This window comes from Ruegeria sp. I3 (genome assembly GCF_056532525.1).
The window spans coordinates 164,788-250,392 of record NZ_JBQFNI010000006.1; the positions used below are offsets into that span (position 1 = coordinate 164,788).

At 57.3% G+C, this 85,605-nt stretch carries 77 protein-coding genes (1 of these 77 only partly in view); 28 read left to right on the forward strand and 49 right to left on the reverse strand.

Annotated elements, in window-relative coordinates; translation table 11 throughout:
- The 6 genes from ACR0L9_RS16390 to ACR0L9_RS16415 form a co-directional block, all read left to right on the forward strand.
- Positions 1-630, forward strand: partial view of an ABC transporter permease gene (locus tag ACR0L9_RS16390; protein ID WP_170626033.1) — the 3' portion only. The gene continues 288 nt to the left of window position 1, outside the view; the window shows 630 of its 918 coding nt (coding positions 289-918); the start codon falls outside the window, past its left edge; the stop codon is at positions 628-630.
- Complete coding sequence (locus ACR0L9_RS16395; protein WP_170610228.1) at positions 627-1,472, forward strand: ABC transporter permease; 846 nt, start codon at positions 627-629, stop codon at positions 1,470-1,472. Before ACR0L9_RS16390 ends, ACR0L9_RS16395 begins: the two co-directional genes overlap by 4 nt.
- Positions 1,473-1,531: 59 nt before the next feature.
- Positions 1,532-2,521 carry an ABC transporter substrate-binding protein gene (locus tag ACR0L9_RS16400; protein ID WP_170393369.1) on the forward strand — a complete coding sequence of 330 codons (990 nt, stop codon included), beginning with the start codon at positions 1,532-1,534 and terminating at the stop codon, positions 2,519-2,521.
- Positions 2,522-2,682: 161 nt separating this feature from the next.
- The gene (locus tag ACR0L9_RS16405) at positions 2,683-3,396 is read left to right on the forward strand and encodes an ABC transporter permease (RefSeq protein WP_480896129.1); all 714 of its coding nucleotides are present in this window, start codon (positions 2,683-2,685) and stop codon (positions 3,394-3,396) included.
- Entirely contained in the window at positions 3,389-4,123 is a 735-nt protein-coding gene (locus tag ACR0L9_RS16410) for an ATP-binding cassette domain-containing protein (protein WP_480590700.1), read from the forward strand. Before ACR0L9_RS16405 ends, ACR0L9_RS16410 begins: the two co-directional genes overlap by 8 nt.
- A gap of 22 nt (positions 4,124-4,145) precedes the next feature.
- Positions 4,146-4,961, forward strand: a complete 816-nt coding sequence (locus tag ACR0L9_RS16415; RefSeq protein ID WP_480896131.1) for an ABC transporter substrate-binding protein — start codon at positions 4,146-4,148, stop codon at positions 4,959-4,961.
- A 39-nt stretch (positions 4,962-5,000) separates the two neighbouring features.
- Here ACR0L9_RS16415 and ACR0L9_RS16420 read toward each other — a convergent pair whose 3' ends face one another.
- From ACR0L9_RS16420 to ACR0L9_RS16465, 10 genes are all read right to left on the reverse strand, one after another.
- A complete protein-coding gene (locus ACR0L9_RS16420; RefSeq protein WP_480896133.1) occupies positions 5,001-5,873 on the reverse strand; it encodes a substrate-binding domain-containing protein in 873 nt (290 codons plus the stop codon).
- A complete protein-coding gene (locus tag ACR0L9_RS16425) occupies positions 5,874-5,999 on the reverse strand; it encodes a hypothetical protein (protein WP_255612119.1) in 126 nt (41 codons plus the stop codon).
- Positions 6,000-6,012: 13 nt separating this feature from the next.
- Positions 6,013-7,275, reverse strand: coding sequence for a c-type cytochrome (locus tag ACR0L9_RS16430; protein WP_480896135.1), 1,263 nt, complete (start codon positions 7,273-7,275; stop codon positions 6,013-6,015).
- The gene (locus ACR0L9_RS16435; RefSeq protein ID WP_480896136.1) at positions 7,276-8,484 is read right to left on the reverse strand and encodes a formate dehydrogenase subunit gamma; all 1,209 of its coding nucleotides are present in this window, start codon (positions 8,482-8,484) and stop codon (positions 7,276-7,278) included. It abuts the gene before it with no gap.
- 73 nt (positions 8,485-8,557) lie between these two features.
- Positions 8,558-9,151, reverse strand: coding sequence for a formate dehydrogenase FDH3 subunit beta (gene fdh3B / locus ACR0L9_RS16440; RefSeq protein ID WP_037307340.1), 594 nt, complete (start codon positions 9,149-9,151; stop codon positions 8,558-8,560).
- 11 nt (positions 9,152-9,162) lie between these two features.
- Positions 9,163-12,057: a formate dehydrogenase subunit alpha gene (locus ACR0L9_RS16445; protein WP_170393362.1), complete on the reverse strand. Its 2,895-nt coding sequence runs from the start codon at positions 12,055-12,057 to the stop codon at positions 9,163-9,165.
- Between the two features lie 106 nt (positions 12,058-12,163).
- Positions 12,164-12,352: a ubiquinol-cytochrome c reductase iron-sulfur subunit N-terminal domain-containing protein gene (locus ACR0L9_RS16450; protein ID WP_068334771.1), complete on the reverse strand. Its 189-nt coding sequence runs from the start codon at positions 12,350-12,352 to the stop codon at positions 12,164-12,166.
- A 61-nt stretch (positions 12,353-12,413) separates the two neighbouring features.
- Complete coding sequence (locus tag ACR0L9_RS16455) at positions 12,414-13,025, reverse strand: TorD/DmsD family molecular chaperone (RefSeq protein ID WP_480896137.1); 612 nt, start codon at positions 13,023-13,025, stop codon at positions 12,414-12,416.
- Between the two features lie 4 nt (positions 13,026-13,029).
- Complete coding sequence (locus ACR0L9_RS16460; protein ID WP_480896139.1) at positions 13,030-13,611, reverse strand: DUF3306 domain-containing protein; 582 nt, start codon at positions 13,609-13,611, stop codon at positions 13,030-13,032.
- Positions 13,608-14,162: a DUF3305 domain-containing protein gene (locus ACR0L9_RS16465; RefSeq protein ID WP_170510438.1), complete on the reverse strand. Its 555-nt coding sequence runs from the start codon at positions 14,160-14,162 to the stop codon at positions 13,608-13,610. Before ACR0L9_RS16465 ends, ACR0L9_RS16460 begins: the two co-directional genes overlap by 4 nt.
- Before the next feature lie 250 nt (positions 14,163-14,412).
- Between ACR0L9_RS16465 and ACR0L9_RS16470 the strand changes: the two genes are divergently transcribed.
- Positions 14,413-16,368 carry a 4Fe-4S binding protein gene (locus tag ACR0L9_RS16470; protein ID WP_480561851.1) on the forward strand — a complete coding sequence of 652 codons (1,956 nt, stop codon included), beginning with the start codon at positions 14,413-14,415 and terminating at the stop codon, positions 16,366-16,368.
- Here the strand turns inward: ACR0L9_RS16470 and ACR0L9_RS16475 are convergent.
- Entirely contained in the window at positions 16,362-17,090 is a 729-nt protein-coding gene (locus ACR0L9_RS16475; protein WP_480896140.1) for a hypothetical protein, read from the reverse strand. The genes ACR0L9_RS16470 and ACR0L9_RS16475 overlap by 7 nt on opposite strands.
- Positions 17,091-17,222: 132 nt before the next feature.
- Here ACR0L9_RS16475 and ACR0L9_RS16480 point away from each other — a divergent pair, with 132 nt between their 5' ends.
- From ACR0L9_RS16480 to ACR0L9_RS16490, 3 genes are read left to right on the forward strand one after another with little or no spacing between them, the layout of a single operon-like run.
- A complete protein-coding gene (locus ACR0L9_RS16480; RefSeq protein ID WP_170610245.1) occupies positions 17,223-18,284 on the forward strand; it encodes an Mrp/NBP35 family ATP-binding protein in 1,062 nt (353 codons plus the stop codon).
- Entirely contained in the window at positions 18,281-18,979 is a 699-nt protein-coding gene (locus ACR0L9_RS16485) for a biotin/lipoate--protein ligase family protein (RefSeq protein WP_170393355.1), read from the forward strand. The genes ACR0L9_RS16480 and ACR0L9_RS16485 overlap by 4 nt, the downstream gene beginning before the upstream one ends.
- Positions 18,976-19,455, forward strand: coding sequence for a DUF6505 family protein (locus tag ACR0L9_RS16490; RefSeq protein WP_480896142.1), 480 nt, complete (start codon positions 18,976-18,978; stop codon positions 19,453-19,455). The genes ACR0L9_RS16485 and ACR0L9_RS16490 overlap by 4 nt, the downstream gene beginning before the upstream one ends.
- On the opposite strand, the gene ACR0L9_RS16495 is transcribed toward ACR0L9_RS16490, so the two are convergent.
- The 8 genes from ACR0L9_RS16495 to acs all read right to left on the reverse strand — a co-directional run bounded on the left by ACR0L9_RS16495 (position 19,452) and on the right by acs (position 28,844).
- The gene (locus ACR0L9_RS16495; protein WP_170595890.1) at positions 19,452-19,952 is read right to left on the reverse strand and encodes a flavin reductase family protein; all 501 of its coding nucleotides are present in this window, start codon (positions 19,950-19,952) and stop codon (positions 19,452-19,454) included. The genes ACR0L9_RS16490 and ACR0L9_RS16495 overlap by 4 nt on opposite strands.
- An 86-nt stretch (positions 19,953-20,038) precedes the next feature.
- Positions 20,039-21,451: a 3'-5' exonuclease gene (locus ACR0L9_RS16500; protein ID WP_170421193.1), complete on the reverse strand. Its 1,413-nt coding sequence runs from the start codon at positions 21,449-21,451 to the stop codon at positions 20,039-20,041.
- Between the two features lie 2 nt (positions 21,452-21,453).
- The gene (locus tag ACR0L9_RS16505; protein ID WP_170393351.1) at positions 21,454-21,972 is read right to left on the reverse strand and encodes a hypothetical protein; all 519 of its coding nucleotides are present in this window, start codon (positions 21,970-21,972) and stop codon (positions 21,454-21,456) included.
- 27 nt (positions 21,973-21,999) lie between these two features.
- The gene (locus ACR0L9_RS16510; RefSeq protein ID WP_170405191.1) at positions 22,000-23,823 is read right to left on the reverse strand and encodes a DUF294 nucleotidyltransferase-like domain-containing protein; all 1,824 of its coding nucleotides are present in this window, start codon (positions 23,821-23,823) and stop codon (positions 22,000-22,002) included.
- A gap of 108 nt (positions 23,824-23,931) precedes the next feature.
- Entirely contained in the window at positions 23,932-25,716 is a 1,785-nt protein-coding gene (locus tag ACR0L9_RS16515) for a sodium:solute symporter family protein (protein ID WP_170393349.1), read from the reverse strand.
- A 5-nt stretch (positions 25,717-25,721) separates the two neighbouring features.
- Positions 25,722-26,006, reverse strand: coding sequence for a DUF4212 domain-containing protein (locus tag ACR0L9_RS16520; protein WP_010439512.1), 285 nt, complete (start codon positions 26,004-26,006; stop codon positions 25,722-25,724).
- A 182-nt stretch (positions 26,007-26,188) separates the two neighbouring features.
- A complete protein-coding gene (locus ACR0L9_RS16525; protein ID WP_170610249.1) occupies positions 26,189-26,872 on the reverse strand; it encodes an adenylate kinase in 684 nt (227 codons plus the stop codon).
- A gap of 7 nt (positions 26,873-26,879) precedes the next feature.
- On the reverse strand, positions 26,880-28,844 hold the full coding sequence (gene acs, locus ACR0L9_RS16530) for an acetate--CoA ligase (RefSeq protein ID WP_170405196.1): 1,965 nt from the start codon (positions 28,842-28,844) through the stop codon (positions 26,880-26,882).
- Between the two features lie 408 nt (positions 28,845-29,252).
- On the opposite strand from acs, the gene ACR0L9_RS16535 reads away from it, so the two are divergent.
- The 3 genes from ACR0L9_RS16535 to ACR0L9_RS16545 are packed head-to-tail and all read left to right on the forward strand — an operon-like array spanning position 29,253 to position 32,365.
- On the forward strand, positions 29,253-30,269 hold the full coding sequence (locus ACR0L9_RS16535; RefSeq protein WP_480896145.1) for a C4-dicarboxylate TRAP transporter substrate-binding protein: 1,017 nt from the start codon (positions 29,253-29,255) through the stop codon (positions 30,267-30,269).
- A gap of 59 nt (positions 30,270-30,328) precedes the next feature.
- On the forward strand, positions 30,329-30,958 hold the full coding sequence (locus ACR0L9_RS16540; protein WP_170595881.1) for a TRAP transporter small permease: 630 nt from the start codon (positions 30,329-30,331) through the stop codon (positions 30,956-30,958).
- A 3-nt stretch (positions 30,959-30,961) separates the two neighbouring features.
- Positions 30,962-32,365 carry a TRAP transporter large permease gene (locus tag ACR0L9_RS16545; RefSeq protein WP_480896146.1) on the forward strand — a complete coding sequence of 468 codons (1,404 nt, stop codon included), beginning with the start codon at positions 30,962-30,964 and terminating at the stop codon, positions 32,363-32,365.
- Between the two features lie 50 nt (positions 32,366-32,415).
- On the opposite strand, the gene ACR0L9_RS16550 is transcribed toward ACR0L9_RS16545, so the two are convergent.
- The 3 genes from ACR0L9_RS16550 to rocF are packed head-to-tail and all read right to left on the reverse strand — an operon-like array spanning position 32,416 to position 35,306.
- The gene (locus ACR0L9_RS16550) at positions 32,416-33,459 is read right to left on the reverse strand and encodes an ornithine cyclodeaminase (RefSeq protein ID WP_304621968.1); all 1,044 of its coding nucleotides are present in this window, start codon (positions 33,457-33,459) and stop codon (positions 32,416-32,418) included.
- A gap of 6 nt (positions 33,460-33,465) precedes the next feature.
- The gene (ctlX, locus tag ACR0L9_RS16555) at positions 33,466-34,386 is read right to left on the reverse strand and encodes a citrulline utilization hydrolase CtlX (protein ID WP_480896147.1); all 921 of its coding nucleotides are present in this window, start codon (positions 34,384-34,386) and stop codon (positions 33,466-33,468) included.
- A complete protein-coding gene (gene rocF / locus ACR0L9_RS16560; RefSeq protein WP_170510828.1) occupies positions 34,386-35,306 on the reverse strand; it encodes an arginase in 921 nt (306 codons plus the stop codon). Before rocF ends, ctlX begins: the two co-directional genes overlap by 1 nt.
- An 86-nt stretch (positions 35,307-35,392) precedes the next feature.
- Here rocF and ACR0L9_RS16565 point away from each other — a divergent pair, with 86 nt between their 5' ends.
- Together ACR0L9_RS16565 and mprF are read left to right on the forward strand one after the other, a co-directional pair.
- A complete protein-coding gene (locus ACR0L9_RS16565; protein ID WP_170393340.1) occupies positions 35,393-35,821 on the forward strand; it encodes an Lrp/AsnC family transcriptional regulator in 429 nt (142 codons plus the stop codon).
- Positions 35,822-35,912: 91 nt separating this feature from the next.
- A complete protein-coding gene (mprF, locus tag ACR0L9_RS16570; RefSeq protein ID WP_480896149.1) occupies positions 35,913-38,519 on the forward strand; it encodes a bifunctional lysylphosphatidylglycerol flippase/synthetase MprF in 2,607 nt (868 codons plus the stop codon).
- Between the two features lie 3 nt (positions 38,520-38,522).
- On the opposite strand, the gene ACR0L9_RS16575 is transcribed toward mprF, so the two are convergent.
- The 4 genes from ACR0L9_RS16575 to ACR0L9_RS16590 all read right to left on the reverse strand — a co-directional run bounded on the left by ACR0L9_RS16575 (position 38,523) and on the right by ACR0L9_RS16590 (position 42,462).
- Positions 38,523-40,073: an efflux transporter outer membrane subunit gene (locus ACR0L9_RS16575; protein WP_480459381.1), complete on the reverse strand. Its 1,551-nt coding sequence runs from the start codon at positions 40,071-40,073 to the stop codon at positions 38,523-38,525.
- 11 nt (positions 40,074-40,084) lie between these two features.
- Entirely contained in the window at positions 40,085-41,230 is a 1,146-nt protein-coding gene (locus ACR0L9_RS16580; RefSeq protein WP_170393337.1) for an HlyD family secretion protein, read from the reverse strand.
- 21 nt (positions 41,231-41,251) lie between these two features.
- Positions 41,252-41,614 (reverse strand): DUF3302 domain-containing protein, encoded by a 363-nt coding sequence (locus ACR0L9_RS16585; RefSeq protein WP_170393336.1) that lies wholly within the window; start codon positions 41,612-41,614, stop codon positions 41,252-41,254.
- Positions 41,615-41,703: 89 nt separating this feature from the next.
- The gene (locus ACR0L9_RS16590; RefSeq protein WP_480590676.1) at positions 41,704-42,462 is read right to left on the reverse strand and encodes a DeoR/GlpR family DNA-binding transcription regulator; all 759 of its coding nucleotides are present in this window, start codon (positions 42,460-42,462) and stop codon (positions 41,704-41,706) included.
- Positions 42,463-42,652: 190 nt separating this feature from the next.
- On the opposite strand from ACR0L9_RS16590, the gene glpD reads away from it, so the two are divergent.
- Positions 42,653-44,230, forward strand: a complete 1,578-nt coding sequence (gene glpD, locus ACR0L9_RS16595) for a glycerol-3-phosphate dehydrogenase (protein ID WP_480896151.1) — start codon at positions 42,653-42,655, stop codon at positions 44,228-44,230.
- Positions 44,231-44,309: 79 nt separating this feature from the next.
- Here glpD and ACR0L9_RS16600 read toward each other — a convergent pair whose 3' ends face one another.
- The 3 genes from ACR0L9_RS16600 to metG all read right to left on the reverse strand — a co-directional run bounded on the left by ACR0L9_RS16600 (position 44,310) and on the right by metG (position 50,638).
- The gene (locus tag ACR0L9_RS16600) at positions 44,310-47,447 is read right to left on the reverse strand and encodes an efflux RND transporter permease subunit (RefSeq protein ID WP_480896152.1); all 3,138 of its coding nucleotides are present in this window, start codon (positions 47,445-47,447) and stop codon (positions 44,310-44,312) included.
- The gene (locus tag ACR0L9_RS16605; RefSeq protein WP_480896154.1) at positions 47,447-48,628 is read right to left on the reverse strand and encodes an efflux RND transporter periplasmic adaptor subunit; all 1,182 of its coding nucleotides are present in this window, start codon (positions 48,626-48,628) and stop codon (positions 47,447-47,449) included. Before ACR0L9_RS16605 ends, ACR0L9_RS16600 begins: the two co-directional genes overlap by 1 nt.
- Positions 48,629-48,919: 291 nt before the next feature.
- Positions 48,920-50,638, reverse strand: coding sequence for a methionine--tRNA ligase (gene metG / locus ACR0L9_RS16610; protein WP_480896155.1), 1,719 nt, complete (start codon positions 50,636-50,638; stop codon positions 48,920-48,922).
- A gap of 210 nt (positions 50,639-50,848) precedes the next feature.
- Here metG and ACR0L9_RS16615 point away from each other — a divergent pair, with 210 nt between their 5' ends.
- The 3 genes from ACR0L9_RS16615 to ACR0L9_RS16625 all read left to right on the forward strand — a co-directional run bounded on the left by ACR0L9_RS16615 (position 50,849) and on the right by ACR0L9_RS16625 (position 54,407).
- Positions 50,849-51,775, forward strand: coding sequence for a hypothetical protein (locus tag ACR0L9_RS16615; protein ID WP_480896156.1), 927 nt, complete (start codon positions 50,849-50,851; stop codon positions 51,773-51,775).
- 167 nt (positions 51,776-51,942) lie between these two features.
- Complete coding sequence (locus tag ACR0L9_RS16620) at positions 51,943-52,698, forward strand: OB-fold-containig protein (protein ID WP_480896157.1); 756 nt, start codon at positions 51,943-51,945, stop codon at positions 52,696-52,698.
- Positions 52,699-52,733: 35 nt separating this feature from the next.
- A complete protein-coding gene (locus ACR0L9_RS16625) occupies positions 52,734-54,407 on the forward strand; it encodes a flotillin family protein (RefSeq protein WP_480896158.1) in 1,674 nt (557 codons plus the stop codon).
- 31 nt (positions 54,408-54,438) lie between these two features.
- Here the strand turns inward: ACR0L9_RS16625 and ACR0L9_RS16630 are convergent, their stop codons facing one another.
- The 7 genes from ACR0L9_RS16630 to ACR0L9_RS16660 all read right to left on the reverse strand — a co-directional run bounded on the left by ACR0L9_RS16630 (position 54,439) and on the right by ACR0L9_RS16660 (position 61,363).
- The gene (locus ACR0L9_RS16630) at positions 54,439-55,662 is read right to left on the reverse strand and encodes an MFS transporter (RefSeq protein WP_170421222.1); all 1,224 of its coding nucleotides are present in this window, start codon (positions 55,660-55,662) and stop codon (positions 54,439-54,441) included.
- Positions 55,663-55,742: 80 nt separating this feature from the next.
- Entirely contained in the window at positions 55,743-56,339 is a 597-nt protein-coding gene (locus ACR0L9_RS16635) for a YceI family protein (protein ID WP_170393327.1), read from the reverse strand.
- On the reverse strand, positions 56,336-57,550 hold the full coding sequence (locus ACR0L9_RS16640) for an MFS transporter (protein ID WP_170635609.1): 1,215 nt from the start codon (positions 57,548-57,550) through the stop codon (positions 56,336-56,338). The genes ACR0L9_RS16635 and ACR0L9_RS16640 overlap by 4 nt, the downstream gene beginning before the upstream one ends.
- 43 nt (positions 57,551-57,593) lie before the next feature.
- A complete protein-coding gene (locus tag ACR0L9_RS16645) occupies positions 57,594-58,220 on the reverse strand; it encodes an ImuA family protein (RefSeq protein WP_480896159.1) in 627 nt (208 codons plus the stop codon).
- A 49-nt stretch (positions 58,221-58,269) separates the two neighbouring features.
- On the reverse strand, positions 58,270-58,851 hold the full coding sequence (locus ACR0L9_RS16650; RefSeq protein WP_170405245.1) for a TIGR02281 family clan AA aspartic protease: 582 nt from the start codon (positions 58,849-58,851) through the stop codon (positions 58,270-58,272).
- A 41-nt stretch (positions 58,852-58,892) separates the two neighbouring features.
- Positions 58,893-59,513, reverse strand: coding sequence for a MarC family protein (locus ACR0L9_RS16655; protein ID WP_170393323.1), 621 nt, complete (start codon positions 59,511-59,513; stop codon positions 58,893-58,895).
- Positions 59,510-61,363: an ABC-F family ATP-binding cassette domain-containing protein gene (locus ACR0L9_RS16660; protein WP_480896161.1), complete on the reverse strand. Its 1,854-nt coding sequence runs from the start codon at positions 61,361-61,363 to the stop codon at positions 59,510-59,512. The genes ACR0L9_RS16655 and ACR0L9_RS16660 overlap by 4 nt, the downstream gene beginning before the upstream one ends.
- A 105-nt stretch (positions 61,364-61,468) precedes the next feature.
- Here ACR0L9_RS16660 and ACR0L9_RS16665 point away from each other — a divergent pair, with 105 nt between their 5' ends.
- The 3 genes from ACR0L9_RS16665 to rpiB all read left to right on the forward strand — a co-directional run bounded on the left by ACR0L9_RS16665 (position 61,469) and on the right by rpiB (position 63,766).
- A complete protein-coding gene (locus ACR0L9_RS16665) occupies positions 61,469-62,671 on the forward strand; it encodes a multidrug effflux MFS transporter (protein ID WP_480896163.1) in 1,203 nt (400 codons plus the stop codon).
- A 104-nt stretch (positions 62,672-62,775) separates the two neighbouring features.
- Complete coding sequence (ndk, locus tag ACR0L9_RS16670) at positions 62,776-63,198, forward strand: nucleoside-diphosphate kinase (protein WP_008757405.1); 423 nt, start codon at positions 62,776-62,778, stop codon at positions 63,196-63,198.
- A 118-nt stretch (positions 63,199-63,316) separates the two neighbouring features.
- Entirely contained in the window at positions 63,317-63,766 is a 450-nt protein-coding gene (rpiB, locus tag ACR0L9_RS16675) for a ribose 5-phosphate isomerase B (RefSeq protein WP_480896165.1), read from the forward strand.
- On the opposite strand, the gene ACR0L9_RS16680 is transcribed toward rpiB, so the two are convergent.
- The gene (locus tag ACR0L9_RS16680) at positions 63,763-64,110 is read right to left on the reverse strand and encodes a TfoX/Sxy family protein (protein WP_480896166.1); all 348 of its coding nucleotides are present in this window, start codon (positions 64,108-64,110) and stop codon (positions 63,763-63,765) included. The genes rpiB and ACR0L9_RS16680 overlap by 4 nt on opposite strands.
- Positions 64,111-64,202: 92 nt before the next feature.
- Between ACR0L9_RS16680 and ACR0L9_RS16685 the strand changes: the two genes are divergently transcribed.
- Complete coding sequence (locus ACR0L9_RS16685; protein WP_170817671.1) at positions 64,203-65,426, forward strand: cytochrome P450; 1,224 nt, start codon at positions 64,203-64,205, stop codon at positions 65,424-65,426.
- A gap of 35 nt (positions 65,427-65,461) precedes the next feature.
- On the opposite strand, the gene ACR0L9_RS16690 is transcribed toward ACR0L9_RS16685, so the two are convergent.
- The 9 genes from ACR0L9_RS16690 to ACR0L9_RS16730 form a co-directional block, all read right to left on the reverse strand.
- On the reverse strand, positions 65,462-66,832 hold the full coding sequence (locus ACR0L9_RS16690; RefSeq protein ID WP_480896168.1) for a sensor histidine kinase: 1,371 nt from the start codon (positions 66,830-66,832) through the stop codon (positions 65,462-65,464).
- On the reverse strand, positions 66,825-67,505 hold the full coding sequence (locus ACR0L9_RS16695; protein WP_170393316.1) for a response regulator transcription factor: 681 nt from the start codon (positions 67,503-67,505) through the stop codon (positions 66,825-66,827). The genes ACR0L9_RS16690 and ACR0L9_RS16695 overlap by 8 nt, the downstream gene beginning before the upstream one ends.
- A 163-nt stretch (positions 67,506-67,668) precedes the next feature.
- A complete protein-coding gene (locus tag ACR0L9_RS16700) occupies positions 67,669-69,105 on the reverse strand; it encodes a Do family serine endopeptidase (RefSeq protein WP_480896169.1) in 1,437 nt (478 codons plus the stop codon).
- Positions 69,106-69,851: 746 nt separating this feature from the next.
- Positions 69,852-70,466 (reverse strand): nucleotidyltransferase family protein, encoded by a 615-nt coding sequence (locus tag ACR0L9_RS16705; RefSeq protein WP_480896171.1) that lies wholly within the window; start codon positions 70,464-70,466, stop codon positions 69,852-69,854.
- Between the two features lie 31 nt (positions 70,467-70,497).
- Entirely contained in the window at positions 70,498-72,915 is a 2,418-nt protein-coding gene (locus tag ACR0L9_RS16710) for a GcvT family protein (protein WP_480896173.1), read from the reverse strand.
- Positions 72,916-73,020: 105 nt separating this feature from the next.
- Positions 73,021-74,328 carry an HlyC/CorC family transporter gene (locus tag ACR0L9_RS16715; RefSeq protein ID WP_170393312.1) on the reverse strand — a complete coding sequence of 436 codons (1,308 nt, stop codon included), beginning with the start codon at positions 74,326-74,328 and terminating at the stop codon, positions 73,021-73,023.
- A gap of 63 nt (positions 74,329-74,391) precedes the next feature.
- Complete coding sequence (locus ACR0L9_RS16720) at positions 74,392-75,348, reverse strand: site-specific tyrosine recombinase XerD (RefSeq protein WP_170393311.1); 957 nt, start codon at positions 75,346-75,348, stop codon at positions 74,392-74,394.
- Between the two features lie 2 nt (positions 75,349-75,350).
- Positions 75,351-76,877: a hypothetical protein gene (locus ACR0L9_RS16725; protein WP_480896174.1), complete on the reverse strand. Its 1,527-nt coding sequence runs from the start codon at positions 76,875-76,877 to the stop codon at positions 75,351-75,353.
- Positions 76,867-77,016: a hypothetical protein gene (locus ACR0L9_RS16730; RefSeq protein WP_170393309.1), complete on the reverse strand. Its 150-nt coding sequence runs from the start codon at positions 77,014-77,016 to the stop codon at positions 76,867-76,869. Before ACR0L9_RS16730 ends, ACR0L9_RS16725 begins: the two co-directional genes overlap by 11 nt.
- A gap of 79 nt (positions 77,017-77,095) precedes the next feature.
- On the opposite strand from ACR0L9_RS16730, the gene ACR0L9_RS16735 reads away from it, so the two are divergent.
- Both ACR0L9_RS16735 and aroB read left to right on the forward strand, forming a co-directional pair.
- Positions 77,096-77,683 (forward strand): shikimate kinase, encoded by a 588-nt coding sequence (locus ACR0L9_RS16735; RefSeq protein ID WP_170510337.1) that lies wholly within the window; start codon positions 77,096-77,098, stop codon positions 77,681-77,683.
- Positions 77,683-78,795, forward strand: a complete 1,113-nt coding sequence (gene aroB, locus ACR0L9_RS16740; RefSeq protein WP_480896176.1) for a 3-dehydroquinate synthase — start codon at positions 77,683-77,685, stop codon at positions 78,793-78,795. The genes ACR0L9_RS16735 and aroB overlap by 1 nt, the downstream gene beginning before the upstream one ends.
- Before the next feature lie 3 nt (positions 78,796-78,798).
- Here the strand turns inward: aroB and ACR0L9_RS16745 are convergent, their stop codons facing one another.
- Both ACR0L9_RS16745 and ssb read right to left on the reverse strand, forming a co-directional pair.
- Complete coding sequence (locus ACR0L9_RS16745; RefSeq protein ID WP_170393306.1) at positions 78,799-79,869, reverse strand: site-2 protease family protein; 1,071 nt, start codon at positions 79,867-79,869, stop codon at positions 78,799-78,801.
- A gap of 18 nt (positions 79,870-79,887) precedes the next feature.
- Entirely contained in the window at positions 79,888-80,373 is a 486-nt protein-coding gene (ssb, locus tag ACR0L9_RS16750; protein ID WP_170393305.1) for a single-stranded DNA-binding protein, read from the reverse strand.
- A gap of 207 nt (positions 80,374-80,580) precedes the next feature.
- On the opposite strand from ssb, the gene ACR0L9_RS16755 reads away from it, so the two are divergent.
- The 3 genes from ACR0L9_RS16755 (at position 80,581) to ACR0L9_RS16765 (ending at position 83,325) form a co-directional block, all read left to right on the forward strand.
- On the forward strand, positions 80,581-81,159 hold the full coding sequence (locus ACR0L9_RS16755; RefSeq protein ID WP_170405293.1) for a lytic transglycosylase domain-containing protein: 579 nt from the start codon (positions 80,581-80,583) through the stop codon (positions 81,157-81,159).
- 87 nt (positions 81,160-81,246) lie between these two features.
- Positions 81,247-82,209, forward strand: coding sequence for a LuxR C-terminal-related transcriptional regulator (locus ACR0L9_RS16760; RefSeq protein ID WP_170405297.1), 963 nt, complete (start codon positions 81,247-81,249; stop codon positions 82,207-82,209).
- Positions 82,210-82,338: 129 nt separating this feature from the next.
- Positions 82,339-83,325: an MBL fold metallo-hydrolase gene (locus ACR0L9_RS16765; protein WP_480896178.1), complete on the forward strand. Its 987-nt coding sequence runs from the start codon at positions 82,339-82,341 to the stop codon at positions 83,323-83,325.
- Positions 83,326-83,439: 114 nt separating this feature from the next.
- Here ACR0L9_RS16765 and ACR0L9_RS16770 read toward each other — a convergent pair whose 3' ends face one another.
- A complete protein-coding gene (locus ACR0L9_RS16770; protein ID WP_170393301.1) occupies positions 83,440-85,527 on the reverse strand; it encodes a dipeptide ABC transporter ATP-binding protein in 2,088 nt (695 codons plus the stop codon).
- Positions 85,528-85,605 lie beyond the last annotated feature (78 nt).

Sequence of the window (85,605 nt, forward strand, 5' to 3'; positions counted from 1 at the left end):
TCGAAACGCTCTCTGATTTATCATGGCTGGGTCACGCTGAGCGCCACGATGCTGGGTTTTGCTATCGGAACCGGGTTGGGCATCCTACTGGCGGTCGGGATCGTGCACAGTCGGGTGATGGATCTGTCGGTGATGCCCTGGGCGATCGTCAGCCAGACCATTCCTATCATTGCGTTGGCTCCGATGATCATTGTTGTTCTGTATTCTGTTGGGGTTCAAGGGATCATTCCGAAGGCGATCATTTCGGCGTATCTGAGTTTCTTCCCCGTCGTCGTAGGCATGGTAAAAGGGCTGCGCAGTCCGGATGCTATGCAGTTGGATTTGCTGCGAACCTACAATGCCAGCCGTTCGCAAGGGTTTTGGAAACTGCGGCTGCCGGCCTCGATGCCCTATCTGTTTACATCGCTGAAAATTGGCGTCGCTGCTTCGCTGGTCGGGGCCATTGTTGGAGAACTGCCGACCGGGGCTGTTGCCGGGTTGGGTGCACGGCTGTTGGCCGGTAGCTACTATGGCCAGACGGTACAGATCTGGTCGGCGCTGTTTGCTGCGGCCATTCTCGCCGCCTGTCTCGTCGGGTTGCTGGGGCTGATCGAGCGGACCGTCCTGAAACGAATGGGGATGGCACAATGATACCTATTCTTGGTGCAATCGCAGTCTGGTTATTGGGCTGGTGGTTGAACAGCCTTCTGGCCAGCGGACCCTATTCTGACACACGGATGGTGCGGTTTCTTGCGCCCCTGATCTTCGGTCTGACCGTGATTGGCATCTGGGAACTGGTGGTGCGTGGACTAGAAGTGCCCTTGGTCATCCTGCCCGCACCATCAGTCATCTGGGACCGTTTCTGGGACAGTTTGCCGACACTTTGGGCTGACTTTGTTCAAACGATCATCAAGGGAGCACTCAGCGGCTACATCATCGGCTGCGGTTCGGCCTTTCTCATGGCAATTGCCGTGGATAGATGGGATTTCCTGCGCCTCGGGCTTCTTCCCGTCGGCAACTTCGTTGCAGCGCTGCCGATCGTGGGCACCGCACCCATTCTAGTGATGTGGTTCGGGTTCGACTGGCATTCCAAGGCGGCGGTCGTCGTAGTGATGGTGTTCTTCCCGATGCTGGTGAACACGGTGGCAGGGCTGCGCGAAGCCACAACGATGCAGCGCGATCTGATGGAGACCTATGCCGCCACCTATTGGCAGAGCTTCCTGAAACTTCGCCTCCCCGCCGCGATGCCGTTTATTTTCAACGGGCTAAAGATTTCTACCACTCTGGCGCTGATCGGCGCTATCGTGGCTGAGTTCTTTGGCTCCCCCACATTGGGCATGGGCTTTCGGATATCGACCAGCGTCGGGCAATTGTCGCTGGACATGGTGTGGGCCGAGATTGTGGTGGCCGCGCTGGCGGGGACGGCCTTCTATGGCGTAGTGGCGATGATCGAAAAGGCGGTGACCTTCTGGCATCCGTCGCAGCGAGGATAAAGGAATAATTCAACAGACCCCATAAACGGGGCAAACATAAGCAACTAGGAGATATGAAGATGAAGAAGCTACTCAGTGGGGCGGTTGCGGCCTTTAGCCTGGCAGCCAGTGCGACACTTGCTGCGGATGAGGTGACACTGCAATTGAAGTGGGTCACGCAAGCGCAGTTTGCGGGCTATTATGTGGCAAAAGACAAAGGGTTCTACGAAGAAGAGGGGCTGGACGTCACCATTCTGCCCGGCGGTCCTGATATTGCGCCTACACAGGTGATCGCAGGTGGCGGAGCAGACGTTACGGTGGAATGGATGCCGGCTGCACTTGCTGCGCGCGAAAAGGGTCTGCCTCTGGTGAACATCGCGCAGCCTTTCAAGAGCTCGGGCATGATGCTGACCTGCTGGAAAGATGCGGGGATTGCCTCGCCCGAAGATCTCAAAAATCGCACGCTGGGAGTCTGGTTCTTCGGCAACGAATTCCCGTTCATGAGCTGGATGAGTCAGCTGGGAATCGGTACCGATGGCAAAAGCGACAGCGGTGTCGAAGTGCTGAAACAAGGCTTTAACGTCGACCCGCTGCTGCAGCGTCAGGCCGATTGCATCAGCACCATGACCTACAATGAGTATTGGCAGGTCATTGATGCCGGTGTCACGCCTGAAGAACTAGTAACCTTCAAATACGAAGATCAGGGCGTCGCCACGCTTGAGGATGGTCTATATGTGCTTGAAGAAAATTTGAGCGATGCGGCCTTCACCGACAAGATGGAACGGTTTGTCCGTGCCTCGATGAAGGGTTGGAAATACGCCGAAGAGAACCCGGATGAAGCCGCCGAGATCGTTCTCGAAAACGACGCGACCGGTGCCCAGACCGAGGAGCATCAAAAGCGCATGATGGGCGAGATTGCCAAGCTGACCGCAGGGTCGAACGGGGCGCTGGATCCAGCCGATTTCGATCGCACGGTTGATACCCTGCTGGCGGGCGGATCTGATCCGGTTATCACCAAAAAGCCTGAAGGGGCATGGACACATCAGATCACCGACGCTGCGCTGAACTGAACCAGCTACAGCAAAAGACGTGCCAATCAAACGCGGCCCCGTCAGGGCCGCGTTCTTAGTTTTGAATGTCGAATTTGTGCCTGTACTTGCTGGCCAGAACCTTTAGTATTTCCCTGTAATTCATAGCATTTTGTCACAGCATACGGCATGAATGGTAGAATATGCAGGGATTTGCATCAGAATTCACTCAGGCGCTCTCGCTGATCCTCGAAGGGGATGCAGAGCTGTGGGCAATTGTGTTGTTGTCGCTGCGTGTTTCGATCTTTGCTGTTCTGATTTCGGCGGTCATCGGGATGCCTATTGGGGCAGCTTTGGCCGTCGCGCGGTTTCCGGGACGGCGGGCGCTGATTATCCTTGTGAACGCTCTGATGGGGTTCCCACCAGTCGTCGTCGGTTTGCTGGTCTACCTGATGTTGTCCCGATCCGGTCCTCTGGGGGTGCTGGTACTTCTCTACACCCCCACCGCAATGATCATAGCGCAGGTGGTGCTGGTGACGCCGATCATGGCCGCACTTACCCGGCAGGTAGTCGAGATACTGGCCGAGGAGTATTCTGAGCAGCTCCGCTCGCTCGGCGTATCGCGGTTGGCTTCGATCCCGGTGCTGTTGTGGGACGCGCGTCTGGCACTGGTCACCGCATTACTGGCCGGGTTTGGCCGGGCAATCGCCGAGGTTGGGGCGGTGATCATCGTCGGCGGTAATATCAATCACGTGACGCGGGTGATGACGACCACGATTGCGCTTGAGACTTCGAAGGGGAACTTGGCGCTAGCGCTGGCCTTGGGTGTGATCCTGATCGGTTTGGCCGTGGCGGTAAACGCGATGGTCAGCGCGTTGACCCTGCGGGCCGAGCGGGAAGGGCTGCGCCATGCGTGATGTCGTGACCGAGGCGCCGGGTATGTTAGAGGTCCAAGGGTTGCACATTGCACGCGAAGGCAAGGTGCTGCTCGATGTCCCGCATTTGTGCCTGGATGGCCCGGGTCCGACCATGATCTTGGGTCCAAACGGCGCTGGCAAAAGTCTGTTGCTGCGTTGTCTGCATGGTCTGATTCAACCCGACAGCGGGCGTGTCTGTCAGGACGGTGTTGTGTTGAATGCAGCCCACAAAGCGCGGCAGGCGATGGTGTTTCAAAGCCCCGTGCTGCTGCGCCGCTCGGTCGCGGCCAATCTGGACTTTGTGCTAAAGCGGAAATCGATGCCCCGTGCCTTGCGCAGGCATCGTATCGAAGCTTTGCTGGCCGAAGGAGGACTGGATGGTAAAGCACGTCAATCCGCGCGTTCGCTGTCTGGTGGCGAGGCGCAAAGGTTGGCGATCCTGCGCGCGTTGGCCTTAGACCCCAAGACCTTGTTCCTGGACGAACCCACCAGCGCACTGGATCCAAGTGCTATGCAGATGATCGAACGGATGGTCTTGCGCGCCTCGGCCCGGGGTGTGCGCATCGTGATGGTGACGCATGACATCGGGCAGGCGCGGCGCCTGGCATCTGACATCGTGATGATGCAGGCAGGGCGTGTGGTGGAACACGGAAGGGCGCAGCAGGTTCTGGAAGCCCCCAAAAGCAACGAGTCGCGCCGGTATCTGGCTGGCGGTCTGGTAACCTGATGAACAGAGATGGAGACTTCGAATGATCCCTGATTTCGTTCGGGCATCAATTGTCGCGCTTGGGCTGACCGCAGGCGCAGGTTTGGCCGAAGAACCCTTTATCGTTGTGCAATCAACGACCTCGACGCAGAATTCGGGTCTGCTGGACTATATCCTGCCGGGGTTTGAGGCTGAAACAGGTATCGATGTACGGGTTGTGGCCGTCGGGACCGGTCAGGCGATCCGGAACGCAATCAACGGCGATGGCGATGTTCTTCTGGTTCACTCCAAGCCCGCTGAAGAGCAGTTTGTAGCGGACGGTTGGGGTGTCGAACGGTTCGATGTCATGTACAATGATTTTGTATTGGTTGGCCCAAAATCTGATCCGGCCGGAATTGCCGGGGGCAACGACATTGTAACCGCTTTGACCGCTTTGGCCGAAGCGAAACTGCCGTTTGCCTCGCGCGGTGATGATAGCGGCACTCACAAAGCCGAGATGCGCTATTGGGAGGCGACCGGCGTTGACCCGACGGAGGCCTCGGGGACTTGGTATCGCGAGACCGGATCGGGGATGGGGGCAACGCTGAACGTGGCCAGCGGCATGGACGCGTATGCTCTGACCGACCGGGCGACTTGGTTGTCTTTCGGAAACCGGGGCAATCTGGAGGTCTTGGTCGAGGGCGATCCGCGCCTGTTTAATCAATATGGTGTAATCCTTGTGAACCCTGAAAAGCACACAGGCGTCCGCGCCGCTGCCGGGCAGAGGTTCATCGACTGGCTGACCGGTCCTGATGGGCAGGCGGCGATTGCGTCTTACACGCTGGATGGTGAGCAGTTGTTTTTTCCAAACGCACAGTAAGTTCGCCTTGGGTTGGCGCAACAAGGGATGGACGACGGATCAGCCACTGGCGCCGTTGTGGTGGATCCGACCCAGATTTGCGAGATCATAGCCGCCTAGTTCATCAGCGCGTTCGATAAAACGCTCGGATTTCAAAAACTGGGTCAGCGTCTGCATGGGGACCTCGAAGAAGGCGCGGCGCCAGATTGCAAGGTCCAGACGCTCGGAATGGGTGGGCACGAAACTTAGCCCGTACGGGCGCGCCAGTGCACCGAGGCCAAAACCAACCTCTGCCTTGCCGTCACGCAGGGCGGTGGCCAGCTCTTCTTCGGTGCGGGCGCAAACAGGCAGGGTGTTCAGATCATCACGACCCAGACCGTGGGCGCCGAGCAGTGCATCGAACAGACGCTGGCTGGCGGCGCTGTCTTGCCGCAGAATGATCCGTATGCCTTTCAGATCCTGAAACCCCGAGATGTCCGAGGTGCCAGGTGCCAGCAACAGGCCGCGCTGCCGGTTGGCAATCTGGTAGAGGATCACAGGTGCTTCGCCCATCGTGTCGCGCAGGGTCTGAGTGTTGAAGCCTTCCGGTTCGTGGATATGCAAGGCCGCCGCCTGTGCGCTGCGCTCCGCGAGACGATTCAGCCCGTCGAAAGACCCATCATAGTAAGTCGCAAGCCCAGAGCCGCTTTCCCGCAAAGCCCAGTCCAGCAGGGGATCGTGGCTACCTGCCACGATCGGCGGCAGGGGTGGTTCGACGACATCGGGGCCAGAGCGTGAGGCGTTGAGCCACGCTATGATCTCGGCTTTTGGGAACAACAGCTTGCCCATGGCGCGTACACAGGGGATTTCGCCCGAGGATGCCAGATCATAGGCCTTCCGCTCACCAATGCGCAGCAGATCCGCCAATTCGCGGGTGGTCAGGTATTGCGGCATTCAGTCGAGGCGTACAGCCGAACCGGACGTCTTGTCGGCGGCGCTGAAACCGAATTGATCCAGCGTGTAAGGAGCGGCGACAGTGATCACGACCATCGCGGCGACGGCGGTCAGAAAGGCTTTCATGTTCTCCTCCGGCTCAATCCTGCGGTGCGGTGGCGCTGCGCAGGAACGCGACCAGATCTAACCGGTCCTGTGCTTGCGTGATCCGCTGCATTGGCATCTTTGACCCCGGAATGTAGTGGTCCGGGCCTTCGTCGAAAAGAGCATTTATTGTCTCTTCATTCCAAATAATATCAGAGTCTTGCAGCGTATCCGAGTACAAATAATCGGGCAATGTGCCCGCTTTCCGCCCAAAGATGTCGTGCAAGGTAGGACCCGCACGTCGACCCCCATCCGGCGTCAGGCTGTGACAGATCGAACATTTGCGCGCAAATTGCCGTTCTCCGTTGCCCATCTCGCTTGGGTCTTTCAGAAAGCTGGGTTCGGCAGCGGCCATCTGTTCGCGATCGCCCAGCGCTGAAACGGGCCAGCTGTACATTGCCTCATCAATGCCGCCTGCGTGAAGATTTTGACCATCGGCAGAAAAAGCGAGCGCCCAAACCGGACCGCGCAGGGTGGCACGGAAATCTTGTGCAATGCGCCATTCGAAAGTGTCGATGACCATTATAAAGCCCTCACCATCACCGACAGCCAACAGCTTGCGATCGGGGCTCAATGCCATGGCGAGGATCGGGCGCCGATCCAACGTAAAGTCATGTTCTTCTTCGGTGGTGAGGCTCAGGATGCGTGTCACTCCATCGACGGTACCGTAGCCGATCCAGTTGTCATGTGCGTTCAGGACCAATTCATTGATGCCAAAACCATGCTCAATCAGGCGATTTGTTTCCTGACCGCTGGCGACATCCCAGATACGCAACGCTCCGTCGACACCTGCCGAATAAAGCTGCTTTCCGTCCGGCGTAAAAACAACTGCATTCACCCCGCTGCCGATTGGCCCAAGCAGGGTCGGCTCGGACCCGTCCACCGGCCACAGGCCGATGGTGCCATCCCAGCTGGCCGTCGCGATATGAGTTTTCGACGCTGCAATGCCGATAATCTTGCCTTTGTGCTGCCCGACTACATCCCCGCCGGGCCAGCGGCGGAGGGTGAAGTCATCCCCGGCAGAATAGATTGCAGTGCCATTGAAAACGACCGAGTTCACTGCCGCTTCGTGCCCCTCCAGCCATTCCGGTGTCTGTCCGGTCCAGAGACCGACCGAATTGTCGAAACTGGCCGTTGCGATACGCCCATCCGGCGCCGAAGCGATCCCCATGATCGGCCCGCCATGGCCTTTGAGCGTGAAAAACTCGGACCAGGCGGGCAGGGGGGTCAAAACAAGCGCAAGAGCGAGCCAGCGCATCTATTCTGCAGGTGAGGCCGCTGCCTTGCCCGCCTCTTTTTCTTGCACCTCTTCCAGCCACAGCGAGTGGTGCTCGCGTGCCCATTGTTCTTCGACTTCACCGGTGCCCATGGCGTCAAACGCACCCTCCATGCCAACCGAGCCAAGGTAGATATGGGCGATGATGATGGCGATGAACACGTAGGCGACCATGACATGCCAGACTTGGGCATATTGCATCTCTTCCTGCGGTGACATCTGCACTGGCAGGTTCAGACCCAACGCCTGCGGAATACCTGTCGAGTTGGCGATTGAGAAGGTTTTGGCGAACATCGGCAGCTCGAACGGGAATAGCAGCGACAGGCCTGACAGGCTGATAGAGACACCCAGTAGAATGCAAGCCCAGAAGATTATCTTTTGACCCGCATTGAATTTCTTGGCTGGTGGATGGCTGTCTTTGGTGAACAAGCCCCCTCCGGCGGCCAACCATTTCAGGTCGGTCTTGTTGGGGATGTTATGGGCAATCCAGTTTATGGTGATGATTATCAGACCCAACATGAAGGCCCATGCGAGGTTGTTGTGAAGCCACTTGCACCCTTGCGCGATAGTGGCGAACCCTTCTTTGCCAAAGACCGGGATCAAGAAATCGCGGCCATAAAGGGTCAGCAGGCCTGTGATGCCGAGCACAAGGAACGACCCGGCAAAGAGCCAGTGACCGAAACGTTCGAAACTATTGAAACGAAGGACCGTGCGGCCGGTTTTTTCTCCGTCGATGCGGATTTTTCCTCGGATCAGAAAGAAAAGCACAATGATCGCAAGCATTCCGCCCAGAATGTAGGTTCCATATTCACGCAACGGGCCAGTTCGGAAGTTCAACCACCACATGCCGCCGTCTTGAATCAGCACGCTGTCCGCAGGTCCCTGAGATGAAACGGTGACGTCCGCAGATCCGTAACGCAGCGCGCGGTAGACGTCACTGTCAGAGGCAACACCGCGGGTGCCGAACTGTCCCAGCAGGCCTTCAACATTGCCCTGACCGGTGTTTTCAGACCTGTAGCTGTTGTCGACCTTCTCGCCACGCTGGCGGGCCAGAATGTCCTCAAGCGTGGTCGCGCCGCCGGTTGTAGACCGGTTGGTCGAATCCGCAGGGGCGGCCCCCTCACTGGTTTGAGCGCCCGCAACTTGGGTCAGCGTTAGCGAAAGCAGGAAAGCGATGAATAAGCGCAACATCGGAACCTCAATAAAAATCCAATGCAGGATGACCCACATCTGCGGGTCATCCGTTTTGCTTTGGTAGACGGGGTCAGCCGTCTTTCTGATCGTAGGCCGTGCCCCAACCCCAAGCGCCCGAACCAAATCCGCGCGCGACGACACGCTCACGGTAAATAGCCGAGACCACGTCGCCATCGCCGGCGAGCAGGGCCTTGGTAGAACACATCTCGGCGCAGATGGGCAATTTGCCCTCTGCGATCCGGTTGCGACCGTATTTGGCGAACTCTGCGGTCGAGTGCGTTTCCTCGGGGCCGCCAGCACAGAAGGTACATTTGTCCATCTTGCCTCGCGATCCGAAGTTGCCCGCCTGCGGGTATTGCGGTGCGCCAAACGGGCACGCATAGAAGCAATAGCCGCAGCCAATGCACAGGTCCTTGGAGTGCAGGACGACCCCTTCTTCGTTCTGATAGAAGCAGTCGACCGGGCACACCGCCATGCAGGGCGCATCCGAACAATGCATACAGGCCACCGAGATCGAGCGTTCACCCGGATTGCCGTCATTGATCGTCACCACCCTGCGGCGGTTGATGCCCCACGGCACCTCGTGCTCGTTCTTACACGCGGTTACGCAGGCATTACACTCGATGCAGCGTTCAGCGTCGCAGAGAAACTTTGCTCTAGCCATTATCGTCCTCCTTACGCTGACCAGATTTTGCAGAGAGTCGCTTTGGTCTCTTGCATCTGGGTCACTGAATCATAGCCATAGGTCTGGGCGGTGTTGGTACTTTCACCCAGCACATAGGGGTCTGCACCAGCAGGATACTTGTGCCGCTGGTCTTCGCCCTGGAAATGGCCGCCAAAGTGGAAGGGCATGAAGGCGACACCGGCGCCGACCCTGTTAGTCAGCATCGCCATCACCTTGACCTTGCCGCCCTCAGGACCTTCGACCCAGACCTGTGATCCGTCCCGAATACCAAGGTTGTTGGCATCGCGCGGATTGATCTCGACGAACATGTCCTGCTGGAGCTCAGCCAGCCACGGGTTCGACCGCGTCTCATCGCCGCCACCCTCATACTCGACCAGACGACCAGACGTGAGGATTATCGGGTAATCCTTTGAAAAGTCGTTCTTTTGGATCGACGCATAAAGGGTAGGTAGACGATAGGCCTGACGGTCATCGTAGGTTGGATAGTCCTCCACCAGATCGCGCCGGTTTGTATAGAGCGGCTCGCGGTGCAGTGGGATCGGATCCGGGAAGGTCCATACGACCGCGCGTGCCTTTGCGTTCCCGAAGGGCGCACAGCCATGGGCAATCGCGACCCGTTGGATACCGCCGCTAAGGTCGGTTTTCCAGTTGGTCTCTGGTCCCGCAACGGCGTCGATGGCCGCACGTTCCTCAGCCGTCAGGTCACCGTCCCAGCCAAGGTCCATCAGCATCTGCATCGTGAATTCCGGATAACCATCCTGGATTTCCGACCCAACGCTATAGACCCCTTCGGCCAGCAGGTTGTCACCATCCCGTTCCACGCCGAAACGGGCGCGGAAGGTCAGGCCACCTTCGGCCACCGGTTTGGACATATCATACAGGTTTGGTGTCCCCGTATGACCCATCTCAGCCGTTCCCCAGCAGGGCCAGGGCAGACCGTAATACTCGCCGTCGTTGGGGCCACCAATGGCTTGCAGCGTGGTTCTGTCGAACGTGTGCTGGTTGGCCATATGGCTTTTCAGACGTTCCGGCGACTGACCGGTATAGCCAATTGTCCAAAGGCCGCTGTTGAACTCACGCGTGATGCTTTCAACATTCGGGGTTTCGGGATCTTCCATCTCGATATTGCGGAAGAACCGATCCGCCCAGCCGAACTTGTTGGCGAACTTGGCCATGATGACCTCGTCCGGCAGGCTTTCGAACAGAGGTTCGACCACGCGGTCCCGCCACTGCAGCGATCGGTTCGAGGCCGTGACCGAGCCACGGGTTTCGAACTGCGTACAGGCGGGCAGCAGATAGACGCCATCGGTGCGGTCATGCAGCACGGCCGAGACGGTGGGATACGGGTCGATCACGACCAGCATGTCCAGCTTCTCCATCGCCGTCTTCATTTCCGTCATCCGGGTCTGCGAGTTGGGCGCGTGGCCCCACAGAACCATGGCGCGGACGTTGTTGTCCTGATCCATGTTAGCTGGGTCTTCGAGAACACCGTCGATCCAGCGGGAAACCGGGATGCCGCGCTCATTCTGCAGCGGTTTATCCTTGCCTTCCTTATCCTTGATCGTGGCGAACTGGCCTGCAAGCCACTCGGGCTCTTCACCCCAGACACGGGCCCAGTGACCCCATGCGCCTTTTGACAAGCCATAGTAGCCGGGCAGGGTATGGGACAGAACACCAAGGTCTGTCGCGCCTTGCACGTTGTCATGGCCGCGGAAGATGTTGGTGCCACCACCCGAGGTGCCCATGTTGCCAAGCGCAAGCTGAAGCACGCAGTAGGCGCGAGTGTTGTTGTTGCCGTTGGTGTGCTGCGTACCACCCATGCACCATACAACGGTACCGGGGCGGTTGTTCACCATGGTCCGTGCGACGCGGCGCAGCTGCGAGCCGGGCGTACCGGTGACGCGCTCAACCTCATCCGGGTTCCACTTGGCAACCTCTTCACGGATTTGGTCCATCCCCCAGACACGGGTGCGGATGAACTCTTTGTCCTCCCAGCCGTTGTCGAAGATGTGCCACAGGATACCCCAGATCAGCGCAACGTCTGTGCCGGGGCGGAAGCGGACATATTCATCCGCATGGGCCGCGGTGCGCGTAAAGCGCGGGTCGCAGACGATTAAAGGCGCATTGTTCTGCTCTTTCGCACGCAGAATATGCAGCAGCGAGACGGGGTGCGCCTCGGCCGGGTTACCACCGATGATGAAGATGGCCCGGCTGTTGTGCATGTCGTTATACGAATTGGTCATGGCGCCGTAGCCCCATGTATTCGCAACACCCGCAACAGTGGTCGAGTGGCAGATACGCGCCTGATGGTCCACGTTGTTCGTGCCCCAATAGGCGGCGAACTTGCGGAACAGATAGGCCTGTTCGTTATTGTGCTTCGCAGACCCCAGCCAGTACACGCTGTCCGGCCCGGATTCTTCGCGGATGCTCATCATGCCATCGCCGATCTCGTTGATCGCCTCTTCCCAGCTGATGCGCTTCCACTCGCCACCTTCCTTTTTCATCGGATATTTCAGGCGGCGCTCGCCATGGGCGTGCTCGCGGACCGAGGCCCCCTTGGCGCAGTGTGCACCCAGATTGAATGGGCTGTCCCAGCCGGGTTCTTGCCCGATCCAGACTCCGTTCTGTACCTCGGCAACGACCGTGCAGCCGACCGAGCAGTGAGTGCATACGGATTTGATATTCTCAACGGCGGTGTTTGCCGCTGTCTGGGCGCTGGCGGGCGTCACGGTTCCACCCGTGGCGCTGATCGCGGCAAGGCCGCCGATCGTCAGGCCCGAGCCACGCAGGAATGCGCGGCGATCGACGGTTTTCTCGCCGACCTGGGACAGGATACTTGTCCGCTGGGGGCGTCTCGCAACCCCGTTGGTCTTTTTCCTAAGCATTTCTTTCCTCCCTTGCGCGCCGTGTAAGCCACGGCTGGCTTGGTACTTCGCAAAACCGACGTCAGGGCCAATCGCAACCGTCTGTCGGGTGGTGACTTCGTCCGGGTTAGAACCGGGCGCTGTCGAGGTAAGCGCGCGTGTGCGCGGTGTCCTGCATCCGGGTCTCGTCCGTCGGCAACTCGGCTGCTTCAGCTTGTCCGGTCAGGCTGGCGGCGGCGACAGCAGCGGGTGCTGCGGTTCCGGCCAGTTTGAGGAAGTCGCGGCGGGTTGCGCCTTCTTCCTTGGTCTTGCTCATGGGCTTCTCCTTTCCCATTTGCAGTTTAGCGCCCCGAAGGGCGCTGGCGAATGACAGCGGTTCACGCTGCCGTCATTCGGAAGGCTTCACGCTCAATCTCCATGAACACCCGACCGGCCGTGCCGACCGAGGCATAGAGGACCGAGTTCTCGGCACCTTCCAAATCCGAATAGAAATGCGCGGCCCAGGGGCCGATATGTTTGTTCCAGAACGCCTTTTGATCGTCGAGCGAGGCAGGTGCGCCAAACCGACCGACGATCATGCCCGCCATCATCTCCATCAGCGAGGCGATGTTGTCTTCGGGTTCATAGACATTCTGCGCCCGCGTGATCCCACGCGCTGCCATGTCATTGCGCAGCTGGGCCAGCGGTTTTTCGTTCAGGAACCCGGTCAAATAGAAAGAGGCATAAGGCAACAGTTCGCCTCGGCCCAATCCGATGAACAGTGCGTTGAATTCGCGCTCTGCGGCGGCAGGCTTGGTCACCTTGGCCACCCGTGCCATTGCCTGAATGGCCTGACCTAGATCCGAGTCATCACCGCTTAGCCCGGCCATCTGATCCAAAAGCAACTGATCGGGTGGACCGGCCAATAGCAGGCCAAGAAAATTATAGAAATCCGCACGCAGACGATCCTCAGCCGAGATATCCAATGTTTGCGCGTTGTCTGCGGTCATAGAGTTATCCTTCGAATTCGAATTTCATACGGCGTGGAGCAGGGGGGAGTTCGATTTCCTCTGGCTCTTCCATTTCAGCCATCTGTGGGGCTTCCGGTTCAGGTTCGACGGCGTTGATCGGTTCTTCACCTGACTCGATCGCCTCGGGCATGTCAGCTTCTGTTTCTGCTTCGGACACTTCTGCCTCGGCAGCGAGCGCTTCGACATGCGCCAACATACCCTTGCCAACCTGATACGCGGTCTGGATGTTCTCAATCACGCAGGCCGCATCGGTATAATCCTCGCCGTAATCGACCAGCCCGTCGACATTGGCCAGAACAGGATTCAACCGCCATAGGCGCCGCAAGGCGCGGCGGCGCAAACGGTTAGGTACAGCTTTGGCCATGAAGCCCGAGACATCATCGCCGGCTTCCAGCGTGTCGGGATCGGGCAGATCAAACTCGGCAAGAATTTCGGCGTCGCTTTTTTCCTCCAACTCAGCTTGCCGCGTTGTGATAATCTGTTCCTCTGCGGCCAAAGCTTCTGCTTCGGTCTCGGCCTGAACGGCGGCCTTGCGGCGGGACCAGAAATCGCGGGCCTGGGTCATTGCAGCACCCGACGCGGAGCCCGGTAGACATCTGAATCCTGCCGGATTCGTGCATCGCCCTTGCCGTCTTCCACCAGATCGGTGCGTTTCTTATCCCGTTTACGTTTTATGAACACCTCGTCCTGATGATGCTGCAAGGTGAAATCGCGGAGCCATGCAATCAACCCTTCGGTCATCGGAATCTTCTCAACGATCTCTTCGCCGGTATCCGCATAATCCTGCCCCTCGAACGGTGAGGCGGTGATCAATACGGCATTCAGGGGTGTTTCGCCTTTCAGCTCATCCCGCAAAACCAGGTACAGCGAAGGTTGACCGTCCGACAGGTTGACCATGTAGGCTTCGGTTTCATCGGCCCAGAGGGTGAGGGGCAGGGTGGCTGCATGGTATTCGATGGCCTCACCTTCACGTCGCAACTCTTGCCAGTCGGCAGGCCCTGCACCTGGCAAAACAGCGACCGCGCGCCAGTTCCAACGCGCCCAGCGTGTCACCCCGGGTGTTCTGCGCACGACGACGCCAATTGTCATTTCAGTCCGGCTTGCGGCCTTGGCCACTGGCTCCTCCCCGGAAGGCTCTCCCCTGCCTTCCATTGATGTACTATGTTACATAAATTGGCGACCTGCCAAGTCTAGTTTCGCCTAATATGAGACATTCAGTTAGAGTTTATTTCCAACTTCAGGTTTTGATGGCGATTTGTGATGAAAAATAATGCACATATCGGGATTTTCTCTGATGCTTCGCATTGCCTCGGCGCGGATTGGGTCTAAGCTGCTGATGGGGCAGAACGCAGCGTCGGGAGGGGAAATGGCCAGCAAGCTCATATTGTGTGATTGCGAGGGGACGCAGTCCCTGAACGCAGATGGTATTTCTGCAGCCTGCGATACGGAGTGCTCGAAGGTGCATACCGCCCTTTGTACGCGCCAGATTCAAACTGCCGCCGAGTTGATGACGGGCGATGAGCAGGTGGTGTTTGCCTGCGCTCAGGAAAGTGCAGTTTTTAGCGAGCTTGCCGAGGAACTGGGTGTTGAAGCGCCCGGATTTGTCGATCTGCGCGACCGAGCTGGCTGGTCCGAACAGGGGACCGATGCAACCCCCAAAATGGCTGCGCTCGCGGCTGAGGCATTACTGCCGCAGCCAGTGACCCCAAGTTTCGATGTCATCAGTGAAGGAACCTGCTGTATTGTGGGGCCCGGAGAGGTTGTCTTTCCGTTGGCCGAACAGCTGTCCGCTGTGTTGGCCGTGACTGTGCTTTTGGTTGACGATGCAGAACCGCTAAGCCGCAACTATGACGTTGCGCGCGCACGGATACGCAGACTGACCGGCGCGCTGGGCGGATTTGTTTGGCATCTGGATCAGGTGCAGCAACTAGATCCCGGCGGACGCGGAGAATTTGGTTGGAGCGCACCCCGTGACGGTGCAACGTCGCGTTGCGACATTGTTGTTGATCTGACCGGAGCAACACCTTTGGTTAATGCCCCCGAAAAGCGCGAGGGGTACTTGCGCGCTGATCCCCGCGATGCGGTGGCCGTCGCGCGTCTTGCTTTTGAAGCGGTGCAACTGGTCGGGACCTTTGAAAAACCGCTCTATGTCCGATTGGATGAGACGCTTTGCGCCCATTCGCGAGCGGAACAAACGGGGTGTTCAAACTGTCTGGACGTCTGCCCGACCGGTGCGATCACACCGGCTGGCGATCATGTAGCCATTGATCCGATGATTTGCGCCGGGTGCGGTGAGTGTTCGGCGTTGTGCCCGTCGACTGCCATCACATATGAAGATCCTCCGGTCTCGGCGGTATTGTCGCGGATGCACATACTGGCCCGGACCTTCCGGCGCGCGGGCGGCGTTGCACCGCGACTACTGGTGCACGACGCCCATGGGGCGCAGATGATCCGGATGGCGGCCCGGTTTGGACGGGGACTGCCAGCGGATGTCATTCCGCTGGAGCTGAATGTGGTTTCGGGCTTTGGACATGCCGAGATGCTCGCAGCGCTGGCGCATGGCTTTGCGCGCGCCGATATCCTGATTAGCCCCAAGACCGAACGGGACGCGCTTGATCGTGAATTAGAGCTGGCTCTGGCAATCGCAGAGTACGACGCGCTGAGTCTGATCGATGAAACCGACCCGGATGCGCTGGCAGATCTGCTTTATGCGCAAGATGTTCTGCAGCCATTGGCTGATCCGGTGCTTCCACTGGGTAATCGTCGTCAAATAGCGCGTCTGGCGGCGCAAGCTTTGAACCCGGAGGTCGAGGTGCCGCTGGCCCTGCCCGAGGGCGCGCCTTATGGCGCGATTGCAGTGAATACCGACACCTGTACATTGTGCCTGAGTTGCGTGTCCCTTTGCCCATCGGGGGCGCTGATCGATAACCCGGACAAGCCGCAGTTGAATTTCCAGCAGGACGCCTGCCTGCAATGCGGGATTTGCCGAACGATCTGCCCAGAACAGGCGATCACACTAGTGCCCCAGCTTGATCTGAGCGACCAAGCGCTGTCACAACAGGTGCTGAATGAAGAGGAACCCTTTGAATGCGTCGAATGCGGCGCAGCGTTTGGCGTTAAATCAACGGTTGAGCGGATCATGGAAAAGTTGTCGGGCACACATCCGATGTTCGCGACCTCGGATCAGGCGCGGATGATCCAGATGTGCGACAATTGCCGGGTGAACGCCCAGTTCCATAGCGCTGACAATCCGTTTCAATCCGCCCCCAGACCTCGGGTTGTCACAACGGATGATTACCTTTCAAAGCGCAAGGATCACTGAAGTTGCAGTGGCGCGCCCAGATCGGCGGCGCGCATGGCGGTCACGAAAGCCAGAATTGCTTCGAGGTCATCCAGGCTCATCTCGACCGGATGGATCGGCGAGGGGCGCTCGGGCGGGAAAGGTTCGGTGACGCCCTCGATCTGCGTGAAAGCTGGGTGTGGGTTCAGGGCAAAGAACGCCTGAAACCGTTCCGACCAGTCGGGCATTGCGCGCAGCACTGCGAAAGACGGGGTCGAACCCAGCCCGTTCATCCGATTCTGTGGGCCAATCACATGGCACCGGCCACAATGTGTCATCGACAGATCTTCGCCAAGCAGCGCGTTTCCGTCGACCAAGACCTCTTTGGTAACAGCGGCAGTTTCGAAACTTGCGCTAAAGGGCGTGCCCTCGTCGGGGATGAAGTTTTCAACCGTCCGTCTGCCAATGTCGGAAAGTAGCCATTCACGAAACCTTACCTGCTTGGCGCTGTCGTCGATTCTTAGATGATAGACCACCCCGTCACGGGCAAAGACCGGATCGCCGGGCGAACTTGGGGCCAGTGACATGACGCCGCTTTCATCCGCAACAACACGTATACCGGTCTTGAGAGAAAAGCGCGGAAGAATATGTTGCAAAAGACCTGAGTTTGTCACCTCATCCGGGGCGGCAAGGCCCAATGCCTCTTGCGACCAAGAGGGGGTGGCGGTGAGCGTCAGGCTCAGGCACAACAGGACAAAGCGCATGGTTAAGCCTAACGGCGGCTGACCCGATGCGTCAAATGTACAAAATGAGACGGAGACACATGCAATGAGCGGCGACTATATTCTGTCGATACGCAAGGCGCCCAGCGCGGGGCGGATCAAGGGGAAGACGGCATGAGCATCCGTGATGCAGTTCTAGCGAACTTAAAGAAGATTACCGATCCGGTTTCTGGTCAGGATATTGTGAGCGCGGGTATCGTGCGTGCATTGAATGTAGAAGGCGATACCGTTCGGTTTGTGCTGGAGATCGATCCCAAACAGGCCGAGAAGATGGAGCCCGTACGCGCCACAGCCGAACAGGCGGCACAGATGGTCGATGGTGTTTCCAAGGTCTCGGCAATGTTGACCGCGCATTCGGACAAGGCGCCGCCTGATTTGAAGCCCAAGCCCAAGCCCTCACAAACCGGACCGCAGGCCGTTCCCGGTGTGGACCGGATCATCGCGGTTGCGTCGGGCAAGGGTGGCGTGGGCAAGTCCACCGTGTCGGCTAACCTCGCCTGCGCGCTGGCTGCTGAAGGCCGTCGCGTAGGCCTGTTGGACGCAGACGTATATGGCCCTTCACAACCCCGGATGCTGGGTGTGTCGGGGCGACCGGCCAGCCCAGATGGCAAGACGATCCTGCCGCTGCGCAATCACGGTGTCACCATGATGTCGATGGGGTTAATGACCAACGAAGGGCAGGCGGTTGTCTGGCGCGGCCCCATGCTGATGGGCGCCTTGCAGCAGATGATGAGTCAGGTGCAATGGGGCGCATTGGATGTGATGATCGTTGATCTGCCCCCCGGAACCGGCGATGTGCAACTGACGCTGAGCCAGAAGTTTCAGGTGGATGGAGCCATTGTCGTCTCAACCCCACAGGATGTTGCTTTGATCGACGCCCGCAAGGGGATCGATATGTTCAACCAGCTCAAGACGCCCATTGTTGGGATGATCGAAAACATGTCGACGCATATTTGCTCGAATTGCGGACACGAAGAACATGTCTTTGGCCATGGCGGTGTTGCCTCAGAAGCCGAGGCGCTGGGCGTGCCATTGCTAGGGGAAATTCCGCTGCATCTGGATATCCGAGTTGCCGCCGACGGGGGTGCCCCCATCGTGGTCAGCAAACCTGACAGCCCGCAAGCCGAAGCCTTCCGCAAGATCGCCAGCGACATGATTGCCAAGGGCAACGCGTGACCCAGCCGGTCTTTCCCCCATTGCTAAAAGGGCAACCTGCCAAGGCCGGCGAAGACCCGTTCGAGCGGGCCCAGGCCATGGCAGCGCTGGGCTGTGACGCGGGAACTGTGGTCCACAATATTCAGGCGGATCGTCTGCGCGTTGCGATAGTATTCGCGCCCGAGGTTCCGTTGCGGGATGCTATGGCAATGCTGCCGCTTTGTGCTGTCGGGTTCCAGAATGCGCTGGGCGCGCTGGCCCCGCCCGAGGTCGCGGTGCACTTGGGTTGGGATGGGCTGATCTGTGTAAACGGTGCAAAATGTGGGACAATAAAAGTTGCAGCGTCGTCTGCCGAGGTGGATGAGGTTCCCGATTGGCTGATCGTTGGTTGGGAACTGGCCTTGCTTCAAACCAGCGATGCACCAGGGGAAACACCGGATGTTACCTCGCTCTATGATGAAGGATGCGCCGAGGTTTCTGCGACGCAGTTGGTCGAGAGTTGGTCGCGTCACATGTTGACCTGGTTGAACCGCTGGAACGAGGACGGTAACGCGCCGCTTCACGCGGAGTGGATGGGACTGCTGCGCGGTGTCGGAGAACCTATTGGAGAAGGGGGTGTCTTTCTGGGCACCGATGAGCGCTTCGGTATGCTGATCCGTGACGGCGCGGACACACATATACGCCCGCTGACAGAATTATTGGAGATCGCAAGATGAAACTCGCCCGTGCTATCCATTTTGATGAAAGCGATATGAACGTGTTTCATTCACCCGCAAGAACCGGTGAATGGTGCATCTCGGGCGGATTCGAGTTTTCGAACTGGAGTGAGGCTGATCTGGAAGGCAAGGCGCGTCAGGCCTTTGCCAATGGATGGCTGGGGCTTGAAACCTTCGGGCGCGTTACATTTGTTGCCGTCACACAAGTCGAGCAGGCCGAGATTGACCAGATCACGCAATATCTGGCCGAGCATTTCGTGCAATTCTACGGCGCGCCTTCGGTTGAAGCCGCGTTAGAAGTGGCGCAGGCCGAAATCTCACATATGTCCGAGCTGTGCGAAGATCATGCCCCGAACACATTGCTGACCGTCGCCCGAGAGCTGACGGGGGCAGGGGTGCACGAGGCATTCCGAGTGATCACCCCGCAAGAGACGCAACTTGAAGCGTTGGCCGTCCACGGCTCGCTGGACGATTAGATCAGATCGGCGAAGCCGCCGAATTGTCCGCGCTTGAAGATCAGCCCCTGACCTGGGCGATGCATGACCTGTTCAACATGACCAACAAGGATCAGGTGGTCACCTGCCTCATGACGGGCCGACAGGCGGCAATCGAAGCGGGCGAGGCATTCCGCAAGTCGGGGGCGTCCGGCGTCATCCTCCTGCCAATCCGCATGGGAAAAATCGAACCCGTTTCGCGCGAATTGCAATGCTTGGTCGTGCTGGTCCTGCGCCATTACGTGGATCGCGTAATGTTCGCAGTTGTGGAACGCGTCGTACCGGTTCGAATCCCGATCAAGACACCACAGGACCAGCGGCGGGTCCAGCGATACAGACGCAAATGAGTTCACCGTTATTGCGGCGGGGCCCTCGGAGGTATTTGTGGTCACAACGGTGACGCCGGTGCCGAAACAGCCCAGGGCCTCGCGAAAGGCAAGGCTTTGCTCGGGGCTGGGAATGAAAGTTTTTTCCGTCATCGCGCGCTCGTACATGGGCCTGTCTCAGGTGCCACGCGACGCCGGGATTGTCCACGGAAAGCTGCGGTGATTTTAGGAATTTCTGGTCAGTTCAGGTCTTCAAGCAACCGTCCGTGTTTGCGAGTCTCGGTGATGACGTCGCCAAAGGTCACCAAATTACGGGCCGTAAGCATCGGTAGCATCCGAACCAGCACTTCGGCGGTCGCGACGGCATCACCCAAAGCCGTGTGACGCAGGGCTTCGGGAATTGTTATGCCAAGCCGTTCGCAGACCGCGTCCAGCGTATGCGTTTCGCTTGCCCCGAACAGCACCGCCGACAGCAGGACCGTATCCAGAATGGGGTGGCTCCATTCCACCCCCATACGCTCGGCATGGCGGCGCAGGAAAGCCATGTCGAATGGTGCGTTATGGGCAACAATGACGGCATCCCGGGCAAATTGGTGAAAGCTGCGACCGGCCTCGGCAATATCAGGCGCACCCTGAACCATCCGGTCGCTAACCTTATGCACTTTGGTTGAAGCTGGGGGGATCGGGATGCCGGGATCGACCAGGGTATCAAGCCGTTCGCCTTCGACGATCTTACCCTTTACGACGCGCACCGCACCGATCTGTACGATCTCATCCTTATGCGGGAGCAGGCCCGTGGTTTCGGTGTCAAAGACTACGAAGCAGAGGTCCAACAGGGGTCTATCTTCAAACGCGTCGTCACCGGGTGTGTCGAGAAGTTCGAAATCGTAAACCAGCGGGCGGGCCGCGTCGGGGTCGATCTGCGCAGCACTGTCATCGAAAACCAGCATGTAACCAGGGGCATCGCCCAATGGTTTCATACGGGCCGAATAGGATTGCCGCCCATCAACACTGGTCAGCGTGCAATGGACGTCTTTCCCGGTCTTGACCAGCTTCGCATAAGAATCCGTCAGGCCCGTCGCTTCGAGATAGTCAAACAGCGACGCGTTCAACCGGGGATGTGCGATCTGTGCCAGAACCTCAGCCGCCTGCGCGTCATATAGAACGATCTGATGCTTCGGTCCGGCTAAAAGCATTGCAACCGGAATCTCGGTCAGCAGCGCCGTTAGACGTTGTTTTTCCGAGGCCAGATGGGCCGTTTCCGCGGCCACGGCCTCAGCCGTGGTCATGGCGTTGGCAGCCAGTTGTTCGGCCAGTCCAGCGGCGGCGGGGGCCAGATCGCCCAAATAACGCGCCGCCTGAAGGTCCAAATCCGTGCTGACCCCGGCGTGTGCGCGCGCCCGGAGTTGGGCCGAGAGCCGCTCGATCGGTTTTGCAACGTTGTCATCAAAAAGAAGCCAGACTCCGGCAACTAGCGCCAACATTCCAAAAGCGATCAGTATCTCTGCGAAGATGAATGCATCCATAAGGGCAGGATCACTTGCCCTCTGATAACCGACCCACAAAGCCAGGGTGCTGATGATCAGCCCTCCTGCCGCAAGTAATAGGAAGAACAGGAACACCCTCAGGCGCAGGCTCAGATGGTTCAACATGGTCAGACCCCGCAGGTTGCCTCGATCACCGGATCTTCAGCGTCGATCTTGATCCAGCTGGCGTTCAGCAAACGTCCGTCATCGGCGAATTCGGCCCCGTCTGCCAGGTTGGCGCGGCTGTTTTCGGCGCAGTTTACAGCGACCGGCATCTTCGAGACCGGTGCCCAGCGTCCAAAGAAGTAAAGATCAACCAGACGCTCGTCCGGCAAATTGGCATTTGTGCGTACCGATGTGGCGTCGATCGCAGCAAAGCGGTCGACAAAGGGCACAGCGTACGTCCAAGGGCGATAAAAGGCGCGGCTTTCCACCTCCTGCACGATGGTGAGGCTGTCGGGCAGTTGGTCGCGCGTACGGTCATACCAAGAATACTCGCTGGTAATCGTCATACCGATCATCCCCGCACCTGCCGCAACCGGCGCGGCCCATTTGGGCAAGCGGCCCCCGGTCAGCTTGTTTACCACCATCACGACACCCGCAAAGGCAAAGCCTGCAAAAATCGTGCCGATCAGTTCCAGAAACATGTGATTTCTCCGTTCATTTCCAGTTTCTTAACCCAGCATTCCTTTGCCATGGCCAACCGCTGATTGCATGGTTTTTACCACGACAAAGGCATCGCGAAGATGACTTCGCTCAAAGTCCGACAATTCAGCGGGTGGCAGGTAATTGTCCGGTGCATCCCCGGATTTGACCAGACGCACTTGATGTTCCAATCGGGTCTCAGCGATCAGGTCATATGCGTCCAGTAAATCGCGTGCGCCAGACGCGCTGAGCACACCCGCAGCCTCGGCGGCGCTAAGACGGGCGCGGGTGTTCGCTTCGGTTAATTGTCCCTGCAGGCTGTAGATGCGTGCCAGATCCACGACAGGCACCACGCCATTATGCTTGAGGTCGAGCGTATTGCGATGCTCACCCGAACGTATGGTGGCGAATCCACGCAGCAGGCCCAGAGGAGGCGTGTGTTTCAGTGAGTTCGAAATCATATGCGCGACAAAGATCGAATTCGCATTGGCTGCCGCCAGCGTATCGGCCTGCAGGTCGGTGAACAGATCGAAGGACCCTCCGATGGGCCGCAGGTCAAACATCACCGAGGCCAGCATTTGCGCCTCAGGGTTGGGTTTGGCGATCCAGCCATTGAAATACTCGCGCCAGACACGCACGGGCTGGCACCAGCGAGGGTTGGTCGCCATCATGTCACCGGGGCAATAGAAATAACCGCAGGTATCCAGCCCGTCTGAGACGAATTTGGCCAGCGCAGCGAAGTAGGCCATATCACCGTCTGCCACACTGTCATCAAGCATCAGGCAATTGTCCTGATCAGAAACTCCGGTCTGTTCCTGCCGTCCTTGCGAGCCGCAAGCAAGCCACAAGTAGGGCACTGGCGGTGCACCCAGTTCAGCCTCAGCCAGTGCCAGCAACCGCCGCGTCGCAGTGTCTGCGATGTCGGTGATCAGCCGTGTAACGATCTCGTGCCGGTTGCCACCCGCGACGAGTTGGACCAGAAGTTGTGGTATCTCAGCGGTGACTTGAGCCATCTCTTGCGGGCTGTCGGCGCGGGCAATTCGTCCTACCAACTCGGCAGAATTGACCGCCTGATAGCGGGTGAGGTCGGTTTGGGTTACGATTCCGACCAGCTTACCGGCCTCGGAAATTGGAATATGACCGATGCCACGTTCCATCATCACGTGTAATACGTCCGAGCCGATATCTGTCGGGGCAAGAATGATTGGATCGGCGGTCATGATCGCCGAAACCGCGGTGTCAGCGGGCATCGCCTCGGCGACGTATTTGCCGGAAATATCGCGGAGGGTTGCGATACCCAACAATCTGTCCCCTTCGGTCACGCAAAGCGATGAGATATGGCGGTCGCGCATGATCTGCGCGGCGTTTTGAACCGGTGTATCGGGCGGGCAGGTGGCAGGGTCACGAGCCATCAGCACGTCAATTGCACTGGTAGCCAGGCTTTGCGGTCCGCTCCGCCCACCGCGTGAACGGTTAAAGAACTTGGACACCACATCGTGACCTTCGATCAGGTTTTTCACAAGGTCTGGCGGCAACACGATCAATACTGACGGCGTGTGCGCGCGCGCATGTGTGGCGGCTTTGCCGTCCTTCAGCAATCCGCGCTCACCAAAAGAATTGCGCAATCCCAGATGCGAAACGACAGCGCCGTTTTCATCGGTAATTTCTACCTGTCCTTCATAGATCACAAAGACGCCGGGCAGAGCGTTGCCCAACTGGTAAATGCTGCCATCGGCATCGACTTCGCGCACTTCGATCTGCTTGGCCAGATCGTCCAAAGCATCATGGGGCAACGAGTCATAGGGGTGTACAGACTTCAGAAACCGGGTGATTTCGTCATGGGACAGGGGCATTTACGCTCTCCGGAGTTCCGAATAAAAAATCCCGCCCGGTGGTGTGCCGGGCGGGAACAGTAAGTCGAAAGATGCGATCGAAGACAAGAGCCGCCGACCGCATCACACTCAGTGATCCTGAGCTGCGCCCGCACCACGGGGAATGCGAATGCTTTCGACCATATCTTTGATCTCCTGCGGAGTCTCTTTGGTCATACCGGCAACGACGTAGGCGACGCCGAAGTTGATCATCGCACCGATGGCGCCGAACGAGGTCGACTTGATCGGACCCAGAAGCGGATCAGCATCGGTGAACGAGTTGGTGCCCGGAATGAACAGCCAGCCCTTATGCAGGAAGATGTAGACCAGGGTTACGGTCAGACCAGCCAGCATACCTGCAACCGCGCCGGTGTTGTTGATGCGGGTCGAGAAGATCCCCATCATCAGCGCCGGGAAGATCGAGGCAGCCGCCAGACCGAAGGCCAAGGCCACGGTTTGTGCCGCAAAGCCCGGAGGGTTGAGACCCAGGTAGGTTGCAACAACGATGGCTACAGCCATTGCAATCCGTGCCGCCAGAAGTTCACCCTTTTCAGAGATCGACGGGTTGATTGCACCTTTGACAAGGTCATGGGACACAGCCGACGAGATCGCCAGCAGCAGGCCCGCAGCGGTTGACAGAGCAGCCGCAAGACCACCAGCAGCGACCAGACCAATCACCCAACCTGGCAAGTTGGCAATCTCAGGATTGGCCAGAACCAGGATGTCGCGGTTGAACTTGGTCAGCTCGTTACCGACCCAGCCTTTTTCTTCGGCGATTGCAGTCATCGCCTCGGATTTGTCGTTGTAGTACTGGATCTTGCCGTCGCCGTTCTTGTCTTCCCAATCCAGCAGACCGGTTTTCTGCCAAGTGGCCATCCAGTCGTAACGCGGATCATTGTCGATTTCCTCAACCGAAACAGCGCCACCTTCGATGCCACCATTGGGCCACATCATGTCGGTGATGTTCAGGCGCGCCATTGCACCAACAGCAGGAGCCGTCAGGTACAGCAGAGCGATGAAGACCAGCGCCCAGCCTGCCGACCAACGTGCGTCAGACACTTTGGGAACGGTGAAGAAGCGCATGATGACGTGCGGCAGACCCGCAGTACCGATCATCAGCGACAGGGTGAACAGCACCATGTTAAGCGTATTCGAGTGGTGGGCCGTGTAGTCGTTGAAGCCCAACTCGGTCACGATGGCGTCCAGCTTAGTCAGCAGGGGTTCACCGCTGGCGGTGTCACCAAACAGACCCAGTGCCGGAACAGGCGTGCCGGTCAGCTGCAGCGAGATGAAGATGGCCGGGATGGTATAGGCGGTGATCAGCACGCAGTACTGAGCGACCTGAGTGTAGGTCACGCCCTTCATCCCACCAAACACTGCGTAGGCAAACACAACGCCGGCGCCGATCAGCAGACCTGTAGTGTTGGACACTTCGAGGAAGCGACCAAAGGCCACGCCAACACCGGTCATCTGACCGATCACGTAGGTCACCGACGCAACGATCAGACAGATCACCGCAACGATACGTGCGGTCTGGCTGTAGAAACGATCGCCGATGAATTCCGACACGGTGAACTTGCCGAACTTACGCAAGTAGGGCGCAAGCAGCAGGGCCAGCAGCACGTAGCCACCGGTCCAACCCATCAGGAAGGTCGAGTTGTCGTAGCCGGTAAAGGCAATCAGGCCCGCCATCGAGATGAACGAGGCCGCAGACATCCAGTCCGCCGCTGTCGCCATACCGTTGGTGACCGGGTGAACGCCGCGACCGGCGGCATAGAATTCCGATGTGGAACCCGCACGGGCCCAGATCGCGATGCCGATGTAAAGCGCAAAAGACGCGCCCACAAACAGCAGGTTGATGGTAAACTGATCCATGCCGATTACTCCTCGTCCACGCCGTGCTCAGCGTCGAGCTTGTTCATGCGCCAGGCGTAGTTGAAGATCAGCACCAGAAAGACCAGGATCGATCCTTGCTGAGCGAACCAAAAGCCCAGATCTGTACCGCCAACGGCGATGCCCGATAGCAACGGACGCAGCAGAATGCCGAATCCAAACGACACCAGCGCCCAAATCGCGAGGCTGATGTAGATGAGGCGCAGGTTGGCCTGCCAATAGCCCTTGTCGGCTTCGGCAGTCTGCGCGGAGTTTGTTGAATGATCCGCCATCGCGGGTTCCTCCTTCGCTTCCCTCATTGGCGGCCCATTGCCCAACTCCTCCAGTGCGGTGGGCCGCTTCTCGGTTGTGCCAAACGCCCCGTGACGTCAGGCATAACTCCTCTGGTCCGCCAAGGCGGGTCCATTGAAGTATTCTGTTTTAGGATCAAAGCCCTAGGGCTTATCTCCTCCCCTTATTTCATGACCTCGCCGACAATCCCTTGAAGGTCTTGCGCGATGTCGTCGATCTGACCCATGGCATCGATGCCTTTCAGCACGCCCTGGGCTTGATAGTAGTCAATCAGCGGTGCGGTCTGCGCGTGATAGGCCGCCAGACGCGACGCGACCGTTTCGGCATTGTCGTCGGCGCGGCGTTTGAATTCTGTGTGACCGCACTTGTCGCATTTGCCGTTTTCGATGGGCTGCTTGTACGTGTCGTGATAGCCCTCACCGCATCCGGCGCAGGTGTAACGACCCGAAATCCGCGTCACCATCTCGGCGTCTTCAACTTCAAGGCTGATGGCCGCGTTGATCTTCTGATCTGAAGACGCGAGCAGACCATCAAGAGCCTCGGCCTGGACTGTGGTCCGGGGGAAACCATCCAGTATGACGCCCTTGGCGCAGTCCGGTTCCGCCATGCGGTCGCGCAGGATCGCGATGACGATGCCGTCGCTGACAAGATCGCCTGCCTCCATAACCGCTTTGGCAGCATTACCAGCCTCGGTACCTGCGGCGACCGCGTCACGCAGCAGATCACCGGTGCTGAGTTGTACAAGCCCGAACTTCTCTTCAAGCATACGAGCCTGCGTACCCTTCCCGGCGCCCGGAGGGCCGAGAAGGATCAGAACAGCGGGGGATATGGTCGTGGCAGCGTCCATCACATCCTCACTTGTTTGCCCGGTTTTCGATCAGGTCTTCGACCACTGACGGATCGGCCAGGGTCGACGTATCGCCAAGCGAACCAAAGTCGTTCTCGGCAATCTTGCGCAGAATTCGGCGCATGATCTTGCCCGAGCGAGTCTTGGGCAAGCCGGGGGCCCACTGGATCACATCAGGCGAGGCAATCGGTCCGATCTCGGTCCGGACCCAGGTGCGCAGTTCCTTTAGCAGCTCATCCGAAGGTTCGCGATCATTCATCAAAGTGACATAGCAATAGATGCCTTGCCCTTTGATTTCATGGGGGTAACCAACCACAGCGGCCTCGGCGACGGCGGCATGGGCGACCAGCGCGCTTTCCACCTCGGCCGTGCCCATCCGGTGGCCGGAGACGTTGATTACATCATCGACGCGGCCAGTGATCCAGTAATCGCCATCCTCATCGCGACGGCAGCCATCGCCGGTGAAGTAGTAGCCTTTGTAGTCCGAGAAATAGGTCTTCTCGAACCGCTCATGATCGCCCCAAACGGTGCGCATCTGACCGGGCCAGCTGTCTTTGATGCACAGAACACCCTCAACGCCATTTCCCTCGATCTCAACACCGGATTGCGGGTCCAGAACCACCGGCTGGATGCCGAAGAACGGTTTCATCGCCGAGCCGGGCTTCATCGCATGCGCACCAGGCAGGGGGGTCATCAGGTGACCGCCGGTTTCGGTCTGCCACCAGGTGTCAACAATCGGGCATTTGCCTTTACCAACTACTTCATTGTACCAGTTCCAGGCTTCCGGGTTGATCGGCTCGCCGACTGTGCCCAGCGTCCGGAGATCGCTCAGGTCGCATTTCTCGACGAACTCGGTACCCTGACCCATCAGAGCGCGAATTGCCGTCGGAGCGGTGTAGAACTGGTTCACCTTGTGCTTTTCGCACACCTGCCAGAAGCGTGATGCATCCGGATAGGTCGGCACGCCTTCGAACATCAGTGTGGTCGCGCCGTTGGCCAGTGGACCGTAGACGATATAGCTGTGGCCGGTGACCCAGCCGACATCGGCGGTGCACCAGTAAACGTCGCCTTCATGGTAGTCGAATGTGATCTCATGTGTCATCGCGGCATAGACCAGATAACCGCCGGTCGTATGGACGACACCTTTGGGCTGACCGGTCGAACCGGAAGTATAGAGAATGAACAGCGGATCTTCGGCATTCATCTCGGCGGGTGCGCAATAGTCATCCGCTTCAAGCGCCATTTCGTTGTAATCATAGTCGCGGCCATCAATCCAAGTGGTCTGCCCACCGGTGCGTTTGACCACCAGACATTTCACGCTGTCTTTGCAGTGCAGCAGGGCCGCGTCTGCGTTGGACTTCAGCGGAGTCTTGCGGCCACCACGTGGTGCCTCATCGGCAGTGATGACGACCTTGGCATCACATCCGTTGACTCGGGCTGCCAACGCATCGGGTGAAAACCCAGCAAATACAATCGAATGGATTGCTCCGATCCGTGCACAAGCCAGCATCGCATAGGCTGCTTCTGGGATCATCGGCAGATAGATTACAACGCGGTCACCTTTGCGCACACCCATCGACTCGAGAATATTGGCCATGCGACAGGTGCGACGGTGCAATTCGGCGTAGGTAATGTGCTGAGCTTCGTCGTTTGGATCATCCGGTTCCCAGATGATCGCGGTCTGATCGCCGCGCGTATTCAAATGACGGTCAAGACAGTTGGCCGAGACGTTTAGCGTGCCGTCCGCATACCAGTTGATACCAACCGAACCAAAATCATAGCTGACGTCTTTGACCTGAGTATAAGGCTTGATCCAGTCAACGCGCTTGCCTTGCTCATCCCAGAATGCTTCGGGGTTGTTGATCGACGCAGCGTACATATCTGCGTATTTGTCGGCGTCGACATGCGCACGGGCGACAGTTTCTGCGGATGGCGGATATGTCTTGGCATCTGCCTGGGCAGCGGTAGTCATCTTTGAGGCTCCTCCCTCTGGACTGGATTACATGGGATCGATTTTGCCAGCCGATCAGGCAATGTCGATCCGGTTCCTCCCCAAGTTGAATAATACGGGGATCAGAAAAGAAATAAATAAATTGCCATAATCCTTGGATTTCTTTGTAAAGAAATTTCATTTCCGGCACTAATATTGTAAACAACTCTGAAATTATTCATAAAATATATTTTAAAACAGTAAGATAGCTGTAATGACATCAGCGCTCATTGGCATGTGTCTGGGGCTTTGGCCGACAGCTTCACTTTAATCTCGAAGTCTGGTGGCGATAACACCACTTCTTCTCGCAGGGGTTGGCAGCTTCTAGACTTGGCGCTAGCTTCACAATCAAGCATCCCGATAGGGGGCGCAACTAAGGGAGATACCACTATGAAAAAGATGTTGAGCGGTGCGGCTTTTGCCGCCCTGAGTGTGACGTTTGTCACCGAAGCAGCCGCGACCGAATGGAATGCCTCGGTCTGGGGTAAGCGCCGCGCATTTACCGAGCATGTTGAGAAACTGGCTGAACTGGTGAACGAAAAAACCGGCGGCGATTTCACCATCAATGTTAGCTATGGCGGATTATCGAAGCCCAAGGAAAACCTGGATGGTATCGAGATTGGCGCGTTCGAGATGGCGCAGTTCTGTGCGGGCTATCACCGCGATAAGAACCGCGCGATCACCGTTTTGGAACTGCCCTTCCTTGGCGTAAACACATTGGATGAAGAGGTGGCCGTCAGCCACGCAGTCTATGATCATCCAGCAGTCAAGGACGAGATGGCGCAGTGGAACGCGCGCATCATCATGACTTCACCGATGCCTCAATATAACCTTGTCGGCACCGGTGACCCTCGTGATGAGCTTGCCGAGTTCGACGGTATGCGCGTACGCGCCACTGGCGGTTTGGGGCAAGCATTTGAGGCGGTTGGTGGCGTACCTACGTCCGTGCCCGCGACCGAAGCCTATAATGCGATGGAATCTGGCGTGGTTGATACCGTGGCCTTCGCTCAGCATGCGCATTTGTCATTCGGGACGATCAACGAAGCTGACTGGTGGACGGCCAATCTGAATCCTGGAACGGTAAACTGTCCGGTGGTGGTGAATATCGACGCTTATGAAGCGCTGCCAGCCGAACATCGCGAAGCGCTGGACAGCTCGATTAATGAGGCTATCGATCACTATCTGGCCAACTACGGTGGACTGCTTGAAAAGTGGGATGGCGTGCTGGCAGAGAAAGGCGTTGAAAAGGTCGAGATTGACGATGCCGTGCTTGAGGAGTTTCGCGCCAAAGCCGCTGATCCGATTCGCGCGAAGTGGATCGAAGACATGACCGCTCAGGGGCTACCTGCGCAGGATCTTTATGATCTTGTGCAATCGACACTGCAACAGCAGCGCGGCGGTAACTGATCGCCACAGCCGGGTGTCATTAGGCACCCGGCATCTCCTTCAATCAAAGGAATGCTGAGATGGCAGGACATGCCACGGTGCTTGAGGATGGCAGTCTTCTAAGTCGGTTGGATCACCGTTTGTTACGTCTAGAGCGTTTTATGGCGCTGATCAGCGGCTTCGCGGTTTTCGGGCTGATGGTGCTGGCTGTTGTGTCAGTCAGCGGCCGAAACGCATTAAACGCGCCTTTGCCCGGATATGTTGACTGGATTGAACAGGCGATGCCCCTGATCGCGTTTCTGGGTATATCGTTTGTGCAGCGCGATGGCGGGCACATCCGAATGGATATCGTTATCTCGCGTCTGAAAGGGCGGGCGCTGTGGTTGTTCGAGCTGATCTCGGTTCTGTTGATACTGCTGCTGATGCTGGCGCTGGTTTGGGGTAGTTGGTCCCACTTTGACCGGTCCTTTGACTTCGGCGCTCCGATGTGGAGTCGCGACAGCTCGATTGATATCGGGATTCCTATTTGGCCAGCCAAGCTACTGGCACCCGTTGCTTTTTCGGTGCTGTGCGCCCGGTTAATCTTGCAGGTCTGGGGCTATGGACGCGCCTTCATACTGGGGCTCGAGACCCCGGTGGCCGTACCGCTGATACAGGATGCCGCCGCACAGGCTGCAGCCGAGGCCGAACAATTCGAAGGACGTAACTGATCCATGGACACGATTGATATCGGCCTTTGGGTCACTGCCGGACTGTTGGTTCTTGTCGTCACTGGCATGCGGGTGGCATTTGCTGCAGGTCTGGCAGGGTTGGTTGGCCTTGTTTGGATATTCTGGGCAAAGTTTGGGTATGATCCCGAGCGGTTTGGTAAGGCACTGACGGTGGCCGTCAAAACGGCTGGCCAGGTGCCACATTCCAAGGTGGCGTCTCATACGCTGAGCCTGATCCCAACATTCATCCTGATCGGCTATCTAGCCTACTACGCTGGCCTGACCCGCGCCTTGTTTGAGGCGGCAAAACGCTGGGTGGCATGGGTGCCTGGCGGGTTGGCCGTTTCAACGATTTTTGCGACCGCCGGTTTCGCCGCCGTATCAGGTGCATCGGTCGCCACATCAGCCGTCTTTGCGCGCATCGCCATCCCTGAAATGCTGGCCGTCGGGTATAATAAACGTTTCGCCGCCGGTGTGGTTGCCGCTGGCGGGACCTTGGCCTCGCTAATCCCCCCATCTGCGATCCTTGTGATTTACGCCATCATTGTCGAGCAGGATGTGGGAAAACTGCTGCTCGCAGGCTTCATCCCCGGTGCGTTTTCGGCGGTGATCTATGGCTTGCTGATCGTCGGTATCGCCGTGATCTTCAAGTCCGTCGGACCGCCGGTCACCGGGTTTACCTGGAAACAACGATTTGCTGCACTTCCGGGCGCACTGCCCATTGTGGCGGTGATCCTCATCATCATCTGCTTTGTCTATAACCCCTTCGGCGACAAGGCTTGGGGCACCCCGACCGAGGGCGGGGCCATCGGGGCCTTCATCGTGTTCTGCTTTGCCCTGATCCACGGCATGCGCTGGCCTGAATTCAAATCGGCCTTGCTTGAAACCGCCAAACTGACCGCCATGATTTTCGCGATTATTTGGGGTGTTTTGATCTACGTGCGCTTTCTTGGTTTCGCAGATCTGCCGGGGGCGTTTTCCGACTGGATCACTTCGCTCGAAATGTCGCCTATGTTGATCCTCATTTGCATCCTGCTGGCCTATGCCGTGCTGGGCATGTTCATGGATGCGATCGGTATGCTGCTCTTGACACTTCCGGTTGTGTATCCCGCCGTTATGGCCCTGAACGGAGGCGAGGCCGTCAGCGCAACAGACAGCGCCTTTGGTATGTCCGGGCCGATGTGTGCGATCTGGTTTGGTATCTTGGTGGTCAAAATGGCCGAGTTCTGCCTGATCACACCTCCTATTGGTCTAAACTGTTTTGTTGTCGCAGGCGTGAGGCCCGATCTTAGTGTTCAGGATGTCTTCAAGGGTGTAACGCCGTTCTTCATTGCCGATGCACTTACCATCGCACTGCTGGTGGCCTTTCCAGGGATTGTTCTCTACCTGCCATCGCTTGCGGGATAAGAAAAAGCCCCGGCCAAAGGCCGGGGCACAGTTTTAGAAGTGCGGGTTCTTTATCCTGCCCGCATCAACATCCCGAACAGATCCCGCGGGTCGTCAGGGTCTGCCAGCATATCCAATGCCTCATAGAAATCAGTGCCTTCAATCGCGCTTTTGATGTAACGTAGTGCCGAGAAGTCCTCGATCGCGAAGCCGACACTGTCGAACAACGTGATCTGTCGATCATCGGTGCGCCCTGTGGCTTGACCGGTCATAACTTCCCACATCTCGGTGACAGGGTGATCATTCTCCAGAGCTTGAATTTCACCTTCGATCCGCGTTTGCTCGGGGTATTCTACAAAGATATTCGAGCGCAGAAGGATATCGCGGTGCAGTTCGGTTTTGCCGGGGCAATCACCGCCAATGGCGTTGATGTGCACACCGGGGCCGACCATGTTGTCGGTCAGGATGGTGGCGTATTTCTTGTCAGCGGTGCAGGTCGTTATGATCTGAGCGCCTTCGATTGCGTCCTCCGGCGTTTTGCAGGGCACGACCGTCAGCCCTTTGCCCTGCAGATTGGCTGCACATTTCGCCGTCGCGTTCGGGTCTGTGTCGTAGAGCCGGACCGTATCGATGCCGCACATGGCTTTGAAGGCGAGGCACTGGAACTCGGATTGCGCGCCGTTTCCAATCATCGCCATCGTCGTCGCGGATTTGGGCGCGAGGTATTTGCCGACCAGCGCAGAGGTTGCCGCTGTCCGCAAAGCAGTCAACATCGTCATTTCGGTCAACAATGTCGGGTAACCGGTATAGACATCAGCCAGCAGGCCAAACGCGGTCACGGTCTGCAGGCCCTCAGACGTGTTCTTGGGATGCCCATTGACGTATTTGAACCCGTATGCCTCACCATCCGAGGTTGGCATCAATTCGATCACCCCATGTGGTGAGTGGGCCGGGATGCGGGGCGTTTTGTCAAAGCTCTCCCAGCGTTTAAAATCGGATTCGATCTGCGCGGCAATCTGCGTGATCATCTGTTCGACCCCGATGTGGTGGACCAGACGCATCATGTTGTCGACGGATACAAACGGCACGAGGGCCTTATCAGAAGGTTGCATCAAAGACTCCTATCGGCGGGAAAGATGGATACCAGCGATCATACAACGTACGGATCCACCGGCTGTTTCAATTGTGGGAACCGAGAGCGGCAGCGGAGTTGCACTGGCTTCGATGATCGCGACTTGAGCAGGTGTAAGAGCCTGTAGCGCTCGGCTGGACAACGCCAGGACAAGACCATCATTGCCACTAAGCTCAATCGCGTTTCCTGCAAAATCTGCAATCTGCTCATGGGACAGATCGATGACAGTCCGCCCAGATTCTTCCAGTCGTGCCCGAACTGTTGCGCGGCGTTCCGGGTCGGAAATCATGGCCAAACAAATCAGCGCGTAGTGCGTCCCGATCCCCATCAGAACATTGGTGTGATAGACATCGCGTCCTTCGGCATCCTTTGCATCAAAGGCAATCGGCTCATAGTTGAAATGCGTACAGAAACGCTCCAACAATACCGGATCAGCGCGGTTGGATCGAACGGTGTAGGCAATACGGCCGACGTGATCCAGAACCATTGCCCCTGTTCCCTCAAGCGCGAGGTCGTCTTGTTCGAGGCCGGAATAATCGATGACGTCCTGCACTCGATATTCCCGCTTCAGCAACTCGATTACATCTGAGCGTCTTTCGCGTCGACGCGAAGGTACGAACATCGGATATACGGCGACATGACCGCCCGGATGGGTCGAAAACCAGTTGTTTGGGAACACGCTGTCGGGTGTGTCGCGCTCGCCTTCGTCGTCAAACACATGAACGGTCACACCAGCAGTGCGAAGCTGTTCCACTGCTTTGTCATGCTCATTCCGCGCGGCAGCAGACGTCGCTGCAGCAGATCGATTTGCCAGTGTTTGAAATGCATTGTCGTCGCGGGTTTCAGGATTCGACGCAAATGCGTGCGGGCGCACCATCACGACAGCAGAAGGAGATTGAAGAGAAATCATCAGAAGCTCCGGGTTGGGCGATCGAAGATGCGACGACCCATCAGCGAGGCTGCAAGATCGACCATCAGTTTTGCGGTTCGGCCGCGCTCATCCAGGAATGGGTTCAGTTCAACTAGATCCAGCGAACAGACAAGGCCGCTTTCATGCAGCAATTCCATGACCAGATGGGCCTCACGTTCGGTGGCACCGCCGGGGACAGTGGTGCCGACGGCTGGTGCGATCGACGGGTCAAGGAAATCTACATCCAGCGAGACATGCAGGATGCCGTTTGCTGCGCGCACTTTGTCAAGGAAGGCCAGTAGGGGTGTCTTGATACCATGCTCGTCGATGCTGCGCATATCGGCGAGCATCGCGTGATCTTTTTCCAATGCCGCACGTTCGGCGGGATCGACCGAGCGCAAACCAATCATACCGACGCGATCCGTTGGGATCGGCGATATCAGCGGTGGAAAGGCGTCAAAGCCTGACTGGCCAGTGAAATAAGCGACCGGCGTTCCATGCAAATTACCGCTGGCCGTACTGCTGGGTGTATGGAAATCACTATGTGCATCTAACCAGAGCACGAACAGAGGGCGCCCGATACGGTCCGCATGTGCCGCCATTCCTGCCACTGTGCCCATCGACAGGGCGTGATCACCGCCCATGAAAATGGGAAGGCCTTCAAGCGCGGCTTCCTGAGCCGTGCGGCTTAGCGCCTGTGTCCAGCCCACGCATTCCGGTAAAGAGAACAGATGGGTGTCTTCCGAAATGTCGACGGCATCTGGTCGCGTGTCACCGATGTCCGACACAGAATGCCCGAGATCTGACAGCGCTTGGGCGAGACCCGCGACCCGATAGGCATCTGGACCCATCCGACAGCCTTGGCGGTGTTTGCCGGCATCCATCGGCGCTCCGGCGAGAATGATGTTCATTTTGCTCATAAGTCTATCTATCGATACGATATGAGTTGAGAAAAGAGATCAAATTGGTCAAAGTGAATTGGCTAATTCCGATTTGGTAATCACGCATGGACGAACTGGACAATCGCTTATTGAACGCACTGCACAGGGACGCTCGGGCATCGTTGTCGGAACTAGCTGAACTGCTCGGAGTGACCCGAACAACCGTGCGCAGCCGACTAAAGCGGCTTCAGCAGTCTGGCGAAATCGTCGGCTTTACCGTTGTGACACGGCAGGGCGTGTCGGAAAGCCCTGTTCGTGGATTGATGATGCTTGAGATCGCAGGCCGCGGGACCGAGCGGATCAGATCGCGGATCGCTGCGATGCGTCAGGTTCGGGCGGTGCACTCAACCAATGGAAGTTGGGATCTGATCGCAGAGATCGGAACCGATACACTGGATGAGCTTGATGAAGTCCTGTTCCAGATCCGTCGGATGGAGGGTGTCACACGATCTGAGACCAATCTGTTGCTTTCGACACGCAAGGGCCGTTCGTGACGCGTTGCCCAAGGCCCTTTGCCGGATGGAAAATTCGTGCAAAGCTTTGAATTGACACTGATCTGAGGATCGCGGGGCAGGGGTGAACGGAATGACAACACATCCGACAACGGAAGAGACGCGCGCCGTACGCCTGGCCGAATATATAACTGGGCTATTGGAAAAGCCGCTGGTCAAGATTGCGGTTCCGTTGCTGATTACAGGAATCGCGCTTGCGGTTCTGCACGACCTCTCTGCGCATGTGAAATGGTCAGATATCCAAAGCGATATCGCAGCGAAACCATGGAAATTCATGTTTTTTGCGATGTGCTGGACGGCTTTCAGTTTTCTGTCGCTTTCGTTCTACGATGTGCTTGCCGTGCAGAGCGTCGCCGATGGAAAAGTGCCTTTGCCCGTCGCAGGGATGGCCGGAGCAAGCGGCTATGCGGTATCGAACTGCCTGGGATTCTCCTATATCACCGGCACCGCGATCCGATACCGTATCTATGCGTCTCTGGGGCTTGATCTTGGCCGCGTGGCCGGGGTGATCGCGACTTCTTGGGTGGCGTTCTGGATGGGACTGATCCTGCTTTTGGGCCTGTTGCTTACAATACACCCGGATGGCATTTCCAAGGTCCTGCCGATCAGTGAAACGACGGAGACTGTGATCGGTCTGAGCATGTTGGCGGGGCTTGCGGTCTTGTTTGTCTGGCTTTCAAGCGGAGGGCGGCGATTGGCCTATGGCGGGTTCGGGTTCAACCTGCCGGGCGGCAAGCTCGCCAGTTTGCTGACAATCGCGGCGGTAGGCGATCTGTTCGGCGCTTCAATGGCGCTGTATGTGCTCATGCCGGACGATCTGGGGGTTGGCTACCCGTATTTCTTCGCGGTCTATATAGGCGCAATAGCGGTGGGTATCCTTAGCCATGCACCGGGTGGAATCGGTGTGTTCGAAGCCACTCTGATCGCTGGTCTAGGGGCGTCGGGCCGGTCTGATGTGATCGCTGCGCTTCTGCTCTACCGACTGGTCTATACGTTCCTTCCGTTTGCCATCGCCAGCCTGTCGATCGCGGTCGCGTCGGTGCTGACACAGCGCCATCGCATCGGGGGCGCGGTCACTTGGGTCTATCGCGCAATTCGCCCCATTGTCCCGATGGTGGCTGCCGGCGTCGCGGCTGTGGCAGGAGTTATCCTGTTGGTTTCAGGGGCTTTGCCTTCCAGTACGCAGAACCTTGGCGTACTGCGAGAGGTTTTGCCTTTGTCATTTGTCGAGGCATCTCATCTTGCAGGCAGCGCCGTGGGTGTCCTACTGCTACTTGTCTCACGTGGCCTATTCCGCAAGCTCTATCGGGCATGGGTTGTTGCCATGCTTTTGATGGTGGCAGGTTTCTTCGCCTCGCTCGCCAAAGGGCTTGATACGCATGAAGCCCTTTCATTGCTGTTCACGATTGGCCTTTTGGCGATGTTTCGGGGTGCGTTTTACCGGGTAAGCGGTGCATCTATCTTTCGGCTAAATATCCCTTGGCTGGTCAGCGTCGTCGCGTTGCTGGCGGTGATTTTCTGGATTGGATTGTTCGCTTATTCCCATGTCGAATATCAAAACGCGCTGTGGTGGGACTTTGCCTGGAGTGGAGATGCCTCGCGATTCCTGCGGTCCAGCCTCGTGGTGGCCGTGATCGTTGGCATCGTGGCGGTGAACTCGCTGTTCGGCCGTGAAATCCCCGCGCCGGTTAGGACTGAAATCCCCGAAGTTGTCGAACGTCTCGTGATGGAGAGCGAAGACACCGAATCCCAGATTTCGCTGACCGGTGACAAGCAATTCCTGATCTCGCCTGACGAAACCGCATTCCTTGCCTATGCCGATACTGGCAATGCGCTGATCACCAAAGGAGAGCCTGTGGGTGATGAGCAAGCGGGGCAGCAACTGATCTGGCAATTGCGAGAAATGGCCGATCGCGAAGGCAAGCTTTGTGCGTTTTACAGTGTATCGACCAAATATCTGCCGACATTCCTGGACCTCGGCCTATCGATCCTGAAGATCGGAGAAGTGGCCCGCGTACCGCTGCAGAATTTTTCGCTGGACGGAAAATCGCGCAAACGGTTCCGGCAGGCGAAGAACAGGGCCGAGCGTGAGGGGTACAAGTTCGAAATTATCCCCAAGGAACAGCTTGCACCGGTGTTGCCCGAACTTCGTCAGATCTCGGACGATTGGTTGGCGCAAAAGGCAGGTGAGGAAAAGGGTTTTGCCTTGGGCGGCTTTGATGATGCCTACCTTTCTTATTTCGACCATGCGGTTCTGCGGGATGAGACGGGCAAGATCATGGCCTTCGCCAACCTGTTTCAAGGCGGAAATAAATCCGAACTGTCTCTGGATTTGATGCGTTATGAACCGGACAGCCCCAGCTTTGTCATGGATGCGCTGTTTGCTGAGATGATGGTCTGGGGGTCCGAGCAGGGATTCCACTGGTTCTCACTGGGCGCAGCGCCATTTTCAGGGATCGAAAACCGGCAGTTGGCCTCGCTTTGGAATCGGATCGGTGGGTTCGTTTATGAACATGGCGAACAATTCTACCACTTCGAAGGCCTGCGCGCCTTCAAGCAGAAATTCGATCCGGAATGGAGCCCCAACTATCTAGCCAGCCCCGGCGGGTTGGCCGCGCCACGTATCCTCTACGAAGTTAACATCCTGATCTCGGGTGGCCTGCGCGGGTTGACGAAATAGGCCTTAGTTCAAGCTGGCGCGTGTTGGCGTTTTCTCCAACAGATCACCCCAATCGGTGCGATAGGCCATCTCGGCCAGCACCGTCTCGGGTAGGAATTCCTGATTCTGCCGAATCTGCCAACCACCACCCAGACCTTTGTAGATCGCGACCAGATTCGAAGAGACCTCCTGCCGGGCCTCGATCAGGTTCGCCTGCGATCGTAATAGCGCGGTCTGCGTGTTCAGGATACGCGAATAGCTGGCGATGCCGTCTCGGTACTGATCGACCGCGATTTCAGCCGCCTTGCGCGAAGCTTCGACGCTGCGCTGATAAAAGGTGACCTGTTTGCGCGCCTGTGCGTAAGCAACCATCGCGCTTTCGACCTCGGAATAGGCGGTCAGCACAGTGTTCTGATAATTGGCGATCAACGCTTGATAGGCGGCATCCTGCGCGCGGACATTGTTCTTAATGCGGCCATAATTCAGGACATTCCAGACAACGCCTGCGCTAGCCAATCCTGTGGCGCTGTTGGTGCTGAACAGATCGCGCCCACCCGAGGCCTGCAAACCGATCGCGCCCGACAGAATGAACTGCGGATAGAGATCAGCTAACGCGATCCCGACCTGCGCCGATTGGGTGGCTGCCGCCAACTCGGCGGCGCGGACGTCAGGCCGTCGCCGCAGCAATTCGGCAGGCACACCAACGGCCACGTTGCTGCGCCCTGTCGGAATACGTCCTGAATTGCCGATCAAGCCAGTCATCTGGGAAGGGGTTTTGCCCAATAGAACGGCCAGCGCGTTCTTGGCCTGTTGAATATCGCTTTCCAATTCGGGCACGAGTGCCTTGGTGTTGTTGAGCAGAGCAGTTGATTCCTGAACATCCAGCTCGGTTGTAACGCCGTTGTTGAAGCGCAGCTGAGTGAGGTCTGCCGATGCCTGCTGAATTGTGATGTTTTCCCGCGCGATGCGCAGAGCCTCTTGCAACGAACGGATGTTGATATAAAGCGCCGCTACGTCCCCGGTCAGCGTGACCAGTGCGTCGTCATAATTAGCAACCTGCAGTGCCAGGTTCGATCGCGCGGCCTGTACGCCGCGACGTTGCTGGCCCCATACGTCCAGTTCCCATTGCGCATCAAACCCAACTTGCGAAGTCGAGAATTCGGTGTCCAAGGGAATGATCCGCCGGATGTCCGAAATCGGTCCAAGATTGTCGCTGATCTGTCGGCGTTGGAGCGAACCGCCCACGGCCTGCGATTGCGGGTAGAGCTCTCCGAATGCGATACCAAGTTGCGCGCGGGCCTGAAGTACGCGGGCACCTGCGACCTGTAAGGTCAGGTTCTGCGCATAGGCTTCGGCGATCAGTTTGTTCAGCGTCGGATCATTGAACGTTTCCCACCAGCGCACAACCGGGGCGCTGCGCGAGGTCAGGCCGCTCTGGCCCGCGCTGGGGTTGTTGACCTCCATCCATTGCTTCACGACCGGAGAGTTGGGGCGCACAAAATCAGGCCCCACCGGCGTACAGGCGGTGAGGGTAGCGGCGCAAAGGGCAGTGCCTAACAACCGGCGGAGTGTCATCGTACGCATCCTCAGATATCCAGTGGCCGGATGAAGTTGGCGAAGGAATAGAGGCGAATGTTGATGCGCCTCAGAAATTCAAAGCTTTTTCCCATGCCGGTGTAAATCGCCACCGCAGCGTGGCCACCTGCAGGAAAAGTATGCCCCTCAGGCACATCGACCGAGATCTGAACAGCGATCCGACCGGGCAGTTTTGGCAGCTCAAAGCCGGGCAGGCGGCCTGAGGGCAAGTATTGGCCCTGACGTGTGGCCCACCAGACCGCCTCAACCTTGCCGGTCAGAATTTCTCCGGGATAGAGGTCCAGAGCAACTTCGACCGGTTGGCCGACCTCGACAAATTTCAGGTTCTGCTGGCGGAAGGTGGCTAGAATATAGGGGTCTTCTTCGGTGACAAAGCTGGCAATGGCACCCAGACGAATTTCCCCCACAACCATCCCCGGGCGGGCCTGTTGCGAAACGATCATGCCATTTTCGGGGGCATAGATCGTTGTGTTGTCGAGAAAATACTCGGCCTCGGCCAGCTGCGCCTCAGCCTCAATAATGCCCGTATTCACGCCGTCGATCTGCGAATCCAGCGCAAGGTTGGCCTTTTCAAGATTGGCCTGAGCTTCCTTAATCTTCGCCTGATCTTCCGCGACCTGTTCGTTCCAGCGGTCTAGTTCATCCTGGCGGGCGCCCCCGGCGGGAACGAGGTTCTCGTATCGCGCTTGTTCGGTCAGCGCATAGGCCAGCTGCGCGTTCGCGCGTTCGACTGCTTCTCCCGCCGCGATAACGTCCTGTTCAAGGATCTTTGCGTTTTGCTGCGCCGCCACCAGCTGTGCATTCGCCTTGTCCACGGCCAGCGAAAACACCGTGTCGTCGAACTTATACAGCGGATCGCCCTTAGTGACCCAGGTGTTGGGCTCGACTAAAACCTCGGACAGGATTGTGGGCTGAGTCAGACGCGGGACGATCTGGATGGTGGAGCGCACGACGTGGCTGTCGACGGAAAAGGGCTGAAAGAAGCGCAGCGCGACCAAAAAGATCAGCAGCAGATGAGCGCCGACCCAGAATGAGACGATCCCCCACATGATGTTGAATTTCAGCCATTGCACCTTGAAGAAGATGAACCAGACAAAAATAATGTAGAAAAGCGTGATGCCTAGGGCGACGAACATGAGTGCTGAATTCCTTTGGCCTTAGGCTTGCTTTGTTTCGTCGGTATCAAGTGGGTCCTGGTATTCCGGTTTGACGGTGCCTCCCAGACGCTTGATTTCATCCCTTATGGCCTTGCGTTCTTCATCAGGGCCGCGGCGCATGTCGACGGTGACGCCGTCGTGAAACGCCCAGATAAAGGCGTGCACCCAAGGGACAATCGCCAAAAATCCCATCCATCCCATGATCTTGACCGCTTCGGCATGGGGGTGATTGCGTTTGATCGCGATACGTCCGGGCAGGCCCATTATGAATAGAAACAACGCCATCACCGCTGCCAGCAGCAAGATAAGTGCCACAAATGTCAGATAGTCATAGTAGCCCAGCGGCTGCCCCAAAAGTCCCATGCTCGCGCCTCCTGTTGTTGGAAACTGTTCCATCCTCAGGCGCTGTTGTCCAGCTAATCAATCACTTTCCGGCTGATCGGAGGGACGCATCAGCATTCAATAATTTTGGTGTTCCAGTCTATGCACTTCTGATGGAGGTCGTCGGGTAGCGGTAGATCGGTATAAACCATATCAACATCGGATAATGAGGCGATGCGTGCGGGCGCGGTGCGCTGAAACTTTGAAGCATCCGCTACTAGGCTGATCTGCCGGGCTTGTTCAATGATAGTTTGACTGACCAGTACTTCTTGGAGATCGAAATCCATTAGATCCCCATCCGCATCCAATGCGGAACAGCCGATAATCGCGTGATCGAATTTGAACTGGCGGATGGTCGAGACCGCAAGATTCCCGACCAACCCACTATCTGATCTGCGCAGCACACCGCCTGCAACGACGATCTGGCAATCGGGGTTATCGGCCAGGATATTGGCAACGTTCATATTGTTGGTCACGACCATTAGGTTTTTGTGTTTCAGCAATTGGCGGGCAACGGCCTCGGTCGAGGTGCCTATGTTCATAAAGATCGAGCTGCCCTCGGGGATGTCGGCCGCGCAGCGTTCAGCGATGCGTGTCTTGGCTTCATGATTCAGGGCGCGCCGGTCTTCGTATCCAATATTAGACACGCCAGAACGCAGAACGGCACCCCCGTGAACCCGATCCAACTTACCAGCTTCTGACAGTTCAGTCAGGTCACGGCGAATGGTTTGAACCGTCACCTGAAAGCGCTCGGCCAGTCCTTCGACAGTAACGCGGCCCTCTTGCTCGGCGACTAAAAGAATGTCCGATTGGCGAAATGATAGTGACATGGGCGGTCCTGAGTTCCGGTGTTTTCGTTTTTGTTCTAATTTTGCGGTTAAGCAAGGGAATTCGTTAGTTGCACTTATTAATATTCGTTGTTTCAGCTAAAAACGAACAATATCGAAAAATAAAGTTGACGATACGAACCATCATGCTGCTAATGCGCTTGAAACTGCCACGTTGGGGAATCAATTGGATATGTCATCGGACAGCAGCCAAGTTACCGATCTTTTTGTGATCGGCGGGGGTATAAATGGGTGCGGTATCGCACGTGATGCGGCAGGTCGGGGCCTATCGGTCACCTTGGCTGAAATGAACGATCTGGCCTCGGCGACGTCGTCAGCCTCGACCAAACTGTTTCATGGCGGGCTACGGTACCTGGAATTTTTTGAATTCCGTTTGGTGCGTGAAGCGCTGGTCGAACGCGAGACCTTACTGCGCGCTATGCCCCATATCAGTTGGCCTATGCGTTTCGTGCTGCCCTATCACGCCGATATGCGTTTTGACTCTGAAACGCCGACCTCACGGTTGCTCAGTACGGTGATGCCATGGATGCGCGGGCGTCGTCCTGCCTGGCTAATACGGCTTGGCCTGTTTTTGTATGACAATCTGGGCGGTCGCAAAATCCTGCCGGGTACACGTTCGCTGAACCTGCGCGCGGCACCCGAGGGGGCTCCGCTGCAAGACAAATTTGAAACCGCCTATGAATACTCGGACTGCTGGGTCGAGGATTCGCGGCTGGTGGTCCTGAACGCCCGCGATGCCGAGGCACGCGGGGCCAAGATCATGGTCAGGACCGAGGTTCTTTCGGCTGAGCGGGTCGATCAAGTTTGGCAAGTCACGATCAGGGATCGGGATAGCGGCAAGACCGAAACCGTCCTTGCGAAGATGTTGATCAATGCGGGCGGACCTTGGGTCGGTGACATCATCCAGACCAAGATCCGGGTCAATTCCCGAGAAGGCGTCCGTCTGGTGCGTGGCAGCCATATCGTGACACCCAAGCTGTTTGACCATGACAAGTGCTATTTCTTTCAGGGCGAAGACGGGCGCATCATCTTTGCGATCCCGTACGAGCAGGATTTTACCTTGATCGGAACCACGGATCAGGATCATTCTGACCCCTCCGAGCCTCCGGTATGTACCGAGGCCGAGCAGGAGTATCTGTGCGCTTTCGCATCGAATTACTTCGCGAAGCCCGTTACCCGTGAAGATATTGTCTGGACCTATTCAGGCGTCCGTCCGCTATATGATGACGGCGCAAGCAGTGCCACGGCGGCTACCCGCGATTACACGCTGAAAGTTGATGCCGAGAGCGGGGCTCCGGTGTTGAATGTCTTTGGTGGTAAAATCACCACCTACAGACGCCTCGCGGAAAGCGCGCTGGAGAAGATTGGAGAACATTTCCCAGATCTTGGCGGACCATGGACCGCAGGCGTCCCATTGCCCGGCGGGGATTTTCCGGTCGACGGCGTGCAGGATTTGATCGGGAAACTGATAGCGGAGTACCCGTTCCTGACCGATTTTTGGGCCCGTCGATTGATCCGGGCCTATGGCACCGAGACCTGGGACCTTCTGGGTCCGGCAAAGGATCAGAGCGATCTGGGTGACGATTTTGGCGCGACGTTGACCGAGGCGGAACTGGTTTGGCTGATGGACAAGGAATACGCGCGCACCGCTCAGGATGTCGTGTGGCGGCGCAATAAGCTGGGTCTAAGGCTCAGCCTCGAGCAGATCGGCCGGATAGACGACTGGATGGTCAAACGGTTAACTGACTAGCGCGCGGATCGGTTGATCCGTGCAAAAAAAAGAAACGCCCCGCAGATGTGCGGGGCGTATTTCGATTTCAATGCCGGCCCTACGCAGCTTCCTCTGACGGTTCCGGATCGTTCTTGCTGCCTTTGACCCACTCGCGCAGGCTCTGCATCACGGCGTAGAGCACGGGAACCAGAATCACCCCGAACAGCGTCGCAGCCAGCATGCCGCCGAACACGGCGACGCCGATGGCCTTCTGGCTGGCAGCTCCGGCCCCGTTCGCGGCCAGCAGGGGAACCACGCCCAAAAGGAAGGACAGGGCGGTCATCATCACAGCGCGGAAACGCTGATATGCGGCTTCGGCCGCGGCCTCCTTGATTGACAGCCCCTTGGCCCTTTGCTCCATCGCGAATTCGACGATCAGAATCCCGTTCTTTGACGCAAGCCCGACAAGCATGATCATCCCGATCTGCGTGTAGAGGTTGATGTCGCTGCCAACGATCGCCACCGCTGCGACGGCACCGAACAAGGCCACGGTCACCGACATTAGGATCGAAACGGGCATCGTCCAACTTTCATATTGGCCGACAAGGAACAGGTACCCAAACAGGATCGCCAACCCAAGGATCACCACGACCAGACCGCCCGAGGCCAGCTGCTGCTGCGCCGTTCCGGTCCATTCGTAGGCATAGCCGGGGGGCAGGGCGGTCGCCGACTCCTCGGTCATGACATTGATGGCGTCCCCGGTGGAGAGCCCCGGTGCCGGAACCGCTGTCACAGTGGCCGAGCGGAACAGGTTATGCCGCTTCAGCAGGACCGGACCCAGCACGTTCTCGATATCGATCAGCGTGCCCAGCGGTACCATCTCACCCTTGTTGGAACGCACGTATAGCTCTGAGATATCGTCGACTTTATTCCGGTACGAGCCTTCGGCCTGGATCATCACGCGGTAGACACGACCAAACAGGTTGAAGTCATTTACGTAATACGAGCCAAGCTGCGCTTGCATGGTCTGGAAAATCTCGGCCACCGAGACTTGCAGGGTTTTGGCCTTTTCCCGATCCAGATCGACAAACAATTGCGGCACGTTCGCGCGGAAGGTGGTGTAGGCCTGCGCGATCTCAGGACGCTGGTTTGCGGCATAGACATACGACCCAACGGCCGAGGCCAGATCCTGCGGCGAGCCGCCACCGGTCTGCTGCACTTCCATTTCAACCCCTGCAGACATACCAAGGCCCTGAATGGGTGGCGGGTTGAACGCAACAATCGATGCGGCAGATTCACCATATGCAATCGCCAGAACCTGGTTCAGGATCGCATCCGCACTGAGCTCGGGTTCCTGCCGCTCTTCCCAGTTGGTCAGGTTGACAAAGATGGCTGCGCCATTGGTAGTGGTCCCGTTCAACAGCGAGAACCCATTGACCAGAACGGTACTGGATACGCCGGAGATCTGTTGAATCTGTTCATCGATCCGCGCAGAAACCGCCTCGGTCCGTTCAAGCGTCGCCGCATCGGGAAGCTGGATATCGACGAACAGATATCCGTTGTCTTCCAGCGGAATGAACCCTTTGGACGTGTTGCCCATAATGGTCCCGGTGCCTGCTGCGAATGCCGCAATGATCCCCAGCGAAATGACCGGCAGGATCAGTAGCTTTCGCACGATGGCGACATAGCCGCTGCGCATTCCGCCGATAAATTTCTCGAACACGGCCAGCAACCCTTTTGGCGGCCCCGAGCGCGCCTGTAGCACAAGCCCGCACAAGGCCGGTGAAAGGGTCAAAGCGTTGATCGATGAGATCACAACAGCGGTCGAGATTGTAACGGCAAACTGGGAATACAATCGTCCGGATATGCCGGGCATGAAGGTCACCGGCACGAAGACGGCCAGTAGCACTAGGGTGGTCGCGATCACGGGCCCGGTGATCTGGCCCATGGCCTTGCGGGTCGCTTCGGCAGGAGGCAGGCCTTCATCGGCGATTATACGTTCGACGTTTTCCACCACAACGATCGCGTCATCCACAACGATCCCGATGGCCAGCACAAGCGCGAACAGAGAGATTGTGTTCAGCGACATGCCAAAAGCCAGCAAGAATGCAAATGTCCCGATCAATGAGACCGGAATTGCCACCGCAGGAATGATCGTCGCCCGCCAACTGCCAAGGAAGATGAACACAACTGTGATCACCAATATGAATGTCAGGATGAGGGTCGAGACCACGTCATTGAGCGACTGTTCCACGAAATCGGTCGTATTGAATGGAACATCGTATTCGACATCTGTGGGAAAGGACCGTGACAGGCGCTCAAGTTCGGCCTCAACGCGTTCGGACACCGCAAGGGCGTTTGCGCCGGGGGCCTGATAGATGCCGATAACGGTCGCAGGAACGCTTTCGAAATAGCCCGAGGCGGAATAGAACTGCGCCCCCAATTCAACCCGCGCAATGTCTTTGACGCGCACAATCGCACCGGCTTCGCCTGTACGGATTACAATATCTCCGAATTCATCGGCCGAGGTCAGGCGGCCTTTGGTCTTGATCGTGTACTGAAAGGTTTGTCCTTCAGGCACAGGAGGCGACCCGATTGAGCCCGCAGAGACTTCGATATTCTGTTCGCGGATGGCATTGATCACATCACCCGGAGTGATTGACAGCGCGGCCATCTTGTCCGGATCCATCCAGATGCGCATGGCGTATTCCAGATTGGTCAGAACATCCGCTTTACCCACGCCCTGAACCCGCGCCAGAGCGTCTTTCAAGTTGATTGAGGCATAGTTCGACAGGAACACACTGTCATATGTGCCATTGGGCGAGGTCAGCGTGACCAGCAACAACATGTTGGTTGACGCTTTTTGCGTGACAACCCCCGATGAGGTCACCTCGGACGGCAGCGATGCCATCGCCTGTGCCACGCGGTTTTGCACGTTTACCGAGGCGATATCGGGATCGGTGCCCACCTCGAACGTAACGTTCAACGAATACGAGCCGTTATCCGATGAGGTCGACGTCATGTAGATCATGTCGTCCACACCGTTGACCTGCGCCTCGATCGGGGCGGCCACGGTGTTTTCCACGGTTTCGGCATTTGCACCTGTATAGGTGGCCGTTACGCTGACCACCGGCGGCGTGATATCGGGAAACTGCGCAACCGGTAGAACCAGATAACCGATCCCGCCCAAAATGGTCAGGACCAGCGAAATGACAAGCGCCAGCTTGGGCCGGCTGATAAACAGGGCTGAGAACATCAGTTATTCTCCGGCTGCTCGGACGCAACGACTGCATCAACGGCGACGCCGGGGCGCACGCGTTGCAGGCCTTCGACGATGACGCTTTCGCCTTCGCGCAGGCCATCTGTGACGATAATCGCCGAGTCCACGGTATCTCCGGTTGTGATGTAGCGCTGTTCAACCATCTGCTTGTCATTGACGACCAGAACGAATTCGCCGCGCTGATCACGCTGCAGCGCTGCTTGAGGGATCAATACCTGCAGCGTCGGCTCAAGCGCTTCGATCTGAACGTTCACGAAGGCACCATCAACGAGCAGACGCTTGGCATTGTCGAATTGAGCCGTGATCGTAATGGCGCCGGTCAGCGGGTCAATGCGGTTGTCGACAAAAATGATTTCGCCGGTTTCATCCAGCTCAGTACCGTTCGGCAGAGTCACATGAACATTCGGGCTTTGGCTGCTTTCAGCTAGCGTGGCCGGGTCTTCACCAAATTGTTCAAGAACCGACGTGAACTGCTTTTCATTCAACGAAAAATTCACATAGATGGGGGCTTCGCTGACCAGGGTGACAAGCGGCGGATTGTTGGGGCCCACAACATCACCGACACTGGTTTCCACGCGGCCGATGCGGCCCGAAAACGGGGCGTGGATCTGTGTGTAGCTCAGATCAAGCTCGGCCTGTTGGATCGCTGCATTGGCGGCTTTGACCTCGGCCTCGGCGACCAGTTCATTGGCTCGGGCAATGTCACGTTCTGATTCCGGTGTAGCGTCGCGCTTGTACAGCTCTTCCTTGCGGGCGAGATCGACTTTGGCCAGTTCAAGGTTTGCCTCCGCCCGATCCAGATCGGCTTTACGCGCCTCAAGCGTGGCTTCGTAAAGATCAGGTTCGATCGTGAATAGCAGGTCATCCTCATTCACCGGAGAGCCATCGTCGACGTTCTGGCTGTCCAGGAAACCACTGACGCGCGCGATAATATCGACCTTGTCGATTGCCTCGGCCCGTCCAATGAAGGTGGCCTGATCGGTGATCTCTTCGGTATAAGCTGCGGCGATCGACACCTTGGGCGCAGGGGCATCACCCTGATCCTGCGCGACCGCTATCTGAGGCAGGCTGGAACATGCAAACAAAGCGGCAGAAACGCCTAGTGCCCTGAAATAGCCGCGTGGGCGGAGTGCTGGCTTCTTAAATGCAAGGGACATGTTGGCGCCTCGTTCAAAGTAAAGATTGCACAACCGGGCAACAGAAACCCCCGGATGAGTCGATTGATTTTATAGGCAGGATGGCGGGTTTGACGCAGTTTCTCAAGCGTGTTGAGGTAATGCGTTGGCAAGAATCGACCCGAAATTTCTTTCCAGTCTGCAGACTTAGCCTGCATCCGCAGGCGTTTACCTGCCCGATGACAATAGGGGCGGGCGAATTTTCTCTGCCAAAAACCAGCAGCGGAGAGGCTTCAGGGCTCCGCTGCGGCATTCATAAATCGAATTTTGTTGTTATTCACGCGTTCCCGCAAACCGATTCTGCCAGTCTTCGCGCTGTTCGTCCGTGATTTTGGCAAACAGCACGTCGGGAACCGAAAATTCATGGCCAGCGGGCAGGGCGCACAGCGCGGCATCGATATCTTCGGGCCAGCTGGTATTGAGTGTGTTCATCGCACTAAGCATTTTTGCAGACGCATCGGGAATGAACGGCGCGCTCAGAACTGCATAGAGGCGGATCAGGTTCAGCCCCAGCCGCACCTGCGCCGCAGCCTGCACAGGATCTTCCTTAAAGGTAGACCATGGTGCGGCAGCCTGCAGATACTCGTTGCCCGCGACCCAGATCGCTCGCAGCTCTTGCGCGGATTTGCGCACTTCCATCGCTTCCATGTGGCCTTCGTAGGCACGTACTCGGCTATTAAGCTCAGCAATCAGGGTCTGTTCACGTTCGCCATACGCACCACCTTCGGGCACTGCTTCACCGAATTTCGAGCGGCAGAACTTAGTGATCCGGCTGACAAAGTTACCCAGAACATCCGCAAGATCTTTGTTCACCGACTGCTGGAAGTTCTCCCATGTGAACTCGCTGTCGCTGCTTTCTGGCGCATGGCTTAGCAACCACCAGCGCCAGTAATCGGCGGGCAGAATGTCCAGCGCCTGATCCATAAACACGCCACGACCCTGCGAGGTCGAGAACTGGCCGCCATCATAGTTCAGGTAGTTGAACGATTTCAGGTGGTCGACCATCTTCCAGGGCTCGCCCGATCCCAGAATGGTGGCCGGGAAAGACAGGGTGTGGAAGGGCACATTGTCCTTGCCCATGAACTGAACGTAACGCACATCTTCTGCGCCTTTGTCGGTGCGCCACCAACGTTCCCAATCGGCATCAGACTTACCATTGGCGTCGGCCCATTCCTTGGCGCAGGCGATGTATTCAATGGGGGCATCGAACCAGACATAGAAGACTTTGCCTTCCATGCCGGGCCAATCTTGATCACCTTTCTTGACTGGTACACCCCAATCCAGATCGCGGGTAATGCCGCGATCCTGCAGGCCGTCGCCATCATGCAACCATTTCTTGGCGATCGAGGTTGTCAGGATCGGCCAGTCTGTCTTGCTGTCGATCCACGCGTCCAACTGATCTTTCATTGCGGATTGACGCAAATACAGGTGCTTGGTCTCACGCACCTCAAGATCGGTCGAGCCGCTGATCGCGCTGCGGGGCTCGATCAGGTCGGTCGGGTCTAGCTGCTTGGTACAATTTTCGCACTGGTCGCCGCGTGCGCGATCATAGCCGCAATTGGGGCAGGTGCCTTCGATATAGCGGTCGGGTAGAAAACGGCCATCGGCGTTGGAATAAACCTGCTTTTCGCTGACTTCCCGGATCAGCCCGGCCTCATCCAGTTTGCCAGCGAAATGCTGGGTCAGTTTACGGTTCTGATCGCTGGACGAGCGGCCAAAGTGATCAAAGCTCAGGCCAAAGCGCTTGGCAATATCGGCCTGTACTGCGTACATGTCAGCGCAATATTCAGCCACCGGTTTGCCCGCTTTGGCGGCGGCCAGCTCGGCCGGGGTGCCGTGCTCGTCGGTTGCACACAGGAACATGACCTCATTGCCCCGGCCGCGCTGATAGCGAGCGTACAGATCGGCAGGCAATTGCGAGCCGATCAGGTTGCCGAGATGTTTGATCCCGTTGATGTAAGGGATCGCCGAGGTGATGAGAATTCGGGCCATAATGCGCTTCCACGTATCTGTCTGCGCGCTCGTCTACCTTATGTGGCCAGTAAGCAAAAGCCCGCATTCATACACGCTTGAATTTAACGGGTATTACTACGCGACTTCGTGCATTCCCGGGAGTTTGTGTCGCGTTCGTCAGCGATTTCGCCCCGTGTGTACCAATGGTGTATGATGATCAGGAGAACCCAGCTTAGGGGGAATTTCATTATGCAGAGTTTATGGATGGGCTGCTGTGCCGCCGTTGCAGCTATTGTATTTACCGCCAGCGCCATCGCCGACCAGAGCGCCACAGATGATCCGGTGCATGCTTTTGACCACGCTATGCTCTCGATCTTTCACCGTGGCCAGGATGCGCTGACGGCTGAAACCCGGCCCGTCATGATTATCGCACGTGATGTCACAGTCATGACCGAAGACGGAGAGGCGAGCTATCCAAGGGATGCGCCAACCTATCAACATCTGAAGTCCACGTCGCATGTTGTGTTGGGATTGATCGGGGCGGTGACTCCATGGCCTGATGATAATACCGATGATGAGCGCTGGAAGGCGGAGTTTGCAATTATCATCAATGAGATAGATGTATTTCTTGCGACATTGGGCGAACTGGGCATGACCGAGGGCGACTTGGCGAGCCAGCGCAAAATGCTCGAAACAGCCCGGGCATTTGCTCAAGGTGCACTCGACAAGGATCAGATCACACGTGAAGCGGTTTCGCAGGTGATCAACGACATGCGGCCCATCTGGGCAGAGAATATGGAGAAATCTGCACGTGCGGAGTTGAACGCACTTCATTCCGCCGTGTCCGACGCACGCGCAGCCATAAGCGAAGAGGAGTGGACCAAGATGTATGTCGTGCATCACGGCGGCTCCAGCGTCAAAGACGTCAATGTCGTGCTACTGTACCTACAGCGCGTGATGCCGGAAAAGGTTGCTGCCGGGCAGATTCTGTTCGCTGAGAACGCACACGGGAACGACGCGTTGGCCGGATACGCCGGATACGTTCGAATGCAGAGGCATGTTGGTGCATGGGTGTTCGGGGACCCTGAACGGATGCGGGTTGACCTGCTGGGATATGAGGCGGGATCGATCCTGGATGAAATGATCCCGGCACCACCGCCAAAGCCCACCGATTAGAGAATTACTCCAGCAGGTGTGAACAGGTGATACGTTTCGCACGGGCGAAAGAAATTGAGCTTAATGTCATGGTTGCAGATTGTACCAGATATTTGAATTTAAATAACCTCAGGTTGAAACACAGAATCACAACCTCTTGAAATTGTAGCAATGACTTCCCATTTAAAATGTATACAAAAGTATACAATAACGAGGGCAATCTGCTGATGTTTGACTTTTTACTAGAGGGCGCATTTGTGCCCTTTACCTTGGCGCTTGCGCTTCTGTTCGGTCTTCTGGGCCTTGAACTGATCGCATTGGTTTTCGGGGGAAGTCTTCTGGCAGGCGAGGGCGAGGTTGATCTGGACATGGTCGGCGCGCCCGATCTGGACATCGCCGACTTTGATCTGGATATCGACGCCGACATCGATCTGGGTGACTTGGAACTGGCCGAAATTGAAACCGATGTGCCTGCGGCTACGCCCGTCGGCCCGTTTGGCTGGTTGGGCATTGGCAAGATGCCATTCATGATTTGGCTCGTTGTGCTGCTGGCTGGTTTCGGCCTGAGTGGCATAGGCCTGCAACTGGCGCTGCGTGATCTGCTGGGCTTTGACTTACCTGCATGGTTGCCCGCGATTCCGGCCGGAGTGTTCGGCCTATGGTTCGCACGTGGCTTTGGTGGTGTCTTCGCTCGCCTCCTGCCCAAAACCGAAACCGAAGCGATGTCGGAACGGATGCTGGCCCGCCGCCGTGGTGTGATCACTCAGGGTATCGCATCGCGAGGCCGTCCAGCCGAAGTCCGCGTCATGGATCGCTTTGGCAACACGCACTACCTGCGCGCAGAGCCGTTGCAGGACAAAGATGCGCTGGAGCAGGGAACAGAAGTCCTTGTTCTGCGTGATCGACGGCGCGACCGGTTCGTTCTGGTTCGCATGTCAGTTTAACCAAAAAATCTTAACCCCAATCCGGAGGATATTGCATGGAACTATCATTCCTGGCCGTTACAGTTGTGACTATTTTAGCCGTACTCTTGTTCATAGGCCTTGTACTTGGCCGCCTTTATCGACGCGCCACGCGCGAGATCAGCCTGGTGAAAACCGGCGCGGGTGGCAAAAAGGTCATCATGGATGGCGGCGTCATCATCGTACCGTTGCTGCACGAAGTCAGCCCGGTCAACATGAAGACTCTGCGCCTTGAGGTGCAGCGCAGCGGTGAGGCCGCGCTCATCACCAAAGACCGGATGCGTGTCGACGTGGGTGTCGAATTCTACGTCTCGGTGATGGCGACTGAAGAGGGCATCGCACGCGCCGCGCAAACGCTGGGTGATCGCACCTTTGACGTCGAGCAACTGCGTGAGATGATCGAAGGCAAGCTGATCGACGGTCTGCGTGCCGTGGCCGCTCAGATGACCATGGATGGTCTTCATGAAAACCGCGCCGACTTTGTGCAAGAGGTGCAGAATGCGGTGTCCGAAGACTTGCTGAAGAACGGTTTGTCGCTGGAATCCGTCTCGCTGACTGCGCTCGACCAGACGCCGTTTGAAGCGCTGGACGAGAACAACGCCTTTAACGCCGTGGGTATGCGCAAGCTGGCCGAGGTGATTGCCATATCCAAGAAAGAACGCGCGCAGATCGACGCCGAGGCCGAGGTTGAGGTGCGTCGTGCGGCGATGGAAGCGGAGCGTCAGAAGTTGCTGATCGAACAGGACGAACAGCAGGCGCGCATCGAGCAGGCGCAGAAGGTGGAAACTCTTCGTGTGGCGCAAGAGGCGGAGATCGCTGCGCGAACTGAAGACTCGGTACGCGAAACCGAACGCGCCCGGATTGCCCGTGAAGAGGCCATTCGTTCCGCCGAGATTGAGCGCGAGCGCAAGATCCGCGATGCCGAGATCGCCAAAGAGCGTGAGATCGAAGTCGCGGAACAGGAACGCCAGATCATCATCGCGCAGAAATCCGAAGAGGAAAGCCGCGCGCGCGCATCCGCCGATCTGGCTCGAGCCGAGGCGACCAAAGCAACCGAAGCCGTGGCTACGGCGCGCGAAGTGGCCGAGGCCGAGCGCCAGAAGCAGATTGTTCTGATTGAAGCCACCCGTGAGGCCGAACGTCAGGCCACCGCGATCCGTTTGTCAGCACAGGCCGAGAAAGAGGCCGCCGCAGACCGCGCCGAAGCCCGCCGCGAGGAAGCGCAGGCCGAAGCAGACGCGCTGAACATTCGCGCCGAGGCCAAGAAGAACGACATGCTGGCCGAGGCGGAAGGTAAGCGTGCGATCGTAGAGGCCGACAATGCCCTGTCACCTGAGCAGATTCGGATGAAGGTCGACTTGACCCGCATTGAAACCATGCCCTCGATCATCTCGGAAATGGTCAAACCGGCCGAAAAAATCGACTCGATCAAAATCCATCAGGTTGGTGGGATCGGAGCTGCCAATGGTGGTGGTGTTTCAAGCGGTGAAAAGCCGGTTGTCAATCAGGCGTTGGATTCGATCATGGGAATGGCCGTGCAGATGCCAGCGCTCAAGAAACTGGGCGAAGAGCTTGGCTTTTCCATGGAGAACGGCGTCGGGGGCGTGGTGAACGGTGCGCTTGAGAGCACCGGGGACCCAGATGAGGTGGTCGACGCGGTCGAGGACCACGGGCCAGCGGTCCAGCAGTAAAACAGAAGGGCCGGGATTTCCCGGCCCTTTTTCATTGCTTTTCGCGAGAACCCTTGAGCAGCCTGCCGATGGTAAAGGATGTGCGCGGTGCATAGACATAATTCGTCCTTTTCTCGGGCGTCGGGCGCGAACGCATACGGGCGAGGCCAAAGACAATAAGAAACACATGACCCAATGCAACAAAAGCAAACAGGGCTCCGGGGCCGAATTGCTGGATCAACGTGGATGAGATGTAGGGCGATGCAATCGCCCCCAGCGCGTACCAGAACATCAAGGCCGCTGCCAATTCAACGCGTTGTTCGGTCGTCGCAAAATCATTCGCATGGGCCGAGGAAACCGAGAAAATCGGAAACGTGGTCAGGCCAAAGAACCCGGCGGCCAGCATAACGCCGACCGTTCCAGTTCCGCTAGCCAACATCGTGACACCGCAGCTTAGCACCGCTGCCACGGATAGCCAGATCAGCACCCAGCGTCGATCATACTTGTCTGCGAGCCAACCCAAGGGGTACTGGGCCAGTGCGCCGCCCAGAACGAAAGAGGCCAGAAAGAAGGCAATCTGATCTACGCCCAATCCGACCTCCTGACCGTATACCGGGCCGACCATGCGAAATGATGCCGAGCTAAGCGCAGCCACGATAACGCCCGCCACAGCCAGTGGTGAGCTGTGCCAGGCCAGCTTGGGACGCAGGCGCGGGGTGTCCGGTGTCTTGGGTTGGCTGGCGCGAGTTAGGGCCAGCGGCAAGATCGATGCACAGCATAGGATCGCAAGCAGGTTGTATGAAACGTAAGAGGCGGGTGGCAGAACAGCAATGATAAGCTGTGCACAAAGCGAGGCCCCCATATCGGCGATACGGTAGGTGCCCATCGCGCGGCCACGGGTTTCGTTGGTGACCTTGGCGTTCAGCCAAGCCTCGATCACGGTGTAACACCCAGCGACACAGGTTCCCGACGCGATACGCAGCGCGGCCCAGACATAAGGGTTTTCAGTCAGCGTATGCCCCAGCAACCCCATCGCGCCCAAAGCGGTGCAGACCGCAAATGCGCGCGAGTGCCCGACGCTGCCCATGAGCCGCGGAGCCCACCAGCAACCAACAAAGAACCCAATGAAGTGCGATGACCCCAGCAGACCGATCTGTTCGGTCGAAAAATCAAGCGTCAGCCCCGAGATTGCATCCAGCGGACCAACACCGCCCGTTGAGAGCTGCAGCAGAATGACCGAAAGAAAGAGGGCGGCAAATGAAATGATCGTACGCATGATAGGTGCAACTTGACCTTGTCGCCACGAAATGCGCGCGCCTAATCGACGCCCTGACGTCGTTTTTTGCCTTTTTGTGGTTAATCCTGCCGGATGATTTCGGCGTGGATGTCCAGGCCGATCGTGGGTTGTACAAGATCAGGATATCCAGACGCGCCAAACTCATTTCGATTGATCGCCCCCTCTAGCCGGATGGACAGGGTGTCCAAATCATCCACCGCGCTTCCCGGTCTCCGATACAGATTGGCGCTCAAAGTCACCGGACGCGTGATACCGCGCACTGTCAGATCGCCGGTCACGGTTGCACCTTCCGAGATACGGCCAGTGGGTCCCAGCTGAATCTTAGTCGTGATGAAACGGATGGTGGGGTATTGGGCAGCGTTCAACACACTTTTTCCCAACATCGGACCTCGGGCAAATGGTAGGTTCGTCCGCGCCCGGGCCACGTCCAGCACGACATCGACCCGGCTGTTTTGCAAGCGATTGGTATCAATCAGAATTTGGGCCGACTGTACTGGTATCGTGCCCGTCTGAAGCGCGCCGGACAAATCATAGGTGAAGCCAACGGAACTGCGCGAAGCTGCCAGCGCATATGGGGTGAGGGCGGCCATCGCTGCCCGTGCCATTGGTAACGCGCAAAGGCTTGCAATCAGGCTGCGTCGGGTAAGGTTCCTCATGCCATTGCCGTGCGACCGCGCGGGCGCGAGCGTTTCATGAGCATCAGCACGATTGCGATGTTCAGCCCGTTCCAAAGGATGCCATTGATGAAAGCAAGCTGATAACTGCCAGTCACGTCATAGATCCAGCCCGACATCCAACCACCCAGAGCCATGCCGAGGATAGTCATCATCATGACAAAACCCACGCGCGCACCGGCCTCTTGCGGGGGCATATATTCGCGTACAATCAGCGCGTAGCTGGGGACGATACCACCCTGGGCCAGCCCGAATAGCATGCTGACGACATAAAGCGAAACCATCCCATCATAAGGGAGAAACAGGAACAGTGCGATACATTGTAGGACCGAGCCGATCAGCAGTGTTGAAAGCCCTCCCAACCGGTCCGCGACAAGCCCCGAGATGATGCGGCTAACCACGCCGCCCAACAGCATCAGAGACAGCATCTCGGCACCAACGGCCGGGCCATAGCCCAAGCCCACACAATAGGAGACAATATGGACCTGGGGCATCGACATGGCCACGCAGCAGCCGATACCAGCCAGCCCGAGGATGTACTGCAGGGCGCGGGGTGAAAAGCCGACGCTTTGTGCTTTGACCTGTGCTGCCGCTGCTGCCGTGCCATGCGCCTCGACGGGGACCTGTCTGCGCAAAAGCAGGGACAGAGGAATGACGGCGACCAGGGTGATGACGGCGAGACTCAGATAAACCTGCTGCCACCCGTCGCGCTGCAGAATGCCCGACAGCAGCGTGGGCCAGATCGCGCCCGACAGGTAGTTGCCACTGGCCACCAGTGCCACGGCAATCCCTCGCCTGCGCATGAACCAATGCGAGATATCGGCGATCAGCGGTCCAAATCCGATTGACGTGCCGAGCCCCAGCAGAAGATGCGCAACCGACAGCAGCGCAATATTCGGCGCAAGGGTTGCCAGCAGATAGCTTACCGCGCTCAGCACAGCGGCGCCGATCAACGCCATTGTCACGCCCAGTCGGTCCACCAGCTTGCCTAGCCACATGTTGCCGAAGGCAAAGCCGATCATGGCGAGCGTATAGGGCATCGACGCCGCGGCTCGGTCTGCGCCAAACTCGGTCTCGATGGCGGGCATGACGACGATCACAGCCCACATGCCCACATTGACCACGGTTGCGATGGCCAGAGTGATCAGCAGGCGAAGCCAGGAATATCGGCTGTCATGGATCGGGTGTGTCATGCCGGCACGCTAGGGGGCAAGTCCGGTTTTGGCCAGTCACAAGTTATGTGATCATCGGGGCGTCTTCGGATTTGATCTGCTTTAGCTGCAGTCCGGAATGAGGAGCGGCCCGCGTCACGTGCCAACTGGCCGGGGGCAGGGCGCGGGCGCGGCGGCGGGTCAGACACCAACTGCAGGCCTCGTGCCGATAGGTGGGCACCATATGCCAGCGCGTCTCAATCCCCTGTGCGCCACCATCGTCAGGCGTCAGCAATAGCCCCAGCGGGGCCTGTCCCGATATGCCGCCCTGTTCGGCAGCCAGATGCATTCGCCGGACCGGGGTCAGACCCGGCGGGCCGGGCAAATCGCCAATGACCAACGGGGCGGCACCGCTGCGCAAGGCTTCTTCCATGCACCACAACAGGTCTTCGGGTTTGTCAGGGCGGATCAGCAGAAACCGGGACGGATCGGCAAAAGGCAGCATGCCCTCGGGATGCAGCTGCGCCACCTCCCAAGCCGGGGCAATCCACATCACTGGCCCTTGAGTCTGCCCCGCCACCCACAGAGCAAAGCTACGCCGGGCAGGGCCGCAGGCTTCGTGTACACGGGCCAGTTGCAGACTGATCTGTGGGTGCAGGGCCACCCCGGGTGGGGTGCGCGCGGGCTTGCGGCCAAGAAGATTGGTGGACATGCTGAGCAAATTAGCATGTTCTTATTTTGTTCTCAATTGGGGAATGCGGTCAACGCGACAGGATTAGACGCCCATCTGCGAACTGGATGTTCGAAAAGCGGTGCAGATACGCCATCCCTAGCAAGGATTGACCCAGATCGCCTTCATTGACCGAGGCCAGGATATCGCGATCGGTGATGGGGCCCAAAGACAGGCTGTCCAGCCGAACCGGCGCTGTACGCACAATGCCATTGGCCGTCGAGGCGCGGCCGAGATAGTTCAATTGATCCGTATCGATTCCAATTCGTTCGGCATCTTTCGGGCTGATGACGATATTGCTGGCCCCGGTATCGACCAGAAAGGTCACCGCTGTGCCATTCACCAGCATTGGTAAATAGTAGTGTCCATCATAAGAGCGGGGCACTTCAATCCGCTGATCGGTCACAGTCAGTTGCGGGGTCGGGCTGACGGTTGAACGGATGTCATCCCACAATCCGACAACGGCAATGACACCGATAAAGATAAACACCCAAGCCGCGACCTGCTGCATGGTTTTGCCCAAAGACTGACGGTTCTGAGTGATAAACCACATCAACAGGGCCGCACCCAGCAGAACCAGATAGGTCAAGCGCCCAATATCGTAGCCGTCCATTCAATCACCCGAAATCAGTTTTCTCATACCAATATGGTGTTTCACGAGGCGAAACCAAAGGCTTTGAGGCCATCAAGAATGAACTGAACCGACAGTGCGGCCAGCAGCATACCCAGCAGCCGTGTCAGCACGTTCAGCCCGGTTTTACCGAGAATACGGGCGATCATGCCGCCGGCCAGAAAGAACACAAATACAACCAACATGACGGCAAGCATAACAGCGCAGGCCGCTGCGATCCCAGGGACGCCCGGGTTTTGTCCGGCCAAAAGAATGATTGTTGCGATCGATCCAGGGCCCGCGATCAGGGGTATGGCCAGAGGGAACACCGAAGGGTCAGAATGATCTTCTTCCTCGGCGCGGTCCTCGCGGCGTTTGGTACGGCGGTCGAACAGCATGTCCAGCGCAGTCAGAAACAAAAGCGCGCCACCTGCAACGCGGAAGGCTTCCATCGAGATGCCGACGAATCCAAGAACCGCTTCACCAAAAGCGGCAAAGGCGATCAGGATGAAAACCGCGGTCAGGCAGCTACGAATGGCAATCTTACGGCGTGTGGCCGCATCCATGTCCTGCGTCAAGGCAACGAAAATTGGCGTGGTTCCGAAAGGGTCGATCACCACAAACATCGTGGTGAAAGCCGTTATGAAAAAGGCCATGTCGATCATGCTGCGCTCTCTGCCTGTTCCAACCGTTCTGCGGCGGCGACCCATAGGGCTTCAGCCTTTTGCATGGCTTCGACCACCTCGGCGAATTTGCGGTTCCAGGTTTCCAGATCGTTGATCCGGTCATCTTCATAAAGCGCAGGATCCGCCAGCTTGGCAGAAAGCTTGTCGTGCATATTGGTCAGTTTCTCGACCCGGTCTTCGCATTTGCGCAGATCCGCACGCAGGGCCAATACGGTCTCGCGTGACGCACGTTTGGGTTTGGGCGCCTGTAGTTTATCTTTGACCGGTTTCTCGCGGGCCAGCAAAAGAGCGCGATAGGCCTCAAGATCGCCATCGAATGGCTTCACGGTGCCATCCGAGACCAGCCATAGCCGATCAGCGACAAGCGACAGTAGGTGCATGTCGTGGCTGACCAAGATGACCGCGCCGGAATAGGCAGTCAGTGCCTCGACCAACGCTTCGCGGCTTTCGATGTCCAGATGGTTCGTCGGTTCGTCAAGGATCAGCATATGCGGCGCGTCGATGGTAGCGATCAGTAGCGACAAGCGCGCCTTTTGTCCGCCCGACAGGCGACCGACCAGCGTTTCTGCCTGATCCGCGTTCAATCCGAACCCCGCCAGACGCGAGCGCCACTTGCCGGGCGCCTCATTGGGGCGTAGGCGGCGCAGGTGATCCAATGGTGTTTCGTCCACATGCAGCTCATCTACCTGATGCTGCGCGAAATAGCCGATGCGCAGCTTGGAGCTTCGGGTCATTTTACCCGCCATCAGGGGTAGGCGGTCAGATAGCAGTTTTGAAAGGGTTGACTTGCCCTGACCATTCTTGCCCAGCAGAGCGATGCGATCATCCTGATCAATGCGCAGGTTCAGTCGTCGCAAAACCTCGGTCTCACCATAACCGGTTACCCCTCCTTCAAGTTGAATGATCGGTGGCGACAGTTCTTCTGGCTCGGGGAATGAAAAGGCGCGCAAAGCCGCCTCTTGCGGAGTTGAAACCAGTTGGATGCGCTCGATCATCTTCAAACGAGACTGTGCCTGTACGGCCTTTGACGCCTTATAGCGGAAACGATCCACGAAACTTTGCAGATGTGCGATGCGGGCCTTGGCCTTGGCGTTTTCCGACTCTGCTTGTGCCAGACGTTCAGCGCGACGTTCGGCAAACTTGTCGTAGGGAACCGTGTAATAAGTCAGTTTGCGATCTTCGAGATGCAGAATTGATCCGACGGCGCGGTTCAACAACCCCCGGTCGTGGCTGATGATGATGACGGTGTGAGGGTATTTGGCCAGATAGCTTTCAAGCCACAACGCACCTTCAAGGTCCAGATAGTTGGTCGGTTCGTCCAACAGCAACAGGTCAGGCTGCAAAAACAGTACGGCCGCCAGCGCTACCCTCATGCGCCATCCGCCCGAGAAATCCGAACAGGGTTTCAGCTGATCCTCATCGTCAAAGCCCAGTCCTTTGAGAATTGAGGCTGCCCGAGCCTCAGCCGACCATGCGTCGATATCAGCCAGCCGTGTCTGGATTTCAGCAATTCGGTCCGGATCTATTGCGCTGTCTGCTTCAGCCATCAATGTGCTGCGTTCCACATCCGCGGCCAGAACCGTGTTGATCAGCGAGACATCCGAGGACGGCACTTCCTGCGCCACGCCCCCGATCCGCGCGCGTTTTGGCAGGGATATATTGCCTGATTCCAGCGACAGCTCGCCCCGGATCAACCGAAAGAGCGTCGTCTTTCCGGTACCATTGCGCCCGACAAGGCCGACCTTGTGGCCATCGGGAATGGTCGCACTGGCCCCGTCGAACAGAGGACGGCCTTCAACGGCGTATGTGATGTTATCGATCCGTAGCATGAGGCGCTCTTATCAGAGCATCCAAGACGCCGCCAGAGGTCACCATGTTCAAGCCAGAAGCAATGTGTTAGCGCTGTTCCGGTTCGTCTTCCAAACGGTTTCGATATGCGTGCGGCTCAATCTCCTCCGACCCTGATAACGCTGATCTTTGCAACGGCGCTCTCGGTTCTGACACTGAATATGTTCCTGCCGTCGCTGGCGCATATGAGCGAAGATTTCGACGTGGATTATGGCCTGATGAACGTGGCCGTCGCAGGGTACCTATTTGTCTCGGCGGTCTTGCAGTTGATCGTCGGGCCGCTGTCGGATCGCTACGGGCGAAGACCTGTCTTGTTGATCGCGATGGTCATATTTGTCGCCGCATCAATCGGTTGCGTGTTGGCCGAGTCGATCTGGGCTTTCTTGACGTTTCGGATGATTCAGGCGGCGGTGGTGGCCGGGCCGGTGCTGTCGAGTGCTTCGATCCGCGACCGATATCCACCAAACGAGGCCGCCAGCAAGCTGGGTTATGTCGCAATGGCCATGGCACTGGCACCGATGCTTGGGCCAATGCTAGGTGGAGCGCTGGATATGCTTTTTGGTTGGCGGGCCGGGTTCGTGCTGTATTCGCTGCTTGGGGCAGGGGTGCTGTTGCTGCTTTGGGCTGACATGGGTGAAACCAACACCAACCGCTCGTCGACTTTCGCGGCGCAGATGCGGGAATACCCGCATTTGTTCCGCGCGCGTAGGTTCTGGGGTTACGCCTTATGCGCCGCGTTCTCCATCGGCGGTTTTTTTAGTTTTATCACCGGCGCGCCTCTGGTCGCCGCAGCCTGGTTCGACCTGAGCCCAGCAATGCTGGGTCTGGGCATCGGTATCATCACGGGCGGGTTTATGGTCGGCAACTTTGTTACCGGGCGCATCGCAAAGCGTACCCAGCTGACGACAATGATCTTGTTCGGTCGGGTCGTGGCCTCGGTTGGGCCATTTTGCGGGCTGCTGCTGTTCATCGGCAATATGGGCTCGGTCTGGGTGTTTTTTGGATCCGCCATCTGCGTTGGTTTCGGAAATGGTTTGACCAATGCAAATGCCTCGGCCGGGGTGATGTCGGTACGTCCGAAACTGGCCGGCAGTGCGGCTGGATTATCAGGCGCCTTGATCGTGGCACTGGGGGCTGTCTTGACCATGATGACCGGGACGTTTGTAAGCCCTGAAAACGGGCCATATCTGGTGCTGAGCATGATGTGCGGCAGCAGCTTTGCTGGTCTTTTGGCAGTGCTCTATGTCCGCCGGTTGGATCGTACCGACCCACTGCCTGAGGCGATCTGAGCGATAAACGATCATAACGCTTTTCATGAGACAAATACCATGTTACGCGGCGCGCGATGGATTTCGGCGCGGGTGTCGCGCCCTTAAGTCAAGGAGAGGCCAATATGGCACTGGAACGCACATTCTCGATCATCAAACCCGATGCAACCCGCCGCAACCTGACTGGCAAGATCAATGCCAAGTTCGAAGAAGCTGGCCTGCGCATCGTTGCGCAAAAGCGCATCCACATGACCAAAGCTCAAGCAGGCAAGTTCTATGACGTGCACGCCGAGCGTCCGTTCTATGACGAACTGTGCGAATTCATGTCGTCGGCCCCTGTTGTTGTTCAGGTTCTCGAAGGCGAAGGTGCCATTGCAAAGAACCGCGAAGTCATGGGCGCAACCAACCCTGCAGACGCAGCACCTGGCACCATCCGCGCCGAGTTCGCTGAATCGGTCGGTGAAAACTCGGTCCACGGTTCGGACGCACCGGAAACTGCCGCGGTTGAGATCGCCTACTTCTTCTCGGGCATCGAACTGGTCGGCTAATCGGCCGTCAGATCACAGCTTTAGGCCGTACCCCATATCGGGTGCGGCCTTTCTTATGAGGGCAGGGCTCAAGAGTGTTTGTCCGCATTGCTATTGTTGACAGGAGCGAAACGCCGTCATGAGCACAAACAAACGCATTGTTCTTTCCAGTGATCACGCTGCAATCGACCTCAGGCAGGCTATCTCTGCTTACGTTGAAGCCCAAGGTTGGGAGGCCGTAGATATCGGCCCGACCACATCGGAAAGCACTCATTATCCCGAACACGGAGCCGCCGCCGCACGCCTGGTGGCTTCGGGTGACTGTCGCTTTGGTATCATCTTGTGTGGCACCGGACAGGGTATCATGATGGCGGCGAACAAAATCAACGGCGTCAGATGTGGCGTTTGCAGTGATGTCTTTTCGGCCCAGATGATCCGTCAGCACAATGACGCAAACATGCTCTCGCTAGGGGCGCGGATTCTCGATGAAAAGCAAGCACTGGAAATCACGGCTGCTTTTCTGACATCCGAATTTGAAGGTGGTCGCCACGCAACGCGGGTCGACATGATCGGGGCGCTCGAAGCCTAGTCTGCCGCCAGATCCTTGGCCGATATTCGTACGCCCAAAGCATCAAGATCGGCAATCATCTGATGCTTTGGCGTTATGCTGACTCCGGCTTTGATTGCGTCAAATCGTTCGCGCAGGGCTTTCTTTTCCTCGCCCTTGCAGTCGTTCCAAGGGCGGCCTTGCAAGCCCATGACCAGCACATAATAGCCGATGAAATGAGGGCGCGTTCCGGCCTGCAATAGGCGCGAATAAGCCTCGTCTGCTCCCAACGCGCGCAACTCCTGAGCTGTCATAATGCCCGCTCGTGCGCAGGCTTGTTCGAATGCCGGGCCAAGATTGCGGATGGAGGAGATCGGATCAGACATGCCTTGTCTTATCCCGCCCGAAGCGGCCTGTCACCCGCTCAAGGTTGTTTGCGGCTTCCCTTTCCGCTACCCAAGCATTGGAGGGGTCAAGAATGAACGATCTAAGCCTAGAGAATGTCGCGCAAAATCTGGACCTGATGAACCCGCCCGAGGGGTTTGTCGACGACCCGTTCCCCTTTTACGATGCACTGCTTGAGCATGCGCCAGTATTGCGACAGCCGGACGGTTCCGTGTTGTTGTCACGCCATGCGGATCTGGATGCCATTTATCGCAACACGACGCTTTATTCCTCGGATAAGGAGGCGGCGTTTGGCCCTAAATTCGGTGTTGGCTCGCCGTTATTCGAACATCATACAACTTCATTGGTGTTCTCCGACCCGCCTTTGCACACGCGTGTGCGCAAGATCATGACCTCAGCCCTGACGCCCCGGGCAATCGCGCGGATGGAGCCGGGTCTGATCGAAACCGTTGATACGCTGCTGGATGATATAGCGGGCAGGGGGCAGGTTGACCTGATCGCGGATTTTGCTTCGACCATTCCGATCCAGATCATCGGCAATCTGCTGGATGTACCGATGAACGAACGCGCGCCTCTGCGCGATTGGTCGTTGGCCATCCTTGGTGCTTTGGAACCCGCTTTGACAGAAGCTCAGCTGGAAAAGGGCCACACTGCTGTTCGCGAATTCAAAACCTATCTTCAGGATCTTGTTGCCCGTCGTCGCGCAAATCCGGGAGATCCGGAAACAGATGTTCTGACACGTCTGATCCGAGGCGAAGGCGCGGACGAGATGCTGAGCGAGATTGAGCTTCTGCAAAACTGTATCTTTATCCTGAATGCGGGTCACGAAACGACCACTAATTTGATCGGCAATGGGCTGGCGCTGCTTCATGACTATCCAGAACAACGCCAAAGACTGTTGGAAGATGGCGAATTGATTGCTCCGGCGGTTGAAGAGGTCTTGCGCTTTCGGTCACCCAACCAATTTGGCAACCGGGAAACCACGGAGGACGTTGAAATCCGAGGACATCAGATCGCCAAAGGAACGAACCTGCATCTCTGTATCGGGGCAGCGAACCGTGATCCCGAGGTGTTCGCCGACCCGACCCGATTTGACATCACACGCAAGCCGAACAGGCACCTGGCCTTCGCGGGCGGGCCGCATGTCTGCGTTGGCCTGACTTTGGCGCGCCTTGAAGGTCGTGTTGCACTGGATCGATTGCTGAAGCGATTTCCCGATTACCAGATTCAAGGAAAACGGGTGCAGGGTGGTCGCATTCGTTTTCACGGATACGCGTCGTTGCCTGCAGTTATGTAATCAGATCAACGCTCTAGTAGATGTTCTTCATGCAATTACGAATTGCGTGACAACTTCAGGGTTGTCTCAAGCCCTGGTTTACGATTGCGCGCCAGAAATGTGCCGCCGTGCATATGTGAAATTGCCGCCACAAGCGCCAGTCCAAGGCCGGCATTCCGCCCGGTCCTTGCAGGATCAAGCGTGACAAACGGCATCTGCAATCGGGGCAGATCGCTTTCTGGTACGCCAGGGCCCCGGTCGCGAACGCTGAGTAACGCATAGTCGCCGTCGTCTCGAATTTCGATGGTGATCGCTGTGCCGGGCGGGGCGTAGCGCATGGCGTTTTCAAGAAGGTTCGACAGTGCTTGAGACAGCAGAGGGCGATGGCCTTGGATTGGGTCCGCGTTTCCAACGACCTCAAGTCGGATGTTCTGATCAGACGCGACAGGTTCGTATAACTCAACCACGTCACCGACCAGTTGCAAAAGCTTTACCGGTTCAAATTGTTCGCGGCCCAGACCGGCCTCGGCGCGCGAAATCTCGGTCAGTTGGCTGAGAACGCGCAGCAGGTGATCAATCTCGCCGGTCGCGCGCGCCATGTCGATCTCGCGATCTTGATCGCTTTTGCCGGGCTCAGCCAGGGATTCGACCCGTTGCCGCAGTCGCGACAGGGGAGAGCGCAGGTCATGAGCAATCGAATTGGAGGTTGTGCGCAGGTTGCTGATCAGTTCTTCAATACGATCCAGCATGTTGTTCAACGTGCCCGCGACCTGATCGAATTCATCGCCCGTGCCACGTAGAGGCATGCGCAGAGCTAAATCGCCGGAAACGATATTGTCGGCTGTATTGGCGATGTCTTTCAGTCGTGAAAACACCAGCCGGGTCAGCAGCCAGCCGGTCAACAAACTCAGCGCCAATGCAGTGGCAAGTGCCAGTGCAACAGACCGGAACAGAACCCGGTCGAATTGCTGTCTGGCCAATGAATCACGCCCGACAAGCAGCCTCTCACCACCCGGCAGCCGGACCGAAGCGGCAGAGATCGGGACAGATTGATCCGTATCTTCTTTGCGAAGCTGAAGATCGACCCAGCCGCTGCCCGGAGTTATCCCTTCCGGCCAATGCGTCAGGTTGCCCGCCAGTTTCGTGCCTTGCCGACCTGTCAGCAGGTACAAGGCATCCCGCTCAGCCGCTGTCGGCAAACGGCGGTCGATGGCAGAGATCAACCCGATCATGCCACGCCGTTCATATTCATCTGCCAGGCCCGTAAGCTCGGCCTGAACGACCGAACGCGTCTCGCCTGAAATCGTGCGATTGGCCGTAAAATACACCATCGTCAGAACGGTCGCCGTCAGCAAAGTGCTAAGCACCATGCTGGCCAGAACCAAGCGAGTACGAGAGTTTTTCAGCGACAGGCGCAGGTTATCCATCCGAAACCATGTATCCGGCGCCTCGGACTGTTTCAATCACCGGGTCAGCTCCGTCTTCATCAAGTTGGCGGCGCAGTTTCGAAATATGGACGTCGACCACGTTGGTGTTCGGGTCAAAGTGGTAATCCCACACACCTTCAAGCAACATCGTGCGCGAGACGACGCGGTTTTTTCGGCGCAGAAAGAACTCCAGAATTTGAAATTCGCGCGGGGTCAGGGTGATTTCACGACCGTTGCGCGTGACCTTGCGGGTCAACAGATCCATTTCGAGATCGCGGCAGGCAAGGGTCGGCGTTTCTTCGGCTTCTTGCGGTCGACGCAACAGGGCTTCGATCCGGGCATGAAGTTCCTGGAATGAAAATGGTTTGACCAGATAATCGTCTGCGCCCGCGCGGAGGCCTTTGACTCGCTCGTCCACTGCACTCATGGCGGTTAACATCAGAACAGGTGTTTTCAACCCAGCCGCACGCATTGACTTAATCAGTGATAACCCGTCCAGCCCGGGAAGCATTCGGTCCAGTACGACCGCATCAAATCCGCCGTCAGTTGCGTGGTACAGGCCTTCGCGGCCATCTGATGCGACTTCGACAACATAGCCTTCTTCACCAAATCCCTTGGCAATGAAGTCCCGTGTGTCTTGGTCATCTTCAACGATCAACAAGCGTCTGCTCATGGTCAGGGCTCCTTCCCAATGGGATTTAAACACACATACTCTTTGAAAAAAACATGCCGGGTGCAAAGGTGCACCCGGCTGTTCCGGCGGCACGTGGACAATCCGTGCCTGCCAGAATAAGCGCTCCAGATTTCCCCATCATGTGGCGCGCTTAGGTGTAGGGTTAGGCGATTTCGACCGCGACGAAGATCTGGTTGCCACCGCGATTGATCAAAACCAGAGCTGGATCCGTCTTTTCGTTCTCCAGCGCTTCTTTCAAAGCGTCTGGCGTAACTGTATCCAGATTGCCCAGTCGAACGATCACATCACCACGCTGCAATCCGGCCTTGGCCGCAGGGCTTTCGGGCTCCAGATCGGTGACAACAACACCATCGACGTTCTCGGCCACGCCAATCTCGGCGCGGGCGGTTTCGGTCAGCGGTGCCACGGTTACGCCCAGCGACGTACCTTCGAACTTGTCTTCAACCACGCTATCGGTCGCCGCCGAGGCTGACTGATGCTGACCGATTGTCAGTTCGATCTGTTCTTCTTTGCCATTTCGAAGAACAGTCAGCGTGCTATCAGTACCTACCTTGGTCGTGCCAACCAGGATCGGAAGATCGCTACTGGAATCAACGGCTTCGTTATTGAAGGTCAGGATCACGTCACCTTGCTGCAGTACGCCATCGGCCGGGCTGTCAGGTACAACATCCGATACCAGCGCACCTGTTGCCGTATCGATACCCATCGCAGCAGCCAGTTCGGGGCTGACATTCTGGATCGACACTCCCAACCAACCGCGGCTGACCTCGCCGTCATCGCGCAGATCAGCCGTGATGTGATCTACAATATTCGAAGTCACCGCAAAGCCGAGTCCGACTGAGCCGCCGCTGGGCGAATAGATCGCCGAGTTCACACCGATCACCTCACCATCCATGTTGAATAGCGGACCACCCGAGTTGCCTTTGTTGATAGCAGCGTCGGTCTGGATGAATTCGGCGTAGGGGCCTTCCGAAATATTGCGCCCCTTCGCGGAAACAATACCGGTCGTAACGGTTGCATTCAGGCCAAACGGGTTGCCGATGGCGACGACGTCTTCGCCTACGCGAATGACATCGCTGTCACCCATTTGAACGGCTTGCAGGTCTTCTCCTGCGTCGATTTTAAGCACTGCGATGTCCGTAAGCGGATCTGTACCAACGATTTCAGCTTCGAATGTGCGGTTATCGCTCAGACGTACGGTCACTTCGCTGGCGTTGTCGACAACGTGGTGGTTGGTGACGATGTATCCCGCCTTATCAAGTACAAAGCCTGATCCCAAACCCTGGCTGGGGCCTCGCTGCGGCATGTCAAATCCTTCAGGACCGCCGAACCGTTTAAAGAACTCGCCAAAGGGATGGTTTTCGAGGTCGAACTCCTGACCTTGTGTGGGGCGTGGTTTGGCATCTTGCCTGGCGGTGATCGTGACCACCGAAGGCGAGACGGTTTCGACCAGATCGGCCAGAGCCTCGTCTGCCATTGCGGGCAGGGCGGTGGTGGCCATCATGGCCGCGCCCAGTGCGGTAGCTCCCATCCAGCTGGATGTGCGTGGAATAAGCAGTGAGGATTTACGGATGCTCATTTTGACTCCTGTCTATTTCGGCGGTTGATCCCGCGCATTGAGACAGGAGATGCACTGGCAACCTTGGGATATCCTGAGAGAAATATTAAGAAACCTTAATTTCGCCACGTTTCGCCGCTTTAATGACTCCGTTCAACGTGCTCGGGTAGCAAGAATCAGCTTGGGTACTATGTGGCGAATCGGTGGATTGTTGCCGATAAAGTCAATAATTTCGAAAAAGCATTGAATTGATTCATTTTTGTTAACAAAGAAACGACGCTTTTGCGGTCTCAAAAATACTTCTCCTAAAAGTTGCGTGAGATGGAGTGTTCAAATTTCGAACACGCCCGTCGATGCCTTTGAAATAGGTAAGTTAGCCGTATTCTAAGTGCGCAACTGACGGAAACTTCTGGAAAAAGTATAAGTCGATGCAACCATTGGTAGAATCCAGAGTGTTGCATTGTTGCTCAAAAGCCAGTGCGCCTGCGCTGAAATTTACCATTTCATCCAATTTTACATTGTTTGAACGCATCGGATCAGCGACATTGGAGTTGCCCAAGTGAGGGGGGCCTTAGGCACTAGGGGGTGTCAAAGGCGCATCTCAGTCTCCATAGCGCTGAGCGGCATGTTAACGAGGGGGTCTTGTTTAGGTTCAGCAGCACAACGTCGGGAAGCCTGATTGGCGATCTGACCGCGCTTTAGAGATTGGTGAAAGTGGTAGTCCTGTTTTTGGGCATGCGACCCGGTCATTATTGACCGGGTCGCGTTTATTTGAGGGGCTGCTTTTGCGGTCGGCCCGCATTCCAACGGGTCCAATCGGCGGGTGTATCCAAATCAAGCAGCGCATTCTGGGCGGGCAGGCGATGCAGATGAACCTTGCCCTTGTAGCGTTGCACGACAATCTGCGCGCCGCTGTCACCGTTCAGTTCCGAAAGCTCTGAAAATAGAGAACGATCAAAGACGACAGGATGGCCGGGAGCGCCTTCGTCAGTAGCCCCACGCCATATCAGATTGTCAGGGTGGGTTTTGACTGATCGGAGAACGCTGTTCAGGTCTTGGGTTGTGAGGTCCGGAAGGTCCGATAACAGGATCATGACCGCAGGTGCATTTGCTGGAACGGAGGCTATTGCGCCTCTCAAACTGGCATTCATGCCTTCTTGCGCATTTGGGATTTCGACCAGTTGAACATCGAGGCCCTGTAGCACCGTATATCGGGGATGTGGGGCCGGGGGCAGGGCGATGATAACGTGACCTGCGGCAAGCGCCCGCTGAGCCACTCGGCGCAGAAGCGGCACGCCTTCAATCGGTTGCATTAACTTATCAGCACCACCCATGCGGCTGGATTGCCCGGCAGCGAGCAGGATGATGGGAATCTGCGTCATTTCGCAAGCATGCCGTCGGTGGATTAATAAGTCATCCCCGCATTCTTGCGCCATCGGGATCGAAAAGTGGGGTCGTGATGACACGCGCTTTGCGCATCTGACCTAGAATTTCAATTTCAACCGCACGTCCCTCGGTGGCCTGTTCAGTCGGGAGGAACCCCATGGCAATCGACTTGCCCGCAAAGTGCGAATACCCACCAGATGTACAGAAGCCGACAACAACGCCGTCTAACCAGATCGGTTCGTACGCGTTTACATCTGCATCTGCCGCGTCGACCTCAAAAGCCACCAAGCAGCGATCAGCGCCAGATGCGCGCTCGGCCTCGGCCGCTGCTCGGCCTATGAAATCGCTGCTCTTGGAGAATGAGATAAACCGATCCAACCCGGTTTCTGCCGCTGTATAGTCGGGTGAAAATTCTCGCATCCACGAGCCAAAGAACTTGTCCAGACGCAGACTCATCATTGCGCGCATGCCAAATGGGGTCATGTCATGGGCTTGACCCGCTTGCCACAAACTCCACCAAAGTTGCCGTTGGGCCATTGGGTCGCAATAAATTTCATAACCCAGATCGCCGGTATAGCTGACACGCTGAACGATGCAGTCGGTCATGCCAATTGTCATCTCGCGCACGTCGAGGAACCTGAGCGAGTTGACTGCTTCTCGGGTGCAGGCCGACAAAACCTCGGTGGCCTTGGGGCCTGCGATCTGAAACCCATTCAACCGGTCGCTGATGTTCTCGATGCCCACGCCATGGTCCTGGTTTTTCAGGAACCAGCGCATATGAAATGCCTGACTGCCGTAGGAGGCGGTCAGGTGAAACAGGTCGTCGCCCAAGCAGGAGACGGTGAAATCGCCGATCAGCTTACCTTTATGCGACAACATTGGCGTCAGTGAAACGCGGCCTGGTTTGGGTATGCGGCCCGCCATGATGCGATCCAGCCATGCACGAGCACCGGCACCCGTAATACGGTATTTTCCGAAATTGTGGACTTCGTTGATCCCAACATCTCCACGCACGGCACGAACTTCGCGGCCGGTGGCCTCAAAGGCGTTGGAACGGCGGAACGAGGGTGTCTCGAAATCCGGTTCATCGCCTTGGGCAAAGTAGTTTGGTACTTCCAGCCCGTATTGCTGCCCCCAAACGGCGCCGAGATCGCTGAAGATGTCGTACATTGGCGTGGTTCGGTTGGGACGTGCCCCTGGCAGTTCTTCGTTCGGATAAGCGACGCTGAACCTTTTTTGATAATTCTCGATCACCTTGGGGCGCGTATAACCCGGGCTGATCCAATCGCCAAACCGCGCCACATCCATAGCAAACACATCGCGTTCGGGTTCGCCTTCGATCATCCATTGAGCAAGGGTCAAGCCAACACCACCGCCTTGGCTGAAACCGGCCATGACACCGCAGGCTGACCAGTAGTTCCGCACGCCAGGCACCGGACCGACCAGAGGGTTGCCATCCGGGGCAAAGGTAAACGGCCCATGGATGACGGATTTGACACCCGCCTCAGCGAGAACAGGGAAGCGTTTGTAGGCGAATTCGATGCTATCGGTGATCTTGTCGAAGTCATCGGGCAGCAATTCATGGCCAAACTCCCACGGGGTGCCGTCGACCGCCCAAGGCTTGCAAGGCTGTTCGTAGAAGCCGATGCACAGTCCACGCCCTTCCTGCCGCAGATAGCTTTCGCCAGCGGGGTCCATCACATGCGGGTGCTCGCCACCTGCGTCGATGATGGCCTCGATCTCGGGTATGTTGTCGGTGACCAGATATTGATGCTCCATCGGATGCAACGGGAAATAGATCCCGGCCATCGCACCGACCTCGCGCGCCCACAATCCGCCCGCATTGACGATATGTTCGGCGTGAATTGTACCCTTGTCGGTCACCACGTCCCAAGTTCCGTCCGGGCGCTGGTTCGTCTCGCGCACCATGCAATGTGTTTCGATCGTAGCCCCGCCCATACGCGCGGCCTTGGCGTATGCGTGTGTTGTACCCGACGGGTCGAGATGCCCGTCCAGCGGATCATACAGCGCACCAAGGATCCCATCGGTGTTGGTGATCGGAGCGATCTTCTTGATCTCCTCTGGCCCGACGATCTCGGTCTCAAGACCCATGAATCGATGCTTGGCGCGTTCGGCAAGCAACATGTCGAACCGGTCTTGATTGTCGGCCAGCGTGACGCCGCCGACGTGGTGCAGGCCGCACGACATGCCCGTGATCTCTTCCAGCTCTTTGTACAGCCGGATGGTATAGCCCTGCAGGGCGGCCATGTTTGTGTCACCGTTCAGGGTGTGAAACCCGCCCGCCGCATGCCAGGTCGAACCGCTGGTCAGCTCAGACCGTTCCAGCAGCATCACATCCGACCAACCGAGCTTGGTCAGGTGATAGAGGACCGAGCATCCGACAACGCCGCCTCCGATAACTGCGACACGGGTGGTGGTTTTCACGATGTTTCTCCCTCGGCTTTTGGCCGAGCCTGCCGAGGGCTCTGGCGTATTACTGTTCCGTTCGCGACACCGCGCGTCGTTTGCTGAATACGCGCGCTGTAGGGCTTAGAGAGGACGGACCTTGAGGGCCGTGATCCTGTTGCCTTCGCGGGCCGTGACCTCAAACCGGAAACCGTGGAACGAGAATACTTGGCCCACAATGGGGATCATCTGAGCCTCGTGGATCACCAACCCGGCCAGCGTGTTGGCTTCTTCATCCGGCAGCGACCAGTCAAGCGCGCGGTTTGCGTCGCGGATGGTCATCGCGCCTTCGACCAGATACTGGCCGTCGTCAGATCGGGTAACGGGGACATCTTCGTCGATGTCGAACTCATCTGCGATCTCGCCCACGATCTCTTCCAGAATATCTTCCAGCGTGATCAGTCCGCGCAGCGATCCGTATTCGTCGACAACCAAGGCAAAATGGCTGTGCATCCTAAGAAACTCACGCATCTGGTCGTCCAGGGTGGTGGTTTCGGGCACGAAATAAGGATCGTTGGCAACCTTCGCGATGTCGAAATTCTTAAGCCGCTCTGGATCACCATCCGCGCCGCCTACCTGTGCATACATTGCGCGGAACAAGTCTTTGGCGTGCACGACACCCACGATGTTTTCCTGTTCTTCACGGAACACAGGCAGGCGGGTGTGTGGGCTTTCCAGACACTGTTTCAGGATCGCCTCGGGTTCGTCATCCGCATCGATCATCTCAATATTCGAGCGGTGAAGCATGATCTCTTCCACCGCGCGGTCGCCAAGATCGAGCGCGCCCAGAATACGGTCGCGATCTTCTTTTTCGACCACACCTTCGGAATGGCCCAGTTGCAATGCGCCAGCGATTTCTTCACGGACCGCAAGGATGTTGCTATCAGGGTCGATCTGTACGCCGAACAGGCGCAATACACCGCGCACCAGCAGTCGGACGGCAGCCACCACCGGCGAGAACACCGTTACGACGACGCTGATAACGGGTGCCACCAAGGCGGCGGCTTTTTCGGCGTTGGTAATCGCGTAGGTCTTGGGCAGCACCTCGGCAAAGATCAGCACCAGAAGGGTCATCACGAGCGTCGCCAGCGCCACACCGCTTTCGCCGAACAGGCGAGTAAACAGGGCGGTTGCCAACGAAGCGGCAAGGATGTTGACAAGGTTGTTGCCGAGAAGGACCGAGCCGATCAGACGTTCGTTATCATCGGTGATTTCCAGCGCTTTTTTCGCCCCGCGCGAGCCTTTGTCAGCCTGCGCTCTCAGCTTGCCACGCGATGATGCGGTCAGCGCAGTTTCGGAGCCCGAAAAAAAGCCCGATAGGACAAGGAGAAGAAGAATGGATCCTGTCGTGATCCAGAATGCGCCATCAAGCAGAGAAGGAGTGGGTTCCATTGGTCCTAGGTTGTTCGTGTTGCTGCATTCGTTATGGGGGTGCGGGCCCGGCCAATCAAGGGGTTAGCCCTGATCTGTGGTGTCGTCTTTGGCCAGCGGGTGGTGTTCCAACACCAGTTCCGACAGGCGCTCATCCAGAACATGCGTATAGATCTCGGTTGTCGCCACATCTGCATGGCCCAACAGCGTCTGGATCGAGCGCAAATCCGCGCCATTGGCCAGCAGGTGCGTCGCAAACGCATGGCGCAGCGTATGAGGTGTGACTTTTTCAGGCGAAACACCGCCTTCGATCGCCAGTTCCTTGACCAGCAGAAAGAAGCGATGCCGCGTCAGGTGCCCGGATTTCCCGCGCGACGGGAACAGGAAACGCGAAGCTTGCCCCCCTTTGGAAATGGCTTTTTCCTCGGCCGCATCGCGGGCTTGCAGCCAGTCTGCCAACGCCTCGCGGGCAGGGGGGGACAGCGGAACCATCCGTTCTTTCCCGCCTTTGCCGAGGACCAGCAGCATGCGCGGATCACCTCTGGCTGAACTGACCGGCAGCGATACCAGTTCTGTCACCCGCATCCCCGTCGCATAGAGCAGTTCCATCAGGCACGTGTTGCGAATTTTGTCTGCGTCGGAACGGCCCGTGCGCCGCGCTGCTGCAAGCAGGTGGTCAACTTCGGGCACGTCCAGTGTTTTTGGCAATCGCTTGGGGCGCCCTGGTCCCTTGATCTGGATGGCCGGGTTGCTTTCGCGCCAGCCTTCTTCGAAAGCAAATCGATACAATTGTTTGATCGCCGACAACCGCCGTGCCCTTGTCGAGCGCGACAGGCCCTGCGCATCGCAATCGATCAGGTAACCTTCGATCCGATCGCGATCCGCTTCGGAAAAGCCCGATTTCCGACGCGTCAACCAATCAGAGAAATCTTTCAGATCCCGGCCATAGGCGAGCAGGGTGTTGGTGGCAGCGCCAAGCTCGGCAGCTTGCGCTTCGAGGAAGGTGGAAATCCACAGCTCCTGAGACGCGGGCGCGGTCATGCTCAAGCCCCGTTCAAGATCATCAACTGCAACGCGGCCCGACGTGCGGTGTCTTCAAGACCCACGCGGCGGAACGCAGCGATTGCAGCGGTCAGGTCGACCAGATTGCCGCGCGCGCCATGGGCGAACAATTGCATCGTTTCCAGAATGGCTTCGCCCAATTGATCGTTACTCAGCAGCCCGTCGATATCCGAAGGGATGGGCGCGGACCAGGCAAAGCCCTGCGAAATGGCATCCGCCAGAGGGGTTGGCGACGGCGCGCGTTGCGGATCGCCCTGTGCAAGGGCGGCCAGAAACATATTCGCATCGGAACCTTCGGGCACATCTTGCGCCGCGTCTTCATAAAGCTCGGATAACAGCAGAATACGCCACCGCAGATTCTTGGCGGCCGAACCTGATAGTTTCATTGCTGCCAGACGCGGGGCAAAAAGTTCGGCAAACGGAACCTCAAGCCCGACGGTTTTCATCTGAGCCCAGACCTCAGCAAGAGTTTTGGAAACTGCCTCGGGATTTCCGGTTTCCAATGCGGTTTCGAACCGTTGGATGGCAGCCACGCGGTCCCAGACAGCACCCGAAGCAGCCGGAGAACGTTCGGTATACAGGCCGAGCAACTGATTGGGTGTCAGCGCCCCAATCCGCGTCAATCGTTCAGCAGCTTCGACCTGGGCTTTCCAGCCCGCCACATCGCGCAGATCGGCATTGGCGAACGCCCGTGGCAGTGAAGCCGTGGGCAAACGTTCACCAATGGCTTCGAACAGACGGAACGTAAGCGGATTCGGGTCGTCGGGCTGAGGAAGATACTCAGCCCCTTCGAACAATTCCGGGCTGAGAAAGCGATCGAGCAACGCAAGCTGGTCTTCGGGCAGCACCTGCAGCGCATGAGCGGCTTCGAGTGTCAGAGCAGCTGACGCCCAATCTCCACGACGGGCCTTGCAGAATATTTGCGCTGCGTAATCCCGAGACAAATTCGGCTGCGCGATCAGCGCGGTGCAACTCCGGTCTTCGTCACCCGTCAGCAACGTCGCATCGAACCAGCGTTTGAAACGAGCTTGCGTATCGGTCGGACCGGCCAGCTGAACCAGAGACTGTACCGGATCGGATGCGCCCAATTGCATAAGGCGGTCCAGTCGCGCCATCAGCAATTTGTCTTCTGCCTGTCCTCCGCTCGGGGGACGTGCCTCGGAAAGGAGCAGGGTGAACAGCAGCCGTTGCATTGCGGGGTTGGACTTGACCCGCACCTGCGCGATCAGTTCCGCCAAGCGATCCGCATCGCTGTTCTGCCACAAGTTGACCGGCAGACCTGTGACGGAAGAGGCCACCAAACCCAGCGGTGGCGACAGCGCCTCAAGCGGGGTGACCTGAATATCCGGCTGCAACCCTGTCTGGGTCACAGGCGGTTCCATCAGCACTGTGCCCGGCAGATTTTCTGGGGGGTCGGTCAGCCAGTCAATGATCGACAAGGGCTCCGTCGATTGTGCCTGCGCAGTTCCGGCCAGTAAAAACGCCAGAAGAGTGGTTCTAGTCGGCATTCAAGATGACCGGTTCGCGGACTTCACTTTGAGGAGCGGAAAAGTCCGCACCAAAAAACGGCCCGACATAGGCATACCCAACCAGCCCGATGAAACACAGGCAGATGAGGTAAATCAGGAACTTGATCAAACGACCCATGGGTGAACGCTGCCTCAATTTTTGCTTTTGCCCAAGTTATAACTAGCATTTTTCTTAAGATCACGTCATTCACGACGAAATGAGCGAAATTAAGCATAACACGGTGCGTTCCGACACAGCGGCGCAGTTTCAACTGCACAAAACCGTCGTTTTGGTCGGAATGATGGGGGCTGGAAAGACTGCGGTGGGCCGGGCTCTGGCGGCTCGGCTCGGCGTTCCCTTTCTCGATAGCGATTCCGAGATCGAATCGGCGGCCAACATGACCATCCCCGAGATCTTTGCCCGTGATGGCGAGGCGTTCTTTCGCAGCAAGGAAAGTCAGATCATCGGGCGGCTTCTGGACGAGGAAAAAGGCATCCTGTCGACTGGAGGCGGCGCGTTTCTGGCAGACGGCAATCGAAAAATGATCTCAGATCGCGGTGCATCTGTGTGGTTGCGGGCCGATCTGAACGTGTTGTGGAATCGCGTCAAACATAAAGACACGCGCCCGTTGCTGCGTACGGCAGACCCGTATGCAACGTTGCGCGGTTTGTACGAGGCGCGCGTGCCGATCTATGAACAGGCCGATCTGGTGGCTGACTCAGATGGTGAAACCGCAATCGAAGATATGGTGGATCGGGTGATCGCCGCATTGGTGACGCGCCCTGATATTTTGGAACGAATTTAATGCATCAAACCGTACATGTTGATCTGGCCGAGCGTTCTTATGATGTAGAGATCGGCCCCGGCCTTTTGGCGCAATCTGGGGAACGGATTGCTCCACTGATAAAGCGTAAGCGTGTCGCGGTTCTGACGGATGAGACTGTCGCGGGCCTGCATCTGGATGCACTGCGTGAAGGCCTGGCCTCAGCCGGGATCGAGATGAATGCTCTGGCAATGCCAGCGGGTGAGGCCACCAAAAGCTGGCCGCATTTTGAGCGCGCGGTAGAATGGTTGCTGGCGGAGAAGGTCGAACGGAACGACATCGTCGTTGCGCTAGGAGGGGGTGTGATCGGTGATCTGGCGGGATTTGCTGCAGCAGTGATGCGGCGCGGGGTACGCTTTGTTCAGATACCGACTTCGCTGCTGGCACAGGTCGACAGCTCGGTTGGCGGCAAGACTGGGATAAATGCGCCACAGGGCAAGAACCTGATTGGAGCGTTTCACCAGCCGTCACTGGTGTTGGCCGACACGGACGTGCTGGGTACGTTACAGACGCGAGACTTTCTCGCCGGATATGGCGAAGTCGTCAAATATGGACTGTTGGGCGATGCCCAGTTCTTTGAGTGGCTTGAAGATAACGGGCCTCTATTAGCATCCGGCGATATGGCGGCGCGGGTGCAGGCCGTCACACGCTCGGTTCAGATGAAGGCCGATATCGTCGCGCGCGACGAGACCGAGCAGGGCGACCGGGCGCTGCTCAATCTGGGTCATACTTTCTGCCACGCGCTTGAGGCTGCAACCGATTATTCTGATCGATTGCTGCACGGTGAAGGTGTCGCCATCGGCTGTGCGCTGGCGTTTGAAACTTCTTCTCGCTTGGGGCTTTGCCCGCAAGAAGATCCAAGCCGTGTCAGGGCGCATTTGCGCGCCATGGGCATGAAGACTGATCTGGCCGATATTCCGGGTGAATTGCCGGATGCAGAAACGCTGGTCGATCTGATGGCGCAGGACAAAAAGGTAATGGATGGCCAGTTGCGTTTCATTATGGCACGAGGCATCGGACAGGCGTTCGTCACTTCAGAAGTGCCGCGCGAGACAGTGGTCTCGGTGCTTGATGATGCGCTGGCCGCCTGCTGAGATTCAGCGCCCCTGGATTACCATCAGCTCGCCGATGTTTTCGCGGGTGATATAGCCAACCATGTGTCCCGATTTGGTACAAACAGCAATTGCCGGTGCACCTTTATGCAGGCCATTCAGAACTTGATCCAAACCGCTGGTGAGCGCGACTTGTGGTATGTCCTTATCCATAATCGACGCTGCAGGCTCGGATCGGGGATGGTCGCTTGCTAACGCTGCGAACAGTCGGTCACGGGTGACAAAACCCAAAAGGCTGCCATCCTCGGCCAAGACCGGAAACTCGTGCTGGGTCGTATGAATGACCGCTTGAGCCGCTGTCGCCAACGTATCATCGGGCGACAACGCCTTGAACTCGGTGATCATCGCATCCCGGGCCTTCACACGCCGCGCAACTGAACGTAGCGCAACGTCCTGATTTTCGGAATTCGCGGCAATGAAGACAAATACGGCGATCAGAACCAGGATCGGGTTGCCAGAGGTCAGCCCCAGAAAACCAAGCCCGACCGCTACGATCTGACCGCCAAGGGCGGCGATCCGCGTGGCCTTGGCACGTTCCATCTTCATACATAGCAAGGCGCGGAATACACGCCCGCCGTCCATCGGAAATGCCGGGATCATGTTGAAGGCCGCCAGCAGCAGATTCACATAGGCCAGACGGCTCAATAGGTTCGTGCCTGCCGAGTCGATCTGTGCCAGCGATCCAAGTTGTATCCCCGCGCCTAAAACCACAAGGATGGCCCAGATGACGACGTTTACGGCCGGGCCTGCTAAGGCGACCCAAACCTCCTGCATCGGTTTTTCTGGCATCCGCTCAAGACGTGCCAGTCCACCGATTGGCAGCAAAGTGATATCAGGGGTGCGAATGCCGTATCGCCTTGCCATGAGCGCGTGACCGAATTCATGCGCCACGACACAGGCAAACAAAGCCAGAACGAACAGGATGTTGTTGAGCGCAGCGGGCCAACCGCCGCTGGAATACGCCGCAAAACCAACCCAGGCGAGCAGCAGGAAGAAGGTGACATGGACCCTCAGTTCCGAGCCGAGCAATCGGCCAAGTGAGAAGGACCATGCCATGTTGTTTCTCCGTTTGGTTTAGAACGGAATCTCGTCGTCATCGATGCCGCCGGATGCAGGGGCAGGGGCGCTGGACTGACCGCCGTAGGGATCACCATAGCCTCCTCCGGCCTGACCACCGCCATAGCCACCACCGCCGCCACCGCCTTCACCGCGGGCATCCAGCATAGTCAGCTCGCTGCGGTAAGGGCGCAGGACAACCTCAGTCGAATAGCGATCCTGCCCCGACTGATCCTGCCACTTGCGGGTCTCTAACTGGCCCTCGACATAGACTTTGCTGCCTTTACGCAAATACTGCTCGGCAACGCGAACCAGAGGTTCCGAGAAGATGGCGACTGTGTGCCATTGGGTTCGATCCCGACGCTCACCAGTGTTGCGGTCTTTCCATGTCTCTGACGTTGCGATGCGCAGGTTGCACACCTTACCACCGTTCTGGAACGACCGCACCTCGGGGTCGGCACCGAGATTACCGATCAGAATGACCTTGTTGACTGAACCCGCCATATATTCCCTCGTTTTACTCTGACTGGATGGCGCCCGAATCTGGCGCTGTATTCTGCTGCCGACCCTATACGGGCTACGACTTGGTTGAAACATGATTGATCGTGCAACGGTGAGCAGGAAAACATTAGGACTGTCTTAACCAAGCTTTCATTTCCGGCTGATTTAACTATAATCTGATTGGTTGTTGAGGGTGCAGGATTGGCATTAATGCGTTTTCTGGTCGGTGGTATCTCGGTATTGGGTCTTTGTCTGACGTCGTTCGCGACGCAGGCAGAAACGCTGTCCACCAAGAATCGCAAGGCGATATTCCTCAAACAATCCAAGGTTTTGGATAATCGGGCCGCTACGCAATATCGCGGCTCTGAACGGCTTAAACCCAAGACCGAGCGTGGGAAATTCGTCAAGCGTTATACTGGTAACTATCGGGGCCAGTATCTCGATCATGCCAGAAAAGCAGCGCGGCAACATAATGTGCCGGAAGAACTTTTCCTGCGACTTGTTCAACAAGAAAGCGGGTGGAACCCGAATGCCAAATCCCACAAAGGGGCCTTGGGTCTTGCGCAACTGATGCCCCAGACCGCGCGGCTGCTTGGCGTCAATCCGCACGATCCGATCCAGAATCTGGAGGGTGGTGCGCGTTATCTTTCCTGGCAATACCGCAAGTTCAAGTCCTGGCGCCTTGCACTGGCAGCTTACAATGCAGGGCCCAAAGCAGTTGAAAAGCACGGCGGAATTCCACCCTACAAGGAAACCCAGAACTACGTAAAAGTGATCTGGGGGGGCTAGCTGCGCCGCAGCGTGTCTGTTTCTTGATCTACCGCCAAACGCTGTCCTAGTCTGATTGGATAACTTTTCGGACTGGTGCGAATTGCGATGATCCAAGATCGACCCAACATACCGCCCGAAACAATGGCGAACTGGCAGCGTTTGGTCGACCTTGTTTCGCAGCTGGCCGATGTGCCCGCCACTTTGATCATGAAGACCGAAGCGCCGGATCATGCGGTTCTGATCACATCGGATCATCCAGAAAACCCATACCCGGTCGGCATGAATTTTCGACTGAACCCCAAGCTCTATTGTCAGGGCGTTCTGGAACGCGACGGCGAATTTGTTGTCGAGGACGCAACCTGTGACCCGGCCTGGAGCGACAATGAGGACATGGAGCATGGCATGTCCTTCTATATCGGTTTTCCGCTGAAGTGGCCGGATGGTTCGGTATTCGGAACAATCTGCGTCTTGGACCGTCACCGCAATCGCCGAGCCTTGTTGTTTCGTGAAGGTTTGGCACAGTTTGCGCGCATGGTTGAATCGGATTTGGCTTTGATCCAAGAGGTTTACCTGCGCCGAGCGCTGGAAGTGAAGCTGAATGAAACTCTGGCGCAACTGGAGCACCGCGTCGCGGCGAGGACGCGGGAGCTGCAGGAAACAAACACGGCGCTACGGGTGCTGTTGACCAGTTTGGACGACGATCGGAAAGACCGGGATCAGGATATCGTAGATCAGGTTCGCACGATGGTGTTGCCTTATCTGGACAAGTTGCGCGGGCTTTTGACCGAAGGCGACGCCTCGCAAGTTTATCTGGAATTGGCCGAGCGTAATCTGCAAGAGATTACTTCAATGATTTCCGACAAGCTTTCGGATGCTTTTTCGGTCATGACGCCGACCGAGATCGAAATTGCTCAGCTGGTCATGTCGGGCAAAACCACGAAAGATATCGCCCGGGCGATGTCGCGCGAAACTTCTACAATTGATTTTCATCGTAACAATATTCGTCGAAAACTTGGCCTCGAAGGCCGTGACCAGAACTTGCGAAGCCATCTTTTGTCGATTTCGTGATTTCTGAATATGGGGATTTCCCCCATATTCCCCCCCGATTTTTCTGATCTGAGCAACCTGTGCCACGCGCGCTAGGCTGGTCGCAAGGGTGCGGACCAAGCCGGGCCTTTTCAACTCGGGAGGATAAAAATGGATCGCAAAGATCTGAAACCCACAATTCTAAACGGAGAACGCGACACATTGGCAACTGGTCTGTCGCGTCGATCGTTCTTTATGGCTGCCGGGGCCGCCGGTGTCGGTGCAGGGGCCTCACTGCTGGGTAGCAAACCGGCCGAGGCGCAATCGCAGGCCTGGCTGCAGCCTGGCAACAATAACCACGTAATCGATCTACAGGGCTCGACTGGTCAGGCAAGCACGGGAGCGGTTGGAATCGATTATTACGGTCACTGCGCGATCAAAATTACCTCACCAAACGGAGCGACCGTGTTGTTTGATCCTTGGCGCGATGATCCCTCCGGCGCATGGGGCCTGTGGTTCCGCAACGAGTTCCCGCAGATCCCAGTTGATATCACTATGTCCACTCATGCTCATTTTGACCATGACGCTATCGAGCGGCCAAGTTCCACAATGGTTTTAGACAGGATGGCGGGCAATTTTGAATTTGCTGATCTTAAGATCACAGGTTTTGCTGACAAACATGCCTGCGTTGCGCCGGGTTGGTACGAATGGACCAACGCCTTGGCCGAGTTTGGCGCGGAAGCTTGTCCGCCCAACAACGTCGGACATATGGACATGGTGGTCTACCTTGTCGAAACCGGAGGCATTCGCACCTTGATCTGGGGCGACAACCGCCACAATCCGCCTCAGGAGTTCTGGGATGCTATAGGACAGGTAGACGTGCTGACTTTGCCCGTCGACGGATCGGAACACATCCTTAGCTTCGATCAGGGCAACGAAATTGTCGCCAAGCTCAAGCCCAAGATCATCATCCCGACGCACTACCTCAATGAGGTTACGTCATACACGCTTACGACGCTGCAGGCCGCAGACGATTGGGTCAAAAGCCAGCAGAGTTACAAGATGCTCGACAGCACCAGTCTAAAACTGGAAGCCGGAGATGTGGCGGGTATGAATCAGGAGTTCATGCACTTCGGCAACAACGTGATGACGGGCTGATTACGATCAGAAACTGCCACTCACCCACGACCTGCGTCGCCTGTCTCCCCACTAAACGTGACGCAAATTGAAAGGGCCGGTTTTGACCGGCCCTTTTCTTTCGTTTGCGCGGATCTATTCGGCCGCAATTTTGATAACCGGCTCCATTTTGGCCAGAATGTCTTCGGCAAGGTGACATTTCACCTGATGACCATCCGCAAGTGTTTGCACCGGGGGCACATGGGATTCGCATCGCCCATCCGGCACTTCTGATTTCCAGCGACAGCGTGTTTGGAATGGGCAACCCGGCGGCGGGTTCATGGCCGAGGGGATATCGCCCTCAAGCACGATGTGCTGTTTTTCGATCGATGTGTCCGCGATTGGAACCGCACTTAGCAATGCCTCAGTGTAGGGATGATAGGGTGGGCTAAAGACCTGATCGGTGGTGCCCAGTTCAACCACATGCCCCAGATACATCACCATCACACGGTCACTGAGATAGCGTACGATTGAAAGGTCGTGACTGATGAACAGCAGCGTGGTTTTGTGCTCGCGCTGAATCTCCATCAACAGGTCCGTAACGGCAGCTTGTACGGATACGTCCAGCGCCGAAACCGGTTCATCCGCAACCACGATCCGTGCATCACCGGCAAAGGCGCGGGCGATACCGACGCGCTGCTTCTGACCGCCTGATAGCTGGCGTGGCATCCTGTCCGCGAAGGCGCGGGGCAATTTCACGAGATCCAGCAGTTCCAGCATCCGCTTCTTGCGATCGGCCTCGGAGTCACCGACGCCAAAGATTTCCAGCGCACGGATGATTTGACGGCCTACGGTCATCGACGGGTTCAGCGTGTCGAACGGGTTCTGAAACACCATCTGCACTTCGCCAACGGTCTTGGCGTCGCGTTCTTCGATGGGCACGTCCTCGATATTGCGATTGTCCAGCAGGATCTGCCCGTCGGTGGCTGTTTCCAGCCCCATCAAGACCTTCGCAAAAGTGGATTTGCCGCAACCGGATTCGCCGACAATGGCAAGCGTCTCGGATTCATGCGCTTCAAAGCTTAGCGTCTCATTGGCCTTGACCACTTTGGTCTCACCACCGCCGAACAATGCATTCGCAGCCACCTCATAGTATTTCTTGAGGTTATCCATTTTCAGAACAGTCCGGCCAATCTCGCCTTTCTCTTTCTGCTCACCAACGGTGATTGGCGCGTTCCAGTCGATTTCCTGGAATTTCAAGCATCGCGTATGGTGTCGGTCGTTGCCCGGTACCGCCTCCATCAGGATATCCTTGGCGTCACAGCGGCCTTCTTCGAAATAGTCGCAGCGCGGACCAAAGTTACAGCCCGGAGGCCGCTCATGAGGCAGGGGAAAGTTACCCGGTATGGCCACCAGTGGGCGCGAGTTCTTGTCGGCGCCCGGCAGCGGGATCGAGCGGAACAGCGCCTGCGTATACGGGTGCTGCATCTCGTCGAATACATCCTTGATCGAGCCGCGCTCGACGGCCTCACCTGAGTACATCACGCACAGCCGGTCGCAGGTTTCCAGCACCAGACCCAGATTGTGCGAAATGAACAGCATCGAGGTGCCGTATTTCTTGCCCAGATCCTTGACCAACTCGACCACGGCGGCCTCGACCGTCACGTCCAGAGCAGTTGTTGGCTCATCCAAGATCAACAAGGCAGGTTTCGACATCAGCGCCATCGCAATCACGATCCGCTGCTGCTGACCGCCTGACAGCTGATGCGGGAACGAGTTCAGCATCCGCTCAGGGTCGGGCAGGCGTACATCGGTGACCACTTCCAACGCACGAGCATAGGCCTCTTCTGCACCAACCCCCTCATGAATCATTGGCACTTCCATCAGCTGTTTGCCGATCTTCATCGCCGGATTCAGCGATGCCATCGGCTCCTGATAGATCATCGCGATTTCATTGCCACGTATGTCGCGCAGCTCTTCGGTGGTCATCTCGCCCAAATCGCGGCCTTTGAACTTGATCGAGCCACCGACGATGCGGCCATTCTTGCCCAAATCCTGCATGACACCCAGCGCCACGGTAGATTTCCCACAACCTGATTCACCCACCAAACCGACGGCTTCGCCGGGTTGCACACTGACCGAGAAATCCATCACGGCAGGGATCTCACGAAGGCGGGTAAAGAAGGAAATCGAAAGCTTGTCGATCTCCAGGATTGGCCCGTCATAATCCGCCAGTTTGTTCATCTTATTACTCCTCGCGAGATTCCGGGGGTTCCCCTTCATCTGGCTAAAAATATCTCGGGGGTCCGGGTGCAGAGCCCC

What these genes read in the sequence shown, in the direction of transcription:
- ACR0L9_RS16535 (WP_480896145.1), top strand. Translation starts at nt 29,253, where the DNA reads ATGAAAAAGATGTTGAGCGGTGCGGCTTTTGCCGCCCTGAGTGTGACG.
- ACR0L9_RS16665 (WP_480896163.1), top strand. Translation starts at nt 61,469, where the DNA reads ATGCGTGCGGCTCAATCTCCTCCGACCCTGATAACGCTGATCTTTGCA.
- ACR0L9_RS16565 (WP_170393340.1), top strand. Translation starts at nt 35,393, where the DNA reads ATGGACGAACTGGACAATCGCTTATTGAACGCACTGCACAGGGACGCT.
- ACR0L9_RS16545 (WP_480896146.1), top strand. Translation starts at nt 30,962, where the DNA reads ATGGACACGATTGATATCGGCCTTTGGGTCACTGCCGGACTGTTGGTT.
- ACR0L9_RS16420 (WP_480896133.1), bottom strand. Translation starts at nt 5,873, where the DNA reads ATGCCGCAATACCTGACCACCCGCGAATTGGCGGATCTGCTGCGCATT.
- ACR0L9_RS16605 (WP_480896154.1), bottom strand. Translation starts at nt 48,628, where the DNA reads ATGTCCCTTGCATTTAAGAAGCCAGCACTCCGCCCACGCGGCTATTTC.
- ACR0L9_RS16495 (WP_170595890.1), bottom strand. Translation starts at nt 19,952, where the DNA reads ATGACGGAAAAAACTTTCATTCCCAGCCCCGAGCAAAGCCTTGCCTTT.
- metG (WP_480896155.1), bottom strand. Translation starts at nt 50,638, where the DNA reads ATGGCCCGAATTCTCATCACCTCGGCGATCCCTTACATCAACGGGATC.
- ACR0L9_RS16660 (WP_480896161.1), bottom strand. Translation starts at nt 61,363, where the DNA reads ATGCTACGGATCGATAACATCACATACGCCGTTGAAGGCCGTCCTCTG.
- aroB (WP_480896176.1), top strand. Translation starts at nt 77,683, where the DNA reads ATGCATCAAACCGTACATGTTGATCTGGCCGAGCGTTCTTATGATGTA.
- ACR0L9_RS16450 (WP_068334771.1), bottom strand. Translation starts at nt 12,352, where the DNA reads ATGAGCAAGACCAAGGAAGAAGGCGCAACCCGCCGCGACTTCCTCAAA.
- ndk (WP_008757405.1), top strand. Translation starts at nt 62,776, where the DNA reads ATGGCACTGGAACGCACATTCTCGATCATCAAACCCGATGCAACCCGC.
- ACR0L9_RS16405 (WP_480896129.1), top strand. Translation starts at nt 2,683, where the DNA reads ATGCAGGGATTTGCATCAGAATTCACTCAGGCGCTCTCGCTGATCCTC.
- mprF (WP_480896149.1), top strand. Translation starts at nt 35,913, where the DNA reads ATGACAACACATCCGACAACGGAAGAGACGCGCGCCGTACGCCTGGCC.
- ctlX (WP_480896147.1), bottom strand. Translation starts at nt 34,386, where the DNA reads ATGATTTCTCTTCAATCTCCTTCTGCTGTCGTGATGGTGCGCCCGCAC.
- ACR0L9_RS16685 (WP_170817671.1), top strand. Translation starts at nt 64,203, where the DNA reads ATGAACGATCTAAGCCTAGAGAATGTCGCGCAAAATCTGGACCTGATG.
- ACR0L9_RS16695 (WP_170393316.1), bottom strand. Translation starts at nt 67,505, where the DNA reads ATGAGCAGACGCTTGTTGATCGTTGAAGATGACCAAGACACACGGGAC.
- ACR0L9_RS16410 (WP_480590700.1), top strand. Translation starts at nt 3,389, where the DNA reads ATGCGTGATGTCGTGACCGAGGCGCCGGGTATGTTAGAGGTCCAAGGG.
- ACR0L9_RS16725 (WP_480896174.1), bottom strand. Translation starts at nt 76,877, where the DNA reads ATGCCGACTAGAACCACTCTTCTGGCGTTTTTACTGGCCGGAACTGCG.
- ACR0L9_RS16615 (WP_480896156.1), top strand. Translation starts at nt 50,849, where the DNA reads ATGCAGAGTTTATGGATGGGCTGCTGTGCCGCCGTTGCAGCTATTGTA.
- ACR0L9_RS16620 (WP_480896157.1), top strand. Translation starts at nt 51,943, where the DNA reads ATGTATACAAAAGTATACAATAACGAGGGCAATCTGCTGATGTTTGAC.
- ACR0L9_RS16460 (WP_480896139.1), bottom strand. Translation starts at nt 13,611, where the DNA reads ATGACCCAGGCCCGCGATTTCTGGTCCCGCCGCAAGGCCGCCGTTCAG.
- ACR0L9_RS16510 (WP_170405191.1), bottom strand. Translation starts at nt 23,823, where the DNA reads ATGCCCCTGTCCCATGACGAAATCACCCGGTTTCTGAAGTCTGTACAC.
- ACR0L9_RS16630 (WP_170421222.1), bottom strand. Translation starts at nt 55,662, where the DNA reads ATGCGTACGATCATTTCATTTGCCGCCCTCTTTCTTTCGGTCATTCTG.
- ACR0L9_RS16680 (WP_480896166.1), bottom strand. Translation starts at nt 64,110, where the DNA reads ATGTCTGATCCGATCTCCTCCATCCGCAATCTTGGCCCGGCATTCGAA.
- ACR0L9_RS16730 (WP_170393309.1), bottom strand. Translation starts at nt 77,016, where the DNA reads ATGGGTCGTTTGATCAAGTTCCTGATTTACCTCATCTGCCTGTGTTTC.
- ACR0L9_RS16470 (WP_480561851.1), top strand. Translation starts at nt 14,413, where the DNA reads ATGGCCAGCAAGCTCATATTGTGTGATTGCGAGGGGACGCAGTCCCTG.
- ACR0L9_RS16575 (WP_480459381.1), bottom strand. Translation starts at nt 40,073, where the DNA reads ATGACACTCCGCCGGTTGTTAGGCACTGCCCTTTGCGCCGCTACCCTC.
- ACR0L9_RS16540 (WP_170595881.1), top strand. Translation starts at nt 30,329, where the DNA reads ATGGCAGGACATGCCACGGTGCTTGAGGATGGCAGTCTTCTAAGTCGG.
- ACR0L9_RS16500 (WP_170421193.1), bottom strand. Translation starts at nt 21,451, where the DNA reads ATGTTGAACCATCTGAGCCTGCGCCTGAGGGTGTTCCTGTTCTTCCTA.
- ACR0L9_RS16760 (WP_170405297.1), top strand. Translation starts at nt 81,247, where the DNA reads ATGATCCAAGATCGACCCAACATACCGCCCGAAACAATGGCGAACTGG.
- ACR0L9_RS16650 (WP_170405245.1), bottom strand. Translation starts at nt 58,851, where the DNA reads ATGGACGGCTACGATATTGGGCGCTTGACCTATCTGGTTCTGCTGGGT.
- ACR0L9_RS16770 (WP_170393301.1), bottom strand. Translation starts at nt 85,527, where the DNA reads ATGAACAAACTGGCGGATTATGACGGGCCAATCCTGGAGATCGACAAG.
- rpiB (WP_480896165.1), top strand. Translation starts at nt 63,317, where the DNA reads ATGAGCACAAACAAACGCATTGTTCTTTCCAGTGATCACGCTGCAATC.
- ACR0L9_RS16745 (WP_170393306.1), bottom strand. Translation starts at nt 79,869, where the DNA reads ATGGCATGGTCCTTCTCACTTGGCCGATTGCTCGGCTCGGAACTGAGG.
- ACR0L9_RS16735 (WP_170510337.1), top strand. Translation starts at nt 77,096, where the DNA reads ATGAGCGAAATTAAGCATAACACGGTGCGTTCCGACACAGCGGCGCAG.
- ACR0L9_RS16755 (WP_170405293.1), top strand. Translation starts at nt 80,581, where the DNA reads ATGCGTTTTCTGGTCGGTGGTATCTCGGTATTGGGTCTTTGTCTGACG.
- ACR0L9_RS16400 (WP_170393369.1), top strand. Translation starts at nt 1,532, where the DNA reads ATGAAGAAGCTACTCAGTGGGGCGGTTGCGGCCTTTAGCCTGGCAGCC.
- ACR0L9_RS16520 (WP_010439512.1), bottom strand. Translation starts at nt 26,006, where the DNA reads ATGGCGGATCATTCAACAAACTCCGCGCAGACTGCCGAAGCCGACAAG.
- ACR0L9_RS16765 (WP_480896178.1), top strand. Translation starts at nt 82,339, where the DNA reads ATGGATCGCAAAGATCTGAAACCCACAATTCTAAACGGAGAACGCGAC.
- ACR0L9_RS16505 (WP_170393351.1), bottom strand. Translation starts at nt 21,972, where the DNA reads ATGTTTCTGGAACTGATCGGCACGATTTTTGCAGGCTTTGCCTTTGCG.
- ACR0L9_RS16645 (WP_480896159.1), bottom strand. Translation starts at nt 58,220, where the DNA reads ATGTCCACCAATCTTCTTGGCCGCAAGCCCGCGCGCACCCCACCCGGG.
- ACR0L9_RS16590 (WP_480590676.1), bottom strand. Translation starts at nt 42,462, where the DNA reads ATGTCACTATCATTTCGCCAATCGGACATTCTTTTAGTCGCCGAGCAA.
- ACR0L9_RS16445 (WP_170393362.1), bottom strand. Translation starts at nt 12,057, where the DNA reads ATGCTTAGGAAAAAGACCAACGGGGTTGCGAGACGCCCCCAGCGGACA.
- fdh3B (WP_037307340.1), bottom strand. Translation starts at nt 9,151, where the DNA reads ATGGCTAGAGCAAAGTTTCTCTGCGACGCTGAACGCTGCATCGAGTGT.
- ACR0L9_RS16580 (WP_170393337.1), bottom strand. Translation starts at nt 41,230, where the DNA reads ATGTTCGTCGCCCTAGGCATCACGCTTTTCTACATTATTTTTGTCTGG.
- ACR0L9_RS16585 (WP_170393336.1), bottom strand. Translation starts at nt 41,614, where the DNA reads ATGGGACTTTTGGGGCAGCCGCTGGGCTACTATGACTATCTGACATTT.
- ACR0L9_RS16490 (WP_480896142.1), top strand. Translation starts at nt 18,976, where the DNA reads ATGAAACTCGCCCGTGCTATCCATTTTGATGAAAGCGATATGAACGTG.
- ACR0L9_RS16690 (WP_480896168.1), bottom strand. Translation starts at nt 66,832, where the DNA reads ATGGATAACCTGCGCCTGTCGCTGAAAAACTCTCGTACTCGCTTGGTT.
- ACR0L9_RS16700 (WP_480896169.1), bottom strand. Translation starts at nt 69,105, where the DNA reads ATGAGCATCCGTAAATCCTCACTGCTTATTCCACGCACATCCAGCTGG.
- ACR0L9_RS16425 (WP_255612119.1), bottom strand. Translation starts at nt 5,999, where the DNA reads ATGAAAGCCTTTCTGACCGCCGTCGCCGCGATGGTCGTGATCACTGTC.
- ACR0L9_RS16720 (WP_170393311.1), bottom strand. Translation starts at nt 75,348, where the DNA reads ATGACCGCGCCCGCGTCTCAGGAGCTGTGGATTTCCACCTTCCTCGAA.
- ACR0L9_RS16430 (WP_480896135.1), bottom strand. Translation starts at nt 7,275, where the DNA reads ATGCGCTGGCTCGCTCTTGCGCTTGTTTTGACCCCCCTGCCCGCCTGG.
- glpD (WP_480896151.1), top strand. Translation starts at nt 42,653, where the DNA reads ATGTCATCGGACAGCAGCCAAGTTACCGATCTTTTTGTGATCGGCGGG.
- ssb (WP_170393305.1), bottom strand. Translation starts at nt 80,373, where the DNA reads ATGGCGGGTTCAGTCAACAAGGTCATTCTGATCGGTAATCTCGGTGCC.
- ACR0L9_RS16415 (WP_480896131.1), top strand. Translation starts at nt 4,146, where the DNA reads ATGATCCCTGATTTCGTTCGGGCATCAATTGTCGCGCTTGGGCTGACC.
- ACR0L9_RS16635 (WP_170393327.1), bottom strand. Translation starts at nt 56,339, where the DNA reads ATGAGGAACCTTACCCGACGCAGCCTGATTGCAAGCCTTTGCGCGTTA.
- ACR0L9_RS16475 (WP_480896140.1), bottom strand. Translation starts at nt 17,090, where the DNA reads ATGCGCTTTGTCCTGTTGTGCCTGAGCCTGACGCTCACCGCCACCCCC.
- rocF (WP_170510828.1), bottom strand. Translation starts at nt 35,306, where the DNA reads ATGAGCAAAATGAACATCATTCTCGCCGGAGCGCCGATGGATGCCGGC.
- ACR0L9_RS16705 (WP_480896171.1), bottom strand. Translation starts at nt 70,466, where the DNA reads ATGACGCAGATTCCCATCATCCTGCTCGCTGCCGGGCAATCCAGCCGC.
- ACR0L9_RS16435 (WP_480896136.1), bottom strand. Translation starts at nt 8,484, where the DNA reads ATGTTGCGCTTATTCATCGCTTTCCTGCTTTCGCTAACGCTGACCCAA.
- ACR0L9_RS16480 (WP_170610245.1), top strand. Translation starts at nt 17,223, where the DNA reads ATGAGCATCCGTGATGCAGTTCTAGCGAACTTAAAGAAGATTACCGAT.
- ACR0L9_RS16715 (WP_170393312.1), bottom strand. Translation starts at nt 74,328, where the DNA reads ATGGAACCCACTCCTTCTCTGCTTGATGGCGCATTCTGGATCACGACA.
- ACR0L9_RS16395 (WP_170610228.1), top strand. Translation starts at nt 627, where the DNA reads ATGATACCTATTCTTGGTGCAATCGCAGTCTGGTTATTGGGCTGGTGG.
- acs (WP_170405196.1), bottom strand. Translation starts at nt 28,844, where the DNA reads ATGACTACCGCTGCCCAGGCAGATGCCAAGACATATCCGCCATCCGCA.
- ACR0L9_RS16655 (WP_170393323.1), bottom strand. Translation starts at nt 59,513, where the DNA reads ATGATCGACATGGCCTTTTTCATAACGGCTTTCACCACGATGTTTGTG.
- ACR0L9_RS16515 (WP_170393349.1), bottom strand. Translation starts at nt 25,716, where the DNA reads ATGGATCAGTTTACCATCAACCTGCTGTTTGTGGGCGCGTCTTTTGCG.
- ACR0L9_RS16525 (WP_170610249.1), bottom strand. Translation starts at nt 26,872, where the DNA reads ATGGACGCTGCCACGACCATATCCCCCGCTGTTCTGATCCTTCTCGGC.
- ACR0L9_RS16625 (WP_480896158.1), top strand. Translation starts at nt 52,734, where the DNA reads ATGGAACTATCATTCCTGGCCGTTACAGTTGTGACTATTTTAGCCGTA.
- ACR0L9_RS16600 (WP_480896152.1), bottom strand. Translation starts at nt 47,447, where the DNA reads ATGTTCTCAGCCCTGTTTATCAGCCGGCCCAAGCTGGCGCTTGTCATT.
- ACR0L9_RS16640 (WP_170635609.1), bottom strand. Translation starts at nt 57,550, where the DNA reads ATGACACACCCGATCCATGACAGCCGATATTCCTGGCTTCGCCTGCTG.
- ACR0L9_RS16455 (WP_480896137.1), bottom strand. Translation starts at nt 13,025, where the DNA reads ATGACCGCAGACAACGCGCAAACATTGGATATCTCGGCTGAGGATCGT.